The sequence below is a fragment of the Bordetella ansorpii genome (genome assembly GCF_900078315.1).
Classification (GTDB): domain Bacteria; phylum Pseudomonadota; class Gammaproteobacteria; order Burkholderiales; family Burkholderiaceae_B; genus Bordetella; species Bordetella ansorpii.
Genome location: NZ_FKBS01000029.1, coordinates 364,971 through 477,890, shown reverse-complemented (window position 1 = coordinate 477,890; position 112,920 = coordinate 364,971). Strand labels below are relative to the sequence as shown.

The following is a 112,920-nucleotide window of genomic DNA, read 5'->3' as shown; positions in this document are numbered from 1 at the left end:
GCGGCGCTGCCGGTGCAGGTCAACCATGCGCTGGCCAACAGCCGCCTGCCGCCCAACCGGCTGGTGCTGGAAATCACCGAATCGCTGTTCATCTCGCAGTACGAACGGCACGTCGGCACCATGAACAGCCTGCGCGCGCGCGGCATCGGCGTGGCGCTGGACGACTTCGGCGTGGGTTATTCCAGCCTGACGCACCTGCGCAAGCTGCCGCTGGACTGGGTCAAGCTCGATCGCGGCTTCATCGCCGACATCGAGACCGACGCGGTCAGCCGCGACGTGGTGCTGTCGGTGCTGGTGATGTGCCGGGCGCTGGGGCTGACCGTGGTCGCCGAGGGCGTGGAAACGGCCGGCCAGCGCAAGATCCTGGACGCACTGGGCTGCCACCTGATGCAGGGTTTCCTGCTGGGCAGGCCGGCGCCGGCAGAGGATATCCGGGAGATCGCGGCGGCAATGTCATAATCGAGCCTCCCGCTTCCGCTCGATCGCATCCGCTACCGTCATGTCCGGCAATACCTTAGGCACTCTGTTCCGCGTCACCAATTTCGGCGAATCGCACGGCCCGGCCATCGGCTGCGTGGTCGATGGTTGCCCGCCCGGACTGCCGCTGGCGGCGGCCGACATCCAGGCCGAACTCGACCGCCGCCGTCCCGGCACTTCGCGCCACGTCACCCAGCGCCAGGAAGCCGACCAGGTCGAGATCCTGTCCGGCGTGTACGAAGGCGTCACCACCGGCACGCCCATCGGCCTGCTGATCCGCAACACCGACGCGCGCAGCAAGGACTATTCGAACATCGCGGACACCTTCCGCCCCGGCCACGCCGACTACACCTACTGGAACAAGTTCGGCGTGCGCGACCCGCGCGGCGGCGGCCGTTCGTCGGCGCGCCTGACCGCGCCCACCGTGGCCGCCGGCGCCATCGCCAAGAAGTGGCTGGCCTCGCAGTTCGGCGTGAAGGTGCGCGGCTACATGAGCCAGCTGGGTCCCATCGAGATTCCGTTCGAATCCTGGGACGAAGTGCCCAACAATCCGTTCTACGCGCCCAATGCCGGGGTGGTGGCGCAACTCGAGGCCTACATGGACGAACTGCGCCGCGATGGCGACTCCATCGGCGCGCGCATCGAGGTCGTGGCCGAAGGCCTGCCGGCGGGGTGGGGTACGCCCATCTACGACCGCCTGGACGCCGACATCGCCCACGCCATGATGGGCCTGAACGCCGTCAAGGGCGTGTCGATCGGCGCGGGCTTCGGCAGCATCGTGCAGCGCGGCTCCGAGCACGGCGACGAGATCACGCCCCAGGGCTTTCTCACCAATCACGCCGGCGGCGTGCTGGGCGGCATCTCCACGGGCCAGCCCATCACCGTGTCGCTGGCCATCAAGCCCACGTCCAGCATCCGGGTCGAACGCCAGTCGGTCAACCGCGCGGGCGAGCCCACCGTGGTCCAGACGCTGGGCCGCCACGATCCGTGCGTGGGCATCCGCGCCACCCCGATCGCCGAGGCCTTGCTGGCGCTGATCCTGATCGACCACGCGTTGCTGCATCGCGGCCAGTGCGGCTGAGCGCCCGGCGCGTCCGCGCCCGGTGGGCACGCCGCTGGTAGTCCCCCCTCGTACGTTGTTGTCCTCCTTGCCGGAGATCCGCATGGTTTCGATGATGATGATCCGTTCGCCCTGGGCGCGCCGCGCCGCGCAGGCCGCCGCCGCGGCCACGCTGGCCGTCCTGGCGGGTTGCGCCAGCGTCAACACCACGCAATCCGGCGCGGTGGGCGTGGAGCGTACCCAGTACATGTCCAGCCTGGTGCCCGAGCAGCAGCTCAACCAGGAGGCGTCGCAGCAGTACAGCGAGATCGTGCAGCAGGCGCGCACCAAGGGGTTGCTGGACCGCGACGCCGCGCAACTGAACCGCGTGCGCGGCATTTCCCAACGCCTGATCGCGCAGGTCGGCACCTTCCGTCCCGATGCGGCCAAGTGGGCCTGGGAGGTTCACGTACTGTCCACCGACGACATCAACGCGTGGTGCATGCCCGGCGGCAAGATCGCCGTCTACACGGGACTGCTGGACAAGATCAAGCCGACGGATGCCGAACTGGCCGCCGTGCTGGGCCATGAGATCGCGCATGCGCTGCGCGAACATGCGCGCGAGCGGGTGTCGCAGCAGATGGCCACCAACATCGGCCTGCAGGTGCTGTCGATCGCCACGGGCTCGTCCACCGCCTCCGACCTGGGTGGGCAACTGACCAACGTGATGTTCACGCTGCCCAACAGCCGCACGCACGAGACCGAGGCCGACCGCATGGGGGTCGAACTGGCCGCCCGCGCCGGGTACGATCCGCGCGCCGCCGTCACGTTGTGGCAGAAGATGGGGGCGGCCTCGGGCGGCCAGTCGCAGCCGGAGTTCCTGTCGACGCACCCGTCGGCCTCGACCCGCATCACCGAATTGCAGGCGACCGCCCAGCAGGTCATGCCGCTGTACGAGCAGGCCGGCAAGGCCGCCCGCTGACGTTGGCCGTCCGGCGGCATCGCCGGCCGCTGCCTTTCCGCCGCCCGGCCTCGTCCCGGGTTCCGTTTCCGCAGCCTGCGCTGCCCATTGATGGTTTGACTATGAAGATCGTATTCCTGGACCGAGCCACGCTGTCGCCCGAGGTCAAGTTGCGGGCGCCCGCCTTCGCGCATGAACTGGTGTCCCACGAGCGAACCGAGGCCGCGGAGGTCGCGGGCCGGATCGCCGATGCCGACATCGTCATCACCAACAAGGCCAGGATCAGCGCCGAATCGCTGGCGCAGGCCACGCGCCTGAAGCTGGTGGCGGTGGCCGCCACGGGCACCGACAACGTCGATCTGGCGGCCTGCGCGCAACGGCAAGTGGCCGTCAGCAACATCCGCAACTACGCCGTGAACACCGTGCCCGAGCACACGTTCGCGCTGATCTTCGCCTTGCGCCGCAGCATCCGCGCCTATGCCGATTCGGTGGCCGCGGGCCGCTGGCAGGCGTCGGGCCAGTTCTGCTATTTCGATTTCCCGATCCGCGACCTGGCGGGTTCGACGCTCGGCATCATCGGCGACGGCGTGCTGGGCAATTCGGTGGCGGCGATCGGGCGTGCGCTGGGGATGAAAGTGCTGTTTTCGGCCCACAAGGGCTCGTCCGGCATGGGCAGCCTGTACACGCCGTTCGAGCGGGTGCTGGCCGAGTCCGACATCATCACCCTGCATTGCCCGCTGCGGCCGACGACGCGCAACATGATCGGCGCGCCCGAGTTCGCGCAGATGGCGCGCAAGCCGTTGCTGATCAACACCGCGCGCGGCGGCCTCGTGGACGAGCAGGCGCTGGTCGATGCCTTGCGTGCCGGACAGATCGCCGGCGCGGGATTCGACGTGTGCACAGCCGAGCCGCCGGCGCCGGATCATCCCTTCATGGCGCTGGCCGACCATCCCCATTTCCTGCTGACCCCGCACGTGGCCTGGGCCTCACTGGAGGCCATGCAGGGCCTGGCGGATCAGTTGGTGGACAACATCGAGGGGTTCGTGGCGGGACAGCCGCGCAACCTGGTGACGCCGGCCCGTTAGGATCAGGATCGTGCGTATTGTGGGCACCAAGGGCGGATGGCGATCCGTCGTTTCCTCAATGCAGGTACCCACAATACTAGTATCGGTGGTTGAGTTGTACTAGGTTCAGGCCCTGGGCATAATTCGGCGATGCCGCAGTGGTCCGCGGCGGCGGGTGTCCCGAACACCGTTGCGCGGACCCAAGCCGGAATGTCCACTTGCAGAGCGCTTCCATGGCCCAATCCCTCTACGACAAACTCTGGGACGCCCACGTCGTCCACCAAGAGTCCGACGGTACCTGTCTGCTCTATATCGATCGCCACCTCCTGCACGAGGTGACCAGCCCGCAGGCGTTCGAAGGCCTGACGATGGCCGAGCGCAAGCCGTGGCGCATCAGCGCCAACCTGGCGGTGGCCGACCATAACGTCCCCACCCTGAACCGCGCCGGCGGCATCGACGACCCGATCTCCAAGCTGCAGGTCGATACGCTGGATGCCAATTGCGACAAGTTCGGCATCACCGAATTCCGCATGAATGACCTGCGCCAGGGCATCGTGCACGTCATCGGACCGGAGCAGGGCGCCACGCTGCCCGGCATGACCGTGGTCTGCGGCGACTCGCACACCAGCACTCATGGCGCCATGGGCGCGCTGGCGTTCGGCATCGGCACGTCCGAGGTCGAGCACGTGCTGGCCACGCAGACGCTGCTGATGAAGAAAGCCAAAAGCATGCTCATCAAGGTCGACGGCGAGCTGCCGTTCGGCTGTACGGCCAAGGACGTCGTGCTGCACGTCATCGGCATCATCGGCACGGCCGGCGGCACCGGCCACGCCATCGAGTTCGCGGGCAGCACCATCCGTTCGCTGTCGGTCGAAGGCCGCATGACGGTGTGCAACATGGCCATCGAGGCCGGCGCGCGCTCGGGCATGGTGGCGGTCGACGACAAGACCATCGAGTATTTCCGCGGCCGTCCCTTCTCGCCCACGGGCGTGCTGTGGGACCAGGCCGTGGCCTACTGGCGCACGCTGCACAGCGATGACGGCGCCAAGTTCGACCGCGTGGTCGAGGTCGACGCCCGCACCATCAAGCCGCAGGTCACCTGGGGCACCTCGCCCGAGATGGTGCTGCCGGTGGATGCCCGCGTGCCGGACCCCGACCGAGAGAAGGACGACGTGCGCCGCAACGGCATGGAGCGCGCGCTGCAATACATGGGCCTCAAGCCCAACACCCCGCTGACCGACATCCGCGTCGACCGCGTGTTCATCGGTTCGTGCACCAACTCGCGCATCGAAGACCTGCGCGCGGCCGCCGCCGTGGCGCGCGGCAAGCGCGTGGCTTCCAACGTGAAGCAGGCGATGGTCGTGCCGGGTTCGGGCCTGGTCAAGCAGCAGGCCGAGCGCGAAGGCCTGGACAAGATCTTCATCGAGGCCGGCTTCGAATGGCGTGAGCCCGGCTGTTCGATGTGCCTGGCCATGAACGCCGACCGCCTCGAACCCGAAGAACGCTGCGCCTCGACCTCGAACCGCAATTTCGAGGGCCGTCAGGGCCAGGGTGGCCGGACCCACCTGGTCAGTCCCGCCATGGCCGCCGCCGCCGCCGTGGCCGGCCATTTCGTCGACGTCCGTTCGTTCCGCTAAGGATTCCAGTCATGCAAGCATTCACCCAACATGAAGGCCTGGTGGCGCCGCTCGATCGCGAGAACGTCGATACCGACCTCATCATCCCCAAGCAGTTCCTCAAGTCCATCAAGCGCACCGGCTTCGGCCCGAACCTGTTCGACGAGCTGCGCTACCTGGATCACGGCGAACCCGGCATGGACAACAGCAAGCGTCCGCTCAACCCGGATTTCGTGCTGAACCAGCCGCGCTACCAGCACGCCTCGGTGCTGCTGGCGCGCAAGAACTTCGGCTGCGGCTCCAGCCGCGAGCACGCCCCGTGGGCGCTGACGCAATACGGCTTTCGCGCCATCATCGCGCCGTCCTATGCCGACATCTTCTTCAACAACAGCTTCAAGAATGGTCTGTTGCCCATCGTGCTGTCCGAGTTCGAAGTGGCTCGCCTGTTCGACGAAGTGAAGGCTTTCCCCGGCTACAAACTGCGCATCGACCTCGACCGCCAGGTCGTCATCGCCGCCGATGGACGTGAAATGGCCTTCGACATCGAGCCTTTCCGTAAATACCTGCTGCTGAACGGCCTGGACGACATCGGCCTGACCTTGCGCCACGCCGACAAGATCCGTGCCTTCGAGGCCGAGCGCCTGGCGCGCCACCCCTGGCTGGAAGGCAGGCCGGTGGTTTAGGGCCTGTTCCCGGCGTTGAAGCACTCAATCAATCATTCCAAGGTGGGCACCTCCTGCCTTCCATGCAAAACGAACAGGATTCATTCATGACGCATCAAATCGCAGTGCTGCCCGGCGACGGTATCGGGCCGGAAATCGTCGAACAGGCCGTGCGCGTGCTGGGCGCGCTGGGCCTGCCGCTGGAAATGAAGCAGGCCGCCGTGGGCGGCGCTGCCTTCGACCAGTTCGAGCACCCGCTGCCGCCGGCCACGCTGGACCTGGCCAAGCAGTCGCGCGCCGTGCTGTTCGGCGCCGTGGGCGACTGGAAGTACGACAGCCTGCCGCGCGAGTTCCGCCCCGAGCAGGCCATCCTGGGCCTGCGCAAGGCGCTGGGCCTGTTCGCCAACCTGCGTCCGGCCATCCTGTATCCCGAGCTGGCCAGCGCCTCGTCGCTGAAGCCCGAGATCGTGTCGGGCCTGGACCTGCTGATCATCCGCGAACTGACCGGCGACATCTACTTCGGCACCCCGCGCGGCGTGCGCACGGCCGAGGACGGCGCCTTTGCCGGCGAGCGCGAAGGCTACGACACGATGCGCTATGCCGACACCGAAGTGCGCCGCATCGCGCGCATCGGCTTCGAGGCGGCCCGCAAGCGCGGCAAGAAGCTGTGCAGCGTGGACAAGGCCAACGTGCTGGAAACCTCGCAGTTCTGGCGCGACATCGTCATCGAGGTCAGCCGTGAATACCCCGATGTCGAGCTGTCGCACATGTACGTGGACAACGCCGCCATGCAGCTGGTGCGCGCGCCGCGCAACTTCGACGTCATCGTCACCGGCAACCTGTTCGGCGACATCCTGTCCGACGAGGCCGCCATGCTGACGGGCTCGATCGGCATGCTGCCGTCGGCCTCGCTGAACGCCAACGGCCAGGGCCTGTACGAGCCCAGCCACGGTTCGGCGCCGGACATCGCGGGCAAGGGCGTCGCCAACCCGCTGGCCACCATCCTGTCGGCCGCCATGCTGCTGCGCTACTCGCTGGACCAGGCCGGCCAGGCCGACCGCATCGAGGCCGCCGTGCGCAAGGTGCTGGCTTCGGGCCTGCGCACCGCCGACATCCACGAGAGCGGCACCACCAAAGTGTCCACCGCCGAGATGGGCGACGCGGTGCTGAAGGCGCTGTAATCCGGCCCGCTTCGGCAGCGCGCCGCGCATTCTGATAAATTGGAAGGATTCCTTTCTTTTTTCACGTAGTTATCACTTTCAAGAGCTCTTCAAGATGACGCAAGCAGTAGGCCTCGTCGGGTGGCGCGGCATGGTCGGTTCGGTGCTCATGCAGCGCATGCGCGACGAAAACGACTTCGCCCTGATCGAACCCGTGTTCTTCTCCACCAGCAACGCCGGCGGCGCCGCCCCTTCGTGGGCGGACGGCGCGGGCCCGTTGCAAGACGCCTACGACATCGAAGCGCTCAAGAAACTGCCGATCATCGTCACCGCCCAGGGCGGTGACTACACCACCGAGGTGTACGGCCGCCTGCGCAACGAAGGCTGGACCGGCATCTGGATCGACGCCGCCAGCACGCTGCGCATGGCCGATGACGCCATCATCGTGCTCGACCCGGTCAACCGTCCGGTCATCGACGCCGCCCTCAAGCGCGGCGTGCGCAACTTCGTCGGCGGCAACTGCACCGTCAGCTGCATGCTGATGGGCCTGGCCGGCCTGTTCAACAACGACCTGGTCGAATGGATGACCTCCATGACGTACCAGGCGGCCTCGGGCGGCGGCGCGCAACACATGCGCGAACTGCTCACCCAGTTCGGCACCCTCAACCAGGCCGTGCGCCCGCTGCTGGACGATCCGGCATCGGCCATCCTGGACATCGACCGTGGCGTGCTGGCGGCCCAGCAGGATCCGGGCCTGGCCCGCGAGCACTTCGGCGTGCCGCTGGGCGGCAGCCTCATCCCCTGGATCGACAAGGATCTGGGCAACGGCATGTCCAAGGAAGAGTGGAAGGGCGAGGCCGAGACCAACAAGATCCTGGGCCGCGGCGCGGCCTTCGGCACCCGGCCCACCCCGATCGACGGCCTGTGCGTGCGCATCGGCGCCATGCGCTGCCACAGCCAGGCGCTGACCATCAAGCTCAAGCGCGACGTGCCGCTGGACGAGATCCAGGACCTCATCGCCCAGGGTACGCAATGGGCCAAGGTCATCCCCAACACCAAGGAAGACACGGTCAAGGGTCTGACCCCCGTGGCCGTCACCGGCACGCTGGACATCCCGGTGGGTCGCCTGCGCAAGCTGTCGATGGGCCCGGACTACCTGGGCGCCTTCACCGTCGGCGACCAACTGCTGTGGGGCGCCGCCGAACCGCTGCGCCGCATGCTGCGCATCGCTCTGGCCGAGGCCTGATTCGCCCTTGCGCGGCGCCGGGCGCCGCGCTGATCGGGTACGGCGAGAGCACCTGCGGGTGCTCTCGTCACATCCAGGGTGTATTTTCCGGCATGACAGGCGGATTGCAGGTTTGAACGCCTTGCATGATGCCTTTACACTTTCGGGCTGCGTTCTTCGAGATCGCAGCCCTGCGCCATATCGATCGATCACGAAAAGCAGAATAGGGAATCCCGGCTCATGACTTCGCATCCGCGTAGCCTGCATCATGTCCCCCGTAACAAGGCCCTGGGCCTGGCGTTGGCGCTGGCCATCGGCACATCCGTCTGCGTGGATGCGCAGGCGGCGCGTGCAGGACATGCGCGGGTCGCGTCCTTGCCCGGCGAGCCCATGCGCATCGAGATTCCGCTGCTGGACCTGACGGCGGACGAGGTCGCCTCGCTGCAGGTGCAACTGGCCGACGCCGCGTCGTGGCAGCGCGCCGGCCTGCAGCCGCCTGCCCCATTGGCCGACACCCGGGTCAATCTCGAGGGCAGCGGCGCGGCCCGCCGCGTGGTCAGCATCACCGCCACGCAGCCGATCACCACGCAAACCGTCGACATGCTGCTGGACCTGCGCTCCAGCGCCGGCCAGCGCCAGATGCAGGTTACGCTGATGGTGCCGGCACGCGACGCCGAGGCCGGCTTGCGCCGCGCGGCGGTTCCGGCACCCGCGGCGGCGCCCCGGCCCGCATCCGGCGGTGCGCAGGCCGCGCAACGCGTCGACGACGTCACCGTGCGTCCGGGGCAGACCCTTTCGGGCATTGCCGTGCGCCACGCGGTCGCCGATGCGTCCGTCTACCAGATGCTGGTGGCGCTGTGGCAGGCCAATCCGCAGGCCTTCATCCAGAACAACATGAACCTGGTGCGCGCCGGCGAAACGCTGACGATTCCCGACGCCGCGACCGTGCGCGCCATCGATCCCGACGAGGCCCGCCGCATTTTCGCCGAGCAGGCCGCCGCTTACGAGCGCTATCGCGGCCGCCTCGGCGCTGCCGCGGGGGCGGGCGCCGCCGTGCCGCGCGCCGATGGTTCGTCCGGCCAGGTGGATAGCGCCAGCAGCGGCTCGCCCGTGGCGCAGCCGCCGGCGCAGGACCGCCTGCGCTTGTCCAACGGAGCGGCGGGGGCGGCGGGCAATACGGCGGCTGGCGCCGGTGGTTCGTCGGATGCGGCGGGCGATGCCCGCGCTTCCGACCAGCGTGCCATGAACGAAGCGCGCCAGCGCGTCGATGCGCTGCAGTCCAACGTGGATGCATTGAATCGTGCCGCGGCTGGCCAGGGTGCAGGGGCCGGTGGCGCGGCCACGGCCGCTTCGGGCAATCCAGGCGGCGCGGCAGGGCAAGGCAACGCTGCCCAGCCCTCGGCCAACGGTGCGGCAGCGGCAGGCCCGGCCGGTGCGGCTGCGGCAGCAGGTACTGCGGGTGGCGCGGCCGGGGCCAATGGGAATAATGCCGCGGCTGGCGGTGCGGCCGGCGCGAACGGCACGGCGGCCGCTGGTGCTGGCGTGGGTGGCGCAGGCAACGATGCCGCCACTGCTGGCGCCTCCGCCGGCGCGCCAGGCAGCGGCATGGCGGGTAGCGCCAATGGCGCCTCGAACAATACGCCTGCCCAGGCGGGTGCAGGTGGCGCCGCGGCAGGCACGCCGTCCGCCGCCGCCGGATCGGCTGGCAACGCGCCATCCGCGCAGCAAGGCGCCGCCTCTACTCAGGGCAAGGTCGGCATGCCGTCATGGCTGGTCGATAATCTGCTGGCCGTCATCACGGCCGTGCTGGCGGTACTGATCTTCATCGTGGCCTGGATGCTGCGCCGGGCGGGCACGCGCCGCAACGAAGACGTGGAAGCGGTCGACTACAGCGATCCTCCGCCTTTCGACAGCCGCGCCTTCAATCGCAAGCTCGACGCGATCGATCTCGACCTCAATCATCCGCCCACGGACGAGGCCAAGCCGGTCCAGCGCGACGCCTCGCCGGCGGCGGCGCCTGCCGTCGCGCCGGCGGCCGCGCCTTCGCCGTCCGCGGCGCCTTCTCCCTTTGCCGCGCCCTTGAGTCCTTCCCCTGCCGGCGACGCCCCGCCGACACAGGGCAGTGCCTCCGCGACCCCAGCCCAGGCTCCGGGGACGTCGCCATCGCAATCGCCGTCCTCGTCGCCGTTTGCTTCACCTTCGTACAACAACCGGACCTGACATGCCGCGCATCGCCCTGGGCCTGGCCTACGATGGGTCGGCCTGGCAGGGCTGGCAGACCCAACCGCACGGCCAGACCGTGCAGGACACGCTCGAAACCGCGCTGGGCGCCTTCAGCGGCACCCATCGCCCCATTTCCACGATCTGTGCCGGGCGCACCGACACCGGCGTCCACGGCGCCGCGCAGGTCGTGCACCTGGACACGGATCTGGCGCGCCGCGACGAGTCCTGGGTGCGGGGCGTCAATGCCTTCCTGCCGCCCAGCATCGCCGTGCAGTGGGCGCAGTCGATGCCCGAGACCTTCCACGCGCGTTTCTCGGCGCGCTCGCGCACCTACGTCTATCTGCTGTGGCGGGGCCGCGTGCGTCCGCCGCTGTGGGCCGGCCGCGCCGGTTGGTGCTTCCAGCCGCTGGACCTGGACGCCATGCGCCAGGCTGCGCAGGCGCTGATCGGCGAACATGATTTCTCCAGCTTCCGGTCCTCGCAGTGCCAGGCCAGGCACCCCGTGCGCACCATGCATCGCCTGGATATCGAAGACCGTGGCCCGTTCATCGTCTTCACGCTGCGTGCCAACGCTTTCCTGCATCACATGGTGCGCAACCTGATCGGCGCGCTGCTGCAGGTAGGCCAGGGCCGCGAAAGCGTGGCCTGGATGGGCCAGTTGCTGCAGGCGCGCGACCGCAGGCTGGGCGCGCCCACCTTCATGCCCGATGGCCTGTATCTGGCCGATATCGAGTATCCCGACGAATTCGGCCTGCCGCCGTTCGATCCCTCGGCCACGCAACTGGCGCCCTTCATCGGCTGAACGTCCGGCGCCGTTCGCTATGATGGCCGGGTAGCATTACGCTACGCATCCTCAATTGATGAGCCGCTTCCAACTGCTCAGGGCTATCCCGATTTCTCATGCGCACCCGAATCAAGATCTGCGGCCTCACCCGCGAGGCGGACCTCGACGCCATTGTCCAGGCCGGCGCCGACGCCATCGGCTTTGTCTTCTATCCCGGCAGCAAGCGCTATGTCTCGCCCGCGCGCGCCGCTGAACTGCGCCGCCGCGTGCCGGCCTTTGTCGACGTGGTCGCCCTGACGGTCAACGCCAGCCAGGATGAGATGCGCGCCATCGTGGGCGAGGTCGGTCCGGACCTGCTGCAGTTTCATGGCGACGAAGCGCCCGAAGAATGCCGCCGCCCTGGCCGCCGCTATCTGCGCGCATTCCGCGTGGGCGCGCCCGGCCTGGATACCTCGGACGCGTTGGCCGCGTATTGCGCACAATACGGCGACGCCGCTGGCTGGCTGTTCGACAGCTATAGCGCGGGCTACGGTGGCAGTGGCCTGGGCTTCGATCGTGCCTTGCTGGCAGGCGTGCAGGCCTCGCCCGACAGCCGCGCCTTGGTGCTGGCTGGCGGCTTGACGCCCGAGAACGTGGCCGACGCCGTGCGAGCGGTGCGGCCATGGGCGGTGGACGTCAGCAGTGGCGTAGAAGAGGGGCCAGGACTGAAGTCGATCGAGCGCGTAAAAAAATTCATCGATTCCGTGAATTTTTCCGCCAACTGACTTGCACAGTCCAAAAGGCTTCGCTATAATCTTTTTCTTCGCTGCTGACACGCAAAAACGAGTGGCAGCGACTGAAGGCGGTTAGCTCAGATGGTTAGAGCGCCACGTTGACATCGTGGAGGTCGTTGGTTCGATTCCAATACCGCCTACCAAGAATTACAGCAAGAAGAAATACAGCAAGTGCTGGCAAAAAAGCCGCTAGGTCCATGACTTGGCGGCTTTTTGTTTTCCGGCGAAGAAACCCGATGGCCCGGCATCCGCAAGAACGGATGGGCGGAGTCGGGCACTGCTCGACACAATGGCCTTTACCGCTGCTCGGCGTGCGCCATTTCCGCCCCGAGTCTGGCTTCGGCCAAATATTCATGGCCGGCCCACGTCAGGCGTATGCCATGGTTTTCCCTTGCCAGCAGTCCCGCGTCGAGCAGGATCCGGATGTGGTGGCCGAACAGCGGACCCATCGCGGAATTCCCTTTTGCGGCAGCATCGATCAGCGTCTCGAGATCATGCACCTCGACCTCATCGGTTTCTAGGGCAGTGAGGATCGTCATGATGACTTCGAAGTTGCGCTTCATATTCTCTCCTGGTGGCCACGGGTGACGGCTGCGATATTGCCCGCACAAACGGCAGTGGAATCCATCCCGTGCGGACTTTGCCTTCGTGATCCCTTTGGTTCCTGTCGATGCAGGCTGTGGTGGATATCCGCATTCTGGAATGCACGCCAGCGGATTCGTCCGGCATCGCCGCGTGCCATCGCTGGCCGGCGCTGCGCGGACGTGTTGCCGGCTTACTTGCACTGCTGAAGCGCGATCTCGCAGATCGAATGCAGGCGTGTGCGGATGTGCGCTTTCAGGTCTTCGGGGACGTGCTCATCGTTCAGCAAGTTGGCCAGCATCGTGTGCATGCTGCGGCTGGCTGCTTCGATGGTGGGCTTGTCCTTCGCCGCCAGGAACAACAGCAATCCCAATGCCGTGGCATCGGCGATCGAGTTGGCGGCGTAGGTGGTGATATCGACACCCGTATTCGACATGATGGGGGTTTCCGGCAAGTGTGGTTGTCTGGATGGGACGTCAGCGGCCCGAGGACTGTTCCAGAACAGGCAGAGGCCACGTCTGGATTTTCGGGCGGCAACGGTAGCATGGTTTCGCCTGCGGCCTTCAAGCGCTGGTCCGGGGCCGGGTAGGCGGTATTGGAATCGAACCAACGACCCGGGTGTGTCGTGCTGGCTAGGCGGCTGGGCCATGCAAGGCCGCCAGCAACTGCAGATCCAGTTTCAGCAGGCCATCCTCCATGAGTTTTACCTCATCCGCAATGACCGGCATCGTCACGCAACCCAGCATGGCCGCGCGCGCTGCATCCAACTGGCCGAGCAGGCCGTCGCCCGCCCGGCACAGCATGCAGGCCGCGCCCTTGATGTGGTGGACCCGCTCGGCCGCGGCAACGGCGTCGCCGCGTTCCAGCGCCGCGCGCATCCGCACCAGATCCGAGTGCAGGTGCTCGCGCGCCAGGATCAGCAGACGATTCAGCTGGGCGGCATCGGGGCAGATGCCGCGCAGGCGAGGCAGGTCGAGCATCGCCAGGCCGGGCTGGTCGTGGCTGGGCGAATCCGCCTGGCCGCCAGGGGGCGGGGGCATAGGCATGGCCGCTATTCCTCCCCCGCGTCCCGCCGGAACTTCTCTTTCAGGTAAAGCGCCAGCGCCAGGTCATCGGCCAGGCCCAGCTTGCGCATGGCGCGGCGCTTGTGGGTGCTGACGGTCTTCTTGCTGCGCACCAGGCGCGTGGCGACCTGCGTGACGGAAAAGCCCAGCGCGATATGCCGCAGGATCTCGGTTTCGGCGGCGGTCAGCCGGGCATCGGGATGCCGGGGTTCGGCGCGGTGCACGCGGCCAAACGTGCTGACGTAGAAATTGCGCGGGTCGCCGACGGTGGCGCGGATCATGTCGGGGATGGTGTGCGGCGGCTCGGTCTTGGACAGGTAGCCGTTGGCGCCCGCGCGATAGGCCGCGTATTCGGTGTCCTGCGCGCGGCCCGCCGACAGGGTGATGAGGGCCATGCCGGGATACTGCCGGCGCAATCGCTTGATGAAATCCATGCCGTCCCAGGGGTCGTCGGGCAGGTAGTAGTCGACCACGGCGACGTCACAGGGCACGTGCTGCAGATTGGCGACCAGGCTTTCCGCCGAGGTCTCGGCGTGCACGACGTCGAGGTCGGCGTTGCCGCGCAGGAACGAGGCGATGCCCATGGTGGTGACGGGATGGTCGTCCAGGATGGCCACGCGCAGGCGGTGGCTGGGGCGGGACAGCAGCATGTAGCGCCGTCCGGCGGCCAGGCGGCTATCGGTTTCGCAAAGGAGGAGGGATGGGGTCGGGATGGGTGCGTGATGAGGTTGGGTCATGGGTGGGGTGCTGCGAACGACGGAACATCGAGAACATGCGACTTGCTTTGACGAGACGTGCTTTACGAGATGGGTAACAATATGTTGCGTTTTTGCAGTCGTAAGGCTGAAGCACCCCTGAAAATCAGACAAAGTGACGCCCGTGGGGTGACAAAAAGGCAATCGGTCCCCGACTTCTCATGAAGTGCTACAATTGGCGCAATCTGCGACCGACATGTTCCGCTTTCATGTACGCAATGTCGGTACATTGGTCGCCTCCCCGAAGCCATTCCTCATTACCATGCTGCCTTTGAAGCCCGCCCGAACTACGACCGGATACTTCCGCACCATGTCGCGTAAGTAAGTCCGAAGTCGGGTCCCGCGTGTCGCACCAGACAGCAGCCCAGCAAGGCAATCAGATCGAACGCGGCTAAGGCCGCGTTCTTCGTTTTTCATTCCAGGAAGTGCTCCGATGGTTCAAATCACATTGCCCGATGGTTCGCAGCGCCAGTATCCCGGTCCGGTCACGGTCGCCGAGGTTGCGCAGTCCATCGGAACCGGGCTGGCCAAGGCCGCGCTGGGCGGCAAGATCGCGCAAGAGGGCGCCGAGCCGCGTCTGGTCGACACCAGTTTCCGCATCGACCACGACACGAGCCTGTCCATCGTCACCGCCAAGGATGCCGACGGCCTGGACATGATCCGCCACTCCACGGCCCACCTGCTGGCGTACGCCGTGAAAGAGCTGTTCCCTGATGCCCAGGTCACCATCGGCCCGGTCATCGACAACGGCTTCTACTACGACTTCTCGTACAAGCGTCCCTTCACGCCCGAAGACCTCGAAGCCATCGAGAAGAAGATGGCCGAGCTGGCCAAAAAAGACGAGGTGGTCACGCGCGAGGAGTGGACACGCGACGACGCCGTCAAGTTCTTCGAGGGCATCGGCGAGCGCTACAAGGCCGAGATCATTGCGTCGATCCCGTCCAACGAAACCCTCAGCCTGTATCGCGAAGGCCAGTTCATCGACCTGTGCCGCGGCCCCCACGTGCCGTCCACGGGCAAGCTCAAGGTCTTCAAGCTGATGAAGGTGGCCGGCGCCTACTGGCGCGGCGACAGCAACAACGAGATGCTGCAACGCATCTACGGCACGGCCTGGGGTTCGAAGGAAGACCAGGAAGCCTATCTGCACATGCTGGCCGAGGCCGAGCGCCGCGACCACCGCAAGATCGGCCGCGATCTCGACCTGTTCCACTTCCAGGACGAAGCGCCGGGCCTGCTGTTCTGGCACCCCAAGGGCTGGACCCTGTGGCAGCAGGTCGAGCAGTACATGCGCGCCGTCTACCGCGACAACGGCTACCAGGAAGTGAAGGCGCCGCAGATCCTCGACCTGTCGCTGTGGAAGAAAACGGGCCACTGGGACAACTACCGCGAGAACATGTTCACGACCGAGTCGGAGAACCGCGTCTACGGCCTGAAGCCCATGAACTGCCCGGGCCACGTGCAGATCTTCAACTCGGGCCTGCACTCGTACCGCGAGCTGCCGCTGCGCTACGGCGAGTTCGGCCAGTGCCACCGCAACGAGCCCTCGGGGTCGCTGCACGGCATGATGCGCGTGCGCGGCTTCACGCAGGACGACGGCCACATCTTCTGTACCGAAGACCAGATGCAGGAAGAATGCGCCAACTTCACGGCGCTGCTGCAGAAGGTGTACCGCGACTTCGGTTTCGACGAAGTGCTGTACAAGGTGGCCACGCGCCCCGAGAAGCGCATCGGCAGCGACGAAACCTGGGACAAGGCCGAGCAGGCCCTGATGGACAGCCTGCGCCGCACCGGTTGCGAATTCGAGATCTCGCCCGGAGAGGGCGCGTTCTACGGCCCCAAGATCGAATACACGCTGAAGGACGCCATCGGCCGCCACTGGCAGTGCGGCACGATCCAGGTCGATTTCTCCATGCCCGTGCGCCTGGGCGCCGAGTACGTGGACCAGAACGACCAGCGCCGTCCGCCGGTGATGCTGCACCGCGCCATCCTGGGTTCGCTGGAGCGTTTCATCGGCATGCTCATCGAGAACCACGCCGGCGCGATGCCGCCCTGGCTGGCTCCGGAGCAGGCCATTGTGTGCTGCATTTCCGAGCCTTCGGCCGATTATGCGGCACAAATAACACAAACCCTGAAAAAACAAGGCTTTAGGGTGCAGGCCGATTTGCGTGGTGAAAAAATCACTCGTAAAATCCGGGAGCATAGCCTGCAGAAGGTTCCGTATATCCTCGTCGTAGGCGACAAGGAAATGCAGAATGGGACTGTTGCGGTTCGTGGTCTGGGTAACCTCGACCTCGGCGTCATGCCGCTCGATGACTTCATCGCGCGTCTGTCCGAGGATGTCGCCACCCGCCGCGCCGTGCAGCAACCCGCAAGCAGCGCCGTCTAATCTTTAGGAGTCGTCAACATCGCCACTGAAAAAAGCATACGCATCAACGGTGAAATCCGCGTGCCCGAGGTGCGTCTGATAGGTCTGGAAGGAGAGCAGTTGGGCATCGTCAAGATCGCCGATGCATTCCGTCTCTCCGAGCAAAGCGACGTGGATCTGGTGGAAATCGCGCCCAACGCCGAACCGCCGGTCTGCCGCCTGATGGACTACGGTAAGTTCAAGTATCAGGAGCAGAAGCGCCAGGCCGAGGCCCGATCGAAGCAGAAGGTCATTCAGGTCAAGGAAGTCAAGTTCCGTCCCGCCACCGACGAGGGTGACTATCAAGTCAAGCTGCGCAACCTGCGCCGCTTCCTCGAGGAAGGCGACAAGGCCAAGATCACGCTGCGTTTCCGCGGTCGTGAAATGGCTCACCAGGAACTGGGCATGCGCGTGCTCGAGCGCGTGCGCGACGACCTGACCGAACTGGCCCAGGTCGAGGCGATGCCCAAGCTGGAAGGCCGTCAAATGGTCATGGTGCTGGCCCCTCGCAAGAAGGCCGGCAAGGCCGACGCGGCTTGAACGACGAACGGCCCGGCCGCCTTGCGGCGCCGGGCCGTGTGTTTTTCCGCCTGTTTTCCAGCCGCCTGGGCATTGCGCCGGCTTGTCACGAACATGCCGGGTCCGGCCACGCCATGTGCGCCGGGTCTTGCGCTTCTGCCTCGCAACCCCCATTTAAGCTACCATGACCGTCTGTGTCCGCCTTTGTCGGCGGAGGTAACAAGCGGGTGTACTCATGCATGTCCTGTTCGTCATCGATCCCTTGCCGCTGCTCAAAGCGTACAAGGACAGTTCCGTCGCCATGATGCGCGCGCTGGTCGCGCGTGGGCATACGCTCAGCGTCACCCTGCAGGGCGATCTGTACATCGATGAAGGCATCGTCAATGCGCGCACGACCGCCATCGAGCTGGTCGAAGGCGCGGATCTGCACGAGCACGCCTGGTGGAAGGTTGCCGGTCCCCACGCCGCGCCCGGGGGCGATCCGGCGGCGAAGGGGGCTTCCGTCGATCTGCCGTTGTCCAGTTTCGACGCCGTGGTCATGCGCAAGGACCCGCCGTTCGACATGGAATACGTGTACTCCACCCACCTGCTCGAATATGCGCAGGCCCAGGGCGCGCGCGTGTTCAACAGCGGGGCGGCCATTCGCAACCACCCCGAAAAACTTACCATCACCGAATTCGCCGACCTGGCCACGCCCACGCTGGTCACGCGCGACATGGAGCGCCTGAAGGCATTCCACGCGCAGCACCAGGACGTGATCGTCAAGCCGCTGGACGGCATGGGCGGCACCGGCATCTTCCGCCTGCGCGCCGAAGAGCCCAACCGCAACGCCATCCTGGAAACGCTGACCGACAACGGCCAGCGCACCATCATGGCGCAGCGTTACATCCCCGAGATCGTCAAGGGCGACAAGCGCATCCTGCTGATCGGCGGCGAACCCGTGCCGTATTGCCTGGCGCGCATTCCGCTGGCCGGCGAAACGCGTGGCAACCTGGCCGCCGGCGGCCGGGGCGTGGCGCAACCGCTGTCCGACCGCGACCGCCAGATCGCCGTCACCGCCGCCGAGCGCCTGGCCGGCCGTGGCCTGCTGCTGGTGGGCCTGGACGTCATCGGCGACTACGTCACCGAAGTCAACGTCACCAGCCCCACCTGCTTCGTCGAGATCACCGAGCAAACCGGTTTCAACGTAGGAGAGATGTTCGCCAAGGCGCTGGAACGCGCGGTCGGCTGAACCTCGATATCCGCCATGAAATTGCCGCCTTGCGCCCTGCGCGCGTCCTGTTCGCCGCTGTCGCCCTTCTTCGGACGGATGCCATCGTGACCGGTATCGTCATCGTGGTGCATGCGCCGCTGGGCGACGCCATGCACGAACTGGCCAGCCACGTGCTGGGCGGCGTCGTCGCCGATTCGCTGGCCGTGCACGACATCCAGCCCGAAGATACGCCCGAGGTCCAGGCGCCGGCCGTGCTGCAGGACATCCTGCGGGTCGACCGCGGAGAAGGCGTGCTGGTGCTGACCGACCTGATCGGCGCCACGCCGGCCAACATCGCCAAGCGTGCGGTGGCCGACGCGCAGGCGCAGGGCACGCGCTGCTGCGTGCTGGCCGGGCTGAACACCCCCATGCTGCTGCGGGCGCTGACCTACCGTAACCTGCCGCTGGCCGAGACGCGCGAGAAGGCCCTGGCGGGCGGCGTCCAGGGTTGCTTGCAGGTAGACTGACGGGCAACCGTTTTGCCCTATATCATCCGGGTATCGCGGTTTCGGGCGCCAGGCGTCCGAAGCGTGCCCGGCCTGTATCGTGGTCTCAGGATCCTATGCCCAGTTCAGACATCGTCATCAGCAACAAGCTTGGCCTGCATGCGCGCGCGGCGGCCAAGTTGACGCAACTCGCCAGCCGCTACCAGAGCGAGATCTTCATTTCGCGGGACGCCAAGCGCGTCAACGCCAAAAGCATCATGGGCGTGATGATGCTGGCCGCCGGTATGGGCGTCACGGTCCGGCTGGACGCCAGCGGCAACGACGCCGACCAGGCCCTGGCAGACATTCAATCCCTGTTCGACAGCAAATTCGGTGAGCACGAGTAAGAAGGCCGCCAAGCTGGCCGAGGCGCTCGCGGCGGCAGCCGTGCAGGCGGGCGAGCCGCAGCAGCCCGGCGCAGTCATCGCGCTGCGCGGCAAGCCCGTGGCGCGCGGCTACGCCATCGGACGGGCGGTGGTCCTGGGCGCCGCCGCGCTCGAAGTGGCCCACTACCGTATCGCCGCCGAAGATATCCCCGCCGAGCGCGAACGCCTGACGGACGCCCTGCAGCGGGCGCAGGACGAACTGCTCGAGATGGCGGACACGCTGCCCGAGGACGCGCCGCGCGAACTGGGCGCCATGCTCAACGTGCACCGCCTGCTGCTGGGCGATCCGCTGTTGGCCGAGCCGGCGCTGGACCTGATCTCCGAACGCCAGTACAACGCCGAATGGGCGCTGACCGCCCAGGGCCAGATGCTGGGCGAGCAGTTCGAGGCCATGGAGGACGAGTACCTGCGCGAGCGCGGGGCCGACGTGCGCCAGGCCATCGAGCGCGTGCTGCTGGTGCTGTCCGGCACCTCGGCCACCTTGCCGGACACGTCGCAGGTCGACGGCGCCGAGCCGATGGTCGTGGTGGCGCACGATATTTCCCCGGCCGACATGCTGCGCCTGCGCGGCGCGCGCTTCGCGGCGTTCGTCACCGACCTGGGCGGCCCCACGTCGCACACCGCCATCGTGGCGCGCAGCATGGGCGTGCCTGCGGTGGTGGCCATGGGCAACGTGCGCGAACTGGTGCGCGATGGCGACATGCTGATCGTCGACGGCGCCACGGGCAACGTGCTGGTCAATCCTTCGGCCCGCATCCTCGACGAATACCGCGCGCTGCAGGGCGTCTACGCCGACGAGCGCGCCGAGCTGGCGCTGTTGCGCGACGTGCCGTCGGTCACGCTGGACGGCATCGACATCGTCCTGCACGCCAATATCGAACTGCCTGAAGAAGCCGAGCTGGCCATGGCCGCCGGCGCCGACGGCATCGGCCTGTTCCGCAGCGAATTCCTGTTCATGGGCCGCGCCACGCTGCCCACCGAGGAAGAGCAGTACGAGGCCTATGCAAAAGTCGTGAAGGTGATGGCGGGCCGTCCGGTCACCATCCGCACGCTGGACATCGGCTCGGACAAGACGCTGGACGGCGAGGCCACCGTGGCGACCAATCCGGCGCTGGGCCAGCGGGCCATCCGCTACTGCCTGGCGCGTCCCGAGATGTTCGCCACGCAACTGCGCGCCATCCTGCGCGCCTCGGCCCACGGGCCGGTGCGGCTGCTGGTGCCCATGATCGCGCACATGCACGAAGTGCAGGCCACGTTCGCGGCCATCGCCTCGGCGCGCGCCGAACTCGATGCGCGGGGCCAGGCCTACGCGGCGCACATGGAGGTGGGCGCCATGGTCGAGGTGCCGGCCATCGCCATCGCCATCGAGCCGTTCGCGCAGGCGCTGGATTTCCTGTCCATCGGCACCAACGACCTCATCCAGTACGCCCTGGCCATCGACCGCGGCGACCACGACGTGGCGTCGCTGTACGACCCGCTGCATCCGGCCGTGCTGCGGCTGGTGGCCAATACCATCAATGCGGGCGAGCGTGCCGGCAAGCCCGTGGCGGTGTGTGGCGAGATGGCCGGCGATGCGCGCTACACGCGCCTGCTGCTGGGTCTGGGCCTGACCGAGTTCTCGATGCACCCGCAGCAATTGCTGGACGTCAAGCGCGAGGTGCGCCGCGCGCATTCCAATGCCTTGCGCGTCAAGGTGGCGGGCGTGCTCAACCGCGCGCTGCCGGTGGACCTCGATCAGTTGGATCAGGCCTGACGGCCCGTACCGGTTCCGTCCGTTTTCGCCCGGACGGAACCGGGGCCTTGTTTCCCCGTTTTTGTCCCTTGCCGTGGGGTGTACCCGCCACGCAACGGTATTGTCATCTTTGCTCCGGTTTTGTTGCGACGCACCATCCGCAGGTCTAAGATGGATTCGTCAGTTTCCCGCGCACGCCTCCTGGAGAGAGCCATGAACGACACCGTCCGTACCGACATCCGCATTGCCGCCGAACCGGCCCGCAGCATCGCCGGACAGTCCCGACAGCGTTCCCGGGCTCTTCGCCTCAAGCGCCTGGGTGCAGGCCTGAGTGACGCCTGGTGCGAAATCCTGCAGGGTGTGAAGGCGGCGCGCGATGCGCATCCGGTGATCTCCGCCTACCGCCCGTCTTGATCCCATCGTCCGGACAGCGCCGATACCCAAAGCGCTGCCGCAAAATCGAACGGCCGCCGTGACGCCACGGCGGCCGTTTGCATTCCTGTGCTCGAAAAGGGTATTGCTGCAATGCGGCATCACGCCATCATCTGCGCCAGCAGATAGCCATCCAGCACCACGATGCCGGTCGTGGCCACCACCGCCGCCGCCGACCAGGGGCCGCGCAAGGCATGGCGGCCCATCACGCTGCGGCGCCGCGCCAGCACCACCAGGGGAACCAAGGCGAAGGGCAGGGCCAGGCTCAGGATGACCTGGCTCAGCACCAGCAGGTTGTCCGGGTCCTGGCTGCCCGTGGCCGCCAGCAGGGCCAGCGCCGCCACGCCCGCGACCGCCCGCGTGGCCAGCGCCCTGCGGCGTTCCGACCAGCCGCTGCCCGCGGGCTGGAAGCCCCTCGACAGCACGCGTCCCGCCATGACGCCGGTGATGGTCGAACTCTGGCCGGCCGCGTACAGCGCGATGGCAAAGACGATCGCCGCGCCCGCGCCCAGCGTATGGGCGATGGCGGCGTGCGCGTCGTCCAGGCTGGCCACGACCGGACCGGCGCCCGATAGCGAGGCCGCGGCGACGATCATGATCGCAGCGTTGATGAGCATGGCGATGCCCAGCGACACGACGGTGTCGTTGCGCGCGATGCGCATGGCCAGGGGGCGGTCGGCGGGCGCCAGGTCGCGTGCGCGTTGGGCCAGCGCTCCGGAATGCAGATACAGGTTGTGCGGCATCAGCGTGGCGCCCAGGATGCCCAGGGCCACCAGGAAGGCCTGGGGATCGCGCAGCGTGCGGCCGGTGTCGGCCAGGCCGGCCGCCATGGCAGCCGTCGACGGCTGCGCCTGTATCAGCAGATACACGAAGGCCAGGGCGACGATGCCGAGCAATACGCCGATGACTTGCTCGTGCCGGTCGGCGTTGCGGCGCGCGGCGTAGAACACGGCCAGCGTGCCCAGCGCGGTGGCGGCCACGCCACCCATCAGCGGCAGGCCCAGCAACAGGCGCAGGGCAATGGCGCCACCGATCAGTTCGGCCAGGGCCGTCGCCAGGATGGCGGCTTCGCCAGCGATCCAGGCGGTGCGCGCCAGTGGGCGCGGCAGGTGCCGGGCGGTGAGGGTGGCGAGGTCCTGGCCGGTGGCCAGCGCCAGGCGGGCCGTCAGCACCTGGAAGCCCATGCCCAGCAGGGCGGCCGCGAACACGACGGCCAAGAGGCCGTAGCCGAAGCCGCTGCCGCCGGCGATGTCGGTGGCCCAGTTGCCCGGATCGATGTATCCCACGGCCACCAGCAGGCCAGAACCGGCCATGGCACGCAGGCCAGCCATTCGAGCCGTGGGGGGCTGGCGTGTGGCGTCGCTTCCGGAAAGGGCGAGGATCAGTGAGGTCATGGTGCAATCCTGAGAATAGTTTTCATTCTCTAGATTGCAGCAGAGGCCGTCAAATTGATTCGAGGAAAGGATCCGATAGTTTTTACAAACCCGCCGCACGTGTCGTGCCGCATGGATCCTTCCCTTGGGGGCGCTTAGCGCTTCAGCGAGGCATCCATCGTGATCTTGGCGTTCAGCACCTTGGACACCGGGCAGCCGGCCTTGGCCTTGTTGGCGGCCTCTTCGAAAGCTTTGGCGTCGGCGCCGGGGATGGCGGCCACGACCTTCAGGTGGATGGCGGTGATGGCGAAGCCGCCGTCGCTCTTGTCCAGGGTGACCTCGGCCGAGGTCTCGATGCGGTCGGCCTTCAGGCCCGCCTCGCCCAGGATGTTGGACAGGGCCATCGAGAAGCAGCCCGCGTGCGCCGCGCCGATCAGTTCCTCGGGGTTGGTGCCGGGTTCGTTCTCGAAGCGGGTGTTGAAGCCGTAGGGCTGGTCGCGCAGCGCGCCGCTCTCGGTGGAAATGGTGCCTTTGCCGGTCTTGAGATCGCCTTGCCAGACGGCGGAAGCAGTCTTCTTCATGGGGATACTCCTGAAAGGTTGGGCGTGAAGACGCCCAGGAAGGGTCTTCCATGATACGGCGGCATGCGGCCGGGAATGTGTCCGCCAGGTTTCCAGGCACGCGATAATGCTTCGGCCCCCAATAGCCCTGGAGCTGTTCCCATGCTGGTGATCGATACCGCCGCCACACGCGGCGCGCTGGCCTTCGACTCGGTGATTCCCGCCTTGCGCGAGGCTTTTCGCGGCGGCGTGACGGTGCCGCCGCGCCATGTGCACGCCATCGAATCCGACGGCGCTCACGGCACCTCGCTGATCATGCCCGCCTGGAACGCGCAGGGATACTTCGGGGTAAAGATCATCAACATCTTTCCCGGGAACACCCGCCAGGGCCTGCCCGGCCTGCACGCCACCTACACGCTGTACAGCGCCCGCACGGGCGTGCCGCTGGCGCAGGTGGACGGCGACGTGGTGACGGCCTTCCGCACCGCCGGGGCGGCCGCGCTGGGGGCGACTTACCTGGCGCGCGAGGATGCGCGCTGCTTGCTGATCGTCGGTTCGGGCCGCATCGCCGGGCTGCTGGCCCAGGCGATGCGCGCGGTGCGGCCGATCGAGCAGGTGCTGGTCTGGAATGTACGGCCCGCGGGCGCGCAGGCGTTGGCGCGGACGCTGTCGGAGCAGGGCATGGATGCCCAGGCGGTGACGGACCTGGAACGGGCGGTCCGCCAGGCCGACATCGTCAGTTGCGCGACCCTGTCCACCGAGCCGCTGGTGCGGGGCGCATGGTTGCGTCCGGGTACGCACCTGGATCTGGTCGGCAGTTTCAAACCCGAGATGATAGAGGCCGACGCCCAGTGCTTTGCCCAGGCGTCGGTCTATGTGGACACTGACGAGGCGCCCACGAAGGCCGGTGATCTGCTGGTGGCCTTCGCCGCCGGCACGCTGGCGCGCGACGGCTTGCGAGGCACGCTGTTCGATCTGGTGGCGGGCCGCGTGCCGGGACGGGCCGACGACGCCGAGATCACCGTGTTCAAGGCCGTGGGCAGCGCGCTGGAGGACCTGGCGCTGGCCGCGCTGGTGTACGAGGCGGCCGGCAATCCTGCACCCAACGCCCAAGGCCACGCCTGAAAACACGGCCTGAACCCTGCGCAACTACGTGGCAACCCTGTGACGGCTCGGTGATTCGTTGAGGCACAATGACGTTTTTGCGACTATCTGGCGTGCGTTCCGCGCGCGCCGGGCCGCAACCGCCGCCAACCATAGCCCTCACACCCCACCGGATCTCCTCAATGTCCCACGCGCTTGCCCGCCTTGCCGCCGTCGTCGCGGTCGCGCTTCCCGCCCTGTCCGCCCAGGCCGAAGTGGTCATCGGCGTGGACCTGTCCACGACAGGCCCCGCCGCCGCCATCGGCATCCAGAGCAACAACGCCGTGCGCATGTGGCCGGCCACGCTGGGCGGCGAGCCGGCGCGCTACGTCGTGCTGGACGATGCCACCGACGTCAGCCGTTCGGTGCGCAACATGCGCAAGCTGACCTCCGAGGACAAGGTCGACGCCATCGTCGGCCCCAACACCACGGCCGCCGCCGTGGCCGGCCTGGACGTGCTGGCCGAGACGGGCACGCCGATGGTGGCCCTGGCCGCCTCGGCCGTCATCGTCGAGCCGCAGACGGATTCCAAGCGCCACTGGGCCTTCAAGATGCCGCAGAACGACACGCTGATGGCCTCGGTGCTGGTCGAGGACATGAAGCGCAAGGGCGTGCATACGGTGGGCTTCATCGGTTTCGGCGATTCCTATGGCGACAGCTGGTGGCAGGCCTTCAACGCCGCCGCCGGCGACAGCCTGAAGATCGTGGCGCAAGAGCGTTTCCAGCGCACCGACGCCTCGGTGGTGGGGCAGGCGCTCAAGATCATCGCGGCCAAGCCCGACGCCGTGCTGGTCGCGGGGGCGGGGACGCCCGCGGCGCTGCCGCAGAAGACGCTGCTCGAACGCGGCTACACCGGCGCCCTCTACCAGACTCATGGCATCGGCACGCTGGAGTTCCTGCAGGTGGGCGGCAAGGATGTCGAGGGCACGCTGTTTCCCACGGGCCCTGGCGTGGTTGCGCGCGAGTTGCCCGACGGCAATCCTGTGAAGAAGGTGGCCGTGGAATTCGCCGACAAATACGAGGCGCAATACGGCGCCAATACGCTCACTCAGTTCGCGGGCGACGCCTACGGTGCCTGGATGCTGCTGGATTCGGCCGTGGGCCGCGCGCTGAAGACGGGCGCCAAGCCGGGCACGCCCGAGTTCCGCAAGGCCCTGCGCGATGCGCTGGAGAGCACGAAAGACTTGATCGTGCCCAATGGCGTGTTGAACATCTCGGCCAAGGATCACCAGGGCTTCGACGAACGCGCGCGCGTGATGGGCGTGGTGCGCAATGGGCGTTTCTCGTATGCCGGGCAATAGTATTTAGTTACGTGCTTCGCGCCGCGTGGCGCGGGTTCTCCTGGGGAGGTAGGTGCGAGCCTGCCTTCTTTTTGTGACATATGATTCGTACTCAAATGATTCTATGGGATATCATTTTGAGAGAATCAATTGCGCTACAAATCATGGGAGAAAAAAACATGGCACTTCACGCTTACGCCGCGAAACGGCTTTTGCTGGCGGTTGGACTGACGCTGGCGCTGGCCGCGTGCGATTCCCGCAGCGGCGCGGGCGATAGCGCCAGCGCCGCCGCCAAGCCGGCCGCGGCGGGGCAGGCGGATGCCTCTCCCGGTGGCGACACCCTGGCCGCGGCCCGTAAGGCCGGCACTATCCGTATCGGCTACGCCAACGAAGCGCCCTATGCGTACATGGACAGCAAGGCGGCGAAAGTCACCGGCGAGTCCGTCGAGATCGCCCGCGTCGTGTTGAAGCGCATGGGCGTGAACGAAGTGGAGGGCGTGCTGACCGAGTTCGGTTCGCTGATCCCCGGCCTGCAGGCCAAGCGCTTCGACATCATCGCGGCGGGCATGTATGTCACGCCTACGCGCTGCGAGCAGGTGGCATTCTCCAATCCCACCTATGGCGTGGGCGAGGCCTTCCTGGTGCAGAAGGGCAATCCCAAGAATCTGCACAGTTACGAAGACGTGTTGAAAAGCCAGGACGCCCGCCTGGGCGTGGTGGTGGGCGCCATCGAGGGCGAGTATGCCGAGAAACTGAAGATTCCGTCCGACCGCGTCATCGTGTTTCCCGACGCCGTCAGCGCGTTGTCCGGCGTGCAGGCAGGCCGCGCGGATGCCTACGCGGCCACGGCGCTGACCATCGGCGACCTGATGACCAAGGTGACCGATCAGCCCGTGGAGCGCGCCGAGCCTTTCACCGATCCCGTCATCGAAGGCGCGGACGTGCGCGGCTACGGCGCCTATGCCTTCCGCAAGGAAGACCAGGCCTTTGCCGACGCCTTCAACGCCGAACTGGCCAAGCTGATCGGCAGCGACGAGCACCGCAAGCTGGTCGAGCCCTTCGGCTTCAGCAAGGCGGAACTGCCGGGCGACGTGACGGCGGCCAAGCTGTGCGGCACGAAATAACGGGGAGCCAGACACATGGATGACAGTGTTTCCATACTGCAGCCGCTGCTGGAAGGCCTGGCGGTCACGCTGCAGATCACGTTAGGCGCGGCCTTGCTGGCCGTGCCACTGGCGCTGGCCGCGGGCCTGGGCCGCATGTCGGGCAGCCGGCTCGTGCGCGGCGTGTCCATGACGTATGTGGAGGTCTTCCGCGGCACGTCGGCGTTGGTGCAGCTGTTCTGGTTCTATTTCGTGCTGCCGCTGCTGGGGGTGAAGCTGCCCGCGCTGCTGGTCGGCATCGTGGTGCTGGCGGCCAACGCGGGCGCCTACGGCGCGGAAGTGGTGCGCGGCGCCATCACGGCGGTGCCGCAGGGCCAGCGCGAGGCGGCCGTGGCGCTGAACTTCACGCGCGGGCAGATCATGCGCCGCGTGGTGCTGCCGCAGGCGTTTCCCGCCATGCTGCCGCCCGCTGGCAACCTGGCCATCGAGCTGCTGAAGAACACCGCGCTGGTGTCGCTGATCACCATCACCGACCTGACCTTCCGCGGGCAACTGCTGCGTAGCGACACGCTGCGCACCACCGACATCTTCGTGGCGATGCTGTTGATGTACTTCGCGGTGGCCCTGCTGATCACGGGTGGCGTCCGCCTGCTCGAACGGAGGTTCAAAGTCCGATGAGCCCGATATTCGACTGGAATTTCGCATTCGAGATCCTGCCCACCCTGGCCGATGCCCTGGTCATCACGGTGCAGGCCACGGTGATCGGCATGCTGCTGGCCGTCACGCTGGGCCTGGTGCTGGCGATGCTGCGCCGCGCACCCTTGTGGATCGTCTCGGCCCCCGCCGCGCTGGTCATCGAGTTCGTGCGCAGCACGCCGCTGCTGGTGCAGATGTACTTCCTGTTCTACGTGCTGCCCGTCACCGGCATCAGCCTGTCGCCGCTGACCACCGGCATCCTGGCCCTGGGCGTGCACTACGCCGCGTACTGCGCCGAGGTCTACCGCGCCGGCATCGAGGCCGTGCCGCGCGGGCAGGTCGAGGCCGCCACGGCGCTGAACCTGTCGCGCTGGCGCACCGCCGTCGGCGTGGTGCTGCCGCAGGCCATCCCGCCCGTGGTGCCGGCGCTGGGCAATTACCTGGTGGCCATGTTCAAGGACACGCCGCTGCTGTCGGCCATCACCGTGGTTGAACTGCTGCAGCAAAGCAAGATGATCGGGTCGAGCACCTTCCGCTACACCGAGCCGCTGACCCTGGTGGGGGTGATGTTCCTGGTGCTGAGCCTGGCTGCCGCGTGGGGCGTGCGCCGCGTGGAAGGCCGTCTGAAACTGATTGGAGGAAAACGATGAGCGCAAGCATCACGCTGAAGAAACTGACCAAGCGATATGGCGACCTGGAAGTGCTGCGCGGCATCGACCTGGAGATTCCCTCGGGGCAGACCGTCTCGGTGATCGGGCCCTCGGGCTCGGGCAAGTCCACGCTGCTGCGCATGCTGATGACGCTGGACCGGCCCACCAGCGGCGAGATCGAGATCGATGGCGAGCCCATGTGGCACGACGCCAGCGGCAACGTCATGGGCCCGCACTCGCCGCACGTGCGCAAGGTGCGCGGCAAGATCGGCATGGTGTTCCAGCACTTCAACCTGTTCCCGCACAAGACCGCGCTGGGCAACGTCATCGAGGCGCCTATCCACGTCGAGGGCATCAGCCGCGACGAGGCCGTGACGCGCGGCCGCGAGTACCTGGAACTGGTCGGCCTGGGCGACAAGCTGGATGCCTATCCGGCGCAGTTGTCGGGCGGCCAGAAGCAGCGCGTGGGCATCGCCCGCGCGCTGGCCATGCGGCCCGAGATCATGCTGTTCGACGAGGTGACCTCGGCGCTGGATCCGGAACTGGTGGGCGGCATCCTGCAGATCATGCGCGACCTGTCGGCCAAGCGCACCATGACCATGATCATCGTCACCCACCAGATGAAGTTCGCCGAGCGCTCGTCCGACCGCACGCTGTTCTTCGACGAGGGCAACATCGTGGAAGACGCCGAATCGGCCACGCTGTTCGGCGCACCGAAAGAAGCGCGCACGCAGCAGTTCCTGCAATCGGTGATCGAGGCGGAATAGGGGGCGTCCTGCCACCGCCTATTGCACAGCGGGCCCGTGAGCCGAGGCGTGTCCCTCTGCGCACGGTGAACCGCGTTGTGGCCTGAGCCCTGACGGGACAGGCCCGGCGCATAACCGTCATCGCGGCATGGCGATGACGGTGGCGGCGCGCACGCGCGGCTATGCTTGGGGCTTTCCGTTCCGGCACGCCGCATCCGTGGCAGCCGGGCCGTCACGGGCGCCGCCCGGATCGCCACGCGCGTAGGAACCCCATGAGCCTGCTTTTCTCCCCCATCCAGCTTGGCAACGTCACGCTGGACAACCGCGTCATCATCGCTCCCATGTGCCAGTACTCCGCCCAGGAAGGCTGTGCCAACGATTGGCACATGATCCACCTGGGCCATCTGGCGCTGTCGGGCGCCGGCCTGCTGATCGTCGAGGCCACCGCCGTCGAAGCGGATGGCCGCATCACCCCGGGTGACCTGGGCCTGTGGTCCGACGACACCGAAGCCGCGCTGGCCAAGGTCGTGCAGGCCATCCGCCGCCATTCGCCGATCACGCTGGGCATTCAACTGGGCCACGCCGGCCGCAAGGCCTCCAGCCGGGCGCCGTGGGACGGCGGACAGCAAATCCCGGTGGCCGAAGGCGGCTGGATCGCGCATGCGCCGTCCGCGGTGCCGCACCTGGACAGCGAACTGCCGCCGCGCGCCCTGGACGCCGAGGGCCTGGCGCGCATCAAGCAGGCCTTCGTCGACAGCGCGCTGCGCGCCGACCGGCTGGGCTTCGAAGTGATCGAGCTGCACGCCGCGCACGGTTATCTGCTGCACGAGTTCCTGTCGCCGATCTCCAATCGGCGCGACGATGCGTATGGCGGCTCCCTCGAGAACCGCATGCGCTTTCCGCTGGAAGTGTTCCAGGCGGTCCGCGCCGCGTTGCCGGGCAAGACGCTGGGCGTGCGCGTGTCGGCCACCGATTGGGTCGAAGGCGGCTGGGATGCCGGCCAGACCGTGGCGTTCGCCCAGGCCTTGAAGGCGCTGGGCTGCGATTTCATGGATGCGTCCAGCGGCGGCGTGTCGCCGCGCCAGCAGATCACGCTGGGCGCCGGATACCAAGTGCCGTTCGCGCAGAAGATCAAGCGTGAAACGGGCCTGCCGACGATGGCGGTGGGCCTGATCACCGAGGCGCGGCAGGCCGAGCAGATCCTGCAGGAAGAGCAGGCGGACATGATCGCGCTGGCGCGCGGCATGCTGTATGACCCGCGCTGGGCCTGGCATGCCGCGGCCGAACTGGGCGGGCAGGTGAAGGCGCCGCAGCAGTACTGGCGCTCGCAGCCGCGCGACCAGAAGGCCTTGTTCGGGGAGATCCGGACGGGGCAGCGCTAGAGCTGCTCGAGTGCCATCGCGCGCCGGCCCCGTTCATACGGGGCCGGCGTTCCTGCTTATGGGGCGGTGAAGTCTCAGCCGCGTCCCGTGCTGCCGAAGCCGCTGGCGCCGCGATCGGATGCATCGAAGTCATCGACCACGTTGAACGACACCTGCATCACCGGCACGATCACCAGTTGGGCCAGGCGGTCCATGGGCTGCAAGGTGAATTCGGCGGCGCCACGGTTCCAGGTCGAGACCATCAACTGGCCCTGGTAGTCGGAGTCGATCAGGCCGACCAGGTTGCCCAGCACGATGCCGTGCTTGTGGCCCAGGCCCGAGCGCGGCAGGATCATCGCGGCGTAGCCGGGGTCGGCGATGTGGATGGCCAGGCCCGTGGGCACCAGCACGGTGGCGCCGGGGGCGATGGTCAGCGGCGCATCCAGGCAGGCGCGCAGGTCCAGGCCGGCCGAGCCGGGCGTAGCGTAGGCGGGCAGGCACTCGCGCATGCGCGCGTCCAGGATCTTGAGGTCGACGGAGTTCATGGTTCGGGAAGTCAGGATGGGGCGGGGCGCATGGCGCTCGGGGTGCCAAGGGTACCAAAGAACGGGAGCCGGGCTTGGCCGGGTCGGCTGCCCCAAGGCGCTGGCCGGTTCACGCGCGGTACGTCGTGCAAGGTCCGGGGCGTCAGCCGCCGTCGCGCCTGTTCAGCGAATCCAGCTTCCCATACTGCGGCAACGCCCCTTGCCGCGCCTTGGCCCGCAAGCCCCGCGCCGACTTGAACAGCATCAGGGACACGAAGCCCCAGAACACCGCCGGGAAGAAGCTTTCCATCTGCACGGGCTGGTTGCTCAACGCCTCGATCACGGTCGACACGGCATTCCAGGCCAGCAGTGCCGCGATGATCGTCATCACGAACGCCACACGGCGATGCGAGGCCAGCTTGGCCAACTGCGGCGACGCCTCGGGCGAGCCCGCCGCGAAACCGCCCGGTGTCCCGCGCTGAGGCCGGGGGACCGGCTTGGCGGACGAGGGCGGCTTGCCGTCGTTGCGGCCCCAGCCGGTATCCCATTGCGAGGCCTGCGGCCCGCCCGGCACGGCATCGGGGAACTGCTGTTCCTGGTGCGCGATGGCCTGGCGCCGGGTCTTTTTCTCGGCGCGGGTAGGCTTGACCACCTGGCCGGGCGCCTGCATGCCGGTGCGGCCCAGGGCCTCGACGTAGCTGGCGAAGTCGCCGTTCTTGGGTTCTCCGGGCAGGCTCATGGTGGGGTTCCGGTCAGTTGCCGCGGCGTTCGGTGGCGGGGCGGCGCTTGCGCAACAGCATGTGCAACAGGCCACCGCCGATCAGGATCGAAGCGACCACGCCCACCCCGAGGGTAAGTTGCTGGGCGTCGCGGGCCGCGCCCAGGCCACGCGCGGTGAAATAGCCGGGCGCCAGCATCAGCGGCAGCCACAGCAAGGCCGACAGCACGTTGGCCGCCTGGAAGCGCCAGTGCTCCATGCGCATCACGCCGGCCACGGTGGGCACGGTCGAGCGCAGCGGGCCCAGGAAACGGCCGATCACCACCGAGGCGAAGCCGAACCGCCAGAAGAACAGGCGGGCCCGCGCGACGTTGGCGCGCTGGCGGCTCAACGGCCAGCGGCGCAACACGCCGGGACCCATCCAGCGGCCGATGGCATAGGAAATGGCGTCGCCCACCACGGCGCCCGCCACGCCCCAGGCCAGCACGCTCCAGGGCGACAGCGTGCCCGACCCGATCAGGCCGCCGGTGACCAGCAGCAGCGCGGTGGCGGGGATGAACAGGCCGACCACCAGCAGCGATTCGCCCAGCGTCAGCAGGAACGTGATCAGCCCAGCCCATTCCTGGTTGGCCTGGATGAAGGCGCCAACCTGTTCGATGTATGTGTCCATGTATTGATGAGAAAGCCCGAGCGTCCTGTATCTTAACGCCTGCCTGGATGGGCCGCGCGGGGCGGCGCCGGGCGGGTGAAAGGGGTTTCGCGTCGAGCCCGTGGCTGTGCGTAAAACACCCTCTTCAGAGGGGTGTCGGGCGCCAGGGGGCGGGTTCAACGCATTTCGGGATTGAAGTATCCATGGATTCTGTGACGCAAGCGGTGCTGGGCGCCGGCATACAGGGGGCGCTGCTGGGACGTTCGCAGGGACGTAAAGCCTTGCTGTATGGCGCCATGCTGGGCACGCTGCCCGATCTGGACGTACTGGTGCGCTATGCCGACCCGGTGTCGTCCATGACTTATCATCGCGGCTTTTCGCATTCCGTGTTCGTGCTGACCGCGCTGGCCGCCTTGATGGCCTGGCTGATCCGCAAGCGATGGCCGCAGGCGCCGTACGGCCCATGGCGGTTGCTGCTGACCCTCTGGCTGGTGCTGATTACCCACCCCGTATTGGACGCGTTTACCGTCTATGGCACGCAGTTGTTCTGGCCGCTGGCCTGGACGCCCGAAAGCTGGTCGGCCGTCTTCATCATCGATCCGGTCTACACGCTGCCCATGCTGTTCGCGGTGGTGGCCGCGGGCATCGTCGGCGTCACCGCCCGCACGCAGCGCGCCATGGCGGCCACGGTGGTGTTCGGGGCGCTGTACCTGTTGTCCGGCCTGGCCGGGCGCTGGCAGGCCGAGCAACGCGTACTGGCCGAACTGGGCCGGCAGGGCGTGGCGGTCGACCGTGTCATCGGCACTCCGATGCCGTTCAATACCTTGCTGTGGCGCGTCGTGGCGACCACGCCCGACGGCGATTACTACGAAGGCGTCAGCGGCTGGTTCGACCGCTCGCCGCCCGAAACCCTGCGCCTGCCGCGCCACACGAACCTGGCCGCCGCGCTGGAAGACGTGCCGCTGCACCAGCGCCTGCGCTGGTTCACCGACGACTGGCTGCGCTACGACGCCTTGGGCGATGCGCTGGTGGTGACCGACCTGCGCATGGGGCTCGCCGGGTACTACACCTTCCGTTTCGTGATGGCCGAGCGCGGCGCCAACGGGCAGTGGCAGCCGGTCACGCCGTACCGCCATCCCAGCTCGCGGGGCGGCGGCCACGAGCTGAGGCTGATGATGGACCGTATCGTCGATGGCTTGCCCCTGCCGCTGGCGACCTGGTCCGAAGAGGCCTTGCGCTAGCGTTCGGCCCGCCTGGATACGCTGGCGTGAAGCGTATCCATGAGGCGCACGAGGGCCCGTCCTCCCGGGCCGACTGCGAACGAGACTCGTCTGACCTGCACACATCTGGTCGCAAACTTACGGCAAGCTTGCGCTTATCATCCCGCTGCCATTCATCGTGCAGCTGGGGGAAAGCCTTGTCTTATCGAGATTCCAACCGCGTCCGGGCAGCGTTGGCTGCCGTGGCCGTGTCGATCGCCGGGTTCGTGGGGTATGTGGCCGAGGTGCGGGCGCAGAGCTGGCCCAAGGTGCAGGCCCGTGCCGAAGCGGTCAAGGTGCTGGCGGCCTTCAAGCGCGGTCCGTATGGCGACATGGCCAGAGACCGCGTGGCGCGCCAGACGCCGGTGTCCGGTATCTATGCGCTGATGGATCCCGCGGGCAAGTACGGTCCCATCTTCACCGATGAAAAGATCTCGCGCATGAAGAATGGCAATGGCGCGTGGCTGGACGTGGCCAGCGGCAAGCCGCTGGGCACGCGGCAGGTCCAGGCGATGCGGCGCGACATGGCGGCCCGTATCGACACGGCCGGCGCCATCACCGTGCGTTACGGCAATGGCGGCAAGGACGCGATCCTGGTCTCCGCCTACGACTGCCCGTACTGCGAGAAGCTGGAAATGGCCTTGGACAAATCCAAGGTGAACGCCGATGTCCACGTGTTTCCGATGTCGCTGCAACACAATCAGGCCGGCCCGATGGGCCTGGCGCGCGACATCTGGTGCAGCGCCGACCCGGCCAAGGCCTGGAAGACCTCGGTGCTGCAGGGCATCGCGCCCGAGCCCGCGCCGGCAGGCTGCAACAAGGACGCGCGCGACACCAGCATGCTGATGCTGCTGTTCGACCTGAAGGCCGTGCCCGCGCGCATCCATGCGGATGGCCGGGTGTCGCAATTCCGGATCCAGGATCTCTGAACCTTCCGTGCCGCATGCGGCCGCATTTTTTCGACGATAGGAAACCACGGCCCAGCAGCGTGCTGGCGTCGCCGAGGCTGCGCGCCTTGCCGGGCGTGGCGGGTCCGGCAAGGCGCCCGGCTGTCGCGGGCTATTGGGAAACCGATCGTGCCGCCGGCGTCAGCGCTTGCGAGGCAAGCGCGCCGCGATCTCGGCCACCAGGCGGCGTGCCGCGTCCAGCTTGGGGGCGGGCGGCAGCGGGTGCACGCCGGCCTCGTCGAACAGCACCAGTTCGGTGGTGTCCGCATCCATGACCTTGTGCGCCAGATTGCCCACCAGCAGGGGGATGCCCTTGCGCTGGCGCTTGGCTTCGGCGTGCTCGGCAAGCTTCTCGGTTTCGGCTGCGAAGCCCACGCACCAGGGGCCGTTCGGCAGGCGCGCCACTTCGGCCAGGATGTCGGGATTGGGTTCGAATTCCATCACGGGGGCGCCGCCGCCCTCGGAGGTCTTCTTCAGCTTCTGGTCGCTGACGTTCTTGATGCGCCAGTCGGCCACCGCGGCCACGGCCACGAACACGTCGGCATCGCCGGCGCTGGCCATGACGGCATCGTGCATCTGGCGCGCCGTCATCACCTGCAACGCGGTGACGCCGCGCGGCACGGGCAGGGCGGTGGCGCCGGTGATCAGCGTGACCCGCGCCCCGGCTTCATGCGCGGCGCGCGCCAGCGCGTAGCCGGTCTTGCCCGACGAACGGTTGCTGAGAACGCGCACCGGATCGACCGGCTCGGACGTCGGGCCCGCCGTCAGCAGCAGGTGGCGGCCCGCCAGCAGCTTGGGCTGGAACGAGGCGATCAGGTCGGCCAGGATCTCGTGCGGCTCGAGCATGCGGCCGCTGCCGGTTTCGCCGCAGGCCTGTTCGCCCGCGGCCGGCCCCAGCACGCTGATGCCGTCGGCGCGCAACTGCGCCACGTTGCGCTGCGTGGCCGGGTTGGCCCACATCTCGCGGTTCATGGCGGGCGCCACCAGCAAGGGACAGGCGCGCGCCAGGCACAGCGTGGACAGCAGGTCATCGGCCAGGCCATGCACCAGCTTGGCCATGAAATCGGCGCTGGCCGGCGCGATCAGCACCGCGTCGGCGCCGCGCGTCAGGTCGATGTGCGCCATGTTGTTGGGTACGCGCGCATCCCACGCATCGACGAACACCGGCCGGCCCGACAGGGCCTGCATGGTGACGGGCGTGATGAAATGCGTGGCCGCTTCGGTCATGACGACGTCGACGACCGCGCCCTGTTCGGTCATGCGGCGTACCAGTTCGGCGATCTTGTAGCAGGCGATGCCGCCGCTCATTCCGATGACGATGCGTTTGCGTGCGAGGTCTAGCATGGCGGGCGTGTCAGGGTGGGATCAGGCCATTATGCCGGCTAGCCGCCGGCAGCGCGCGTCTTGCGGGCGCGCAGTATCTCGTCGAGCACCAGCAGCACCGCGCCGCAGGTGATGCCCACGTCGGCCAGATTGAAGGCCGGATAGTACCAGTCGCGCCAATAGAACAGCAGGAAGTCGACGACGTGGCCATAGGCCACGCGGTCGATCACGTTGCCCAGCGCGCCGCCCATGATCAGGGTCAGCGCCAGGCAGAAGCGCGGCTGGCCCTTGGTCCGGCGCAGCATCCAGGTGATGAAGACCGCTGCGCCAACGCCCAGCAGCGTGAACAGCCAGCGCTGCCAGCCTTCTTCGCGGGCCAGGAAGCTGAAGGCCGCGCCGCGGTTGTACATCAGCGTGAAGTCGAAGAACGGCAGCACGTTCAGGCGCTGTCCGTACGAGAACGCATTGTCGAAGTACAGCTTGGTCGCCTGATCGAAGACGATGATCAGGGCGGCCAGCCCGAGCCAGCGCGCCAGGTGGGAGCGGGGGGCGGCGGAAACGTCCGTCGTCATGAAGGTCAGGCCTTCTCGCGCGGTTCGCCCGCACCGAACAGGTTGGCCACGCAGCGGCCGCAGATCTCGGGGTGATCGGCATCCGAGCCCACGTCATCGCGCCAGTGCCAGCAGCGTTCGCACTTCTTGTGCGGCGACGGCGTGATCTGCACCTGCAGGTCTTCGCCCTCGTGCACGGTGGCGCGCGAGACGATCAGCACGAAGCGCAGGTCGCCCGCCAGGCTGGCCAGCCATTCGCGGTCTTGCGCGGTGGCGCGGATGTCGACTTCGGCCTGCAGCGACGAACCGATGTTGCCGGCCGTGCGCACTTCTTCGAGCTTGCGCTGTACGTCGGCGCGGATGGCGCGCAGGCGCGTCCACTTCGCCGTCAGCGCGGCGGCGTCGTCGAACGCCGGCAGCGTGTGATAGACCTCGGTGAAGATTGTGGCGCGGGCCGCGTCGCCCAGGTGCTTGAGCGTCGAACTGCCCAGCAGCTTCCAGGCTTCCTCGGCCGTGAACGACAGGATCGGCGCCATCAGCTTCAGCAGCGTCTGCGTGATCTCCAGCAGCGCCGTCTGCGCCGAGCGGCGCGCGCGGCTGTCGGTGGCCGTGGTGTACAGGCGGTCCTTCAGGATGTCCAGGTAGAACGCGCCCAGGTCTTCCGAGCAGAAGGTTTGCAGGCGCGAGACGGCGGGGTGGAAGTCGTAGCGGTCGAAGTTGGCCAGCACGTCGGCCTGCATCTGCGCGGTCATGGCCAGCGCGTAGCGGTCGATCTCGAACAGTTCGGCGTGCGGCACGGCCTGCGTCGCCGGATCGAAGTCGGCCACGTTGGCCAGCAGGAAGCGCAGCGTGTTGCGGATGCGGCGGTAGCCCTCGACCACGCGCTTGAGGATCTCGTCGGAGATCGACAGCTCGCCCGAGTAGTCGGTGGAGGCGACCCACAGGCGCAGGATTTCCGCGCCCAGCGAATCGGACACCTTCTGCGGCGCGATGACGTTGCCGACCGACTTGCTCATCTTGCGGCCCTGGCCGTCGACCACGAAGCCGTGGGTCAGCAGGGCCTTGTAGGGCGCGCGGCCATACAGCATGCAGCCGGTCAGCAGCGACGAGTGGAACCAGCCGCGGTGCTGGTCCGAGCCTTCCAGGTACAGGTCGGCGGGCCAGGCCAATTGTTCGCCGTGCGAGCCGCCCAGGTCGTGGTCCTTGCCACCCAGCACCGTCGCGTGCGTGGTGCCCGAGTCGAACCACACGTCCAGCGTGTCGCGGTTCTTTTCGTACTGGTCGGCCTCGTCGCCCAGCAGGTCGCGGGGATCCAGGCTTTGCCAGGCCTCGATGCCGTGCTGTTCGACGCGTTGCGCGACCTGTTCGAGCAGTGCTTCGGTGCGCGGATGCAGCGCGCCGGTTTCCTTGTGCACGAAGAAGGCCATCGGCACGCCCCATTGGCGCTGGCGCGACAGCGTCCAGTCGGGACGGTTGGCGATCATGGCGTGCAGGCGCGCGCGGCCCCAGGCGGGGTAGAAGTCGGTGGCGTCGATGGCGGCCAGCGCGGTCTCGCGCAGGGGCGCGCTGCCGTCGTTGGGCTGGACGTCCATGCCGGCGAACCACTGGCTGGTGGCGCGGTAGATGATGGGCGTCTTGTGGCGCCAGCAGTGCATGTAGCTGTGCGGCAGCTTGGCCACGTGCATCAGCGAGCCGGCCGATTTCAGCGTCTCGACGATCTTGGGGTTGGCGTCCCAGATCGACTCGCCGCCGAACAGCGGCAGGCTGGACACGTATTTGCCGTCGCCCATGACGGGGCTGATGATGTCCTCGTCGCGCACGCCGTGTTCCTTGCAGGACACGAAGTCTTCGATACCGTAGGCGGGCGCCGAGTGCACCATGCCCGTGCCGGCGTCCAGCGTGACGTAGTCGCCCATGTAGATGGGCGAGGTGCGGTCGTAGCCGGCGTCCACGTGGGCCAGCGGATGGCGCATGCGCAGGCCGGCCAGCGCCGCGCCCTTTGCGGTGGCGATGACCTCGCCTTGCAGGCCCCAGGTCTTCAGGCATTCCTCGACGCGTTCGGCGGCCAGCAGCAGCAGCGGGCCATGGGCCGGCGTGGGCGTGGCGCGCACCAGCACGTAGTCGAAATCGGGGTGGGCGTTGAGCGCCTGGTTGGACGGGATGGTCCAGGGCGTGGTCGTCCAGATGACGGCGGCGCCGTCTTCCACCGAATTCAGGCCGAAGGCCGCGGCCAGCGCATCCTTGTCTGCAAACGGGAAGGCCACGTCGATGGCCGGATCGACCCGGTCGGCGTACTCGACCTCGGCCTCGGCCAGGGCCGAACCGCAGTCGAAGCACCAGTTCACGGGCTTCAGGCCGCGGAACACGTAGCCCTTCTTCAGGATGCGGCCCAGCGCGCGGATCTCGTCGGCTTCATTGCTGAAGTTCATCGTGAGATACGGGCGGTCCCAGTCGCCCAGCACGCCCAGGCGCTTGAAGTCCTTGCGCTGGCGGTCGATCTGCTCGAGCGCGTAGGCGCGGGCGCGCGACTGCACCTCGGCCACGGGCAGGTGCTTGCCGTATTTCTTCTCGATCTGGATCTCGATCGGCATGCCGTGGCAATCCCAGCCCGGCACGTACTGCGCGTCGAAGCCGGCCATGTTGCGGCTCTTGACGATGATGTCCTTCAGGATCTTGTTGACCGCGTGCCCGATGTGGATGTCGCCATTGGCGTAGGGAGGGCCGTCGTGCAGCACGAAACGCGGGCGGCCATTGCTGGCGGCGCGGATCGCCTGGTAGATGCGGTTTTCTTCCCATTCGGCCACCCAGGCCGGTTCCCGCTTGGCGAGATCGCCGCGCATGGGGAAGGGAGTGTCGGGCAGGTTGAGGGTGTTTTTATAGTCCATGAACGGCAAAATAGGCGCGCGCGTTTCGCGCGTCTTCGGCGATGGCGGCAGTCAGGGAAGGAAGGTCGGGAAATTTTTCTTCGTCCCGCAGTTTGTGCAGGAACTCGATGCGCACGAGTTTACCGTAAGCATCGGCGGGGCCATCGAGCAAGTGCGACTCCAGCAGCACGCGGCCATGATCTTCCACGGTGGGGCGTACGCCCAGGCTGGCCACGGCGGGGCGCGGCGCGTCGCCCAGGCCCAGCACGCGCACCACGTAGATACCCGAACGCGCGGCGCAGCGCGGCGCCACGCGCAGGTTCATCGTGGGAAAGCCCAGCGTGCGGCCCAGCTTCTGGCCGTGGATGACGTGGCCGCTGATGTGGAACGGGTGGCCCAGCAGGTCTTGCGCGCGCGCCAGGTCGCCCACGGCCAGCGCGGTGCGGACCTCGGAACTGGAAATGCGGTGGCCCTGGCGGTCGGTCACGTCGGACAGGGTATGCACCTCGAAGCCGTGGCGCATGCCGGCTTCGCGCAGCAGGTCGATGTCGCCGCTGCGTTTGGCGCCATAGCGGAAATCCTCGCCCACCAGCAGCCAGCGGGTCTGCAGGCCGTTGACCAGCAGGTCTTCGATGAAGGCGTTGGCCGACATGCCGGCCAGCCGCGCGTTGAAGCGCTCGACCACCACCCGTTCGATGCCCGCGCGCGCCAGCGCCGACAGCTTGTCGCGCAAGCCGAAGATGCGGGTGGGCGCCAGCTCGGGACGCTGGTTCAGGGCGGCGAAGTATTCGCGGGGGTGCGGCTCGAACGTCATCACCGCGGGCGCCAGGCCGCGGGCCTGCGCCTCGCGGCGCACGCGAGACAGGATGGCCTGGTGGCCGAGATGGACCCCGTCGAAGTTGCCGATGGTCAGGGCGCACGGGGCGCGCTGGGATGGCGGGGGCAGGTAGCGATAAATGCGCAGCGGAGGTTTCACGAGCGAGAGTTTACAATTTCAGGTTGCCTTGCTCATGGAATGCCCTATCTTGCCGGAATTCTCCGCCGATTCTTCACCCGCCGCCCAGCCCGCGGGCGCCGCACTGGCCGCCGCGCGCCGCCGCCTCGTCCTGCTTATTTCGGGGCGTGGCAGCAACATGCGGGCGCTGGTCGAGGCCTGCCGCGCCGAAGGCTGGCCCGCGGACGTGGCCGCCGTCATCAGCAGCCGCCCGGACGCGGCCGGGCTGGAGTGGGCGCGCGAACAGGGCATCGCCACGCAGGCCGTCAGCCATAAAGACTACCCCAACCGCGAGGCCTTCGATGCCGCGCTGGCCGCCGCCATCGAACCCTACCAGCCCGATTACGTGCTGCTGGCGGGCTTCATGCGCGTGCTCACGCCCGGTTTCGTGGCCCGTTTCGCCGGCCGGCTGGTCAACATCCATCCGTCCCTGCTGCCGGCGTTTCCCGGCCTGCACACGCACGCCCAGGCCATTGCCACCGGCGTGCGGGTGCATGGCTGCACCGTCCATTTCGTCACCCCGCTGCTGGACCACGGGCCGATCATCGTCCAGGGCTGCGTGCCCGTGCTGGCCGATGACACCCCCGAGGCGCTGGCCCAGCGCGTTCTCCAGGTCGAACACCTGGCCTATCCGGCCGCGGCCCGCTGGCTGGCCGAGGGCCGCGTCAGCCTGGCCGCCGACCAGCGGGTCGACGTCGCGGGCAACCCGCCCCGCCTGTTCATGATCGAGTCTTCCCGATGACCAAATCCTCTTTCCCCCGCTCCCGTTCCGGCCGCCCCGATCCGTCGGGCGATGACCGCCGTCCCGCCCGTTCGTCCGGCGCTCCGCGCCGTGATGAAGGCGACCGCTTCGCCCGTTTCGGCGCGGTACGCAGCGATGGCGGCGATCGTTCCGAGCGTTCCGCGGGGGGGGCACGCCGCGATTATGGCGACCGTTCCGAGCGTTCCTCGGGAGGGCCGCGTCGCGATGACGGCGATCGCTTCGCCCGTTCGTCGGGCGCGCCGCGTCGCGATGACGGCGATCGCTTCGCCCGTTCGTCGGGCGCACCGCGCCGTGATGACGGCGAGCGGGCCCGTCCGCATGGCCCCCGGCCGTCGCGTCCCCCGTCAGGCCAGTCCCACGAAGGACGGCCGCCCGCGGCTCGTCCCGACCGGCCGCGCATTCCCATGTCCGCCATCCGCATCGAGCAGGTCCAGCGCGTGCTGGGCGAACTGCTGCAATGGACGTACCCGGCCGATGCCACGCTGTCGCACTGGTTCCGCGCCCATCCCAATCTGGGCGGCCGCGACCGTGGTGAGGTTGCCGAAGCCGTGTATGACGTACTGCGCAATCTGCGCCGCTACCGCGGCATGGCCGAATCCGGCGTCGGACCGTCCTCGCGCCGCCTGGCCATCCTGGGCCTGGCCGCCACGCTGGGCCGGGTGGCCCTGGACGATGGCCTGGAGCCGGCCGAGGCCGAATGGCTGCGTCACGTGCTGCGCATCGATCCGGCGACGCTGCCGCGCGCGGTGCGCACCAGCATGCCCGATTGGCTCGACGAGCGCCTGGGCACCATGGACGAACCGGAGCGCCTGATGGCGTCGCTGAATCGCCAGGCCGCGCTGGACTTGCGCGTCAACCCGCTGAAGGTCGAGCGCGACGCCATCCTGACCATGCTGCAGAACGGCCCCGCGGCCGAATACGAGCCGCAGGCCATGCCGCATTCGCCCTGGGGCATCCGTGTGCAGGGCCGTCCTGCCATCAACCGCTGGCAACTGTTCGAGGACGGCAGCCTGGAAGTGCAGGACGAAGGCAGCCAACTGCTGGCGCTGCTGGTCGGCCCCAAGCGCGGCGAGATGATCATCGATTTCTGCGCCGGCGCCGGCGGCAAGAGCCTGCTGCTGGGTGCGCTGATGCGGTCCACCGGCCGCCTGTACGCTTTCGACGTGTCGGCGGCCCGCCTGGCGCGCGCCAAGCCGCGATTCGCCCGCAGCGGGCTGTCCAACGTGGTGCCGGTGGCCATCGACGGCGACAACGACGCCCGGGTCAAGCGCCTGGCCGGCAAGGCCCAGCGCGTGCTGGTGGATGCGCCTTGCAGCGGTATCGGCACGCTGCGCCGCAACCCCGACCTGAAGTGGCGCCAGCATCCCGATTCGCTGGCCGAACTGTGCGAACTGCAGCACCGCATCCTGAAGAGCGCGGCGCGCTGCGTGGCGCCGGGCGGCCGGCTGGTCTATGCCACCTGCAGCCTGCTGGAAGAGGAAAACGCCGCCCAGGCCGAGCGTTTCCTGGCCGAGCACCCCGATTTCGAGCGGCTGGACGCCGCCGAGATCATCAAGAACCGTTGCCCCGATCTGGAGCTGGACGGTCCGTACATGCAGTTGCGTCCGGACGTGCACGGCACTGACGGTTTCTTCGCCGCCGTGTTCGAGCGCCGCAAGGCGGCCAAGCCGGCCAAGGACGCTGCGGCGCAGGAGGTGATCGCGGCGGACAGCGGCGAGGCGCCGGCTTCGGACGCCGACGTGCGGGCCGATGGCATCGTGGCGGCCGATGATGGCAAGCCGGGCGCGTCCCAGGCTGGCGTGGACGCCGGCATCGAGGAGGGCGTCCCGGCGGCGCCGACGGGTGACGATGAAGAACCGTCCCCTGAGGCGGCCCCCGGGAAGCCGGCATCGGCGTGATGCGTTTTTCGGCCGGGCAGGGCGGCGTACCGCCTGGCCCGGCTCAGGGCCTGGCGGGCGTGGGCGCCTTTGGCATCACGTTCACCTGCGTGCTGTACTTTTCGATGTTCGGCCCGCGCCGCTGGTAGCGGACCTGCCAGGCCACCGCGTCGGTGCCGGGCTTGTCCGCCTGGTACATCACTTGCGCGATCGTCACCAGCTTGGCAGGGCAACGTCCCGAGGCCGTCGCCGGTGTCTGGGTGCGCACGATGGTGGCCTTGCCCAGCAGGGGCTTCCGGGTGATGCGCACGCGCGGCGCGCTCAGCGCCTGGCAGCTTTCGGGATCCACTTCGTAATAGGTGGCCAACACCACCTGGGCGCCGCTGGCGATCCGGAATTGGGCGGACGCGGGCGCGGCAGCGGCCAGCAACAACAGCGGCGCGCACAGGCGCGAGGCAAAGGACAGCGGCATGGGGAAAAAGCGGTGGAATACGGAGTTCCCGCACTTTATCGCGGCCCCGCCGGTGTAGCAAAATGTTGGAAACACACCACGGACGATGCTTTCCCGGTCCGGGGCGCGTAGCGGGAAGGCGGGGGCTTAGTCCTTGATTTATCTCAAGAACCTTTTTGAAACCCCACTGTCATAAGAAGGCCGGGTAGGCTAAACTGCGCCGGTAACCATACTTACGAGGCTCCCTCAAGCTTTATGGATCAAGTCCTTTCGTTTTTGTCCGGCGGTCTGGCCCAAGCCCATTGGTGGCAGATCGTCGTGTTCGCTCTGGTCGTCACGCACATCACGATCGTGTCGGTCACGGTGTTCCTGCACCGCAGCCAGGCGCACCGGGGTCTCGAACTGCATCCCGCGGTCATGCACTTCTTCCGTTTCTGGCTGTGGCTGACCACCGGCATGGTTACCAAGGAATGGGTCGCCATCCACCGCAAGCACCACGCCAAGTGCGAGAAAGAGGGCGATCCGCATTCGCCCATGCTGTTCGGCATCTGGAAGGTGCTGTTCCGCGGCGCCGAGCTCTATCGCATCGAGTCCGACAACCGTGAAACCATGGCCAAGTTCGGCCACGGCACGCCGGACGACTGGCTCGAGCGCAACCTCTACGCGCGCCGCAGCCTGTGGGGCGTGCTGCTCATGCTGGCCATCGACCTGTCGCTGTTCGGCGTCCTGGGCCTGACCGTCTGGGCTGTCCAGATGGCCTGGATTCCCTTCTGGGCGGCCGGCGTGGTCAACGGCATCGGCCACTACTGGGGCTACCGCAACTACAACAGCCCGGACACCAGCACCAACGTGTTCCCGTGGGGCATCGTCATTGGCGGCGAAGAGCTGCACAACAACCACCACGCGCACGGCACCTCGGCCAAGTTCTCGGCCAAGTGGTACGAATTCGACATCGGCTGGTGCTACATCAGCGTGCTGCGCTTCTTCGGTCTGGCCAAGGTCAAGAAGGTCGCCCCCAAGTTGAAGCTCGATCCGGCCGCCAAGGCCATCGACCTGCGCACGCTGCAAGGCGTCATCACGCATCGCTACGAAGTCATGGCCCGCTACGCCGACGTCATCAAGGACGCCGCCCGCGAAGAACTGGCCAAGATGAAGTCGTCGCGCCGCGAGGGCAGCGCCGATTGCAACTGGACCATGCTGCACCGCGTGCGCCGTTCGCTGCATCGCAACGAAGACATCCTGCACCCCGAGCAATTGGCCGCCGTCGACCAGGCCATCGCGCAGAACCAGTCCCTGTCCACGCTGGTGCAGATGCGCCGCGAACTGGGCCGCCTGTGGGAAAGCTCCAGTGCCAGCAGCGAACAACTGCTGAACGATCTGCAGGCCTGGTGCCAGCGCGCCCAACATAGCGGTATTTCCGGGCTCGAGCAGTTCGCGCTTCGTCTGCGCCGCTACGCGGCATGATGCTGGACAAGCTCAACCCCGAACAACGCGCCGCCGTCACGCTCGAACCGCAGCACGCCCTGGTCCTGGCCGGGGCGGGCAGCGGCAAGACCCGGGTGCTCACCACCCGGATGGCCTGGCTGATCCAGACCAGCCAGGCCAGTCCATACGGACTGCTGGCGGTCACCTTCACCAACAAGGCCGCGCGTGAAATGCTCACGCGCATGACGGCCATCCTGCCCATCGACCCGCGTGGGCTCTGGATCGGCACGTTCCACGGCTTGTGCAATCGCATGCTGCGCGCGCATCACCGCGACGCCGGCCTGCCGCAGACCTTCCAGATCCTCGACACCACCGATCAACTGGCCGCCATCAAGCGCCTGCTGAAGGCCAACGGCATCGACGACGAGAAGTATCCGCCGCGCGACGTGCAGCGCTTCATCAACGGCTCGAAGGAAGACGGCCTGCGCGCGTCCGATGTCGAGGTCTGGGACAACGACAGCCATCGCCGCCGCCTGGTCGAGATCTACCAGCTTTACGAAGCGCAATGCCAGCGCGAGGGCGTGGTCGACTTCGCCGAGCTGCTGCTGCGCGCCTACGAGCTGCTCAGCCGCAACGCGCCGGTGCGCGAGCATTACCAGCGCCGATTCCAGCACATCCTGGTCGACGAGTTCCAGGACACCAACGTGCTGCAGTACAAGTGGCTGCGCCTGCTGGCCGGCGGCGGCGCGAGGATCTTCGCGGTGGGTGACGACGACCAATCCATCTACGCCTTCCGCGGCGCGAACGTCGGCAACATGGCCGATTTCGAACGCGACTACGCGCATGGCACCGTCATCCGCCTCGAGCAGAATTACCGTTCGTACGGCCACATCCTCGATTCGGCCAATGCCCTGATCAGCAACAACGGCGGGCGGCTGGGCAAGAATCTCTGGACCGACCAGGGCGAGGGCGAGCTCGTGCGCATCGTCGAGCAGCCCAGCGACGGCATGGAAGCCCAGTGGCTGGTCGAAGAGGTGCGCGCACTGATCAACGATGGCCGCGCGCGCCGCGAAATCGCCGTGCTGTATCGCAGCAACGCGCAATCGCGCGTCATCGAGCACGGACTGTTCTCGTCCGGCATTCCGTACAAGGTGTACGGCGGCCTGCGCTTCTTCGAGCGCCAGGAGGTCAAGCACGCATTGGCCTACCTGCGCCTGATGGCCAATCCCAGCGACGACACGTCCTGGATGCGGGTGGTCAACTTCCCCACGCGCGGCATTGGCGCGCGCACGCTCGAGCAACTGGCCGACGCCGCGCGTGCCCATGACACCAGCCTGTATGGCGCGGTGGGCATGGTGCCGGGCAAGGGCGGCGCCAATCTGCAGCAGTTCGCGCAGCTCATCGGCCGCATGGCCGATGAGACGCGTGGCCTGCCGCTGCCCGAACTGGTCGAGCACATGCTGGCCGGCAGCGGCCTGATCGAGCACTACAAGACCGAGCGCGAAGGCGCCGAGCGGCTGGAAAACCTGAACGAACTGATCACCGCCGCGGCGGTGTTCGCGTCCGAAGAGAACTACGACGGCCTACCCGCAGGCGTGGTGCCGCAGATGGATGCGCCCTCGGGTGACGGCGCCCAGGTGTCCGTGGCCGACGGCCTGACGCCGCTGGCCGCGTTCCTGTCGCACGCCGCCCTCGAGGCCGGCGACAACCAGGCGCAACAGGGCCAGGATGCCGTGCAGTTGATGACGGTGCACTCGGCCAAGGGTCTGGAATTCGACGCGGTGTTCATCACCGGCCTGGAAGAGGGCCTGTTCCCGCACGAGAACAGCATCCTCGAGCAATCCGGGCTGGAGGAAGAGCGCCGCCTGATGTACGTGGCGATCACGCGCGCGCGTGAACGGCTGTACATCAGCCTGGCGCAAAGCCGGATGCTGCACGGGCAGACGCGTTACGCGATGCGCTCGCGGTTCCTGGAAGAGATTCCCGAGGAGCACGTGAAGTGGATCACGCCCAAGGCCACGCTGCCGTCGGCGCAGCGTGAGGCGGCCTGGGGCGGCGATGCGTTCGGCCGCAAGAGCACGGGTACGATCGCGCCTCGTTCGCCGCGAGGCACCACCAGTGGCGTCACGGTGGGCGACAAGGAGTTCCGGATCGGCCAGGGTGTGCGGCATGCGCGGTTTGGCGATGGAACCATCATCGGTCTCAGCGGGGCTGGGCAGGATGCCCAGGCGCAGATCCAGTTCCGGGATGTGGGGGCCAAGACGTTGGCACTGGGGATCGCCAAGCTGGATATCGTCCAGGGGTGATCCCTCTTTGCGAGAGGCGAGTCGTCGTGGCTCGCCGTTCGCTGCCTGCGCAGGCAGCCCGTGTTTTTCCATACCCCTGAGGCGGGCCGGCGGCTCTTCCGAACCAGAGACGTTGCGAGCCTGCGTATGCCCAGGGGGCAAGACGGCCAATTGAAGAAGGGGCAGTCCCGCTTAGCGGGACCGAGGGCGCCTTCTGGCGCGCCCGAGCCCGACGACTTGGCCGTCTTGCCCCCTGGGCATACGCAGGCGTCTCAAGAACCCAGACTCACACGCGCCCGTCTTCGCCCGCCGTGACCCTCTGCACCGTGGCCACCACGTCGTCGAGCTTCATCGGCTTGCGCAGGAAGGCCTTGTAGTTGCGGCAATCCTTGGGCACGTCGTCTTCCGGCCGGCCGCTCATCAGGATGACGGGCGTGTCGGCCAGGTAGGCGTTCTCTTGCATGGCGGTCAGCATGGGCACGCCGCCCATGCTGGGCATCATCAGGTCGGAGATGACCAGATCCGGGCGCAGCGTCAGCATGGTCTGCAGCGCGTCCAGGCCGTTGTGCTGCGTGACGACCTCGAAGCCTTCGGCCTCGAGGCGGTCCTGCAGCAGTTCGGCGATCAACGGCTCGTCGTCCACGATGAGGATCTTCGTCATGACGACAGCGTCTTCCGTCGGGCTCAAGGCTTCTTCTTGCCCGAGGCGCCATCCTGCAGTTGGGGCAGGGCGGCGCCGCCCGACGGGGCCAGCAAACCGGTCTTCACGTAGGTGAAGAGCTTCTCGCGCGTATCGACGATGTCGAGGTTGCGCATGGTCAGTTGGCCGATGCGGTCGGCGGGCGTGAAGGGGGCGTTCTCGACCTTTTCCATCGACAGGCGCTCGGGCGCGTAAGTCAGGTTGGACGAGACCGTGTTCAGGATCGAGTAGTCGTTGCCGCGGCGCAGTTCGACCGTGACTTCTCCGGTGACGGCGCGGGCCACCCAGCGCTGGGCGGTTTCGCGCAGCATGATGGCCTGCGGGTCGAACCAGCGGCCCTGGTACAGCAGGCGGCCCAGCTTGCGGCCGTTCTCGCGGTACTGCTCGATGGTGTCTTCGTTGTGGATGCCGGTGACCAGGCGCTCGTAGGCGATGAACAGCAGCGCCAGGCCCGGAGCCTCGTAGATGCCGCGGCTCTTGGCCTCGATGATGCGGTTTTCGATCTGGTCGCTCATGCCCAGGCCGTGGCGGCCGCCGATGCGGTTGGCTTCGGCCAGCAGCTCGACCGGGTCGGAGAACTCGACGCCGTTCAGGGCGACGGGCTGGCCTTCCTCGAAGCGGACCGTGACTTCCTCGGCGGGTACGGCCACGTCATCGCGCCAGAACGCCACGCCCATGATGGGCTTGACGATGCGGATGCCGGAACTGAGGCTTTCGAGATCCTTGGCTTCGTGGGTGGCGCCCAGCATGTTCGAGTCGGTGGAGTACGCCTTCTCGGCCGACATCTTGTAGTCGAAGCCGGCGCGCTGCATGTACTCGGACATTTCCGAGCGGCCGCCCAGCTCGTCGATGAACTGCTGGTCCAGCCAGGGCTTGTAGATCTTCAGTTCGGGGTTGGTGAGCAGGCCGTAGCGGTAGAAGCGCTCGATGTCGTTGCCCTTGAACGTGCTGCCGTCGCCCCAGATGTTGACGCCGTCTTCCTTCATTGCGGCCACCAGCATGGTGCCGGTGACGGCGCGCCCGATGGGGGTGGTGTTGAAGTAGGTGATGCCGGCGGTGGAGATGTGGAACGCGCCCGATTGCAGGGCGGCGATGCCTTCGGCGACCAGTTGCGCGCGGCAGTCGATCAGGCGCGCGTTCTCGGCGCCGTATTGCATGGCGCGGCGCGGAATGTCTTCGTAGTCGGGCTCGTCGGGCTGGCCCAGGTTGGCGGTGTAGGCGTAGGGGATCGCGCCTTTCTCACGCATCCAGATCAAGGCGGCGCTGGTGTCCAGGCCGCCGGAGAAGGCGATGCCGACCTTCTGGCCGGAGGGAAGGTTCGGGAGAATAGTGGTCATTGATTTCGACTGTGGACGCCAACGAAAAGGCGGCGGCGGAGCCGCCTGGGATGAAACGGCGGCGGGCCGCGGGTTCATATGAATGCAACCTCGGATTTTAGCGCGTTTGGCAGGGCGGGCGGCGGGGGTATTCGTTTTGTCTATATCTGAAATATCGGGTAGGGCATTGGCGGGCGCGGGCCGTGCGCCGATGATGCGTTTTTCGCGGCCTCGGGCGCATGGGAGCGGCCGCACGCGCTGCGGACGCAGGGCCCGACGGGCGATTCGCGGCAACCCTGACACAAGCCGTCGCCAGACGCGCCTGGCATTGGAGAAGAGATGGAGACATATCGAAACGTACTGCTGGTGAAGGTGCCGGCCAGGCTGGATGCCGCGGCCGCGCAGGCGGCGAGGCATGAACTGGAGTCGCTGGGTGTGTCCGTTTCGGCATACGCCGCGCTGGAGCTCGATGAGTCCTACGTGTATTGCCGCGCGGCGACGGCCGCGGCGCTGGAGCAAGCCCGTGCGCGTATCCCGGCGCTTTTTCCGCGGGCCCATGCGCGGCTGCTGGAGCCGGTCTGCCTGCTGGACGGCGCGTCGCGCGGCCAGGACGCGCCCTGGCACTACATCGTCGAGACCGACGTGTTGCCCGAGCAGGAAGACGACCTGAACGCCTGGTACGACCAGGAGCACCTGCCCGGCCTGGCCGGCGTGCCGGGCACGGTGCGCGCCGAGCGCTATCTGTGCCGCGACGGCTCGCCGCGCTATCACGCCTGCTACGACCTGCACACGCAGGAGACCTTCGGCAGCCCGCCCTGGCTGGCGGTGCGCGCCACCGACTGGAGCAGCCGCGTGCGGCCGGCGTTCCGCAACACCAAGCGGACGATGTTCGAACGCGTGGCCTGAAACGCATCGCGCCCCGGGTGGGGCGCGATTCCTTGAACGAGGCCGCCTGGAGCCGGCCGGCCCCGGGGACGCGGGCTTACTCCGTCACCTGACCCAGCAGCAGGAACTCCATCAGCGCCTTCTGCGCGTGCAGGCGGTTCTCGGCCTCGTCCCACACCACGCTTTGCGGGCCGTCGATGACTTCGCCGGTGACTTCCTCGCCGCGGTGGGCGGGCAGGCAGTGCATGAACAGGGCCTGCGGGTCGGCGACCGCCATCATCTCTTCGTCGACACACCAGTCGGCGAAGGCCGCGCGGCGTTCCTCGTTCTCGGCCTCGTAGCCCATGCTGGTCCACACGTCGGTGGTGACCAGGTGCGCGCCGCGGCAGGCGTCCATCGGATCCTTGAACTGGCGCAGCGTGGTGGCGGGCGGGGTGCCGATGCGGGCCGTCTCGAGCTCGTAGCCCGAGGGCGTGGACACGTGGAGCGTGAAGCCCAGCAGTTCGGCCGCCTGCAGCCAGGTGTACGACATGTTGTTGGCGTCACCCACCCAGGCGACCGTCTTGCCGGCGATGGGGCCGCGATGCTCGATGAAGGTGAAGATGTCGGCCAGGATCTGGCAGGGATGGAATTCGTTGGTCAGGCCGTTGATGACCGGCACGCGCGAATGGGCGGCGAAGCGCTCGATGCGGGTCTGCTCGAACGTGCGGATCATGACGATGTCGACCATGCGCGAGATGACGCGCGCGGTGTCCTCGATGGGCTCGGAGCGGCCCAGCTGCGAGTCGTTGGACGTGAGATTGATGACCGAGCCGCCCATCTGGTACATGCCCGCCTCGAACGACACGCGGGTGCGCGTGCTGGCCTTCTCGAACACCATGGCCAGCGTGCGGTCGTGCAGCGGCATGTGCGGCTCGTAGCGCTTGAACTTGTCCTTGATGATGCGCGCGCGGTCGAGCACGTAGTGCAGCTCGGCGGACGACAGGTCTTTGAATTGCAGGAAATGCCGCAAGGGGCCGTTTTGATTCGCAGGAGGAGTCATGATGGTTTCGCGGGGCTGGGGGGCGGGCAGGCGCTCGTGGCGCCCGCCCGCGCGGAAAATTATGCTTGGTCGGCCAGGAACTGCTTGATCAGGGGGGCCAGCAGGCGGACGATCTCGTCGGCCTCGTCGCGGGACAGGATCAGCGGGGGCAAGAGGCGCACCACGCGTTCGCGCGTGACGTTGATCAGCAGGCCGGCCTGCATGGCGCGGGTGGCCAGGATGCCGCACGGGCGGTCGAGTTCGATGCCCAGCATGAGGCCGCGGCCGCGCACGTCTGCGACGCCCGGCACGCCCGCCAGTGCGGCGGACAGGGCGTTCTGCAGGTAGGCGCCGACGGTCTCGGCGTTCTGCAGCAGGTTTTCCTGCTCCAGGGAGTCGATCACGGCCAGGCCGGCGGCGCAGGCCAGCGGGCCGCCGCCGAAGGTGGTGCCGTGGCTGCCGGGCGTGAGCACGCCAGCGGCGGGGCCGGCCGCCAGCATGGCGCCGATGGGCACGCCGCCGGCCAGGCCCTTGGCCAGCGTCATCACGTCGGGGCGGATGCCGGCCCATTGGTGGGCGAACCACTTGCCGGTGCGGCCGATGCCGGATTGCACTTCGTCGATCATCAGCAGCCAGCCGCGCGCGGTGCACAGTTCGCGCAGGCCGCGCACGTATTCCAGGTCGGACGGGCGGATGCCGCCTTCGCCCTGCAGCACTTCCAGCAGCACCGCGACGGTGCGCGGTTCGGCGTCGCCGGCGCGGGTCACGGCTTCCAGGCTGTTGTACGGCACCTGGGTGAAGCCGGCGGGCAGCGGTTCGAAGCCCTTGCGCGCCTTTTCGCTGCCCGTGGCGGCCAGCGTGCCCAGCGTGCGGCCGTGCCACGACGAATCCATCGAGATGATGTGCGGCAGGTCGTTGCCCTTCTTGTGGCCGTAGTAGCGGGCCAGCTTGATGGCGCCTTCGTTGGCTTCGGAGCCGCTGTTGGCGAAGGCCACTTCCTGCATGCCGGACAGCGCGGCCAGGCGCTGGGCCAGTTCGGCCTGCTGCGGCACTTCGTAGATGTTCGAGGTGTGGATGACGCGCGCGGCCTGATCTGCGATGGCCTTCACCAGGCGCGGATGATTGTGGCCCAGGCACGAGACGCCGATGCCGGCCAGTCCGTCGAGGTACTTGCGGCCCTGCGCGTCGAACAGCCAGACGCCCTGGCCGTGCGTGAACGAGACCGGCAGGCGGGAATAGATGTTGATCAGCGGCGACGACATCGCGGGTGCTCCAGTGGGCGACGGCCCCGTACCGCCCTGGGCTTGCCGCCGCCGCGTCCGCGTTGCACACCAGGGGGGCAGGCAGCGAAAAGCAGGGGGGACGCACCGGGGCCGTCCGCGGGTTTCCGGTTTATTGGGGGAACGACGCGAGGGGCGAAAGGATCAATCATATACAATTCGCGGCGCGGGCCGCTTTTTCAGCGCCGCTCCGTTCCTCGGGCCGGCATCGCACTTGCTGTGGTGGCAGGCCCGGAAGCGTGTTGCGGGGTTTTTCTTGTCAGACGCGGCCGATCCCGGCGTCAGTGTGCAGCCCGCAGTGAAGAATCCATGGCAAATCCTGTCAGACAATTCATAATCCACGGCGTTACCGAAAGCGGTTCGCGATTCCGTCCCAGCGACTGGGCCGAGCGCCTTGCCGGCGTCATGTCCCAGTTCAAGCCGCCCGGCAGTGGCGGCAACCATCTTACGTATTCGCCCTACGTGTTGCCGGTGGTCATCGATGGGGTGCGCGGCATCGTGGTCGACCTGCGCCTGCGCGAACTCGAACCCCTGGCCTACAAGTTCGTGGTCGACTTCGCGCGCGACAACCAACTGAAGACCGAAGAGCGCGAAGTCTGAGGCGCGGGCGGATCGCCGGATCCGCCCGGAAGTCTCATTCGACGGGCGTGACGACGCGGCCGGTGGCGAAGAACGCCTGCAGGTTCTCCAGCATCAGGTTTTCCATTTCCATGCGCGTCTCGTAGGTGGCGCTGCCGATGTGCGGCAGCAGCACCGTGTTGCCATGCTGCTTCAGCGCGTCCGGCACCTTGGGCTCGTGTTCGAACACGTCCAGCGCCGCGCCGCCCAGCTTGCCCGACTGGATCGCATCGACCAGGGCGGCCTCGTCGATGACGGGACCGCGGGCAATGTTCACGATCAGGCCCTTGGGGCCCAGCGCTTCCAGCACGGCCTGGTTGACCAGGTGGCGCGTGCCCGGGCCACCCACGGTGGCGACCACCAGGAAATCGGCCCATTCGGCCAGCTCGACCAGCGAGGCGGCGTAGCCATACGACACGTCATCGCGCGCGCGGCGGTTGTGATAACGCACTTCCATGTCGAAACCCGTGCCGCGCCGGGCGATGGCGTCGCCGATGCGGCCCAGGCCGACGATACCCAGCTTCTTGCCGCTGACGCGCGTGCCCAGCGGGATATTGCCGTGCACCTGGCCCCATTGGCCCGCGCGCACGAAGCGGTCGCCCAGGCTCATGCGGCGCGCGCCCGAGATCAGCAGGCCCCAGGCCAGGTCGGCCACGCAGTCCGTCAATACGTCGGGCGTGTTGCTGACCAGCACGCCGCGCTTGCGGGCCGCTTCCAGGTCGATGGTCTCGTAGCCCACGCCCCAACTGCAGATCGCCTTCAGCGACGGCAGTGCGTTGATCAGTTCGGCCTTGGCGCCTATGGTGGCCGAGGTGACGATGGCGACGACGTCCTTGCCGTGTTCGGCCAGTGCCTGGTCGCGGTCGGCGTGCTTCCACAGTTCGAACACATCGTAGGCGTCGGCGAGGCGGGCGTTGGCGGAGGGCGAGCCGGACAGCGGTCCGACCTGGAGGATGCGAGGCTTGGTCATCGTCAGGGGTTGTCGGGTTGATCGTGAAACAAATGCTACTTGATTCCGCGGCAGTTGTACGACATGTCTGCCGCGGAATGCGTCGGATGTCTTACTGCAGTTCGATGTTGGCCTTGCGGATCACGTCCTTCCAGCGCCGCACTTCGCCTTGCTGGAACTTGGTGAATTCCTCCGGCGTATTGGCCACGACCTCGAAGCCCTGCGTCTGGAAGGTCTTGGCCACCTGCGGGTCGCGCAAGGTGGTGCGCAGTGCATCGGACAGTTTCTTCACTACGGGCGCGGGCGTGCCGGCGGGCACCGCGAAGCCTTGCCACGAATACACCACCATGTCTGCGATGCCTGCCTCGGCCAGCGTGGGCACGTTCGGCAGGTCGGGCACGCGCGCGTCGCCGGTCACGGCCAGCGCCTTCAGCTTGCCGGCCTTCACGTGGTTCAGCACCGCGCCCAGGTTCTGGAACGAGACGTTGACCTGGCCGCCGATCAGGTCGGCGATGGCGGCGCCGCCGCCCTTGTAGGGCACGTCCACGCCGGTGGTGTGCGTGCGCTGGCGGAACAGCACGGCCGACAGGTGGTCGGACGAGCCCGTGCCGGACGAGGCGTACGACACCTGGTCGGGGTGTTTCTTGGCGTAGGCCACCAGTTCGGCCACCGTGCTGGCGGGGAACGAGGGGGGCGCCACCAGCAGATTGGGATTGCGCACCGCCTGGGTCAGGTAGATGAAGTCCTTGCTCGGGTTGTACGACAGGCTCTTGTACAGCGCTTCATTGATGGCGAAGGTGCCGATCGAACCCACCATCATGGTGTAGCCGTCGGGCGTGGCGCGCGACAGCGCCTGCGCCCCGATGGCGCTGTTGGCGCCGGGCTTGTTCTCGACCACGAAGGTCTGGCCCAGCAGCTTCGACAGGCCGGGCGTGACGGAACGGCCGGTAATGTCGGACGAGCCGCCGGGGACGAAAGGCACGATCATCGTGACGGGTTTATCGGGATACTGCTGGGCGTGGGCGGCCGCGCCCAGCAGGGAGCAGGCCACGGCGATGACGCAGGTCAGTCTGTACACGGTGTCTCCTGGTGCGCGTGTGTCGTTATGGCGGCCGCCGCCGGCCGCGCGTCGCGGCGGCGTCCGTGTGGCCGCGCCGTCGGCGCGGCCATCAGGCTCGGTCAGTCGACCTTGGCGCCCGACTGGCGCACCACCTGCGCCCACTTCCCGGTTTCCTTCGCCATGAAGGTCTTGAATTCGGCGGGCGTGATGCCGGACGGCTCCGCGCCCTGGGCGCGCAATTGCTGTTTCACGCTGTCCTGTTGCAGCGCGCGGGCCACGTCGCGCTGGATCTTGTCGACGATGGCCGGCGGCGTGCCGGCGGGCGCCAGCAGGCCGAACCAGCTGGAGGCCTCGTAGCCTTTCACGCCGGCCTCGGCCATCGTGGGCACGTCCGGCAGGGCGGCCGAGCGCGCGGTGGTGGTCACCGCCAGCGGACGCAGCTTGCCCGCCTTCAGGAAGCCCATGGACGAGGGCAGGTTGTCGAAGATCAGGTCGGCCGAACCCGCCATCACGTCGGTCAGCGCGGGGCTGCTGCCCTTGTAGGGCACGTGGGTCATTTTGGTGCCCGTCATGGCCTGGAACAGTTCTCCCGACAGGTGCGTCGAGGTGCCGTTGCCGGTGGACGCCATGTTGACCTTGCCGGGGTTGGCCTTCAGGTAGGCGATCAGGTCGGCCACGCTGCGGATGCCATGCTTGTCCGCGAAGGCCGGATTCAGCTCCAGGATGTTGGGCACGGGGATGACCAGCGTGACGGGCGCGAAATCCTTGACCGGGTCGTAGGGCAGTTGCGAATACACCGACGGGTTGATGGCGTGCGTGCTGACGGTGCCCATCAGCAGGGTGTAGCCGTCCGCCTTGGCGCGGGCCGCCTCGGCGGTGCCGACGTTGCCGCCCGCGCCCGCCTTGTTGTCGACGACGACGGCCTTGCCCCAGGCCTTGCCCAGCTCGGCCGCGACCACCCGCGCGGCGATGTCGGCGGTACCGCCAGCGGGGAAGGGCACGAGCAGGCGGACATCGCGTTCCGGGTAGCCGCGGGCATCCTGGGCGTGTGCGGGAAGCGTCAGGCAGGCGCCGGCGACGAAAGCGGCGCAGGCCGCGCGCAGGCGTGGAGGTACGACAAGCATGGGAAGTCTCCTGGGTGTGCGCGTCACCGCGCATCTGTCGTGGGAACTGCTGGCCGCCCAGGGATTCTAGCCCTGCCGCGACCGGGGTGCTTATGCTTGCTTGTCAGACAATATAGGTATAGAGTTTTTACTTGTCAATCAAGTTGGCGCCTCATCGTATGAGTCGCCAAGCAAGCCCCACGCCGACTCGAGCCCCAGGAGACAGCTTTCCCATGAAAACCACCCCGGTCACCACCGCCGACCTGCAGCGCTCCGTCATCGCCGTGCCGCCGCTGGCGCGCCATGCCGATCTGTCGCTGAACGAAGCCGCCAACCGCGCGCTGCTGCGCCACCTGGAAGACGGCGGCGTGCGCAACGTGATGTACGGCGGCAATGCCAACTTCTACAACGTGGGCGTCAGCGAGTACGCCCGCATCGTGGATTTCCTGGCCGAAGCCGCGGGTCCGGACACCTGGGTGCTGCCCTCGGCCGGACCGGACTACGGCAAGCTGATGGACCAGGCCGCCATTCTGCGTTCGCGCGACTTTCCCACCGCGATGCTGCTGCCCATGTCGTTCCCGTACACCGACGCGGGCCTGGCCGACGGTGTGCGCCGCGTCAGCGACGCGCTGGGCAAGCCGGCCGTGGTCTACATCAAGAACGTCGATTACCTGGCACCCGCCACCGTGGCGCGCCTGATCGAGGAGGGCCGCATCGCCGCGCTGAAGTACGCCGCCGTGCGCCCCGACCCCACCGACGATCCCTATCTCGCCGCGTTGCGCGAGGCGGTGGATGCGAAGTGGATCGTCAGCGGCATCGGCGAGCGTCCCGCCATCGAGCATTGCCGCGCGTTCGGCCTGAAGACGTTCACCTCGGGCTCGGTGTGCATCGCCCCGCGCGGCTCGATGCGCCTGTTGCGCCTGCTGGGCGAGGGCCGCTACGACGAGGCCGAAAAGGTGCGCCAGCGCTATCTGCCGCTGGAAGATTGCCGCGATGGCATCAGCCCCATCCGCGTGCTGCACGATGCCGTCACGCTGTCCGGCGTGGCCGACATGGGGCCGATGCTGCCGCTGCTGACGGGGCTGGACCCCGCCGAGCGCGAGCAGGTGGCGCCGGTGGCGCGCGCGTTGCTGCAGTGGGACCGGACGGTGGACTGATCCCACGGGCGTGTCGCTTGGATTTCCTGGTCCGCAGTGTTCGCCGCGGGCCTTTCAACAGATCGGCGCGATGATGCCGGCGCATGGACGAGGAGACGGGTATGCAGGATGCAGATCGGATGGCCGGCGATGCGCTGGCGGGCGACGTGCGCGGCGGCCAGCGTAGTGGCGAACCCCGCCGCGCGGACCGCGGCATGAGCGCGGGCAGGCGCGCATGGCTTCGCACGGCCGGGGCTGCGGGAGCGGCCGCCCTGCTGCCCGGCGCGGCGCGCGCCTGGCAGCCTGCCGAGCGCTATCCGGATCCGGCCATCGTGTCGCTGGATCCGGCTTTCGACAAATACCGCCTGTTCAATGCCGGCGTCGAGCGCCTGGCCACGGGCATGCGCTGGTGCGAAGGGCCGGTGTGGGTCGGTGATGGCCGCTATCTGCTGTGGAGCGACGTGGCCGACGACCGCATCATGAAGTGGGAGGAGGAGACCGGCGCGGTCAGCATCTTCCGCAAGCCGTCGAACCATTCCAACGGCAATACGCGCGACCGCCAGGGGCGCCTGCTGACCTGCGAGCATCTCACGCGCCGCGTCACGCGCACCGAGCACGACGGCACGATCGGCGTGGTGCTGGACCGCTACGAAGGCAAGCGCCTGAACTCCCCCAACGACATCGTCTGCCGTTCGGATGGCTCCATCTGGTTCAGCGATCCGCCGTTCGGCATCGGCGGCAACTACGAAGGGCGGCCGGCGGCGTCCGAGCTGCCGCATTCGGTGTACCGCGTCGACGGCAAGACGGGCGAGGCCACCGCCATCATCACCGATCTGAAGGGCCCCAACGGCCTGTGCTTCTCGCCCGACGAAAGCAAGCTGTACGTGATCGAGGGCCGCGCCACGCCCAACCGCCTGATCCATGTGTACGACGTGCAGGAGGGCGGCACGAAGCTGGCCAACAAGCGCCTGTTCCTGGAGGCCGTCGACGCCACCATCGACGGCATGCGCTGCGACGTGGACGGCAACCTGTGGTGCGGCTGGGGCATGGGCGAGGGCAAGGACGGCGTGATGGCCGTGTCGCCGCAGGGCAAGCTGCTGGGCCACATCAAGCTGCCCGAGCGCTGCGCCAACCTCTGCTTCGGCGGTACGCAACGCAATCGCCTGTTCATGGCGGCCAGCCGCTCGATCTATGCGGTGTATGTCAATACGCAGGGTGTGGCGGGCGGCTGATAAGCGATACCATAGGCGATCCGTGTCGCCGCTCCCCGCGAAACGAGCCGGGGGCGGCGCACCAGCCAGCCGCGCGCAGCAAAGGAGTCCAGTTGTCACCCAGGAAAGCGCAGACCGCGACGCCGTCCCCGGAGCCCGGGCGCGACGGGGCCCTGCCATCGCTCGAACGTGGCCAACGGGTGCGCCTGGCGGACCAGCTCTATGGCCAGATCTTCGACCAGATCGTGGCCGGCCGCCTGAACGTCGGCGACAAGCTGCCTTCCGAGCACGAGATCTGCGAGAGGTACGGCGTGTCGCGGCCTGTCGTGCGCGAGGCGCTGCTGCGCCTGCGCGCCGACGGCCTGGTCATGGCGCATCAGGGGCTGGGCACGTTCGTCAGCCATCAACCGGCGCCGCGCCTGAAGACCTTCGATGGGGTGCAGAACGTGGCGGCCTATCTGCGCGCGCAGGAAGTGCGGCTGGCGCTGGAGGCCGACGCCGCCCGCCTGGCCGCGCTACGCCGCACCGACGGCCAACTGCGCCGCATCGAGCAGGCGCACGCGGCATTCGTGCAGGCCTTGCAGAATGGCGAGGTGTCGCCGGCCGCCGACCTGGCGTTTCACGCCTGCATTGCCGAAGCCAGCGGCAACGATTATTTCCTGGGCGTGCTGGAAAGCATCCACGAATCCATCAACGGCTTCATGCGCCTGACGCTGAGCCTGACGCGCACCGGCTCGCGCCAGCGCGCGCAGCGCGTGGCCGATGAACACGAGGCCATCCTGATCGCCATCCGCGAGCAGGATTCCGAACGCGCCCGGATCACCATGCAGTTCCATCTGGGCCAGGCGCTGCACCGCCTGGTGGACCGGGAGCGCGACGGCTAGCAGGGTTTCAATCACCTGCGATGCGCGGCATCCGCATGCCGTGCATCGCGGACACACGCAAAGAACCGCGGGCGACGACCCGCACGGGAGACGAGACGGTGGCAGGCGATTCGGCTGGGACGGTGCAGGCGCAGATCGGGCAGGTGCGCGAACAGATACTTCTGGTGCTGCGGGCGTGGGGCATGCCCGAAGACCTGGCGGACAGCGCCGCCGGCCTGATGGCCGAAACCGACCTGCTGGGCGTGGATTCGCACGGCATCTCGATGCTGCCTTCGTACGAGAACAAGCTGCGCGCCGGCACGCTGCGCATCGATGCGCGTCCCCGGGTCGCCCGCGACGGTACGGCCAGCGCGCTGCTGGACGGCGGCGCCGGGCTGGGCCATCCCGTGTCGGCGCAGGGCATGGCGCTGGCCATCGACAAGGCGCTGGCGCACGGCGTGGGCGCCGTGGCCGTGCGCAATTCCCATCACTTCGGCGCCGCGGGCGTGTACGCGCGGCTGGCCGTGCAGCGTGGACTGGTGGGCCTGGTGACCAGCAGCGCCACCACGCTGATCATGGTGCCGACGCACGGCGCGATGCCGGTGCTGGGCACCAATCCCATCGCCTTCGGCGCGCCGGCGCACCGCAACGACGCGCTGGTGCTGGACATGGCCACCACCACGGTGGCCGCCAACAAAGTCAAGGTCTACGACTACCACGGCAAGACGTTGCCGGCCGGCTGGGCGGTGGATGGCGCGGGCGGCGTCATCACCGAGGCGGCCGAGGCCATGCGCTACATCTTCAAGCATGCCGAAGGCGGCCTGACGCCGCTGGGCGGCACGGCCGCCATGAGCAGCCACAAGGGCTATGGCCTGGCGCTGATGGCGCAGGTCCTGGGCGGCACGCTGGGCGGCAGCGCCCTGGCCGCCAGGCATGCCACGCGCCGCGGTCCCGGCGACCCCGACGACATCGGCCATTTCTTTCTGGCGCTGGATCCCGCCGCGTTTCGCGAGGCAGGCAGCTTCGGGCAGGACATGGACGAACTGATCGACACCATGCATGCCGTGCCGCCCGCGGACCCCGCGCAGCCCGTGCTGGTGCCGGGCGATCCCGAGATGGCCGAGCGCGCGCGCCGCCTGCGGGAAGGCGTGCCGATCGCGCAGGCGCTGGCGTCCGTGCTCGAGCCGCTGTGCGACCGGTGCGGCGTGCCGTACGTGCTGCCGCGGTGACGATGATCCATGCCGTTCGGGCGGCGTGCGCGTCTCGCGGGGCCGCCGATCCCTTTCTTTCCGATTCCGTCTTGGCGCGGCGCCGTTGTCCGGCGCAGTCCCGAGTGCTTATTTCACCTTGAGGCCAGCCCTTTCATGACATCCCCCATTCCCAATCGTTTTCGCCAACGCATTCTGGCTCGCGAACGCCAGATCGGGCTCTGGATGAGCCTGACCAGCCACATCACGGCCGAAGTCGCCAGCCTGGCCAACTTCGACTGGATGCTGTTCGACGGAGAACACTCGCCCAACGACATTCCGCTGTTCGTGCAGCAGTTGCAGGCGGTGCAGGGCAGTGCCAGCGCCGCCGTGGGGCGGCCGTCATGGAACGATCCCGTCGAGATCAAGCGCATGCTGGATATCGGTTTCTACAACCTGCTGATTCCGTTCGTGGAGTCGGAGGACGACGCGCGCCGCGCCGTGGCGGCCACGCGTTATCCGCCGGCCGGCATCCGCGGCGTGGCGGGCCTGCAGCGCAGCAACCGCTATGGCACGGTGCCCGATTACCTGCGTGACGTGAACGACAACATCTGCGTGCTGGTACAGATCGAAAGCCGTGCCGGCGTCGACGCCGTTGACCAGATCGCCGCGGTGGAGGGCGTGGATGGCGTGTTCATCGGCCCCTCGGACCTGGCGGCCGCGCTGGGCCACCTGGGCAATCCGGGACACCCGGAAGTGCAGGACGCCATCAAGCACCTGCATGCGCGCATCACCGCGCAGGGCAAGGCCGTCGGCATCCTGGCGCCGGTGGCGGCCGATGCGCGGCGCTACCTGGACATGGGCATGCACTTCGTGTCCGTGGGCACGGACCTGACCCTCTTCAAGCAGGCGGTGTTCAACCTGCGCGAGGCGTTTCCCGGTTGAGGATGACGGCATGGGCCGGTGATGCGCCGGCCCAACGCAAAAAGGATGCCCGATGGGCATCCTTTTCTATTTGCCGTGATTCACAGGCAGCCTGGAAGCAGGCTTGGCGATGAAGCCGAATGGCGCCTTGGCGCCAAGCGCGCACCGAGGTGCGCGCCACGCGGCCCGGCAAGCCGGACCGCTGCCGGTATCAGGCCAGCGCCTTGACGGCGGCCGACAGGCGGCTCTTGTGGCGAGCGGCCTTGTTCTTGTGGATGATGTTCTTGTCAGCCACGCGGTCGATGATGCTGGTGGCTTTTTGCAGCGTTTCAGCGGCGGCAGCCTTGTCGCCAGTGGCGATCGACTGGCGAACGCGCTTGATGGCGGTGCGCAGCATGGAGCGCAGGCTGGAGTTGTGCTTGTTGCGATCAACCGATTGACGGGCGCGCTTGCGTGCTTGGGCGGTATTGGCCATAAGGAATAGGACTCTTACTTGATGACTAGGTTCGGGTCTGGCTGGGGGCTTTACCTTCGGCTCTGAGTTTTTGTTCCTGGGTTTCAGGAATTACTTATCTCGTATCCGGACCTGTCTGTCGACCGGAGCCGCCGGGAATGGCAGGGGTATGAATGCATACCCGCGCACAGTGCCAGCCTGTGAATTCGGCAAAGTCCAAGATTGTATCAGCTTTGCCTGCGATTGCAAGGGAAACAGCTTTGTGGTGGAGAGGCGGCGTGGCGCGTTTGCCGCATCCCCGATTCGGCCTGGGATCTTGCCCGGGCAGGCCGCCGATCAGGTGCTCAGCACGTTGATGGAGACGAACCAGGGCGTCATGCGCGAGACCTGGATGGGCATGCTGCTTTCCAGGGCGCGCAGGGCGGCATCGGAGTCGTCCAGCGGATAGGTGCCGCGCACCGGCAGGCCGCCCGCCGCCATCGATACGCGCAGCGTGCCCTGGCGATAGGGACGCAGGGCCGCCACGATCTCGGCCAGAGGCCGGTCGTGCGCTTCGATCCAGCCATGTTCCCAGGCCGCGTCTGGCACCAGGTCGGAGCGGGGCACGCCGATGCGGGCGTTGTCGAAACGGGTGCCCGTGCCCGAGGGCACCAGCATGCGCGATCCGGCCATGGTCTCGACTTCGACGTCGTGCTCGTGCACCACGACCAGTGTGCGGCGCGCCTGCTGGCGGACCATGTAGCGCGTGCCCAGCGAACGGACCACGCCTTCGGCGGTGCGCACCAGGAACGGGCGGGTGGGGTCGGCCTGCACGTCCACCGAGATGGCGCCTTCGAGCAGGTGCAGCATGCGGTAGGTGGAGGTGTATTCGAGGTCGACCCGGCTGCGGGCGTCCAGCAGCAGTTGGCTGCCGTCCGACAGCATGTAACGGCGGCGTTCGCCGGTTTGCGTGGCGGCGTCGGACGTCAGCCCATTGAGCGGATAGTAGGCATTGCCCACGTAGGCGGCGCCGATGGCGCAGGCACCCAGGGCGAGTGCGCCACCCACGAAATGACGCCGGCCCAGCGAAACCGAAACGCTTGCCGCGGCGGCGGTGGGCAACGAGGAAATGCCGGACGTGTCGACGATGTCGCCTTCGTAGCCGGCGGGGTAATTGTCGCCCAGGCGGCCCAGCATGGAACTGTTCAGGGTGCCGGTGAGCTGCTGCCAGGCGTTCTCGTGTAGCGGGTTGCCGTCACGCCAGGCCAGGAAGTTGGCGTAGTCCTTCGGGGTGGCCCGGCCCGAGCGCAGCAGTATGAGCCAAGTCACGACCTGGTCGGACAAGGGGGGCTGGGGGCTGGCGCTGAATTCGGGTTTCACGCTTGAGCCTGGAGGGACCTGGGTTGCGAGCAACACAATTGCCTAATCGTGAAAATCCGTCTGCTTTCTTTGCAGAAGGTGAGTAAATACGTAACTTTACGAAAATTTACCTTAAAGCAACGGCAATTGTCGACCCCGGAAGCCGGGATTTGGCTCCCAATTGGAAGAAATAACGAGATTTTTTTTGTTTCACGATGACTCCAGTACCGCAATTCGCTGGACTACGCCAAGCCTCGATACAGCAGGTTTATCAATCACTTAGGCGAGTTCAACATATGCCGGTGCTTTCCGAAACTTGACCCGACTTCCCCTCGCGTGGCTCCCATGCGGCTCTTGGAAACCGGGCTTTCCGAGGAGTCATCATGGCGAAGATCAAGCTCACCAAGTCCGCAGTCGATGCGGCACACCCCCAAGACAAGGCCATCGAACTGCGGGATACCGTGGTGCCCGGCTTCCTGTGCAAGATCACCCCGGCGGGCCGCAAGGTGTTCATGCTCCAGTACCGCACGAATGCCGGCGAGCGCCGCAAGCCCGCCCTGGGCCAGTACGGGGAACTGACGGTCGATCAGGCGCGCACGATGGCGCAGGAGTGGCTGGCCGAGGTGCGCAAGGGTGGCGACCCCAGCGCGGCCAAGAATGCCGCCCGCAAGGCACCGACCATGAAGGAGTTTTGCCACACCTTCATGGAGGACTATTCCAAGCAGCGCAACAAGCCCAGCACGCAGCGCGGCTATCAGGGCGTGATTGACCGCTGCATCATCCCGATCATGGGCCGGATGAAGGTGCAGGACGTGAAGCGTCCGGATGTGGCCGCGCTGATGAAGAAGCTGGCCTACAAGCAAGCCGAGGCGAATCGCACCTTCGGCGTGCTACGCAAGATGTTCAACCTGGCCGAAGTCTGGGGATTGCGCCCGGACGGCACCAACCCGTGCCGCCACGTCCCGATGTACCCGCCCGGCAAGGAAACCCGGCTCATTGTGGACGACGAGTTGGTGCGGATCTTCCGCCACCTGGAGCATCTGGAAGCCGAGGGACTGGAGAACTATGTCATCCCGCTGGCGATCCGTCTGCAATTCGAGTTTGCCGCACGCCGCTCCGAAATCTGCCCTCTGGAATGGGGCTGGGTTGATCTGGAAAACCGCCGCGTCGTTTGGCCCGACAGCAAGACCGGCGGAATCTCCAAGCCCATGAGCGAGGAAGCCTATCGGCTGCTGTCCACAGCGCCGCGCCGGGAAGGTTGCCCCTACGTTCTGCCGTCGCCGAATGACCCGACCCGGCACATAACCCACGGTGAGCACTACGGCGGCTGGACGCGCGTGCTCAAAGCCGCCGGCGTGCCGCACGTTGGTACGCACGGCATCCGCCACCGGGCGACGACCGACATCGCTAACTCGGGTGTGCCGACCAAGGTGGGCATGAAGCTCACAGGTCACAAGACGGTGGCGATGTTTATGCACTATGTTCATACCGAGGACAAGCCGGTGCGCGATGCGGCCGAACTGGTGGCGAATCGGCGACTGGCGATTACCGGGGCATCCCGTTCTATGGAGGCAACAGCATGACAAGGAAGACGCCCGTGGCAAAGAGGATACCTGCGGCCTTACCGGCCGGCTATGCCGGCGTCCACGGCGGCATCGTGGAGCTGCTGGACGCGGCGCGCCAGGCAGCGGCGCGCAGTGTCAATGCGCTGATGACGGCCAGCTATTGGGAGATTGGCCGCAGGATCGTCGAAGCCGAGCAGAAAGGCAGGCGGCGGGCCGGTTACGGCGAGCAGTTGATGGCGCGGTTGTCCGGCGATCTGACGGAGCGATTTGGGCGTGGGTTCGGTGTCAATAACCTGGAGAGCATGCGGCGTTTCTTCCTTGTATATCCTCAGCCACAGAATTCCCAGACAGTGTCTGGGAAATTGGGAAATGAGTTGCCTGTCGAGAAATCCCAAACAGTGTCTCGGAAATTCGACCTCTCCGAACTGGCCCAGGCCTTCGCCTTGCCGTGGTCAGCCTATGTCCGGCTGCTGTCGGTCAAAGATGACCATGCACGCCAGTTCTACGAGACCGAAGCACTGCGCGGTGGCTGGAGCGTGCGCCAGCTCGACCGACAGATCGGCAGCCAGTTCTACGAGCGCACGGCCCTATCCAAAGACAAGGCGGCGATGCTGGTCAAGGGTTCGGTGGCCAAGCCCGAGGATACCGTCACGCCCACTGACGCCATCAAAGACCCGTATGTGCTGGAGTTCCTTGACCTCAAGGACGAGTATTCGGAATCCGACCTGGAAGCGGCATTAATCCAGCGTCTGGAAGACTTCCTGCTGGAACTCGGGGAAGGCTTCACCTTCGTCGGGCGGCAACGTCGCTTGCGCATCGACCAGACCTGGTATCGGGTCGATCTGCTGTTCTTTCATCGCAAGCTGCGCTGCCTGGTCATCATCGACCTCAAGTTGGGCAGCCTGACCCATGCCGATGTGGGGCAGATGCACATGTACTGCAACTATGCCAAGGAGCATTGGGCTTACCCGGACGAGAATCCTCCGGTGGGGCTGATCCTGTGCGCGGACAAGGGTCATGCCCTGGCGCGGTATGCGTTGGACGGCTTGCCAACCAAGGTGATGGCGGCGAACTATCGGACGGTGCTGCCAGATGCTGAATTGCTGCAAAAAGAGCTGGAGAACACGCGGCGTCTGCTCGAATCTCGTGACACGCTGGTCTCCGAAAGACGCAGGACATAACAGGGTTTCACGGTGTGCAACCTGCGGGTTCCTTGATGTAAGGCTTACTTTTTCTTGGTGATTCGCTGGAACTGCACAGCACAGAGCTTCACAGACCTTGCCCCTACAACTTATGTCCGCGCAGGATTGGGCAGGCCGGCCACATGGGATTGACGATCAACGTGTGAGTGCGAGCACGCGTGATGCCCACACGCAGGACCTTGCGGCTTTTAGGATGCGGTGCCTCATCCCCTCGCCAAACGAAGGAAGACTGTACCCCTGCAGCCGTGCGCCGAGCTTCCCGGACAATCACAACACCATCGAACTGCTTCCCCTTAGCCTTGTGAAAGTTCATTACCTGGAGCCCAGCAGGGGCCTCGATTCCATCCAAGATTTGCTCTTGTGCGAGGGCTTGATCTAATGCTAATCGAGCGTTCGTGTAGGCACCGTCGCGCAGCCATTCATTGGCTAAGCCTGCTGAAATTCGATGTCCACGCCGGAAGGCGACTAGGAAATCAAGCTGGGAGGCCACACGCAGCAACTCATTTTGGCCAGTGGCTCGAAGAGCATACTTGACGGTAAGCCAGTCGGTGGCTGGGTCTCCGGTGAAGCCGTCGGCGTGAAGACCTGTAATTAGTCCCCGCAACGCTTTAACGATGTTGATGTTGAGGGTTTTGCCACTTCGAATTTTTCCGGCCTGCTCCAAGAGTTTACCCACGGCGGCCTTGGCTTGTCCGGTCGCCCGCCGCGCAGCGGCGATCAGTTCCATGCTGACTGCCACATCGAGTTCGAGCTGCGCAAGCTCTTTGGGCTCAAGCAGAAACGCCGCAAATCGTGCCGAAAGTAGGGCCTCAGCCTCGTCGAACAACAGCTTGTGGCGCACAGCCTTGCCTACATTTGGTTCGATTGCGTTAAGCGCGTTGGACATGCGCAGCGCACTTCTGTTATTTGACACTAAGATTGCGAGCGTTTGGGGGCGGCTATCGGACTCCGCGCGGATTTTCGACAACAACTGTGCTAAGGCGCGTCGTAGCACATGGTTCCAGTTCGGCGTTGGGTTTTCTGGCCGATAGGAAAAGGAAGAGATCCCTTTATAGGGCGCGCCGCGCGCCTGCCCGGCCAGAATGTCGTTGGCAAATATCAATATTTCAGAATCTGGGCTGCGATGGTTCTGAGTACCCAGATCAACTTCGAGTGGACGAAGTGCAGCACGAATCGCTGCGATCCGTTCTGGTCCAACGCCAGGTAGGTAATCGAAGATTTGTTGTTCGAGGTCGGCGAGGCAAACGATCTGCGCGTGTGGAGCAAGCATCTCAATGCATTGCCACGCGAATTGCCCGGTGTCCTGGGCCTCGTCAACGATGATGATGGGATGCCGCCGCGCGAGCGACGAAAGCAAGTGGCTGCTGGTGGCTAGTAGGCGGGTCGCGTTCGGAGCGAACAGGTCGAACGCGATGCGGCCCTCTTCGCGGAACAGCCGCTCGCGCTCAATCAGCCATTTATCCCATTCGTCATCCTCGTCGTCGATGCCCTCGCTCAGAGCCTTCTCATCCTGTGGCAGCAAAATCGACAGTTTGCGCGGAGCACCGAGCAGGTACGCGTGCGCCTTGAGGATGTCCCAGAAGAAGGAGTGGAAGGTTTGAATCGAAAGTTGCTCTTGCTCGGCCGCTGTAGCTTCTAGCTTGCCCGCGTCGAGGATGCGAGCCACTGCAGCGCGTGAGAAGCTCAGGAAGAGAGCGGACTGCCCAGGCGTCATTCCCTGTTGAATACGCTTGACCGCCTTTCGCAATGCAATGGTCGTCTTGCCGCTGCCAGGGCCACCTGTCACCAGTGCGTGCCCTTCGCAAGCAAGGATACTGTCGCGAAGCAGACAAGGCTCGTTCATGATCAGGCGAACAGATCGGGGTTTTCGCCTTCACCCTCGTCGATGGGCGGAGGTGGCGGGAACAGAGCGAACACAGACGCGAGGAATTGTGTGACGGTAGCCGGCAACTCGTTGAATTCGCACTCTTCGAGAAGGCGGGCCGACCAGCCCGCACCTTTGTTTCCGCCGAGAGCCTCCTTGGCGATAGCCTTGATAGCGTCGTCAGATGGGCGCGCGTCGGGAATGGCGATATTGCCATGTTCGCCATTTGCTTTGAGGCTTGAGAGAAACGACCAATGCCGATCCACCGACACTTCAGCCACCAGGAGATCTTCAAAGCCCTTGTAGGCGTGCTCGACGTTAATCTCGAAATTTTCCGCGAGAGCCTGAGCCTGCTCGGGCTTGCGCTTCTTCTTGTGGTCGAGATCGTAGAAAGCAAAGGTGCGCAGCCCAAGCGTGTTGAAGAACTTACCAAACTTGGGCATGTTCGATTCGCCGTCTGCGTCGAAGAAAGCCACGCCGGCGATATCCAGGGGCTGCAAGTTAGGGTCGTTTTCTTCCATGCGGCGCGCAACTATGGGCATCGCATGCAGTTCGGTGACGCCCTCGACGACAATTGCTGCTCGTCCTAGCATGCATTCGGACAACCCCGAGCGAGAGAAGCGCTTGTAGTCGTTGTCTTTGAGTCCCGTTGCGTCGGAGACCTTACGGGAGCTGACAATACCGCCGTCACGCGAGAGAAGCAGTGTTTTCGACGGCTCGAATTTCTCGATCACAAAGGGCGAGTGGGAGGTTACAAAGGCCTGGGTGGTCTTCGTCAGCAGATATTGGGCGATTCGGCGCTGGGTGTGCGGAGGGACTGCGATCTCGGGCTCCTCCATGGCGAAGATAACAGTGTCAGGTTTGAGATCCGCGATGAACGATAGCAGAGCGAGCACGAGCGTGTTGACAGTACCGGTGCCCGCATGGGGAAAGGGGACGGGGCCTTGGTCGGCGGAGATGGACAGGAAGAACGACATCGTCTTGCGAAGATGCTCGCGCGTGAGCTCCGAGACGTGCAGCTTCGTCGCGTTGCTGGGCGAATCTAGCGCAATGTAGCGGGCAAGCCGCTTTTCGACCGAACGCAAGACAGGAGCGATCTCGGCGGCGTCAGCTTCAATGTCGAGACCGCGCAATCGTTCGATGGTCTTTTCCCACAGAGTCGTGCGAACGCCTTTGGTGCGTAGAATGATGTCCAGAAGCGAACCGCGCTCAAGGCTCAGTGCTCGCGATCCCGTGCGTAAAGCTCGCAGGTAGAGAAACCCGAACTGCCGCTTGATTGGCTTGGATACGGGCGTCAGTGTGCCTTCAGGCGCGTCGGGACTGTGGGAAAAGAAAGTCCTAGCTTCGAATTCGTCTTCCGCGAGATCGTATTTACCAATGGTTTCCAGGCGAAGACAAGGAACCACATATGGTGGGTTTGCAGCCTGAACTTCGCCCTCGCCCAAAAGACGTTGTTCTTCCAAGTGCCAGAATTCTGTGTTGCCACCGCACTTGGCGTCGATTTCAGCACTCAGCTCGATCAGGATGACTTCTACGCGCAATGGAATTTCTTCAGGCTCGGCACCCTCTTGCGCAGGCGAGGCAAGATACTGGGCGTTGTAAAAGTCAAACTCGTCAATTGGCGGGAATCGGTTCAGTCGATCTGGCCCCAAGACAAGATCTAGCGCGTCGCAAATGGTGCTCTTGCCGACGTTGTTAGAGCCGACCATGAGCGTGTGTCCATCGAAAAGCAGTTCCGCAGACTTGATGCCCCGAAAATTCGAAATGCCTAGACGAACTACTTTCATTTTCTATTTCCGTTTCGGTTATGGGCAATTCCCAGGACTAAACGCAGAGCTCTTCAAGCCGAATCTTCTATAAATCGTTATATAAACCGTTCCAATCATCCGAGCTTGGACGAAACCAAGTGTTGATGCAAATAGATAATAAGCGAAATACATGCTTGCGTCTCTGCTTCGCGGACCTCGCTCCTCCAGGTTCGCTGTTCGCTCATCCCTGACGGGACTGGCTATCGCCAGCCTTTCACATCCCTGACGCCTCCGGCCTGGATTTTGATCCGGGCCTGCGCGTGCTGCGCACTTGCCAACGGCGGGTGTGTGGCTGAGTGGGGTGTAGGCGGTCTTGCTGTTCCCTTCACCGTATCACGGCGTTCTCGCCGTCAATGACTGCGCGTGCTCGCACGCTTGCGGCCTGTCGGCCGTCTTCGATCCCTGACTGCTTGCGCTGCGCCGTGCTGGCCACGGTTCCGGGCAATTCCGCCCGAGCAACCGGAGCACGATCATGTCGCAACTGTCCTTTTCCTCGTTCGATGACGCTTTGCTGGTGCGTGACGCCCAGGGGCGCTACTCTCCGGCATCGGTGGATCAAATTCTTGAAGCGGCACGCCAGGCCATCGAGCTGAAGATGCAGCGTGGTGCTGAGTTCACTTCCCCCGCGCTGGTCAAGGAGTACCTGCGCAACAAGCTGGCAGGCTTGGAGCATGAAGTCTTTGCTGTGCTGTTTCTGGATACGCGCCATCGGCTGATCGAGTACCGAGAGATGTTTCACGGCACCATCGACAGTGCATCGGTGTATCCGCGTGAAGTGGTCAAGGAAGCTCTGCGGCTCAATGCGGCGGCGGTCATCCTCTCACACAACCATCCGAGCGGGAATCCTGAGCCGTCGCAGGCCGACAAGGCGCTGACGCAGCGACTCAAGGAAGCGCTGGGGCTGGTAGAGGTACGCACGTTGGATCATATGATCGTGGCGGGTGTAGGCACGGTGTCGTTCGCCGAGCGAGGGCTAATCTAATTCTCGGGGCTTCGGCCCCTTTCTCCGGCCTCAAATACCTCGTTGGAAGAATTGCCCTGATTATCATCAAGAATGCGCGTATCTTGTACGGCTTTGTCGTCTTCTGAATTTGATTCTTGCCCTGTAGAAGGTGCCACTTCCAAATTTATGTCCTCCCTCTGGGCTGGGCTAACTTTGAAAGCTGACTCTTCAATATCAGAACTAGATAATGATTGCGACTCCCTGTTTTTATCATTGGCACCAACAGGTTCTGCTGAGTAGAAAAAAGGGGTAATAATAAAAAGAGCAATAAAAATGAATGAAGCAGCAATCATTCCCTTAATGGTGGACTTCGCTGTTTTCTTATATAGCCGAATGGCATCAAGAACCGGATGTAATGCCAGCTCTCGATAGTCCGAGCGAGTTAGTGCTATGTGAATGTTTTTATGCCAACGCCTCATGTTGCGCAGCTCATTTACCAGTGATTTAGAGCTGACATGGTGCTGAAGAACAATGCTCGCCCATGTGATCGCCAAAACGACGCAGCAGAAAATTATCCCAGCAACTGCCCAGGTGTTTTTCTGAGAGGTCAGCAATGTAAGGCGGACACCTAGCCCCGTTGCTAATGCAGCCAGGCCAATCACAAAACCTGCAGAAAGTTTATGAATGCGCTCTACGATGCGCGAAACATCTTCTCCAACCGCCTTCCTGAGGTCGGCCATAGCTTTTACCGTTTCTGCTGACTTTGATCTCACATAGGCACGATGATCAAGCCGAGCCCCATCAAGGGCTTCTTGCAGAGATTCAGGCAATACGGTCAGCCACTCCGGGACTCCATTGGAGTCAGAGTCTCTGACAATCGCAGAAAGACGTCGCACAAGAACTTCGTGCCGGGCTTCCGTATCCTGCTTTACGAGTATCCAATCGGCAGCTTGGCATATTTTCGTATAAGCGTTGCTATCCTGGCACTTTTCTCCGAGCGAGAAAGTGCGCTTTCTGGCGCCATTGATAGATACTTTAGTTGTATCTTCTTTCCAGACATCTGAAACTAGTAGTGTTGCCAGATTTCTAGTTGCCAGAGTCTTCCATATATTCCACGGCTCACCACTGCCGTCATGACCTACTAGCATCCAACGATAGGGGTCTGCCGGAACAGTGTTGCCAGTCAAGTCTCGCACTACACCTTTTCTAGGGTCGATTGCATCTGAATCAGGCTCCAAGCACGGCAAGCCAGGCAAAGGCTCACCATCCCAAGGCAGGACAGAAAATCCTTTGGTTTTGAACCCATCAAAAGCATTTAGCACCAATAGCTCACTAGTCAATGTCAGTGCCTTGTCTTCCAAGGCTGCTGAAAACCCTGCTAATGATGCAAAGAAAATCCTGCCTCCTACTGGCTTCTTGATTACAAGGGTGACATCCTCATTCGCAATGGCATCTGTGGAGATCTCGGAAAATTCGCCATCACGGATGGAAATCGACCAAGCCTCAGATTTCTTTCCTGAGAAATCTTCGTAGGCCCGCTTGAAATCGTCTGATTTTTCAGGTGAGACATGCCCGGAAATGTCGATTTGCCCGATGGTTTCTCGGATGTTGGCTTGCCCCCCTAAAGAATCAATCAGGGATGCGAGGCATTTTTTCGAGTTCATCGTTCCGTTCCAAGCCGGTGGAGCGTATGGTTATTTCAACGCCTCCATTCCCCTCCGTTTTTATCTCTACGTTCTTGTTTTCTTCATGCCCAGCACTAAATAAGAGAGTAATCCCCTCATTTGTGACTACTCGTCGGTATTCGGCTGGTGGTGGGGTGGCTCCCTCAAACTTGAATGCTTCTGTGCTTATATTCTTGCTGGTGAGTTTGCTCTTGAAGGTTTTTAGGATCGCGGCCTCGGGAGCCACTCCTTGCAATACGGCGCCAAGAAATTCCTCTGGTTTTTCAAAGTCAAAACCTTCCAGCCTTGACATGGCTGCTCGTACAAACCGCTTTGGAGCTTTAGCAACTTCGGGGGGGACCTCGCTCTTGTGTGCCTTGATGGACTCGACTGCCGCATCTTCGAGACGCTTGGTCAGTTCGACAGGTTCAAGGGCTCGGCGTATATCTAGGAAATTTGCAAAGTGTTGAGTAGCATCGCGGTAGCGACCGGACGAATGGTCAATTACAACGATTGATGATTGAAAGTCACCTTCCAATTTAGAGCTGTTATTTCCTTGGAATCGTATGACTGCAGATTTCTGCATAGCCTTCCGATCTTTCGTAAATGTTTCCACAAGCGTCTGCAAATCAGGAACAGGGTTTCCGTCTGCATCCAAAATCGGATCGCCCTTGTCGTCCTTGATGTAGGAGTAAGATACAACTTGCTGGTGCTCATATTTTATGACGGCAACAAGTCGGTTATCACCTTCCGTTTTTAAGGAGAAAAGCATCAATACGCCGGGCGCAAGTCGCTTATCTTGTTTGACTTTCTCTTTGAATCTATCCGCTAGGTCGTGCGAAACTTTAACAAATTCATCTTTCGCGCCCTGGCTTGGCAAGGCTCGATAAAGAAGGCCCGGAATTCCTGCGCCAGGGAGAAATTCATACGCGGCTCCGCGAAGAGTTTCTTTAACTCGCTCAACGAAAAAATCCACACATTGTGGTGGTTTAACTTCTGCTAAGAAAACGGGGGACTCCGACGCTGGATCGACAACGTGGAAGATCATTCTCTCAATGGTGAGGCTTTCTGCCTCTTTTTCGCTAAGAATGCTCATCAACACCCCGTTTTCATATTGGACTTATTTAAATAATGTGTGAGCTATATTTTTCCTCACATTATTTTGGCGTTGGGAATATTTTCCTTTAAGGCAAGCCAAGTGATTGTTTGGCGCCAACCCACCCCAAGTATGTAATTTATCAGAAATTCATAACATTTGGAGACATCCTTGCGTCTCCGCTTCGCGGACCGCGCTGCTCCAGGTTCGCTGTTCGCTCATCCCTGACGGGACTGGCATTCGCCAGCCTTCCACATCCCTGACGCCTACGGCCCGGCTTCCAGCTTCGGGCCTGCGCGCTTCGCTTGCGTGCGGTTTGCACATCGCGGCGGCCGTTGCCATGTCCAGCCGTCTCTCCTGACTCCATCACCTTGCTCGCGACTGTAGCCCGTGGCCGCGTGCCATCAAGGCGCGTCAGGCCGTGTCCTCGGCTGCGCCTGCGGGCCGCTCCTACCTGCCGCTTTCCTCCTTGACGGCCCACGTCCGTGGGCTCCTGACCGTCGCGGGCGATGAACTCAGGAAAGACGGTGGCAACAGGGCCAACCGGGTTCCTCGTGCCAACCGCACCGAACAGCCGAAAGGCTGGGCTCCGAATCTAGGAATCCGGTGTGCGGTTTGAACAGCAAACCCTTTTCGTCAGGAGAAAGGCCATGCAACTCGCATCCCGTTTCGCTTCCCGTTCCCCGGTACTGCGCAGCGATTCCCCGCTGTCCGATGACCAGATTCACCGCGTGGCCCCGTCCATCTTTGCGGAAGCGCCCCACGAAAGCCGTTCCCAGCGTTACGCCTATATCCCCACCGCCACGGTGCTGACCGAACTGCGCAAGGAAGGGTTTCAGCCTTTCATGGTGACGCAGACCCGCACCCGCCACGAAGACCGGCGCGACTACACCAAGCACATGATCCGGCTGCGCCATGCCAGCCAGATCAACGCCCGAGGCGAAGCCAACGAAATCATCCTGCTGAACTCGCACGACGGCACCAGCAGTTACCAGATGCTGGCCGGCATGTTCCGTTTCGTGTGCAGCAATGGCCTTGTTTGCGGCGACACCGTGGCCGATGTGCGCGTGCCGCATAAAGGCGACGTGGCCGGACAAGTGATCGAAGGTGCCTATCAGGTACTGCACGGCTTCGACCGTGCGCTGGAATCCCGCGAATCCATGCAGGCCATCACGCTAGACGAAGGTGAGGCCGAAGTGTTCGCCCGCGCCGCGCTGTCGCTCAAGTACGACGACCCGGACAAGCCCGCACCCATCACTGAATCGCAAATCCTGATGCCGCGCAGGTTCGACGACCGCCGCCCGGACTTGTGGAGCGTGTTCAACCGCACCCAAGAGAACCTGACCAAAGGCGGTTTGCATGGGCGTAGCGCCAACGGACGCCGTCAGCAGACCCGCCCGGTGCAGGGCATTGATTCCGATATTCGCCTCAATCGCGCCCTGTGGCTGCTGGCCGATGGCCTGCGCCAGTTGAAAGCCTGATTTCCCTGCGCGGCAGGGGCAGGCAGCAACCCTTGCCGCGTCATTCGCTGCTGCATTCCATCATCGCAAGGAGTTTTCACCATGAACGCCATCAACCACACCGAAGCCCAAGCCATCCACGCCGCAACCAGCGCCCAGCCTGCCGTGCTGCTGGAAGCCGCCGACCCGAGCAAGAACCTGATTCTGGTGCCGCTGTCGCGGCTGGTGTCGCGCCCCACGGGTCGCAACGTGCGCAAGACCCCGCGTATGTCGATTCCTGAACTCGCCGCCAGCATCCAGCGTGTCGGCCTGCTACAAAACCTGATCGTGACCGCGACCGCTGACGGCGAGCGTTACGAAGTCGTGGCCGGAGGCCGTCGCCTTGCCGCACTCAAGCTGCTGGCGAAAAAGCGCCGCATCAGCAAGCAATGGGAGGTGCCTTGCCTGCTGGTGGCCGATGGCACCGCCCGCACGGCCAGCCTGACCGAGAACGTGCAGCGCGAAGCCATGCACCCCGCCGACCAGTTCGAGGCATTTGCCGCGCTGGTGGCCGAAGGCCGCCCCATCGAGGACATTGCCGCCGATTTCAGCGTCACGCCACTGGTGGTGCAGCGCCGCCTGAAACTCGCCAACGTGTCGCCGCGCCTGCTTGCCGACTACCGGGCCGAAGCCGTGAGTCTTGACCAGTTGATGGCCCTTGCCATCACTGACGACCACGCCGCGCAGGAAGCCGCGTTCTACGATGCGCCGACATGGCAGCGCAGCCCGCACAATCTACGTGACCGCCTGACCGAGCGCGAGATTGATGCCCACCGGCATCCGCTGGTGCGCTTCGTCGGGCTGGATGCTTACGAGGCTGCAGGCGGTGGCACCCGCCGCGATCTGTTCGCGGAAGCCGATAGCGGCGTGTATCTGACCGATGCCACGCTGCTGGAACGGCTGGCGCAAGACAAGCTTGCAGGCATCGCCACCGAGGTGCAGGCTGAAGGCTGGGCATGGGTGGATGCCACCCCCGGCATGAACCATGCCGACCTGCAAGCCTTCCAGCGCGCCCCGAGACAGCGCCGCAGCCCGAACAAGCGCGAAGCCCAACGCATCGAGAAGTTGCAAACCAAAATGCAGGCGCTGGCCGAGGCCGTGGATGCCGCCCTGGACGCCGAGGACGAAGAAAAGGCCGATGCCTTGCAGGAAGAAGGCGAACGCCTGGGCGAGCAGTTGCAGGCGCTGGAAGATGGCTTGCAGGACTACGGGGAAGCCGTCAAAGCTGCCGCCGGTGCCATCGTCACCATCGACCGCAACGGCGAGGCCGTGATTCATCGCGGGCTGCTGCGCGAAGCCGAGGCCAAGGCACTGCGCACGCTTGAACGGCTGCGGCAGGGTTTCGGCAGCGAGGGCGAAGCCGGGAACGACGGTACCGGCGAGGAAACCGACGACGCCCCCAAGCCCGCCGCCATGTCCGACCGGCTGGCGCAACGCTTGAGCGCCCACCGTACCGCCGCGCTGCAAATCGAAGTGGCCCGGCATCCGCAGGTGGCGCTGGCCGCACTGGTGCATGGCATGGTGCAGACTGTCTTGCAAGGCAGCCACTACAGCCACGATCTGCCGCTGGGCGTGAGCCTGAAAGTGCAAGATCGACTCGAAGGCATGGCCCCGGAGTGGCCGGAATCGCCCGCCGCCGTGGCACTGCGCGAACTGCAACAGGTAGCGGGTGAAGCTTTGCCGGAGGACAGCGCCGAACTGTTCGCCGCGTTGCTGGCGAAGTCGCAGGATGAACTGGTGCGGCTGCTGGCCGTATGTGTGGCATCCACGGTCGATGTGGTGACGCCCCGTGCCACGCAGCACCAGCCGGGTGCCGAACTGGCGCAGGCCGTGGCGCTGGACATGGCGGCATGGTGGCAACCGACCGCAGACGGCTATTTCCAGCATGTGCCGAAGGCCGCGATTCTGAACGCCGTGGGCGACTTCGCACCGTCGCACGTCACCCGTCTGGCGAAGTTGAAGAAAGGCGACATTGCCAGCGAGGCCGAACGGCTGGCCGATGGAACTGGCTGGATGCCTGCCATCTTTGTCGCCGAAGCCACGCAGCAGGCTGCGCAGGAGGAAGCCGAAGCGCCGGAGGAAGTCGCCGCCGTGGCGGATGAGCAGCCGCAGGCCGAGGCACTGGCCGCGTGACCTTGCACCGCAGATAGCGCCCCGGTTCCGGCCGGGGCGCTTCATGCCGAGGATTCCCCCATGAGCCACGACACCACGAACCGCCCGTGCATGGCCGCGACTTACGCCCCCGGCACGATACGCGCCCGCCGCTGGCATGGCGATAGCGACGTGCGCGGCTACCGTCCGCCTCGCGGCTGGGCAGCCCGTGCCGACCTGACCGACCTACACCCCATCACGGGCCGCGCCTTGCCGCGTGCCATGTGGTGGATCATCGAAACCAAAGAATAGGAAGCCCCCGCGCCCAAGCCGTTCCGTCTTGGGCGCGGGAAATGCAAAAACTCCGCGCGCGGCAGTGGCCGCACCCGGTTTCAAGGCTCAAAGCCAAAACGCCCCTTTGCCGCCTTCGGTCAGGCGGCAAAGGGGCCGCGCACAAGTCGCCTTGTGCGCAAAAGCCATTGAAGCCATGCAAGTGCAGCGGCGCACGCGCCGCCGACATTCCGACAGCACCTCGCCGCAATGGGCGGCGCTTGTGGGGCTACGCCCCGGCTTGCTGCGGCAGGTTGCACGAAAGCGTGCCGTGCTCGACGCTGGCGGTTCGTTGCCTGTACGTCACGAAGGACGGTTCACCAACACACTACCTGGCCTCGATGTGGAGCTTCCACGCCACGCATCAAGTATGTGGCCGCGAGTTGTGGCAGGAGCGTTCTTACCTTGTTGCTGGGGCATTGACCTAGCCGCGTCAGAGCGCAAGCCGGTGAAGCTGTCATGCGAGGATGCCGAGTCAGTCATGTCTCCATTCGGGAGAGGCGGCCCGTGCGTCCTTGGCTTGTCGTGAATCCTGGCGGTGGCGCGGCTGCGCCTTGGGCTTCATGGCCGCAACCTTGCGGCGAAAACAATTTCCCCTGCGCTGCGCGCATTCCTCGCGGGGCAAATTCTTTTCGCCTCCAGGTTCTCCACGTTGTTGCGACCGCTCCGCGGTGCGGCCAGCCCATCCCCCGCCGGGCGGATCACAACAAGGACGCACTGGCGCGACCTTGTTCAACCCGAAAGGAGAAATCATCATGGCTAACATCGGCACCTTCACCGCAGAGAAAGACGGCTTCACCGGCACGCTTCGCACCCTGACGCTCAACGTCAAGGTCAAGCTGGTTCCCAACGACAAGGGTGACAACGAAAGCGCACCCGACTACCGCCTGCAAGCGGCTGGCCACGACATCGGCGCAGCGTGGAAAAAAACCAGCGAGGCCGGACGCCCTTATGTGTCCGTGACCCTGGACGATCCTTCGTTCCCGGCAACGGTCTATGCCCGGCTGATCGAAGGCGAGGATGGCGCACACGACCTGATCTGGTCGCGTAGCAAACCCAAGGCGGCCTGACGGCTGCCACCAGGCCCCGCCCAGTGTGGCGGGGCTTACATCTATTCAAGAAAAATCCGTTTTCCCTACTGGATTAATAACATAGGAAAACGTAATTTCATCGCGGTCGTCGTTGCGTCTGGCGTCACGTATATCGTGAATATGAATGACTGCATAACTCCCATGCGTATTCTCTAGTGCAACAAGCTCGCCTTCTACGGGGGTGACTACTCGGTTTGCATAGTCTAAAGCAGAAACGTCACGCACCTCATCAATCCTTCCAGCGTTAGGGATTCGAGCAATTGCTCTTATATCAGCAGGATCTCTATAAATGTGGATGCTTGTATCGCTCGCCTTTGAAAATTTCAAAGTAAACTGGAGATTATTTTTTCCAATTAAAAATTCGTGATCGTTGCTGTTTTCATAATCAAAAGACACTCTGCCTTTTTTTCTTCGATTTGCGTATCCAGGCTTCCACGGCCAATACGATGCCAAAAGTGTTGCGCTGCCGCCGACAAAGACAACAATTGGCTCCATTGGAAAATTTTTCTCTAGGATTTCAATTAAAAACCAAGCCGCAGAAAGTATTAGAAATGCAACCCCAAGGATTAATAAAACTTTCTTTTGTCCGCGTTCCAGTCGGTAAAGGATGTTGTGGAACATGTCCTCAGAATTTTCTTAATGAAGGGTTTGAAATTGATATTTCTCTAATCTCAGACTTAACTTCCCCCAGGATTGCATCAATATCCAATTGACTTCCGTCAGAATAAGCAAGCGTAAGTAACGTAAGCGGATGCACCTCTAAAACATTGCATAGCTCTTCCAGTTTGCTCAATGTCGGACTCTTCAAACCGCGCTCCAGCGAACTTAGATAGGTGCGGCTAGATACATCCGAGAACGCCTCCTGGCTCAGACCTCGCGCCTTTCTGATCTGCCGCAGTGCATGGGGCAACGATGGTTTGAGCACTGTCATTCTGAACTTTCCCCAAAATCCAGAATGACAACCCGTTGCACCCTATAGAGCTACAATCTATAGTGTTCATTTCCGACTTTTTTGCCTTTACTGAAATCCGCATTGGCGGTTGTCTTCAAAAGCGGAGAGCCTGATCCGTGTCTTTCCTGACTTCCGTGCATGTGCCTTCGTGCTTCTACGCTTCTGCGGATGCGTGGGCTTGCGCATCCGTGCTTTCGAGGGAAAGCGGCAAAGCGTCTCTGCTGCTCCGTACATCCGTGGGAGTACAGCCATGACTCCGCTCATCACCGCCGACGAGCGCACGCGCCTGCTGTCCAACGGCCAAGTCCGGGCCGCCGGGCAGGACACCGACCCGTTGCCCGTGGTGCGCTTGTTCACGCCAGATGCGCATGCCACCTGGCTGCTGGCCTCGCTCGACCCAGCCGATGGCGATACTGCCCACGGCCTGATCGACTTGGGGATTGGCATGCCAGCACTGGGTACGGTGAAGCTGTCTGACCTGGCCGCCATCGTCGGGCCACGCCAGCAGCCCGTGATGCGGGATCGCTACTTCCAGCCGGTGCGGCGGCTGTCGGAATACCTGCGGCTGGCAGAGGAGAACGGCTCGATCACCGATTGAGCGCCACCGCCAAGCGGGGCGCACTGTGTCTATTTCGGTCTGGTCTGTGACCCGTTCGGTCTGAATCGGCAGTGTTGCACCGAAGCGGTGCGTGCCTGATCGAAACGGTCATGATGCTTGGCGCGAGCTGCGGCAAGCTGACCGACGCGGCATGCCATTGGAGTGCGTTGCCGCCGTCGCACTCGGACGATTTCAGCAACGCATCGGAGTTCATCGGTCTTGACACTGCCAGTTTACGCTTCACCCATGACGTTTTGACGATGGCCTCGTAGCACGCCGTTTCGCCGTGGCGACGCACCCCCAGCACAGGGAGGTTGCAGTATGGCTGATCGCAGTGCCGAGCCGTGGTATGCCACGGCGGCCTATCTCTACGTTCTGCACCTGGATGGCCCGGCGCTGGCATGGGAGTACCTGCGCCGTCATCCAGACTATCGGCACGACTGGCTGCGCTGTCGTCGCCAACCGGATGCTGCCGGGCACTGGGGGCTGCGCCTGCTGGAAGATCCCGCCCTGGATGCGCGGGACGCGCACCCGGCCTGGTGCTCCGATCACGATGCCGTGGTGCAGCTCTACCCGGATGCCGATCCGCCGCCCGATGCCCTGTGCTTTGAGTTCTGGAAGCTGCCGGGCCACAAACACCTGATCCATGACGGCAAGCGCCTGGTGCTGGTGGCGCGCTGGCCCGGCTGCTGCCTGCGTTTCGTGCTCGCGCCAGGCTTGGCCGATGGCATGGCTTACGCCTATGCCATCCGGGCCTGCGCCGCGCCTTGCGAACGCTATGCGGCCCTGGCGAGCGAATTGAACAAGATCGCCGTAGCCGCCGGTGCCGCACCTGCGGCGACCGTCCGGCCACGTCCGCCGCTGTCCGCTTTGCTGGAACTGCACACGCTTCAGGCGCTGGACGCGACCCTGGCGGGTGCGTCCTTGCGGGAGGTCGCCGAAGGGCTGTTTGGTGTGGATGCCGTCGCGGCCGACTGGCACAAGGACAGCGCCTTGCGCGCTCGTGTACGCCGGCTGGTGCGGCGTGGCGAGGCGCTGATGCGCGGCGGCTATCGCAGTCTGGCGCAGCTCCCGCCAGTTGCAGCGCAGTGAGGGGGGACGTTTTGCAGCCCCTTCATTTCGTCCCTTAGCAAGAAGCCCATCTTTCTTGAAAGTGCCTCTATCCGGCCGCGTGGTGTGGCCGGGCTTGATGGAGGTACACCCCATGCGACCCGCTCCCTTGCGGCCTGCCGCCGCTGCTGTCGCTGCGCCCGCGCAGCCCCAACGCTACCTGACCAACGACGAAGCCGCCGACTACCTGCGGCTGTCGCCGCGCACGCTGGAGAAACAGCGCGTGATCGGTGGCGGCCCGAAGTTCCGCAAGTTCGGCCGCCGCGTCATGTACGCCGTTAGCGACCTCGATGCCTGGGCCGATGCGCGCAGCTATGAGGCGACTTCCGACCCGGAATATGCCGAACGGCACGCGGGTGACTACCGTGACGGCCGCTGACCGTCGGCGCGTGGGTGGTCATCGCCATGTCTCGCCCGCCAGGGCACGCCTTGCCGCAGCGCGAACAGCTCGACCTGTTTCGCGCACTGCCGGGCGAGGACATGGCACCGCGCGATGCCCAGGACTTGATGGCCTATCCGTTCTTCTCGTTGGCGAAGTCGCGGCGCACCGCGCCGATCGACTTTCGCAGCGGCAACATCACCATCCGCGTGGAAGGCACGCAGGAACACGGCATCGCCACCATCTGGGATGCGGACATCCTGATCTGGGCCGCCAGCCAGATCGTCGAAGCCAAGGACGCGGGCATCCAGCCGTCCCGGCGGATGCAGGCCACGCCCTACGAAATCCTGCGCTTCATCGGACGCGGCAAGTCGATACGCGACTACCAGCGCCTCAAGGCCGCGCTGGATCGCCTGCAATCGACCACGGTGGCCACGTCCATCCGCGAAACCACGGGAAGGCGCTTGCACCGCTTTTCGTGGATCAACGAGTGGAAGGAACTGGCCGATGCCAGAGGCACGCCGCTGGGTATCGAGCTGATCCTGCCGGATTGGTTCTATGCCGGCGTGCTGGACGCCGCCCTGGTGCTGACCATCGACCCGGCGTACTTCCGGCTCACGGGCGGCATCGAACGCTGGCTGTACCGGCTGGTGCGCAAGCATGGCGGCAGGCAGGAATGCGGTTGGCAGTTCGATTTCCGCTACCTGCACCAGAAGTCCGGCAGCAGTGCCAAGCCCTACGACTTCGCCTGCGATCTGCGCGCCCTGGTCGCCAAGAAATCCCTGCCGGGATACGCGCTTGGCATTGTGCGAATACCCGAGGACGACACGGAGCTGCTGACCTTCCGGCCCGTGCCGCCCACGGCACGGGGATAACTGCGGGACAAGTTGTGAACAGTGTCGTGCTATCAGGCGTGCGGGGTATCGTGCTATCAGGCGTGTCCCTGTCGTGCTATCAGGCGTGCCAATCGGCTGCAAAGCCGCGCCGTTGCTGGGTTTGCGCGCTCTCTAACTTAACTAACTTAAATACTCTAACTTTTAGTAGAGAAAGAGCATTGCGGTGGACAACTGCCGCAGGTCGAAAAACCAGCCAGCAAAAACGGCGAAATCCATCCCGTTGTGCCGGACTGGAACAGCCAGGTCTTCCAGGCAGGAGGGCCGCGCCATGATCGTCGCATTGCTCAACCAGAAAGGCGGCGTCGGCAAGACCACGCTCGCCACCCACGTCGCCGGGGAACTGGCCTTGCGCGGCCAGCACGTCGTCCTGCTCGATGCCGACCCGCAGGGTTCGTCGCTGGACTGGACACAGCGCAGAAGCCAGCAGGGCTTGCCCCGGTTGTTCAGCGCCGTGGGCCTCGCCCGCGAAACACTGCACCAGGAAGCCCCAGAACTCGCCAGACGGGCCGATCACGTCATCATCGACGGGCCACCCAGGATTGCCGCCTTGGCGCGCTCTGCGCTGCTGGCGGCCGAACGGGTGCTGATCCCGGTGCAACCCAGCCCCTACGACCTGTGGGCCAGCGCAGAGATGGTGGCGCTGATCCGTGAAGCCCAGGTGTTCCGGCCTGCACTATGCGCGGCCTTCGTCATTAACCGCCGTGTCAGCACCACGGTGATCGGACGCGAAGCACGGCAGGCACTGGCCGAACAACCACTGCCAGCGCTGCGCTCGGAGATCCACCAGCGCATCGTCTTCGCCGACAGCGTGGCCGCTGGCCGGCTCGCCCGCGAAACCGCACCGGACAGCGCGGCCGCCCGCGAGATCACCGCGCTGGTCGATGAACTACTGCGGTGGCCGTCATGACAGCGAAACCGCCACCCACCGGCAAACGCCCGCCCAAGCGCGTCGGCATTGGCGCACGTCCACCTGCGAGTCCACACGCCGAGGCTTGGATTCGCCAGGGCGATGCCGATGCGCTGGGCAAGGGCGACCTCTACACCGCACGCCTGACCCTCGACATCACGCCCGCCATGCGGGCGCGCATCAAGGTGTCGGCCTTCACGCAAGGCGTGACCGTGGCCGACCTGCTGCGCGCACTGCTGGAACGGGAGTTCCCGGAGAACAGGCCATGAACGCATCCACATTGCCTTCGGCTGGCACAACGACGGCAGCGCTGCTGCCAGTGCCGGCGGCACTCGCTGTGCAAGCCGGTAACACACCGCTGACCCGCGTATCGCTCGCCTACATCGAACCGCGATTCAAGCTCTATCTGCGCTTCGGCGAACCAGCCCGCACGCTCCAGCTCGACCGCTGGCGGCGCTGCGCGGTGTTCCTGCCCGGCGCGATGTTCTGCCGCATCCGCTGGCAGGCCAACGACTACGGCACGATCCGCTGGCAGCTCATGGTGATGCAGGCCGCCACGCCGCAGGACGACATGCAACGCATCCCTGGCGTACAGCCGGGCGCACGCCTGCTGCTGCATGCCGAAGGCGACGCCAACGTGCGCGCCGTGCTGGAACGCATCGACGGCATCGAGGCGCTGGGCATCGCGCCCGTCACCGTCTCGCCCGCGTACTGGCGCACGCTCGCCAACCGGCTCGCCGCGCATTCGCCGCTGCCCGAATACACCGCCGAGCGGCACGCCGCCTGGCTGGCCGGGAGGGCGCTGCCATGACGACCTATCCCACCACCGCACACACACCCAAAGCCGCGCCGCTTCCTCGCTCGTGCCTGCGCGCTCGCCTCGTGCTGGCGGGCTTCGCCGCCGTCGGCCTCGCTGCGCTGGCCTGGGCGGCTTTCGTGCAGCCGCTGCCGCGCCTGATCTACAACCCGTCCGACAGCGTGGCGGTCGGCTGGTATCGCATCGAACCGTTCGAGCCGGGCACCGCCTCGCTGCCACGTCCGTTGCCCGTGGACAGCATCGTGCTGGTGCCGCTGCCCGACAGGGCCGCCACGCTGGCTGCGCAGCGCGGCTACCTGCCGACGCGCGTGCCGCTGCTCAAACGTGTGGGCGCGGTCGCGCCACAACACGTTTGCATCGTCGCCGGGCAGGTACGCATCGACGGCGTGCCTTCGGCCGCCGTGCTGCCTGCCGACCGGCTGGGCCGCCCGCTGCCATCCTTGCAGCTTTGCCGCCGCCTCGAACCGGGCGAACTGTTCCTGTTGAGCGTGACCAATCCGGCGTCGTTCGACAGCCGCTATTTCGGCCCGGTCAGCGCATCCGCCGTGATCGGCGTCGCGCATCCGGTCTGGCTGGAGACACGCCCATGATAGCCGCCGATTCGCTGCACGTTGCCGCGCCTCTCATCGTGCCATCGGGCGTGTCGTTCCGGCTGTTGCTGCCGTGTCGCCGCGCGTGCAGTGCGGGTGCATTCGCACCGCACGTCGCGCTGCCTTCGGCGCAGCCGTCCAACGTGCAGGCGTCTTGCCTCGAACGCGCTTGGCCTGCGGCCCCAGGCTTGTCCATCTGCGCGTTCGCCGGTGGGCTGGCTGCGGGTGCAGCAGCGCCACCGGGCCGACGATGCCCGGAGCGACAGCGAAGGGCAAAGGCGGAAGGCAAGATAAAAGGTCGCGGCACATGGCCGCTTGAAAACCTTGTCTGCACGTGGGGGGAGCGCGGCACGCGCTCAGGGCGGCAGCGTGCCGCGAAGGTGCGCAACGCCGCTTCGGCGCTGGCGAAGTCGCGTGCTTCGTCTGCTGGACTGCGATGGCCTTGGATGGAGCCGCACCATGAGTAACCGCGACGACGACCGTTTCCGCGTCCGGCCTGGTGCTCCGAAACAGCGCGGCGATGCCTACGTCAACAAAGTGCTGCGGCAGGCCAACAAGGCCGGCGCGAAGCTCGGCAAGACAGCCGCCAAAGTCGGCCAACGCCCCGGCTCCCGGCTGGGGCGCGGTCACGTTGCGGCGCGCTTCGCTGGGCAGGGACTTGGGGCGAATGCCCGGCGTGTGACGATCAAGGCTCGGCTGGTGAATCTGGCGAAGGCCGGGCCGCGTTCTACCACCGCGCACCTGCGCTACATCGAGCGCGAAGGTGTCGATCGTCAAGGCGGGCCGGGTCACGCCTACGGGCCGCCGACCGACGATGCCGACCTCGAAGCGTTCAAGGCGCATGGCGAAGGCGACCGGCACCAGTTCCGGTTCATCGTCTCGCCGGAGGATGCCGAACAGCTCGACGACCTGCGCACCTACACGCGGCACCTGATGGCGCGCATGGAGGCCGACCTGGGCACTCGGCTGGAATGGGTGGCTGTCGATCACTGGAATACGGACAACCCGCACACGCATGTTGTCCTGCGCGGCAAGGACGACACCGGCAAAGACCTCATCATTTCCCGCGACTACATCGCCGAAGGGATGCGTCGGCGTGCGTCGGAGCTGGCGACCGAATGGCTGGGGCCGCGCACCGAGCTGGAGATGCAGCAGGCAATGCTGCGCGAAGTCGAACAGGAGCGATGGACAGGTCTGGATCGCACCTTGCAGCGCGAGGCCGGCGACAACGGCTTGGTGCATATCGAACGCTTCGCAGAACCCCGGCTGCAACGCCAGCGACAAATGCTGATCGGCCGTTTGCAACGCTTGCAACGCATGGGCCTGGCGAGCGAGCAACAGCCCGGCGTGTGGGCCGTCCACGCCGAGGCCGAGCCGGCCTTGCGGGCAATGGGCGAGCGCGGCGACATCATCCGCACGATGCAGCGGGCTATGAGTGGCAAGCAGCGCGAGCTGGTCGTGTTCCAACCCGGCGAGGCTGGCCGCGCCATCGTCGGTCGCGTCGCTGGCAAGGGGCTGGCGGACGAGTTGTACGACAAGGGCTATCTGATCGTCGATGGCACGGACGGTAAGGCGCATTACGTCGCTTTGCCGCCGCGCTCGGAGTTGGAGCAGTACCCGAGCGGGGCCGTGATAGAGGTGAAAAGGGCGGCCAACGTGCGCGTTGCCGACCGCAACATCGCCGCACTGTCCGTTGGTGGCGTGTACCGAACCGACCACCATCTTGCGCTTGCCCAAGCACAGGCTACGCCCGACCGCGATCCGCGTGAGGTGGTGGCCGCGCACGTGCGCCGGCTCGAAGCCCTGCGCCGCGCCGGCATCGTGGAGCACGAGGCCGAAGGCGTCTGGCGAGTGCCCGACGACCTCACCGAGCAGGGCCGCCAGTACGACGCGCAGCGCCTTGGCGGCGGCGTGGCGGTGGAACTGAAATCGCACTTACCCATCGAGCGCCAAGCGCGCGTCGTCGGCGCCACCTGGCTCGATCAGCAGTTGATCGGAGGCGGTAAGGGCTTGGGCGACCTGGGCTTTGGGGCCGAGGTGAAGGACGCGCTACGCCAGCGCGCCGACTTTCTGACTGAACAGGGCTTGGCCGAGCAGCGCGGGCAGCGCGTCGTCCCCGCGCGCAACCTGCTGGCGACGCTACGCGGGCGCGAGCTGGCGCAGGCCGAAAAGGACATTGCCGCCGAAACTGGCTTGGAGCATCGCTCGATGGCCGACGGGCAGCGCGTGGCCGGCATCTACCGACGCAGTGTCATGCTCGCCAGCGGGCGCTACGCGATGCTCGACGACGGCATGGGCTTTTCGCTGGTGCCGTGGAAGCCGGTGATCGAGCAGCGACTGGGGCAGCAGCTCGCCGCCACGGTGCGCGGCGGCGGCGTGTCTTGGGAGATTGGGCGAACAAGAGGGGGACCAGCCAGTTAGCCATCCCAACTATTATTCATCGCAGGGCGGGTTTGTGATTTGCTGAACTTAATGTGCAGCTTTTTTGGTAGGAGGCTGATCTGCCGGGTTGAATTTGGATTCGGTCGACCGCTCCTAGTTCTCTATTTGGGCTCTGATCTCCCTCAAACCTTGTCCGAGCTTGGTACGCAGCAGCGTGCGCAAGGTAACGCCATCAGAGTAACCAACGGCCACCGCAATACTCTCAATGCTTTCCGACGTTGTCTGCAGCAGATGCACGGCCTGCTGCACGCGCATATCCTGAAAAAAAGAAAGAGGAGACTTCCCAGTGACAGCTTTTAACTTACGCGACAGAGTGCGTTCACTAACATGGAGGCTCTCTGCCGCATCAGCCAGCGAAAATCCCTGTGATAAGCGGGAGTGTGCCCATTGCTCGTAGCGTTCGACCAAGGGGTCGGCATGAGCGAGGTGATTAGGGATCACGAAGGCGGCTTGCGAGGGTCGCCGCTCCACTAACAGATAGCGCGCAGTCATCGCGGCCAGTGAGGGACTTTTGCTGCGCACCAACCCTAGCGCAAGATCGAAGTGCGCCAGGGCTGCCCCTGCAGTAACGAACGGCGCTGAATTCACGAGCATGCGCGATTCGTCTAACAGCACTTTCGGATATCGCTGCCGAAAGAACGGGGTTAGCCACCATGAGGTTGTAGCCTTGTGATCGTCCAGCAATCCTGTTTCCGCTAGAACGAAAGTGGCTGTGCATGCCGCGCCGATCAAGGCACACTCCTGCGACAGCTCTCGAAGCATACCGCACGAGGCGAGAACGTCTTTGCGGCGCAGTGCATCCGCGATGAGTGGCGGTTGCTTTGCTCCGAGCGCGGGCACCACAACAGCATCGGGCCGGCGCAGCGATTGCTTGGGTGTTAGTGGCACGGCAAAGCCATGCGCTGTACTCACATGGCGTCGTGGTCCCACGAGTGCCACGTGGAATGGTTCGACTGGATTTTCCAATTGCGGCACGAGCTCATTGGCCAATGCAAGAGTGTCAAGCACGGCCGACAGGCCGATATCGAAGGCACCATCGACGATAAGCACCTGAATGTTCATGGCGAGAAGCATACCATATAAGTCAATTTCGCCACTACTGAAGATTGCGCTCCTTGATTACAGTGACGGCTCCTTCAGCAATGTACTAGGAGCGTTTCATGAGTTCTCTCAAGACAACAACGGCAGCTCTCGCAACCACACTGGCCCTTGGCGCCGGCGCGATTTTGAATGGCACGGAAGTGCATGCGGCAGAGCCTGTCGAGACTGCCGCGAAGGTGGGACTTTGGGTCGTATTGGACGCAAAGAGTGGCAAGGAGGAGGAAGTCGCGAAGTTTCTGCTTGGTGGGCGCAGCGTCGTGGAAGCCGAACCAGGTACGACCACGTGGTACGCCGTCAGGCTGAGCAAAACGCAATTTGCCATCTTCGACACTTTTCCCAATGAGGCGGGCCGAACTGCGCATTTGGAGGGAAAGGTAGCCGCCGCGCTGATGGCGAAAGCGCCGGATATGCTGCAGCGCCCCCCGAGCATCGAGAAAATCGACGTACTCGCTGTCAAGCTCTCGCCTTCAAAGTAAATATTCGACAAGGCACTTGGTTCTGTCTTCATTAGGATGCGCCCGCAGATCGGGCGCATCCTATGTCCGATGAAGGCACGTGGTTTTCCCCGTGACATGGAGGCGGGTGACGAACAGCAGCTGTGGTAGCAGATCACCGCGACGATGTGCAGCAGTTTCCTGTATTGAGAAATGTGGCGAGCCTACGACCCACCTTGCAGACCTGAAACACTGAGGGGTTGATTCAGTCGCAGGGTGGTTCAGCGCCGTGAAGAGCCGCATTGCGCTCAATGGCTGTAACGACCTAGTTGCTGTCATAGGTAATAGCCGAAGGTTCGAGCCTGGATTGCAGTGATATGGATATACGACACCTTCGTTGCTTCCTTGCCGTGGCCGAAGAACTTCATTTCGCGCGAGCGGCAGAGCGGCTTCACATCGAGCAGTCGCCGCTATCGCGCGCGATCAAGGAGTTGGAAGAAGACCTTGGCGTCCAGCTCTTTGTGCGTACCACGCGTAGCACTCGCCTGACTCGTGCTGCGCACCTATACCCGGCATCTGGTGAACCGGATGGAGGCCGACCTGGGGACGCGGCTGGATTGGGTGGCGGTGGATCACCGGAACACCGACAACCCGCACACGCACCTGATCGTGCGCGGACGCGACGACACCGGCAAAGACCTCATCATCGCCGGCGACTACATCGCCCACGGCTTCCGCCACCGGGCCGCCGAGCTGGCGACAGAATGGCTGGGGCCTCGCACCGAACTGGATATCCAGCAGACCTTGCAGCGCGAAGTGGAGCAGGAGCGGTGGACGAGCCTCGACCGCACCCTGCTACGCGAGGCTGGCGAGGATGGCCGGGTGCAGATCGAACGCTTCAACGAACCCCGGCTGCAACGCCAGCGCCTGCTGCTGATCGGCCGCCTGCAACGCTTGCAGCGCCTGGGCCTGGCCGACGAGACGCAGCCCGGCACCTGGGCCGTCCATGCGGACGCGGAGAAGACCTTGCGCGCCCTGGGCGAGCGTGGCGACATCATCCGAACGATGCAGCGGGCCATGAGCTGCCAGCCGCGCGAGCTGGCGGTGTTCGAGCCGGGCCAGGACGCCGATGAACGCGGCCGCACCATCGTAGGCCGCGTCGCGGCCAAGGGGCTGGCCGACGAGTTGCACGACCGCGGCTATCTGGTCATCGACGGCGTGGACGGCAAGGCCCACTACGTCGCGTTGAACGCCCGCGACGAACTGGTGAACTATCCCACCGGCTCAGTGGTGGAAGTACGCGGTTCCGCCGAGGTGCGGGCGGCCGACAAGAACATCGTCACGCTGGTAAGCGATGGTCTGTACCGCGCTGACGACCACCTTGCCATCGAACAAGGGCGGGCCAAGGCCGGACGCGACCCGCAGGAAGTCGTCGCGGCCCATGTTCGCCGGCTGGAAGCCCTGCGCCGTGCCGGCATCGTCGAGCGCGTCGCCGATGGCTTATGGAAGGTGCCGGACGACCTGGCCGAGCGTGGCCGCCAGTACGACGCGCAGCGGCTGGGCGGAGTGACCGTGGAACTGAAATCTCACCTGCCGATCGAGCGGCAAGCCCGCGTGATCGGTGCCACCTGGCTCGACCAGCAACTGATCGGCGGCGGCAAGGGGCTGGGCGACCTGGGCTTTGGCAGCGAGCCCAAGAACACCCTGCAACAGCGCGCCGACTTCCTGGCCGAACAGGGGTTGGCTGAGAGGCGGGGACAGCGTGTGATCCTCGCCCGGAACCTGCTGGGCACGCTGCGCAATCGGGAACTGGCGCAGGTCGCCAAGGACATTGCCGCCGACACCGGACTACAGCATCGGCCCGTCACCGACGGGCAGCGCGTGGCCGGCATCTATCGGCGCTCAGTCATGCTCGCCAGCGGTCGCTACGCGATGCTGGATGACGGCATGGGATTCAGCTTGGTGCCGTGGCGGCCGGTGATCGAACAGCGGCCGGGGCAGCAGATCGCCGCGACGGTACGCGGCGGCGGGGTGTCGTGGGAGATTGGAAGGCAGCGTGGTGTTTCGGTATAGCCAGATTGACGCCAAACGCCGGGCCACTTCGACAACAGAAGCTTGGTTCCTGGCATATTCTGCGTTGTCGTCAAGGCCGGTGAAAATCCGCGCCGCGCACACCGCAACGGCACGGCCAATGTTCAGATCAACGTTTGCAGGCTCTTCAGCAACTCTTCAATATTCCCTTCGTGACGCTTGTAATAGGTCCAAGGTCCGATGCGCTGGGACGTGACCAGTTTGGCCCGCTGCAAGACCGTCAAGTACTGTGAAATGGTCGACTGTGACAGCCCCGCACTCTCCTGGATGATGCTCACGCAAACCCCGACCTTTTCGGGATCGACTTCTTGCTCCGGATAGTGTTTGCGTGGGTCTTTGAGCTTGGCCAAGATCGCCAATCGGGCGGGGTTGTCCAAAGCCTTCAGTGCCTCATGGATATCAATGCTCATGGCAACCTCAAAACTACTTTTCTCGATATTATAATATCTCAATTACTAATAGCAGTGCACGGATGTAGTGAGAGCCACTACTGATTCAGGCCGAAGTAGCCCGCCATCACGCCCGGCGCCGTGAGGTCGGGCTCCAGCCCACCTCGGACGGCAAAGCGGTCTGGCGCGCGACCGTGACCAGCACGACCGGCTGGTCCCATTCGTTCACCCTGTTGCGTCTCGCTCCCGCGCTGATCTGGGAGTCTGGCGAGCGACCAGCACCTTTCGCGGGGACGGTAGAGATCGACGCGACGCCCACGGAAAACGACGCCAGCATGTCGGCTCCCGCGCCTTCCGTCTCGGTGAACCCAGCGCAGGGAGGTCAAGAGCCTCCGATTTGGGAGGGCGACAGCACCACCATCGTTTCACCGCCCGCAGCCCAGCCCGTGCCCGACGTCATGCAGGATTTGCTCGCGATGGTGGGCTTGGGTGAGTCGGCCGGCGTTGGCCAGGATGCCGAGGAGTTCCTCCACACCCCCGCGCCAGCAATAGCCGCGACGTCCATTCCATCGCCTGCACCTGCACCCGCGCCTACGCCTGGGCCATCGGCAACGAAGCCATCCGGGAAACAGTTCATCGTTTGGCTGAAGCAGGGAATCGCCGCACGACGGCTCATCATCAACGACGCGAAGGCACTCGTGCATACGGTGAATGACACGGCCTACCTGGTCAGCCCGGGTGTGTTCCAACGCTATGCGCAGGAGCATCCCGAAGTGGCCGCACTCGCCAAGCAGGAGAATCAACAGGATTGGCAGTGGGTGCAGAAGCGCTTCGAGAAGCTGCAGCTACATCGAAAGCAGCCCAATGGCCTGAACATTTGGACTTGTGAAGTCACGGGCCCGAGGAAGTCCCGCCGACTGCATGGCTACCTCCTCGAAGATGGGTCCTTGGCACTCGCCGAAATACCGCCCAACAACCCCTATCTTGCTCTGACTCAGGAAGGATGACGCGATTCGGGCATTGATCGCCACCGTCGTGTGGCGACGATCAATGCCCCGCGAAAATTGGCAACATTTGGCGAACTGAGCTACTCGGCCCGCGCCAACTCCTGTGCAAGGAACGGAGCGGTTCTGCTGCCAGACGTTCGGGCCACCTGCTGAGGGGAGCCCGCCACCACGATGCTGCCGCCGGCAGCGCCTGCACCAGGCCCCACGTCGATCACCCAATCGGCCTGGGCCACCGCGCGCATATCGTGTTCGATCATCACTACGGTATTGCCGGCATCGACCAGGCGCTGCAACTGCACCAGCAGCCGGTCGGCGTCTGACGCATGCAGCCCGGTAGTCGGCTCGTCGAGCACGTACAGGCTTCGGCCGCGCTGGCTGCGCTGAAGCTCGGTCGCCAGCTTGATACGCTGCGCCTCGCCACCGGAAAGCTCGGTGGCCGGTTGCCCCAGGCGCAGGTAGCCCAGTCCGATATCGCGCAGCAGTTGCAGTGGCCTTGCCACAGCGTCTTCACCCGCGAAGAATTCGCTGGCTTCGTCCACGGTCATCTGCAGCACCTCGGCGATGTTGCGCCCGTTCCATTGCACCTTCAGCGTGGCCTCGTTGTAGCGTGCGCCATGGCACGTCGGGCACGGCGCGTACACGCTGGGCATGAACAGCAGTTCCACGCTGACGAAGCCCTCGCCCTCGCAGGTCTCGCAGCGCCCCTTGGCGACGTTGAACGAGAACCGTCCGGCATCGTAGCGGCGGCGTCGCGCATCGGGCGTGGCGGCGAACAGCTTGCGCACATGGTCGAACAGGCCCGTGTAGGTGGCCAGGTTCGACCGCGGCGTGCGCCCGATCGGTTTCTGGTCCACCTGCACCAGACGCTGTACGGCGTCCACGTCGCCCGCCAGATGGCCGCCGGTCGCTTCGATCACTGCCGGCCCTTCGCTGGTGGCGCTTTCGGCTACATCGTCTTCCGGCTCGTAGCCCAGGTGCAGCAGCACCAGCTCCGGCAGGGCCTGCGCGACGAGGCTGGACTTGCCCGAGCCGGAGATGCCGGTGACGGCCGTCAGCACGCCCAGCGGAATGCGCGCATTCACGCCATGCAGGTTGTGGCGGTGAATGTCTTGCAGCTCCAGCCAGCCGGTCGCTTCGCGTGCCCGGCTTCCCGGCGCGGGGATCTCATCGAACAGGTAGCGTGCAGTACGCGATTCGGCAATCTTGCGCAGGCCATCCGGCTCGCCGCTGTAGAGCACGCGGCCGCCACGCTCCCCAGCATCCGGCCCGACATCCACGAGCCATTGCGCGCGGCGCATCAGGTTCAAGTCGTGCTCCACCACGAGCACCGAGTTGCCGGCATCGCGCAGCCGGTCGAGCGCGTCGTATAGGGCCTGGCTGTCGGAGGGGTGCAGGCCCGCCGAGGGCTCGTCGAGCACGTACACGACACCGAACAGCAGGGAACTCAATTGCGTGGCCAGCCGCAGGCGCTGCAACTCGCCGGCCGAAAGCGTCGGCGTGGCCCGGTCCAGCGTCAGGTAGCCCAGGCCCAGCCCACGCAGTTGGCGCAGGCGTGCCATCACGCCACCGGCCAGGCGCTGCGCGGCGAGGCGCTTTTCTTCCGATAGCGCCGAGGTGCGGCGCACGTCGGGCGATACCGCATGGACGGCACGACCGGAGGCCGCGCGTTCGGCACGGTCGCGTCGGGTCGCTTCCTTGTCCGTAGCCGCCCCCGCTGCATGGGCGCGGAAATCGCCCTGGGCGATGGGTTCGAGCAAGGCCGCCAACTGGTCCAGCGGCATCTGCATGAACGCGCCGATGTCCACGCCGGCGAAGGTGACCGACAGCGCCTCGGACTTGAGCCGCTTGCCGTGGCAGGTGGGGCACGGTTTGCCCTCCATGAACCGGGACACGCGCTTTCTCATCAGCGCGCTCTGGGTGTTGGCAAAGGTGTGCAGCACATACCGCCGGGCGCCGGTGAAGGTGCCCATGTAACTCGGCTCCATCTTGCGCTTGAGCGCGGCGCGGGTATCGGCGGGCGTGAAGCCGGCGTACACCGGCACCGTCGGTGTTTCCTCGGTGAACAGAATCCAGTCGCGATCCTTCTTCGGCAGGTCCTTCCACGGTCGGTCAACGTCGTAGCCCATGCTGACCAGGATGTCGCGCAGGTTCTGGCCTTGCCAGGCGGGGGGCCAGGAGGCGATCGCCCGCTCGCGGATGCTCAGGGAGGGATTGGGCACCATGATGGCCTCAGTCACCTCGTACACATGGCCCAGGCCGTGGCAGGTCGGGCACGCTCCCTGCGGCGTGTTGGGCGAAAAATCCTCGGCGTACAGCATGGGCTGGTTGGCTGGGTAGGCGCCGGCGCGCGAATACATCATCCGCACCAGGCTGGACAAGGTGGTCACACTGCCCACAGAGGAACGCGCGTTGCTGGAGCCCCGCTGCTGTTGCAGCGCCACCGCCGGCGGCAGGCCGTCGATCGCATCGACGTCCGGCACGCCGGCCTGGTCGATCAGTCGCCGCGCATAGGGGGCCACCGACTCGAAGTAGCGCCGCTGGGCTTCCGCATAGATGGTGCCAAAGGCCAGCGAGGACTTCCCGGAGCCGGAGACACCCGAGAACACCACCAGCGCGTTACGCGGGATGGAGACGTCCACCTCCTTGAGGTTGTTCTCGCGGGCGCCACGCACCTGCACGAGGCCGCTGGCCGCAGCGGTACAAGAGGATTCACCGAAAGAATTGTTTGGCATGTTCTTATCCTGTAGTTCGTCCCGCTCAGGACGGGACTTCCTGAGTTCGGGTGCCGCGGCGGCTGGCTTCGAGCGCTGCGGTGAGAGTGCGGGCGTCGTAGCTGCCGCGCAGGCGGCGACCCTCGACGAAGAACGTCGGCGTGACATGCGCACCGCTGGCGACCGCACTGGCGAGGTCGCGCTCGACACGCTCGATCACCGCAGGGCTGTCGAGATCCGCGATGAACCGATCGACGTCGAGCCCAAGCTCTACGGCGTAGCCGATCAGATCCTCGCGCTCCAGCGCGTGCTGACGGGTGAACACGAAGTCCAGCCACGGCCAGAACATCCCCTGATTCGATGCCGCCTCGGACGCACGCGCGGCGATCGGCCCATGCGGGTGGTGCGGCAACTGGCGCACCACATACCGCAGGTCGTCCCCGAAGTGGGCGCGCAGATCCTCCCAAGAACCGGTAGCGTGCGCACAGTACGCGCACTCGAAGTCCACGTACTCCACCAGCGTGAGCTGCGCGTCCTCTGGCCCGCGAATGTGATCGACCTCGGGATCGACCGGCGGCTCAAGCACCATCGGCAGATCGGCGGTCTCCTCATCCCACCTGCGAGCGGCAACCTTGAATATGAGCCGCCCGAGCAACGTGGCGAGCATCATCGACACGAGCACGCCGACCGTCGCCTGGCGGCCCAGGTCGGAGGTCGTGCCGAACGCGAGCCCGATGATGAGCAGCGACACGGTGAACCCGATCCCGGACAGTGCCGCACCACCGAACACGCTCCCCATTCCGACACCCGCCGGCAGGCGCCCCAGGCCGAGGCGGACCGCGGCGAGAGTGATGAGCCCGATGCCCAGGAGCTTGCCGAGCACGAGCCCCGCGATGACGCCCCAGGTCACGGGCGAGCCGAAGGCCTCAGCGAGCAGCCCACCACGCAGGTCCACCCCGGCGTTCGCCAAGGCGAACACCGGCACGATCAGCAGCGCTGTCGGCAGCCGCAGGAACTCGTGCAGCCGCTCGTTCACCGAGATACCCTGGGACAGCCCGCAGTCCACTGCGCGAGCCGATGCGGCACTCGGAGACTGCCAGAAGTCACGGAACAACTGTCTTGCCGCGACGACCTTGTGACGTTGCGTTGCGTAGGCGGGGATCAGCAGCCCCGCGGCCATCCCGGCGAGGGAGGCATGGATGCCGGAGTACACGGTCGCGAGCCACAGGACGATCACGATCAGCACATAGGGCGTTGCCCGCCACTGGCGGTTGCGCCCCAGCAACCACAACCCGACGAGACTGGCGAGGGCGATCAGCAACGGGACGACCCGGATCTCCTCGCTATAGACGATGCCGATGATGGACACGGCGAGGAAGTCATCGACCACGGTCAGGGTGAGCAGGAACACGCGCAACTGACCGGATAGCCGCGGGCCGACGATCGCCAGGGTGCCCAGCATGAACGCCGTATCGGTACCGACCACCGCCCCCCACCCGTGCAGGCCCTCACTTCCGGCCAGCCCCACGATCAGGACATACACCAGCGCGGGAAGCACGACACCCGCAACCCCCGCGATCAGGGCGAGACGGGCACGGCTGCGGTCCCGGAGCGACCCGTGGGCGAATTCCTGACGCACCTCCAGGCCGATCAGGAAGAAGAAGACGACCATCAGGCCGTCGTTGACCCAGTGATGCAGATCCATGTGCAGGCCCAATGGCCCAAAGTTGAACCCGACGCCCAGGTGCCACAACTCGAAATAGGCATCGGATAGCGGCGAGTTCGCCCACACGAGCGCCACAACCGTGACGATCACCAGCAGCACCGCAGCCCCAGACTCAGTGCGTAGATAGCGGGCAACTCGTCTCCGTCTGATATTCGCCGAGGATTCACCGAGAGAAGCGTCTGGCATGTTCTTATCCTGTAGTTCGTGAAGTAGCGATGGGCCAATTTCGGGGGATGTCGGTCAAGCGTCCGGGCTTGGCGGCGTCGCGTCATCGAGCGAGCGCAGCCAAGTAAGCCTTTCTCCCAGCCTTCGCTCGACGCCCCTGTCCGCTGGCTGGTACCAGCCCGGCCGCGCCACGCCCTCGGGAAAATAGGTTTGCCCAGCGGCATAGCCGTTGGGCTCATCATGCGCGTAGCGGTAGCCTTCGTGATATCCCATCTGCTTCATCAGCTTCGTCGGCGCATTGCGAAGATGGGGCGGCACAGGCTGGGAGCCGCTGCGCTTGACGAATGCCTTGGCCTGATCCCAGGCCGCATAGGCGGCATTCGACTTGGGGGCCAGAGCGAGGTAAGTCACCGCCTGGGCCAGCGGTATCTCGCCTTCGGGCGAGCCCAGCCTGTCGTAGGCCAGCGCAGCATTGAGTGCCAGTTGCAGCGCCTGCGGGTCGGCATTGCCGATGTCTTCGCTGGCCATCACCACCATGCGGCGGGTCACCTGGCTCACGTCGCCGCTGCCGTCGAGGATGCGGGCCAGCCAATACAGGGCCGCATCGGGATCGGAGCCCCGTAGCGACTTGTGGAAGGCTGAGAGCTGCCAGTAGAACTCGTCACCGCCCTTGTCGAACCTGCGCAGCGATGGACTGGTGGACAGCTTGGCGAACTCGCCATCGACCACGGTCTTGCCAGCGCCCGACGCCGCATTCGTCACCTGCTCAAGCAGATTGAGGAAGCGCCTGCCATCGCCATCGGCAAAGCCCTTTAGCAGGTCCAGCGCGTCCGCGTCCAACGTGACGCCCTGGAGATGCGGCAGTGCGCGTTCGTAGAGCTGGTTCAGTTCGTCGCTGGACAGCGGTTCGAGGGTATAGACCTGCGCGCGCGAGAGCAGTGCGGAATTGACCGCCAACCCCGGATGCTCGGTCGTCCCCCCCACCAGGGTCAGGAGCCCCGACTCGACATGGGGCAGCAGGGCATCCTGCTGCGCCTTGTTGAAGCGATGGATCTCATCGACGAAAAGCACCGTCGATCGACCATGGTTGTCCAGTTCGGCCTGGGCCTCGTCGATGGCTTGCCGGATGTCCTTCACCCCGGCCAGCACGGCCGAGATGGCGATGAATCGGCTGTCGGTCGCACTGGCGGCCAGGCGCCCTAGGGTGGTCTTGCCCACGCCTGGCGGCCCCCAGAGGATGAACGAGTGCAACTTGCCCGCCTCGAACGCGAGACGCAGCGGCTTGCCGGGGCCGAGCAAGTGCCGTTGCCCGACGAATTCGTCCAGCGTCTTGGGCCGCAGGAGTTCGGCCAAGGGAGGCTTGGGCTTTGTCGTGAATAGATCGGTCAAGTTCCTCTCCCTGGCATTTCTGATAGTTGACGTTCCGATAAGGTGGGCACCTCAATCCAGAGAGCCGGATTTATCCAACGCTGTGGGCTCTTTGTCGGCAATCGCATGCATGATGATGCGAGAGCCGCGGTAGCCGATGCTGTGGTTCCATACCCAGCTCAAAGCGACGCTGAGACGATTTCGCGTACCGATCAGAAAGTAGATATGCGCGAGCTTCCAGATCCACCACGCAAAGGCACCACGCAGCTTAACCCGCCCCATGTCAATCACGGCCAGGCTGCGGCCGATGGTGGCCAGGTTCCCCTGATGCCGGTATTTGAAAGGCCCGTCAGCGGACTTGCCTTTCAAACGCCGTCCAATGAGGTTGGCGACGTACTTCCCTTGCTGTTTGGCGGCCGGGGCGATGCCCGGTACGGGCTTCCCGTCGGCCATAGTGCACGAGGCGGTATCGCCGATGGCGAAGACCTCCGGGCGACCTGCCACCGTCAGGTCGGGACCAACGACCACTCGACCCGCGCGATCAGACGCAGCACCCAACCAGCGAGCTGCGGGAGACGCCTGGACCCCTGCGGCCCAGACGATGGTCTTGGCCGAAAGGGGCTTGCCGCCATACACCACGCCGTCGGCCGAGCATTCGGTGACCGGCGTACCCAGCACGACCTCGACCCCGAGCTTTTCGAGTGCCTGGCGCGTATAGGCCGAAAGATCCTCTGGAAAGACCGACAACAGACGCGGGCCCGCCTCGATCAGTACAACCCGGGACGTGCTCGGGTCAATAGAGCGGAAGTCACGCGCCAGCGTGTCTCGTGCAAGCTCGGCGATGGTCCCGGCCAATTCAACCCCGGTGGGACCACCACCGATGATGACGAACGTCTGCAGCGCGGCACGCTGCTGAGGATCGCTCGTGCGCTCGGCCTCCTCGAAAGCCGCCAGGATTCGGCCCCGAATGGTCGTGGCATCTTCCAGCGTCTTCAACCCCGGCGCAAAAGCCCCCCATTCGTCGTGTCCGAAATAGGCATGGGTAGCGCCTGTCGCGAGTACGAGCGTGTCGTAGGTTTGGCGTGAGCCATTGTTGAGAATGACCTGACGCGCGTCCTGGTCGATGCCTTCCACTTCCGCCATCAAGGTGTTCACTTCCGGGCGATTGCGGAAGAGATAGCGAATAGGCCATGCGATCTCGGATGTCGAAAGTGACGCCCCTGCAACCTGGTAAAGCAAGGGTTGGAACAGGTGATGATTGCGCCGATCGATGATCGTCACATCGACCTCGGCACCAGCAAGCTCGTTGGCAACCTCGATCCCGCCGAAGCCCGCTCCGATAATGACGACGTGATGTCGGTTTTTGGAGGTCTTTGTCATGACCTGATCTCATCTCTCTCAGCGTTTCAGCGCCGATGCGTGGTGTGCCATATGCTCGCCAATGAAACTGGCAATGAAGTAAAAGCTGTGGTCGTAGCCTGGGCGCAGATTCAACGTGAGCGGGTGCCCCGTCTCGTCGCAGGCTTTGCGCAGCAGATCGGGCTGAAGCTGGCTCTCCAGGAACTCGTCGCCCAAGCCCTGATCAACCAGCAACGGCAAACGCTCCTGTACGGTGCGAATCAGCTCCACGGTGTCGTACTGCTTCCACACTTCCCGATCGCTGCCCAGGTACGCCTCGAAGGCCTTGTGCCCCCAGGGAACCTGGGTGGGGGCGACGATGGGCGAGAAGGCCGAGACGCTTCGATAACGGCCCGGGTTGCGCAGGGCGATGACCAGGGCGCCATGCCCGCCCATGGAATGGCCGCTGATGCCCCGCTCCGCCGTCACGGGAAAGTGGGCCTCAATCAGCGTCGGCAGTTCCTGCACGACGTAGTCGTACATCCGATGATTCGCAGCCCAGGGTTCCTGTGTGGCGTTGACGTAGAAACCCGCCCCCTGTCCGAGGTCATAGGCAGGGTCGTCGGCAACGCCTACGCCGCGAGCACTGCTATCGGGCGCGACGACGGCAATGCCATGTTCGGCCGCGTAGCGCTGGACGGCGGACTTGGTGATGAAGTTCTGCTCGGTGCAGGTGAGGCCTGAAAGCCAGTACAGCACCGGCACCTTGCCGTGCTGTGCCTGCGGAGGCAGATAGACGCCGACCTTCATCGTGCAACCGAGCGTCGTGGATTCATGCTGATAAACGTCCTGCCAACCATCAAAGCTGGCGTGATGTTCGATGCGTTCCATGGTGTTCTCCTATGTTCAAAGGAACGGCGCAGCTCTCGCGCGCCAGGACGGCATCTCGTCAGGAAGATTTCTCTTCCGCTGCCGTGTCGCCGTGGGCATGTCTGATCCTGCGCACGATCCACCAGATCGTCAGCATCACCGCAGGAACCAGAACCGCCATTACCGGCGCCACGCTGTCGTGAACCATCGGAATGCCCTTGAGCAAATAGCCGAGAAGACTCACGACGTAATAAGAAATTGCCGCGACCGACAGGCCTTCGACGGTTTGCTGAAGGCGCAATTGCATCTTGGCCCGGTTGTTCATCGACGCAAGCAGATCGCGGTTTTGGCGTTCAAGCTCGACGTCGATCCAGGAACGCAGCAACGCGATGTCCCGGGTCAGCTTGTCGGAGAGCTTGGCCTGGCGCTCCTTTACGGATTGGCATGTCCGCATGGCGGGAGCGATGCGACGCTGCAGGAAATCCGCCCAGGTGCAGTACCCGGATACGGCCTCTTCCGAAAGCGCTGCCAGCTTTTCCTCGACGATCTCGTAGTAGGCACGGCTGGCGCCGAAGCGATAGAGATTCGCCGCAACGCCAGCTTCCAGCTCGGCAGCTAGGCCGGTCAATTCGGACAGCAGCACGTCGCTGTCGCGCCGTTCTACCAAGCTCGTACACATCTCGTCGGTGATCGCCGCAAGGCGCGACTCAATGCGTCGCAGCTCCGACGTCATCGATCGTGTCAACGGCAGGGACAGCAACGCCAAGGTGCGGTAAGTCTCGATCTCCAGCACGCGCTGAGCCAGCGCACCCGCCCGCGCCGGGGTCAAATCGCGGGCCAGGACGAGGATCTGCGTCAGGCCATCCTCATCCTGTCGGAAGTCGGTGAGGATGGCGGTAGAGCCGTTCTCCACCAGCGAGTAGCACAGGCTGGCAGGATCGAAGCGATCGGCCTCCTTCTCCGTTTCCGGCGTCCATGGAAGAAGTCTCAAGCGGATGCCGGATACGACCGGGCCGGGAGGAACAAATCCATGCTTGAACGGATTTTCGCCGCACGGCTCTCCCGTCTCGGAATCCAGCGAAGCGCACCAGAGATACGTCGAGAACTCGGTGTGCTTTTCGCAGTGCAAGTCACCCTCATCCCATGTCACGCCGTGAAGCGGCGTAGCGTGGTCGGGCTCGGCAACGCCGAAGCGATGAGACAACTCGCTCATCGCCATCTGATCCCTGGCCTGGTCGCCTTCGGTCATGAAAGCGAGCTGCAATATGCCGCGGGGGCTTGAATCAACAGATGCGGGCGCGCATGCACTTCACCCACGGCCGCAGCACGATCGGCATAGGCCGGCATGCCGTACACGGTGGCGGTCGGGGCGGGTTGTACGGTCGTCGTATTGATGTTGGCCGGCTCTTGCATAACGACCTCATTTCTCATTGGTTGAAAAACACGCTTCAAAGCAAATGCCCGCAGCCATGCGTTTCGCACATGGCTGCGGGCCGATCTTCATGAGCAGGCACCGCTCTACACGGTCCGTCTAATAGGCTCGCCGTATAGAGACTTGTGCTGACCCTTTCAGAACGCCCTCAGCTTCCTTGCTTTCAGACGAAGGTGTACGAGCAGACCTTGTTGCCCGCCGGATCACGCAGATAGGCCGCATAGGCACCCGGCAGGTGACCACGTGCGCCAGGCTGGCCCTCGTCGGTGCCGCCTGCGGCAAGGCCGGCGGCGTGGAAGGCATCCACTTCGGCGGGAGTGGCGGCCGCAAAGCCGACCGTCACGCCGTTGCTGGAAGGCGCTTCACCATTGCCCGGACGGGCGATGATGAAAGCCGGCTTTTCGCGACCGAAAAGCACCCATCCGTTGCCGAAAGGACCGAGGTTCTTGATGCCGAGAGCACCCAGAGCGGCGTCATAGAACGCGGTCGACTTCTGGACGTCGGCGGCGCCGACGAAGACGTGCGAGAAGATGCCGTCGCCGGAAATGACAGGATTGGACATGGTTAATTTCCTTGGTGGCTGGTGTTGAATGGATAGTGAGTGATCAGTAGTGGATCACCGTGCGAATCGACTTGCCTTCATGCATCAGGTCGAAGGCCTTGTTGATGTCGTCGAGGCCCATGGTGTGGGTGACGAACGGGGCGAGATCGATCTCGCCTTTCATTGCGTCTTCCACCATGCCGGGAAGCTGAGTGCGGCCCTTGACCCCACCGAAAGCCGAACCCTTCCAGGTGCGACCGGTGACCAACTGGAACGGGCGGGTCGAAATTTCCTTGCCAGCACCAGCCACGCCGATGACGATCGACTGGCCCCAGCCGCGGTGGGCAGCTTCCAGTGCCGAACGCATCACGTCGACGTTGCCGATGCACTCGAAGGTGTGATCGACACCCCAGCCGGTCATCTCGATCAGAACCTCGTGAATCGGCTTGTCGAAGTCCTTCGGGTTGAGACATTCGGTCGCGCCGAAGGTACGAGCCAGTTCGAACTTCGCCGGATTGGTATCGATGGCGATGATGCGGCCCGCTTTGGCCTGGCGTGCACCTTGAATCGCAGCGAGACCGATGCCGCCGAGACCGAAGATGGCCACCGAGTCGCCGGGCTGTACCTTGGCCGTGTTGTGCACGGCGCCGATGCCGGTGGTCACGCCGCAGCCCAGTAGGCAGACGTGCTCGGGGTTGGCGTCCGGGTTGATCTTGGCCAGCGAGACTTCGGCGACGACCGTGTATTCGCTGAAGGTCGAGCAGCCCATGTAGTGGTAAAGCGGCTGACCGTTGTACGAGAAGCGAGTCGTACCATCGGGCATCAGCCCCTTGCCCTGGGTTGCGCGAACCGCGACACACAGGTTGGTCTTGCCGGACTTGCAGAACAGGCACTCGCCGCATTCGGCGGTGTAGAGCGGAATGACGTGATCGCCAGGCTTCACGCTGGTCACACCTTCACCCACCTCCACGACGATACCCGCACCTTCATGACCCAGCACGACCGGGAAGAGACCTTCGGGGTCGTCGCCCGACAGGGTGAAGGCGTCGGTATGGCAAACGCCGGTATTCGTGATCTTGATGAGCACCTCGCCCTTGCGCGGCGGCTCGACGTCGATCTCGACGATTTCCAGCGGCTTTCCTGGCCCGAAGGCAACTGCTGCACGTGATTTCATGATGTCGCTTCCTTTACTAGCTAACTAAATTTGCCCTCACCGAGGGCACCCTGGTGCCTCTATCGCAGATAGGAGCGGACGATAGAGATGGTCTCGTCAATGGACTTGTTCTGCGAATCGCTCCTGATTTCGCTACTGGGAAATTCTTCCCGCAGATAGCTCTCCAGAACGGTTGCCATCAATCCGTTGACTGCCCCACGAACGGCCGCAAGCTGCTGAAGAATTGCAGGGCATTCCGCACCTGCATCAAGCGCTTGCTCAAGAGTCGCTACCTGACCTTTGATGCGCCGGATGCGCGTCAGTGCTTGCTTCTTTTCTTCCGGACTGTGTGGCATCGAACACCTCTCTACTTGGGTACACCACCGCATTATACAATGCTCCCCCATAGTATATGCGGCCGAACTTCGCCACAAATTCTGTGTACAGGTAAGGAAAGCTGCGGAAGACGCTCGCCCGCAGGCCTGCCACGGCATCGAACCATTCGGCAATGTCCGGACCACGACGAACCAGCACCTGCACGTCGCTGGTCATTTCAGGCGTCCCCTCCAACCTGTGCGATCCAGTCGCCGAGATTGTAGTAGTTGGTGACACGAGCGATCTTGCCATCGCGGATCTCGAAGAACGCGCCGCCCGGCAGCACGTAGCGCTGGCCCTGGGCTTCCGGCAGCCCGTCGTCCGTGACCCTATGGCGTTCAACTGTCTAAGTTCGTCACGAGCTGCAAATTCAAGGGCCGCCACGCGCGGGCGACGGCATCACCACTCGTCTGGTCATAGCTCGATTTGTGGAACATACGTTCGCCCCCCCGTGTCAGGCTAGTTGTCGCCTCAGTTTTTGAATAAAGCGATGAACTCGACCAGTTACACCCAGGTCTTCAAGGAAGAAGCGGTCCGCAAGATGCTGACTCGTGGCAACCGTACGATTGCGTAGATGGCTGCAGAATTGAACGTGCCGTACCATAGCGTGCGAAATTGGTTACGGAATCCCAAGATAGCCCACCTACATCGACCTGCCGATGGCGAGAAGCGCCCGCAGGAACGGACGGCCGAGCACCGTCTGCAAGCCTTGCTAGACACCAACGATCTTGCGCCGGAGGAGCTCAACGCCTGGTGTCGTGAGCGCGGGATATTCGCCCATCAGCTTCAGGCTTGGAAGGCGGAATTCACTACGCCCGCCAAGCCGGCGGCTGACGCCGGCGAGCTGCGTAAACTGAAGAGTGAGCTGGCGAATCTTCAGCGAGAGCTGAACCGCAAGGAGAAGGCTCTGTCCGAGGCCGCAGCGCTGCCGGTATTGCAAAAAAAGTACCAGGCGCTGTGGGAGGACGAGGACAAATGACCTCGCTCTCACAGCGCCAGACGGTGCTGTCCATGATCGATGAGGCGGTGGCGACCGGCGCACGCGTGGCACGCGCCTGCAGGACTCTCGGCCTGAGCCTGCGAACCGTGCAGCGCTGGAGGCGTACGCCTTGCCGCGGAGATCAGCGACCGCACCGTGTCCAGAGGCCTGCCAACGGCTTCAGTGACCTAGAGCGTCAACGGATACTGTCGGTGCTCAACAGCGAGGAGTACGGCCACCTGCCGCCTTCTCCAATCGTGCCGCGCCTGGCTGACCAGGGCCAGTACCTTGCCAGTGAATCGACGATGTATCGGCTGCTGCGCAGCGCCGGGCAGCTGACCCATCGTGGCCGGCAACGACCGCCGAATCCGCAGCCTAAGCCCCGCGGCGTGACAGCGCGTGCGCCCAACGAGCTCTACAGCTGGGACATCACCGATATGCCCACCGTCATCAAGGGGCGCTTCTACTATCTGTACCTATTTCTGGACCTGTTCAGTCGCAAGATCGTCGGTTGGCAGGTCTACGACACCGAGGATGGCAGGCATGCCAGTGACATCGTGCGCGACATCTGCTTGCACGAGGGCATCGAACCAGGGCAGCTGGTACTGCACAGCGATAACGGCGGCCCGACGAGAGGCGCGATCATGCTGGCGACGCTGCGCGAGCTGGGCGTCTCACCTTCGTTCAGCCGACCGGCGGTGAGTGATGACAACCCGTACTCGGAGGCGCTGTTCCGCACCCTGAAATATCGACCACAATATCCTCGCAAGCCCTTCGCCAGCCTGCAACAGGCCCGCACTTGGGTTGGCCGGTTCGTACGCTGGTACAACACCGAGCATCGTCATGGCGCGATCCGCTTCGTGACGCCCGAGCAGCGCCACAGCGGCCTGGATGCCGCCTTACTGGCACAGCGTCGCGCCGTCTACGAGGCGGCACACCGGCGCGCGCCACATCGCTGGTCCGGGCCCCTACGGAACTGGTCACGCGTTGACGTGGTGCACCTGAACCCAGACAAGGACTCGGCAGGCAGTTCCGTGATCGAAGAACCCATCAGGCGGGCGGCCTGATTATCCCTAGACGCGACAACTAGCTTGACAGCCACCGTTCGTAGAACTAAACATATATCTCATAAGCAGACGAAACCACCTCATTGTCGCTTGAACGGGAGGGTCTAATGAAAGCCATCGTTTACAACGGGCCACGCGACGTCAGCGTGCAAAATGTCCCAGACGCCAAGATCGAAAAACCTACCGACGCCGTAGTGCGCATCACCACTACCAATATCTGCGGCTCTGACCTGCATATGTACGAGGGCCGCACCTCAATGGAGGCGGGACGTGTTTTCGGTCACGAGAACCTCGGGGAAGTCATCGAAGTCGGCGCCGGCGTAGATCGCATCAAGGTAGGTGATCGCGTCTGTTTGCCATTTAATATCGGCTGCGGTTTCTGCGAAAACTGTGAAAAAGGTTTGACCGGTTTCTGCCTCACGGCCAACCCCGGCAGTGCTGGTGCTGCTTACGGGTTTGCCGATATGGGCTCATACCAGGGTGGTCAAGCAGAACTGCTGCGTGTGCCATATGCGGACTTCAATTGCCTGGTGCTGCCAGAGGATGCGCAAGAGAAAGAAAACGACTACGTCATGCTGTCAGACATATTCCCCACCGGATGGCATGCCACTGAACTGGCTGGCTTGATGCCGGGTGAAAGCATCGCCATTTACGGTGCAGGGCCAGTGGGCCTGATGGCAGCTCATGCCGCGATGATCAAAGGCGCCTCGCAAGTGTTCGTGGTCGACAACCATCCGGATCGATTGAAATTGGCCGCGCAGATGGGGGCCACGCCAATCAACTCCCTGGAGAAAGAGGCGGTTGATCAGATCCTCAACCTGACTCACGGCAAAGGCACTGATCGAGGTTGTGAGTGTGTGGGGTACCAGTGCTGTGACAAACACGGCCATGAGGTCAATCACCTGACGATGAACAACCTGGTAGCTTCCACCAAGGCCACGGGTGGCATCGGCGTCGTCGGGGTGTTTGTTCCTCAGGATCCGGGCGCGAAAAATGAACTGGCGAAGGAAGGCAAAATGGCCTTCGATTTCGGCGCGTTCTGGTTCAAGGGCCAGCAGATACGCACCGGGCAAGCCAACGTCAAAGCCTATAACCGCAGGCTTGCGGAGCTGATCCATCACGACCGCGCCAAGCCTTCGCAGATCATCTCTCACAGCCTGAAATTGGCGGAAGGGCCCGATGCGTACAAGCATTTCGATGCGCGAGATGAGGGTTGGACAAAGGTCATTCTGAAGCCGGCAGCCTGATCGAACGGCTGTATGGATCTGACGCCCTGACGATATCGCCGGGCGTCAGCCTAAAGACCCGCCTACTCGCGCTTACAGTATGGCCGCTATGTATTTGCCGACCACATACCACCTGTCGTCCGCTCGAAATGCGAGCGCGGTTGTTGCGCAAGATGATCAAGGGAAAAATGGTAAGCGTACTGACTTCGATGGTCGACCCGCTGCGCTTTCCGGGTGGGGAGATCGTCGACCTGAATCGCCCCTAGTTTCGTAGACACCTCCAAGCCTCATAATGAGGCCCAACAGGAGGTGCCATGAGCAACCAGCGTTACCCTGAAGAATTCAAGATTGAAGCGGTCAAGCACATCACTGAACGCGGCTTGCGCGTTGCCGATGTAGCAGAGCGTCTAGGCGTGTCCGCGCACAGTCTGTACGCCTGGGTAAAGCGCTACAGCAAACCCCAAGTACAGCGGCAGCAGGTAGATGATCAGCAGGCTGAGCTGCGTCGCTTGCGCGCGGAACTCAAGCGGGTGACCGAAGAGCGAGACATTCTAAAAAAGGCCGCCGCGTACTTTGCCAAGGAGTCAGGCTGAAGTACGCCTTCATCAGCAAACTGTCGGTGGAGTACCCGGTGCGGCGTCTCTGCAGACCCTCAAGGTGCATCCCAGCGGTTACTACGCCTGGCTGGTCGAGCCGAAATCGGTACGCGCCAAGGAAGATCAACGCCTGCTCGGATTGATCAAGCATGCCTGGTTGGAAAGCGGCGGGGTCTACGGCTACCGCAAGATCCACGACGACCTGCGTGAGCTGGGCGAGCCCTGTGGCCGGCACCGTGTGGCTCGCCTGATGAGGAGAGAGGGGCTGCGCTCGCAGACCGGTTATCGCCGGCGCCCCGGGTACTACGGTGGCAAGCCGCCAGTGGCCTCGCCCAACCGTCTAGAGCGGCAGTTCAATGTCAGTGAACCGAACAAGGTCTGGGTCACCGACATCACTTACATCCGCACGTATGAGGGCTGGTTGTTGTACTTGGCAGTGGTTCTGGATTTGTTTTCTCGCCAAGTGATCGGCTGGTCGATGAAGCCTCGGATGTGCAGCGACCTGGCCATTGATGCGTTGCTGATGGCTGTGTGGCGGCGCAAGCCCAAGCAGGAGGTGATGATCCATTCCGACCAGGGCAGCCAGTTCAGCAGCTCGGACTGGCAGAGTTTCCTCAAGGCCAACAACCTGATCAGCAGCATGAGTCGACGCGGTAACTGTCACGACAACGCGGTCGCGGAAAGCTTTTTCCAGTTGCTGAAGCGGGAACGCATCCGACGGAAAACCTACGGAACCCGCGAAGAAGCCCGCAGTGCTGTGTTCGATTACATCGAGATGTTCTATAACCCCAAGCGCCGGCACAGCAGCGCTATGCAGCTATCGCCAGTGGAGTTTGAAAAGCGCTATTTCCAGAGCTTGGAGAGTGTCTAGGACAGCTGGGGCGATTCAGTCGTATCGAACTCGCGATGAAGCACGAGCAGATCTATTCGATTACATCGAGCGGTCTCACAACCCGAGAATGCGTCGTAGAGTCGCCAGGCAAGATCTGAAGTTTTCAGCCCTTTTCAAATCGTCCGTGGAAATGGGGTAGACCCTTCAGCCAGAAGTTTCCAATGATGTGGCCGAACTCGTCGCCGCCAGAATGGCAGTCCCTTCTATAGGGAGATAGCACAGTGTTGGATAAGTCGGAACGGGAGGGTGGCCTATGGAGCTGCGCCATCTTCGCTGCTTCGTAGTTCTTGCTGAGGAGCTACATTTCACGCGGGCGGCTGAGCGCCTGCATATCGAACAACCACCGCTATCACGAGCCATCAAGGAACTTGAGGACGAGTTGGGCGTAGTGCTCTTCGACCGAAACCGACGAGGAACAGTTCTAACGGCGGCGGGCGCGGTCTTCTTGCAAGATGTTCGCCGTCTATTCACAGTGCTGGAACAGGCTCGTGAAAATGCCAAGGCTGTGGCATCGGGCTTGCGCGGTAGCCTGCGCATCGCTGTATCAGATGGGGCTATCGATCCACGGCTGTCGGCATTTCTGGCTCGTTGCCGCGCCGAGGAGCCGGAGATCGAAATACGCTTGTCAGAAGTGCTTCTGGCAGAGCAAGTGCGTGGCTTGCGTTCGGGCGACTTCATGATCGGGTTCGCGCACACGGGCGATGTCGGCGACGGTATCGCTGCCGAACCAATCTGGCACGACCCGCTGGTGATTGCGGTGCCAGCTCGTCACTCATTGCTCACCTACAAGGAGGTGCCACTTCAAGAACTTCAAGGCCATCCACTTGTCCTGTGCGACCCGCAGGTATGCGAGGGCTATTGCCGCGAACTCAAGCGGCTGCTCAACACGTTGGAGCACAAGCTGAAAGTTGTCGAGGAAGTGTCCTCGCTGAACATGATGCTCACGTTGGTCGGCGCCGGCTACGGCATCGGCTTCATGACGGCGACCAAGATTCCCATCTCCCAACGGCCGGATGTGGTGATCCGCCCCTTGGCGATGGATTCTGCCGTGATCACCACCTACCTGCTTCAGCCCGACGGCGGCAATTTATCGGCTTCGGTGGAGCGATTTATCGTTCGCCTTCGCGACTCTTCGGACGGTTGACGGAGCCTGGCAGGCTCGGGAGAGGCACAGGTGATCATTACCAGCGCGCCGCGTCGTCGGGCGACCAGGCTGGAGTTTGGCAAATCTCCGATGCGCAGCGCGCAATCGACGTCTTCGCCAACCAGATCTACGGATCGATCGCTCACACCCAACATCATCGAGATCCCCGGATAGGCGTTGCGGAACCTCTGCAATGAATCCATGAAGGATTCCACCGCCAGGGCGGAAGGAATATCGATCCGGAGACGCCCGCGCACGATGTCGCCCGGCGCGCGGAACATGGTCACCGCTTCATCGACCTCGCCCAGAATCCCTGCGACCCTGACCAGAAACGCCTCACCCTCCGCTGTGAGGCTCACCTTGCGCGTCGTGCGCTGGAACAGACGCACGCCGAGCGATGCTTCCAATTGATTGATGGCCAGCGTCACTTGGGGGCGGCCCATCTGCAGCGCTTCAGCGACCTTCGTAAAACTCTGGAGTTCAGCAAGCCTGGAAAACAGGCGCATCGATTGAAGCAGCTCCATCGACACATCTTTCTTGGTAGTGGGTACGGCCTGGCCGCGTGCGGCCAGGCGCCGGCAAAAGCCGATTATAGAGTCCGAATTGTTATCGTCGAATACAACAATCAGCTCGGCGATTCAGGAAAGCGGCAAGGCTTCGCTTTCATCTTCGACGATCTCGGCTTGGCCGGAAGCTGCTCTGTTGCGTTCTACCGTATCGAGCAGTACGGAATTGGCTTCGGCCCAATCGTAAAGTGCCAGCAAAGGCTCGACGAACTTCTGTCCAAGCTCCGTCAGCGAATATTCGACTGCGGGTGGAACCACCTGGTGCACCTTCCTCGACAACAGCTGGTCGGCTTCGAGCTCGCGCAAGGTCTGGGTGAGCATCTTCTTCGAAATTCCCGGCATGCTGCGCTGTAACTGGCCAGTCCGTATCGGACCGAAACTAAGGACATAGATCACCATGGACGTCCATTTGGGCGTCAATAGCATGTGGATACGCCGCGGTGGACAGGTTTCACTGATGACCAGTGGATCGGGGGGATGACGAACGGTGGAAGCCATGGTTACCTATAGGTGCCTATGATCCTAAAAAGTGCCTAATTTACAGGCTGGACCTTATGGATCAATATTACCCCCACATTCAGTTTGCCCCCAAGGGCCGCATTCACAAGGAACCAATACATGACTACCCAAGCCACCATGCGCGCACTCGTCCTGAACGACTACGCCGACGGCAAATTCATCGATACCCAGGTGACCCGGCCAGCACCGAAAGCGGGCGAAGTGCTGGTACAGATCGCTGCCAGCGGCGTCAATCCGATCGACTACAAGATCCGCACCGGTGCAGCGCCGTATGCCATGCCCGAACTGCCTGCGATTCTCGGCACCGATCTGGCGGGCACGGTCGTCGAGGTCGGTGAAGACGTGAGCGACTTCAAGGTCGGCGACGAGGTGTACGGATTGGCTGGCGGCGTGCGTGGCATTCCGGGAACGCTCGCCGAATATGCGGCCGTCGACGCTCGCCTGTTGGCACCGAAGCCAAAGAACCTTAGTATGCGCGAAGCGGCTGCGTTGCCGCTGGTGTTTCTGACCGCTTGGGAAGGTCTGGTCGACCGTGCCGGCGTACATGCTGGCCAGCGCGTGCTGATCCAGGGCGGCGCGGGTGGTGTTGGTCACGTGGCAGTGCAGATCGCCCGTGCGCTCGGCGCCGACGTGTATGCGACTGCCTCGGCGGCTAAGCACGCCGTCATCAAAGGCTACGGCGCTACGCCCATCGATTATCGCGACGCCAAGGTCGTGGACTACGTCGCGAAGTATGCAAATGGCGTTGGCTTCGACGTGGTCTATGACACCGTCGGCGGACAGACGCTGGACGACTCACTTGTTGCTGCCAGGCCTTATGGACACGTTCTCAGCTGCTACGCTTTCGCGGAGCACAATCTGGCGCCAGGCTCACTGCGCTGCGTGACATTGTCCGGTATCTTCGTGCTGCTCCCCATGTTGAGCGGTGAAGGACGAGCCCACCATGGCGACATCCTGCGCGAGGCGACCCGCCTGGCGGAGCAGGGCAAACTGAAACCCTTGGTCGACGAACGGCGCTACACTTTGGCCGACGCGCATGCCGCGCATGACGCTCAGGAGGCCGGCAAGGCCCTTGGCAAGATCGTGATCGACGTCGCTTCCTGAAGGATGGGTATGACCATGTCGCAGGTGGTTCGATTTCATGAACTTGGCGGCCCGGGTGTATTGCGGTTGGAGCAGCGCAGCGTCCCTGAGGCCGCAGATGGCGAAGTACTTATCGAGGTGCAGGCGATCGGCTTGAATCGGGCGGACAAGATGTTCCGCATGGGCCAGTATCTCGAGACGGCGCAACTGCCATCCATGCTGGGCTTCGAGGCGGTTGGCATGATCGCTGCTCTTGGCCCGTCGGTGCAAGGATTCGCGGTTGGCGACATGGTCGGCGTCCTGCCCGGGTTCGAGCTCGGCAGATATGGCACCTATGCCGAGCATGCGTTGATTCCCGCTACCCACCTTGTCCCGCAACCGGCCGGCTTGTCCGCGGTGGAGGGAGCTGGCCTGTGGATGGCCTATCTGACCGCATACGGCGGTCTCGTGGAGGCCGGAGGACTTGGCAAAGGAGACTGGATTGCCATCACCGCTGCATCAAGCAGCGTAGGCTTGGCTGCGGTACAGGTTGCACGCCAGGTGGGTGCGCGGCCCATCGCGGTGACACTGACCAGCACAAAGCGCGATGCACTGTTGGCCGCTGGAGCCGAAGCCGTCATCAGCACGTCAGACGAGCCGTTGGAGAGCCGCCTGCGTGAACTGGCGCCGTACGGGATCCAGTGCGCGTTCGACGCGGTCGGCGGTCCGCAAGTGAACCAGCTCGCAGGGGCCATGGCCAAGCGCGGAACGATTGTCGTGCACGGCGCACTCAGTCCCGATGCGACGCCGTTTCCGCTGAAGCTGGCTTTGAAGCGCAGTCTTTCTGTGCGTGGTTTCGTGTACACGGAAGTGACCGAGGATGCAGCAGCGCTGCAGCGCGTCCGGACTTTTATCTCGGCAGGAATCGAAGCCGGTATCCTCCGGCCGCTCGTGGACAGGGTCTTCTCGCTGAGTGACGTCGTGGCAGCGCACGAATACCTCGAATCGAACCAGCAGTTCGGCAAGATCGTGATGACAGTTTGAGAGCGCTGCAACGTATTTGCTCAGCGTGGAAGCGCGGCAAGACTTCGCCCCGTCCGACAGCATTACTGGACGGGGCGATCGCTGTTGATGATCAGTTC

General features: G+C 64.7%; 105 protein-coding genes, 1 tRNA gene and 3 pseudogenes (2 of these 109 running past the window's edge). 67 read left to right on the top strand and 42 right to left on the bottom strand.

Annotated features, from left to right (window positions below; translation table 11 throughout):
• From A7W11_RS23895 to A7W11_RS23840, 12 genes are all read left to right on the top strand, one after another.
• Positions 1-459, top strand: the final stretch of a protein-coding gene (locus A7W11_RS23895; protein ID WP_066420132.1) for a putative bifunctional diguanylate cyclase/phosphodiesterase. The gene continues 912 nt to the left of window position 1, outside the view; the window shows 459 of its 1,371 coding nt (coding positions 913-1,371); the start codon falls outside the window, past its left edge; its stop codon occupies positions 457-459.
• A 40-nt stretch (positions 460-499) separates the two neighbouring features.
• Positions 500-1,558 (top strand): chorismate synthase, encoded by a 1,059-nt coding sequence (aroC, locus tag A7W11_RS23890; RefSeq protein WP_066420130.1) that lies wholly within the window; start codon positions 500-502, stop codon positions 1,556-1,558.
• A gap of 91 nt (positions 1,559-1,649) precedes the next feature.
• Positions 1,650-2,498: a M48 family metallopeptidase gene (locus A7W11_RS23885; RefSeq protein WP_066421703.1), complete on the top strand. Its 849-nt coding sequence runs from the start codon at positions 1,650-1,652 to the stop codon at positions 2,496-2,498.
• Between the two features lie 101 nt (positions 2,499-2,599).
• Complete coding sequence (locus A7W11_RS23880; protein ID WP_066420124.1) at positions 2,600-3,562, top strand: D-2-hydroxyacid dehydrogenase; 963 nt, start codon at positions 2,600-2,602, stop codon at positions 3,560-3,562.
• A 212-nt stretch (positions 3,563-3,774) separates the two neighbouring features.
• Positions 3,775-5,178, top strand: a complete 1,404-nt coding sequence (leuC, locus tag A7W11_RS23875) for a 3-isopropylmalate dehydratase large subunit (protein WP_066420122.1) — start codon at positions 3,775-3,777, stop codon at positions 5,176-5,178.
• An 11-nt stretch (positions 5,179-5,189) separates the two neighbouring features.
• Positions 5,190-5,840 carry a 3-isopropylmalate dehydratase small subunit gene (gene leuD, locus A7W11_RS23870; RefSeq protein WP_066420120.1) on the top strand — a complete coding sequence of 217 codons (651 nt, stop codon included), beginning with the start codon at positions 5,190-5,192 and terminating at the stop codon, positions 5,838-5,840.
• Between the two features lie 86 nt (positions 5,841-5,926).
• The gene (leuB, locus tag A7W11_RS23865) at positions 5,927-7,000 is read left to right on the top strand and encodes a 3-isopropylmalate dehydrogenase (RefSeq protein WP_066420118.1); all 1,074 of its coding nucleotides are present in this window, start codon (positions 5,927-5,929) and stop codon (positions 6,998-7,000) included.
• 94 nt (positions 7,001-7,094) lie between these two features.
• Positions 7,095-8,225, top strand: coding sequence for an aspartate-semialdehyde dehydrogenase (gene asd / locus A7W11_RS23860; protein ID WP_066420115.1), 1,131 nt, complete (start codon positions 7,095-7,097; stop codon positions 8,223-8,225).
• 219 nt (positions 8,226-8,444) lie between these two features.
• Complete coding sequence (locus A7W11_RS23855) at positions 8,445-10,424, top strand: type IV pilus assembly protein FimV (protein WP_066420113.1); 1,980 nt, start codon at positions 8,445-8,447, stop codon at positions 10,422-10,424.
• Between the two features lies 1 nt (position 10,425).
• The gene (gene truA / locus A7W11_RS23850) at positions 10,426-11,229 is read left to right on the top strand and encodes a tRNA pseudouridine(38-40) synthase TruA (RefSeq protein WP_066420112.1); all 804 of its coding nucleotides are present in this window, start codon (positions 10,426-10,428) and stop codon (positions 11,227-11,229) included.
• 98 nt (positions 11,230-11,327) lie between these two features.
• Positions 11,328-11,975, top strand: coding sequence for a phosphoribosylanthranilate isomerase (locus A7W11_RS23845; protein ID WP_066420110.1), 648 nt, complete (start codon positions 11,328-11,330; stop codon positions 11,973-11,975).
• Between the two features lie 75 nt (positions 11,976-12,050).
• A tRNA-Val gene (locus A7W11_RS23840) sits at positions 12,051-12,127 on the top strand.
• A 153-nt stretch (positions 12,128-12,280) separates the two neighbouring features.
• Here A7W11_RS23840 and A7W11_RS23835 read toward each other — a convergent pair.
• From A7W11_RS23835 to A7W11_RS23820, 4 genes are all read right to left on the bottom strand, one after another.
• Complete coding sequence (locus tag A7W11_RS23835; RefSeq protein WP_066420108.1) at positions 12,281-12,547, bottom strand: hypothetical protein; 267 nt, start codon at positions 12,545-12,547, stop codon at positions 12,281-12,283.
• Positions 12,548-12,759: 212 nt separating this feature from the next.
• Entirely contained in the window at positions 12,760-13,002 is a 243-nt protein-coding gene (locus A7W11_RS23830) for a hypothetical protein (RefSeq protein ID WP_066420107.1), read from the bottom strand.
• A 196-nt stretch (positions 13,003-13,198) separates the two neighbouring features.
• Positions 13,199-13,612 (bottom strand): hypothetical protein, encoded by a 414-nt coding sequence (locus tag A7W11_RS23825; RefSeq protein ID WP_156523219.1) that lies wholly within the window; start codon positions 13,610-13,612, stop codon positions 13,199-13,201.
• Between the two features lie 5 nt (positions 13,613-13,617).
• Positions 13,618-14,280, bottom strand: coding sequence for a response regulator (locus tag A7W11_RS23820; protein ID WP_066420102.1), 663 nt, complete (start codon positions 14,278-14,280; stop codon positions 13,618-13,620).
• Between the two features lie 538 nt (positions 14,281-14,818).
• Here A7W11_RS23820 and thrS point away from each other — a divergent pair.
• The 7 genes from thrS (at position 14,819) to A7W11_RS23785 (ending at position 21,577) form a co-directional block, all read left to right on the top strand.
• Positions 14,819-16,771, top strand: a complete 1,953-nt coding sequence (gene thrS / locus A7W11_RS23815; protein ID WP_066420100.1) for a threonine--tRNA ligase — start codon at positions 14,819-14,821, stop codon at positions 16,769-16,771.
• A gap of 60 nt (positions 16,772-16,831) precedes the next feature.
• A complete protein-coding gene (infC, locus tag A7W11_RS23810; RefSeq protein ID WP_328587229.1) occupies positions 16,832-17,329 on the top strand; it encodes a translation initiation factor IF-3 in 498 nt (165 codons plus the stop codon).
• A 214-nt stretch (positions 17,330-17,543) separates the two neighbouring features.
• Complete coding sequence (gshB, locus tag A7W11_RS23805) at positions 17,544-18,539, top strand: glutathione synthase (RefSeq protein WP_066420098.1); 996 nt, start codon at positions 17,544-17,546, stop codon at positions 18,537-18,539.
• Between the two features lie 86 nt (positions 18,540-18,625).
• Positions 18,626-19,027: a PTS sugar transporter subunit IIA gene (locus A7W11_RS23800; RefSeq protein ID WP_066421691.1), complete on the top strand. Its 402-nt coding sequence runs from the start codon at positions 18,626-18,628 to the stop codon at positions 19,025-19,027.
• A gap of 95 nt (positions 19,028-19,122) precedes the next feature.
• Positions 19,123-19,392, top strand: a complete 270-nt coding sequence (locus A7W11_RS23795; protein WP_066420097.1) for an HPr family phosphocarrier protein — start codon at positions 19,123-19,125, stop codon at positions 19,390-19,392.
• An 82-nt stretch (positions 19,393-19,474) separates the two neighbouring features.
• Positions 19,475-21,184: a phosphoenolpyruvate--protein phosphotransferase gene (ptsP, locus tag A7W11_RS23790; RefSeq protein ID WP_268874750.1), complete on the top strand. Its 1,710-nt coding sequence runs from the start codon at positions 19,475-19,477 to the stop codon at positions 21,182-21,184.
• Positions 21,185-21,376: 192 nt separating this feature from the next.
• A complete protein-coding gene (locus tag A7W11_RS23785) occupies positions 21,377-21,577 on the top strand; it encodes a hypothetical protein (protein WP_066420095.1) in 201 nt (66 codons plus the stop codon).
• 119 nt (positions 21,578-21,696) lie between these two features.
• On the opposite strand, the gene A7W11_RS23780 is transcribed toward A7W11_RS23785, so the two are convergent.
• Together A7W11_RS23780 and A7W11_RS23775 are read right to left on the bottom strand one after the other, a co-directional pair.
• The gene (locus A7W11_RS23780; protein ID WP_066420093.1) at positions 21,697-22,989 is read right to left on the bottom strand and encodes an Nramp family divalent metal transporter; all 1,293 of its coding nucleotides are present in this window, start codon (positions 22,987-22,989) and stop codon (positions 21,697-21,699) included.
• A 134-nt stretch (positions 22,990-23,123) separates the two neighbouring features.
• Complete coding sequence (locus A7W11_RS23775; RefSeq protein ID WP_066420091.1) at positions 23,124-23,549, bottom strand: OsmC family protein; 426 nt, start codon at positions 23,547-23,549, stop codon at positions 23,124-23,126.
• Between the two features lie 141 nt (positions 23,550-23,690).
• Here A7W11_RS23775 and lhpI point away from each other — a divergent pair, with 141 nt between their 5' ends.
• The 7 genes from lhpI (at position 23,691) to A7W11_RS23740 (ending at position 30,528) form a co-directional block, all read left to right on the top strand.
• Positions 23,691-24,653: a bifunctional Delta(1)-pyrroline-2-carboxylate/Delta(1)-piperideine-2-carboxylate reductase gene (gene lhpI / locus A7W11_RS23770; protein WP_066420089.1), complete on the top strand. Its 963-nt coding sequence runs from the start codon at positions 23,691-23,693 to the stop codon at positions 24,651-24,653.
• 161 nt (positions 24,654-24,814) lie between these two features.
• Positions 24,815-25,972 carry an ABC transporter substrate-binding protein gene (locus tag A7W11_RS23765; RefSeq protein ID WP_066420087.1) on the top strand — a complete coding sequence of 386 codons (1,158 nt, stop codon included), beginning with the start codon at positions 24,815-24,817 and terminating at the stop codon, positions 25,970-25,972.
• Between the two features lie 158 nt (positions 25,973-26,130).
• Positions 26,131-27,075 (top strand): ectoine/hydroxyectoine ABC transporter substrate-binding protein EhuB, encoded by a 945-nt coding sequence (gene ehuB / locus A7W11_RS23760; RefSeq protein ID WP_066420085.1) that lies wholly within the window; start codon positions 26,131-26,133, stop codon positions 27,073-27,075.
• Positions 27,076-27,090: 15 nt separating this feature from the next.
• Positions 27,091-27,732: an ectoine/hydroxyectoine ABC transporter permease subunit EhuC gene (gene ehuC / locus A7W11_RS23755; protein WP_066420073.1), complete on the top strand. Its 642-nt coding sequence runs from the start codon at positions 27,091-27,093 to the stop codon at positions 27,730-27,732.
• Complete coding sequence (ehuD, locus tag A7W11_RS23750; protein WP_066420069.1) at positions 27,729-28,400, top strand: ectoine/hydroxyectoine ABC transporter permease subunit EhuD; 672 nt, start codon at positions 27,729-27,731, stop codon at positions 28,398-28,400. Before ehuC ends, ehuD begins: the two co-directional genes overlap by 4 nt.
• Positions 28,397-29,167 (top strand): ectoine/hydroxyectoine ABC transporter ATP-binding protein EhuA, encoded by a 771-nt coding sequence (ehuA, locus tag A7W11_RS23745; protein WP_066420066.1) that lies wholly within the window; start codon positions 28,397-28,399, stop codon positions 29,165-29,167. The genes ehuD and ehuA overlap by 4 nt, the downstream gene beginning before the upstream one ends.
• Before the next feature lie 251 nt (positions 29,168-29,418).
• Entirely contained in the window at positions 29,419-30,528 is a 1,110-nt protein-coding gene (locus A7W11_RS23740) for an NADH:flavin oxidoreductase/NADH oxidase (RefSeq protein ID WP_066420065.1), read from the top strand.
• 74 nt (positions 30,529-30,602) lie between these two features.
• On the opposite strand, the gene dut is transcribed toward A7W11_RS23740, so the two are convergent.
• The 3 genes from dut to A7W11_RS23725 all read right to left on the bottom strand — a co-directional run bounded on the left by dut (position 30,603) and on the right by A7W11_RS23725 (position 32,419).
• Positions 30,603-31,052, bottom strand: coding sequence for a dUTP diphosphatase (gene dut, locus A7W11_RS23735; RefSeq protein WP_066420063.1), 450 nt, complete (start codon positions 31,050-31,052; stop codon positions 30,603-30,605).
• 142 nt (positions 31,053-31,194) lie between these two features.
• Complete coding sequence (locus A7W11_RS23730; protein WP_066420062.1) at positions 31,195-31,770, bottom strand: Tim17/Tim22/Tim23/Pmp24 domain-containing protein; 576 nt, start codon at positions 31,768-31,770, stop codon at positions 31,195-31,197.
• A 13-nt stretch (positions 31,771-31,783) separates the two neighbouring features.
• The gene (locus tag A7W11_RS23725) at positions 31,784-32,419 is read right to left on the bottom strand and encodes a DedA family protein (protein WP_066420061.1); all 636 of its coding nucleotides are present in this window, start codon (positions 32,417-32,419) and stop codon (positions 31,784-31,786) included.
• Positions 32,420-32,601: 182 nt separating this feature from the next.
• On the opposite strand from A7W11_RS23725, the gene A7W11_RS23720 reads away from it, so the two are divergent.
• Together A7W11_RS23720 and A7W11_RS23715 are read left to right on the top strand one after the other, a co-directional pair.
• A complete protein-coding gene (locus tag A7W11_RS23720) occupies positions 32,602-33,639 on the top strand; it encodes a metal-dependent hydrolase (protein WP_066420058.1) in 1,038 nt (345 codons plus the stop codon).
• A gap of 176 nt (positions 33,640-33,815) precedes the next feature.
• Positions 33,816-34,586 carry a thioredoxin fold domain-containing protein gene (locus A7W11_RS23715; protein WP_156523217.1) on the top strand — a complete coding sequence of 257 codons (771 nt, stop codon included), beginning with the start codon at positions 33,816-33,818 and terminating at the stop codon, positions 34,584-34,586.
• 159 nt (positions 34,587-34,745) lie between these two features.
• Here A7W11_RS23715 and coaBC read toward each other — a convergent pair whose 3' ends face one another.
• Genes coaBC through A7W11_RS23695 form a run of 4 tightly spaced genes read right to left on the bottom strand, consistent with a single transcriptional unit; the run spans position 34,746 to position 40,318 of the window.
• Positions 34,746-35,948: a bifunctional phosphopantothenoylcysteine decarboxylase/phosphopantothenate--cysteine ligase CoaBC gene (coaBC, locus tag A7W11_RS23710; RefSeq protein ID WP_066420050.1), complete on the bottom strand. Its 1,203-nt coding sequence runs from the start codon at positions 35,946-35,948 to the stop codon at positions 34,746-34,748.
• Positions 35,949-35,986: 38 nt separating this feature from the next.
• Positions 35,987-36,499, bottom strand: coding sequence for a signal peptidase II (gene lspA / locus A7W11_RS23705; RefSeq protein ID WP_066420049.1), 513 nt, complete (start codon positions 36,497-36,499; stop codon positions 35,987-35,989).
• A gap of 5 nt (positions 36,500-36,504) precedes the next feature.
• On the bottom strand, positions 36,505-39,363 hold the full coding sequence (ileS, locus tag A7W11_RS23700; RefSeq protein WP_066420048.1) for an isoleucine--tRNA ligase: 2,859 nt from the start codon (positions 39,361-39,363) through the stop codon (positions 36,505-36,507).
• A complete protein-coding gene (locus tag A7W11_RS23695; RefSeq protein ID WP_066420046.1) occupies positions 39,353-40,318 on the bottom strand; it encodes a bifunctional riboflavin kinase/FAD synthetase in 966 nt (321 codons plus the stop codon). Before A7W11_RS23695 ends, ileS begins: the two co-directional genes overlap by 11 nt.
• 157 nt (positions 40,319-40,475) lie before the next feature.
• Here A7W11_RS23695 and purN point away from each other — a divergent pair, with 157 nt between their 5' ends.
• Both purN and A7W11_RS23685 read left to right on the top strand, forming a co-directional pair.
• Positions 40,476-41,078, top strand: a complete 603-nt coding sequence (gene purN / locus A7W11_RS23690) for a phosphoribosylglycinamide formyltransferase (RefSeq protein WP_412778755.1) — start codon at positions 40,476-40,478, stop codon at positions 41,076-41,078.
• A gap of 458 nt (positions 41,079-41,536) precedes the next feature.
• Positions 41,537-42,997 carry an RsmB/NOP family class I SAM-dependent RNA methyltransferase gene (locus tag A7W11_RS23685; protein WP_082887525.1) on the top strand — a complete coding sequence of 487 codons (1,461 nt, stop codon included), beginning with the start codon at positions 41,537-41,539 and terminating at the stop codon, positions 42,995-42,997.
• A gap of 43 nt (positions 42,998-43,040) precedes the next feature.
• Here A7W11_RS23685 and A7W11_RS23680 read toward each other — a convergent pair whose 3' ends face one another.
• Positions 43,041-43,448: a hypothetical protein gene (locus A7W11_RS23680; RefSeq protein ID WP_082887454.1), complete on the bottom strand. Its 408-nt coding sequence runs from the start codon at positions 43,446-43,448 to the stop codon at positions 43,041-43,043.
• A 234-nt stretch (positions 43,449-43,682) separates the two neighbouring features.
• Here A7W11_RS23680 and A7W11_RS23675 point away from each other — a divergent pair, with 234 nt between their 5' ends.
• Together A7W11_RS23675 and A7W11_RS23670 are read left to right on the top strand one after the other, a co-directional pair.
• Positions 43,683-44,891, top strand: coding sequence for a DesA family fatty acid desaturase (locus A7W11_RS23675; protein WP_066420044.1), 1,209 nt, complete (start codon positions 43,683-43,685; stop codon positions 44,889-44,891).
• Positions 44,888-47,158, top strand: coding sequence for a UvrD-helicase domain-containing protein (locus A7W11_RS23670; RefSeq protein ID WP_066420042.1), 2,271 nt, complete (start codon positions 44,888-44,890; stop codon positions 47,156-47,158). The genes A7W11_RS23675 and A7W11_RS23670 overlap by 4 nt, the downstream gene beginning before the upstream one ends.
• A 265-nt stretch (positions 47,159-47,423) precedes the next feature.
• Here the strand turns inward: A7W11_RS23670 and A7W11_RS23665 are convergent, their stop codons facing one another.
• Entirely contained in the window at positions 47,424-47,798 is a 375-nt protein-coding gene (locus tag A7W11_RS23665; protein ID WP_066420040.1) for a response regulator, read from the bottom strand.
• A 23-nt stretch (positions 47,799-47,821) separates the two neighbouring features.
• A complete protein-coding gene (argG, locus tag A7W11_RS23660) occupies positions 47,822-49,174 on the bottom strand; it encodes an argininosuccinate synthase (protein WP_066133603.1) in 1,353 nt (450 codons plus the stop codon).
• Positions 49,175-49,492: 318 nt separating this feature from the next.
• On the opposite strand from argG, the gene A7W11_RS23655 reads away from it, so the two are divergent.
• Positions 49,493-50,059 (top strand): DUF4286 family protein, encoded by a 567-nt coding sequence (locus A7W11_RS23655; RefSeq protein WP_066420038.1) that lies wholly within the window; start codon positions 49,493-49,495, stop codon positions 50,057-50,059.
• 76 nt (positions 50,060-50,135) lie between these two features.
• Here A7W11_RS23655 and argF read toward each other — a convergent pair whose 3' ends face one another.
• Together argF and A7W11_RS23645 are read right to left on the bottom strand one after the other, a co-directional pair.
• Positions 50,136-51,080: an ornithine carbamoyltransferase gene (gene argF, locus A7W11_RS23650; protein WP_066420037.1), complete on the bottom strand. Its 945-nt coding sequence runs from the start codon at positions 51,078-51,080 to the stop codon at positions 50,136-50,138.
• 59 nt (positions 51,081-51,139) lie between these two features.
• On the bottom strand, positions 51,140-52,321 hold the full coding sequence (locus A7W11_RS23645; protein WP_066420034.1) for an aspartate aminotransferase family protein: 1,182 nt from the start codon (positions 52,319-52,321) through the stop codon (positions 51,140-51,142).
• 327 nt (positions 52,322-52,648) lie between these two features.
• Between A7W11_RS23645 and A7W11_RS23640 the strand changes: the two genes are divergently transcribed.
• The gene (locus A7W11_RS23640) at positions 52,649-52,939 is read left to right on the top strand and encodes a DUF3579 domain-containing protein (protein WP_066420032.1); all 291 of its coding nucleotides are present in this window, start codon (positions 52,649-52,651) and stop codon (positions 52,937-52,939) included.
• A gap of 34 nt (positions 52,940-52,973) precedes the next feature.
• Here A7W11_RS23640 and A7W11_RS23635 read toward each other — a convergent pair whose 3' ends face one another.
• The 3 genes from A7W11_RS23635 to A7W11_RS23625 form a co-directional block, all read right to left on the bottom strand.
• Positions 52,974-53,927 (bottom strand): 2-hydroxyacid dehydrogenase, encoded by a 954-nt coding sequence (locus tag A7W11_RS23635; protein WP_066420030.1) that lies wholly within the window; start codon positions 53,925-53,927, stop codon positions 52,974-52,976.
• A gap of 91 nt (positions 53,928-54,018) precedes the next feature.
• On the bottom strand, positions 54,019-54,984 hold the full coding sequence (locus tag A7W11_RS23630; protein WP_066420028.1) for a Bug family tripartite tricarboxylate transporter substrate binding protein: 966 nt from the start codon (positions 54,982-54,984) through the stop codon (positions 54,019-54,021).
• A 101-nt stretch (positions 54,985-55,085) separates the two neighbouring features.
• The gene (locus tag A7W11_RS23625; protein ID WP_066420026.1) at positions 55,086-56,090 is read right to left on the bottom strand and encodes a Bug family tripartite tricarboxylate transporter substrate binding protein; all 1,005 of its coding nucleotides are present in this window, start codon (positions 56,088-56,090) and stop codon (positions 55,086-55,088) included.
• Between the two features lie 212 nt (positions 56,091-56,302).
• Between A7W11_RS23625 and A7W11_RS23620 the strand changes: the two genes are divergently transcribed.
• From A7W11_RS23620 to garL, 5 genes are all read left to right on the top strand, one after another.
• A complete protein-coding gene (locus A7W11_RS23620) occupies positions 56,303-57,226 on the top strand; it encodes a dihydrodipicolinate synthase family protein (RefSeq protein ID WP_066420025.1) in 924 nt (307 codons plus the stop codon).
• A gap of 194 nt (positions 57,227-57,420) precedes the next feature.
• The gene (locus A7W11_RS23615) at positions 57,421-58,437 is read left to right on the top strand and encodes an SMP-30/gluconolactonase/LRE family protein (protein WP_082887524.1); all 1,017 of its coding nucleotides are present in this window, start codon (positions 57,421-57,423) and stop codon (positions 58,435-58,437) included.
• Positions 58,438-58,589: 152 nt separating this feature from the next.
• Complete coding sequence (locus A7W11_RS23610; RefSeq protein ID WP_235816987.1) at positions 58,590-59,300, top strand: FadR/GntR family transcriptional regulator; 711 nt, start codon at positions 58,590-58,592, stop codon at positions 59,298-59,300.
• A 98-nt stretch (positions 59,301-59,398) separates the two neighbouring features.
• Positions 59,399-60,508: an Ldh family oxidoreductase gene (locus tag A7W11_RS23605; protein ID WP_066421671.1), complete on the top strand. Its 1,110-nt coding sequence runs from the start codon at positions 59,399-59,401 to the stop codon at positions 60,506-60,508.
• Positions 60,509-60,643: 135 nt separating this feature from the next.
• Complete coding sequence (gene garL / locus A7W11_RS23600) at positions 60,644-61,411, top strand: 2-dehydro-3-deoxyglucarate aldolase (RefSeq protein ID WP_066420019.1); 768 nt, start codon at positions 60,644-60,646, stop codon at positions 61,409-61,411.
• 190 nt (positions 61,412-61,601) lie between these two features.
• Here the strand turns inward: garL and rpsT are convergent, their stop codons facing one another.
• Together rpsT and A7W11_RS23590 are read right to left on the bottom strand one after the other, a co-directional pair.
• Positions 61,602-61,865 (bottom strand): 30S ribosomal protein S20, encoded by a 264-nt coding sequence (gene rpsT, locus A7W11_RS23595; protein WP_066133630.1) that lies wholly within the window; start codon positions 61,863-61,865, stop codon positions 61,602-61,604.
• Between the two features lie 315 nt (positions 61,866-62,180).
• Entirely contained in the window at positions 62,181-63,203 is a 1,023-nt protein-coding gene (locus A7W11_RS23590; protein ID WP_235816956.1) for a FecR domain-containing protein, read from the bottom strand.
• A gap of 362 nt (positions 63,204-63,565) precedes the next feature.
• On the opposite strand from A7W11_RS23590, the gene A7W11_RS23585 reads away from it, so the two are divergent.
• Together A7W11_RS23585 and A7W11_RS23580 are read left to right on the top strand one after the other, a co-directional pair.
• Positions 63,566-64,765, top strand: coding sequence for a tyrosine-type recombinase/integrase (locus A7W11_RS23585; protein WP_066420017.1), 1,200 nt, complete (start codon positions 63,566-63,568; stop codon positions 64,763-64,765).
• Positions 64,762-65,928, top strand: a complete 1,167-nt coding sequence (locus A7W11_RS23580) for a PDDEXK nuclease domain-containing protein (protein WP_066420016.1) — start codon at positions 64,762-64,764, stop codon at positions 65,926-65,928. Before A7W11_RS23585 ends, A7W11_RS23580 begins: the two co-directional genes overlap by 4 nt.
• A 103-nt stretch (positions 65,929-66,031) precedes the next feature.
• Here the strand turns inward: A7W11_RS23580 and A7W11_RS23575 are convergent, their stop codons facing one another.
• Entirely contained in the window at positions 66,032-67,792 is a 1,761-nt protein-coding gene (locus A7W11_RS23575) for a UvrD-helicase domain-containing protein (protein WP_066420015.1), read from the bottom strand.
• Between the two features lie 2 nt (positions 67,793-67,794).
• A complete protein-coding gene (locus A7W11_RS23570) occupies positions 67,795-69,600 on the bottom strand; it encodes an ATP-dependent nuclease (RefSeq protein ID WP_066420014.1) in 1,806 nt (601 codons plus the stop codon).
• 493 nt (positions 69,601-70,093) lie between these two features.
• Here A7W11_RS23570 and radC point away from each other — a divergent pair, with 493 nt between their 5' ends.
• The gene (gene radC, locus A7W11_RS23565; RefSeq protein ID WP_066420013.1) at positions 70,094-70,603 is read left to right on the top strand and encodes a RadC family protein; all 510 of its coding nucleotides are present in this window, start codon (positions 70,094-70,096) and stop codon (positions 70,601-70,603) included.
• On the opposite strand, the gene A7W11_RS27705 is transcribed toward radC, so the two are convergent.
• Both A7W11_RS27705 and A7W11_RS27700 read right to left on the bottom strand, forming a co-directional pair.
• The gene (locus A7W11_RS27705; protein WP_082887453.1) at positions 70,600-72,228 is read right to left on the bottom strand and encodes a hypothetical protein; all 1,629 of its coding nucleotides are present in this window, start codon (positions 72,226-72,228) and stop codon (positions 70,600-70,602) included. The two genes, radC and A7W11_RS27705, sit on opposite strands and share 4 nt — an antisense overlap.
• A complete protein-coding gene (locus tag A7W11_RS27700) occupies positions 72,194-73,324 on the bottom strand; it encodes a nucleoid-associated protein (protein WP_082887522.1) in 1,131 nt (376 codons plus the stop codon). Before A7W11_RS27700 ends, A7W11_RS27705 begins: the two co-directional genes overlap by 35 nt.
• 650 nt (positions 73,325-73,974) lie before the next feature.
• Here A7W11_RS27700 and A7W11_RS23555 point away from each other — a divergent pair.
• The 4 genes from A7W11_RS23555 to A7W11_RS23540 all read left to right on the top strand — a co-directional run bounded on the left by A7W11_RS23555 (position 73,975) and on the right by A7W11_RS23540 (position 78,314).
• Complete coding sequence (locus A7W11_RS23555; protein ID WP_066420008.1) at positions 73,975-74,805, top strand: DUF932 domain-containing protein; 831 nt, start codon at positions 73,975-73,977, stop codon at positions 74,803-74,805.
• Between the two features lie 81 nt (positions 74,806-74,886).
• Positions 74,887-76,956, top strand: a complete 2,070-nt coding sequence (locus tag A7W11_RS23550) for a ParB/RepB/Spo0J family partition protein (protein WP_066420004.1) — start codon at positions 74,887-74,889, stop codon at positions 76,954-76,956.
• Positions 76,957-77,016: 60 nt separating this feature from the next.
• Entirely contained in the window at positions 77,017-77,226 is a 210-nt protein-coding gene (locus A7W11_RS23545) for a hypothetical protein (protein ID WP_066420002.1), read from the top strand.
• A 773-nt stretch (positions 77,227-77,999) separates the two neighbouring features.
• Positions 78,000-78,314 (top strand): DUF736 domain-containing protein, encoded by a 315-nt coding sequence (locus tag A7W11_RS23540; RefSeq protein ID WP_014995085.1) that lies wholly within the window; start codon positions 78,000-78,002, stop codon positions 78,312-78,314.
• Positions 78,315-78,359: 45 nt separating this feature from the next.
• On the opposite strand, the gene A7W11_RS28185 is transcribed toward A7W11_RS23540, so the two are convergent.
• Together A7W11_RS28185 and A7W11_RS27690 are read right to left on the bottom strand one after the other, a co-directional pair.
• Positions 78,360-78,956, bottom strand: coding sequence for a hypothetical protein (locus tag A7W11_RS28185; protein ID WP_156523216.1), 597 nt, complete (start codon positions 78,954-78,956; stop codon positions 78,360-78,362).
• A gap of 4 nt (positions 78,957-78,960) precedes the next feature.
• Positions 78,961-79,266 carry a helix-turn-helix domain-containing protein gene (locus tag A7W11_RS27690; protein ID WP_082887451.1) on the bottom strand — a complete coding sequence of 102 codons (306 nt, stop codon included), beginning with the start codon at positions 79,264-79,266 and terminating at the stop codon, positions 78,961-78,963.
• A gap of 271 nt (positions 79,267-79,537) precedes the next feature.
• Between A7W11_RS27690 and A7W11_RS23535 the strand changes: the two genes are divergently transcribed.
• From A7W11_RS23535 to A7W11_RS23495, 9 genes are all read left to right on the top strand, one after another.
• Positions 79,538-79,885, top strand: coding sequence for a DUF2958 domain-containing protein (locus tag A7W11_RS23535; RefSeq protein WP_066420000.1), 348 nt, complete (start codon positions 79,538-79,540; stop codon positions 79,883-79,885).
• A gap of 321 nt (positions 79,886-80,206) precedes the next feature.
• On the top strand, positions 80,207-80,977 hold the full coding sequence (locus tag A7W11_RS23530) for a DUF2285 domain-containing protein (RefSeq protein WP_066419997.1): 771 nt from the start codon (positions 80,207-80,209) through the stop codon (positions 80,975-80,977).
• 112 nt (positions 80,978-81,089) lie between these two features.
• A complete protein-coding gene (locus A7W11_RS23525; protein ID WP_027016806.1) occupies positions 81,090-81,374 on the top strand; it encodes a helix-turn-helix transcriptional regulator in 285 nt (94 codons plus the stop codon).
• Positions 81,375-81,400: 26 nt separating this feature from the next.
• Positions 81,401-82,249 carry a replication initiator protein A gene (locus A7W11_RS23520; protein ID WP_066421669.1) on the top strand — a complete coding sequence of 283 codons (849 nt, stop codon included), beginning with the start codon at positions 81,401-81,403 and terminating at the stop codon, positions 82,247-82,249.
• 289 nt (positions 82,250-82,538) lie between these two features.
• A complete protein-coding gene (gene parA, locus A7W11_RS23515; protein WP_066419995.1) occupies positions 82,539-83,177 on the top strand; it encodes a ParA family partition ATPase in 639 nt (212 codons plus the stop codon).
• On the top strand, positions 83,174-83,446 hold the full coding sequence (locus tag A7W11_RS23510; protein ID WP_066421666.1) for a chromosome partitioning protein ParB: 273 nt from the start codon (positions 83,174-83,176) through the stop codon (positions 83,444-83,446). Before parA ends, A7W11_RS23510 begins: the two co-directional genes overlap by 4 nt.
• A complete protein-coding gene (locus A7W11_RS23505; RefSeq protein ID WP_066419985.1) occupies positions 83,443-83,988 on the top strand; it encodes a DUF2840 domain-containing protein in 546 nt (181 codons plus the stop codon). Before A7W11_RS23510 ends, A7W11_RS23505 begins: the two co-directional genes overlap by 4 nt.
• Positions 83,985-84,584, top strand: coding sequence for a S26 family signal peptidase (locus tag A7W11_RS23500; RefSeq protein ID WP_066419984.1), 600 nt, complete (start codon positions 83,985-83,987; stop codon positions 84,582-84,584). The genes A7W11_RS23505 and A7W11_RS23500 overlap by 4 nt, the downstream gene beginning before the upstream one ends.
• Before the next feature lie 459 nt (positions 84,585-85,043).
• Positions 85,044-87,005: a relaxase/mobilization nuclease and DUF3363 domain-containing protein gene (locus tag A7W11_RS23495; protein ID WP_066419979.1), complete on the top strand. Its 1,962-nt coding sequence runs from the start codon at positions 85,044-85,046 to the stop codon at positions 87,003-87,005.
• 114 nt (positions 87,006-87,119) lie between these two features.
• On the opposite strand, the gene A7W11_RS23490 is transcribed toward A7W11_RS23495, so the two are convergent.
• Complete coding sequence (locus A7W11_RS23490; RefSeq protein WP_066421663.1) at positions 87,120-88,088, bottom strand: GlxA family transcriptional regulator; 969 nt, start codon at positions 88,086-88,088, stop codon at positions 87,120-87,122.
• 98 nt (positions 88,089-88,186) lie between these two features.
• Between A7W11_RS23490 and A7W11_RS23485 the strand changes: the two genes are divergently transcribed.
• From A7W11_RS23485 to A7W11_RS23480, 3 genes and pseudogenes are all read left to right on the top strand, one after another.
• Entirely contained in the window at positions 88,187-88,603 is a 417-nt protein-coding gene (locus tag A7W11_RS23485; RefSeq protein ID WP_459562137.1) for a putative quinol monooxygenase, read from the top strand.
• 335 nt (positions 88,604-88,938) lie between these two features.
• A pseudogene (locus tag A7W11_RS27675) lies at positions 88,939-89,130 on the top strand (helix-turn-helix domain-containing protein); the annotation flags it as partial.
• Positions 89,117-90,634 (top strand): annotated as a pseudogene (locus tag A7W11_RS23480) (DUF3363 domain-containing protein); the annotation flags it as partial. The pseudogenes A7W11_RS27675 and A7W11_RS23480, both read left to right, overlap by 14 nt.
• Positions 90,635-90,756: 122 nt before the next feature.
• Here A7W11_RS23480 and A7W11_RS23475 read toward each other — a convergent pair.
• Positions 90,757-91,062: an ArsR/SmtB family transcription factor gene (locus A7W11_RS23475; RefSeq protein ID WP_066419976.1), complete on the bottom strand. Its 306-nt coding sequence runs from the start codon at positions 91,060-91,062 to the stop codon at positions 90,757-90,759.
• Positions 91,063-91,193: 131 nt separating this feature from the next.
• Here A7W11_RS23475 and A7W11_RS23470 point away from each other — a divergent pair.
• Positions 91,194-92,048 (top strand): annotated as a pseudogene (locus A7W11_RS23470) (conjugal transfer nickase/helicase domain-containing protein); the annotation flags it as partial.
• An 80-nt stretch (positions 92,049-92,128) separates the two neighbouring features.
• Here A7W11_RS23470 and A7W11_RS23465 read toward each other — a convergent pair.
• The 9 genes from A7W11_RS23465 to frmR all read right to left on the bottom strand — a co-directional run bounded on the left by A7W11_RS23465 (position 92,129) and on the right by frmR (position 103,708).
• Positions 92,129-94,780 (bottom strand): excinuclease ABC subunit UvrA, encoded by a 2,652-nt coding sequence (locus tag A7W11_RS23465; RefSeq protein ID WP_066419968.1) that lies wholly within the window; start codon positions 94,778-94,780, stop codon positions 92,129-92,131.
• Between the two features lie 25 nt (positions 94,781-94,805).
• On the bottom strand, positions 94,806-96,671 hold the full coding sequence (gene nhaA / locus A7W11_RS23460; protein ID WP_066419967.1) for a Na+/H+ antiporter NhaA: 1,866 nt from the start codon (positions 96,669-96,671) through the stop codon (positions 94,806-94,808).
• A 54-nt stretch (positions 96,672-96,725) separates the two neighbouring features.
• On the bottom strand, positions 96,726-98,039 hold the full coding sequence (locus tag A7W11_RS23455; protein ID WP_066419966.1) for a replication-associated recombination protein A: 1,314 nt from the start codon (positions 98,037-98,039) through the stop codon (positions 96,726-96,728).
• A 51-nt stretch (positions 98,040-98,090) separates the two neighbouring features.
• Entirely contained in the window at positions 98,091-99,398 is a 1,308-nt protein-coding gene (locus tag A7W11_RS23450; protein ID WP_023464789.1) for an NAD(P)/FAD-dependent oxidoreductase, read from the bottom strand.
• A gap of 18 nt (positions 99,399-99,416) precedes the next feature.
• On the bottom strand, positions 99,417-100,247 hold the full coding sequence (fghA, locus tag A7W11_RS23445; RefSeq protein ID WP_066419964.1) for an S-formylglutathione hydrolase: 831 nt from the start codon (positions 100,245-100,247) through the stop codon (positions 99,417-99,419).
• 58 nt (positions 100,248-100,305) lie between these two features.
• Positions 100,306-101,475 (bottom strand): DUF3422 family protein, encoded by a 1,170-nt coding sequence (locus tag A7W11_RS23440; RefSeq protein WP_235816954.1) that lies wholly within the window; start codon positions 101,473-101,475, stop codon positions 100,306-100,308.
• A gap of 346 nt (positions 101,476-101,821) precedes the next feature.
• Complete coding sequence (locus A7W11_RS23435; protein ID WP_066419962.1) at positions 101,822-102,220, bottom strand: VOC family protein; 399 nt, start codon at positions 102,218-102,220, stop codon at positions 101,822-101,824.
• 43 nt (positions 102,221-102,263) lie between these two features.
• The gene (locus tag A7W11_RS23430; RefSeq protein ID WP_023435204.1) at positions 102,264-103,373 is read right to left on the bottom strand and encodes an S-(hydroxymethyl)glutathione dehydrogenase/class III alcohol dehydrogenase; all 1,110 of its coding nucleotides are present in this window, start codon (positions 103,371-103,373) and stop codon (positions 102,264-102,266) included.
• Positions 103,374-103,432: 59 nt separating this feature from the next.
• Entirely contained in the window at positions 103,433-103,708 is a 276-nt protein-coding gene (gene frmR, locus A7W11_RS27670) for a formaldehyde-responsive transcriptional repressor FrmR (RefSeq protein WP_007182548.1), read from the bottom strand.
• Positions 103,709-104,301: 593 nt separating this feature from the next.
• On the opposite strand from frmR, the gene A7W11_RS27660 reads away from it, so the two are divergent.
• The 5 genes from A7W11_RS27660 to A7W11_RS23395 all read left to right on the top strand — a co-directional run bounded on the left by A7W11_RS27660 (position 104,302) and on the right by A7W11_RS23395 (position 109,631).
• Positions 104,302-104,706 carry a transposase gene (locus A7W11_RS27660; RefSeq protein WP_156523215.1) on the top strand — a complete coding sequence of 135 codons (405 nt, stop codon included), beginning with the start codon at positions 104,302-104,304 and terminating at the stop codon, positions 104,704-104,706.
• Positions 104,703-105,773, top strand: a complete 1,071-nt coding sequence (locus A7W11_RS23415; RefSeq protein ID WP_066419960.1) for an IS3 family transposase — start codon at positions 104,703-104,705, stop codon at positions 105,771-105,773. The genes A7W11_RS27660 and A7W11_RS23415 overlap by 4 nt, the downstream gene beginning before the upstream one ends.
• A 107-nt stretch (positions 105,774-105,880) precedes the next feature.
• The gene (locus tag A7W11_RS23410; RefSeq protein ID WP_066419958.1) at positions 105,881-107,020 is read left to right on the top strand and encodes a glutathione-independent formaldehyde dehydrogenase; all 1,140 of its coding nucleotides are present in this window, start codon (positions 105,881-105,883) and stop codon (positions 107,018-107,020) included.
• Positions 107,021-107,313: 293 nt separating this feature from the next.
• A protein-coding gene (locus A7W11_RS23400) for an IS3 family transposase (protein ID WP_235816953.1) occupies positions 107,314-108,466 on the top strand; the annotation gives its coding sequence in 2 pieces (ribosomal slippage) (positions 107,314-107,561 and positions 107,560-108,466; 1,155 coding nt in all).
• 274 nt (positions 108,467-108,740) lie between these two features.
• Positions 108,741-109,631 carry a LysR family transcriptional regulator gene (locus A7W11_RS23395; RefSeq protein ID WP_066419954.1) on the top strand — a complete coding sequence of 297 codons (891 nt, stop codon included), beginning with the start codon at positions 108,741-108,743 and terminating at the stop codon, positions 109,629-109,631.
• Here the strand turns inward: A7W11_RS23395 and A7W11_RS23390 are convergent.
• Together A7W11_RS23390 and A7W11_RS23385 are read right to left on the bottom strand one after the other, a co-directional pair.
• Entirely contained in the window at positions 109,556-110,155 is a 600-nt protein-coding gene (locus A7W11_RS23390; RefSeq protein WP_066419953.1) for a LysR family transcriptional regulator, read from the bottom strand. The two genes, A7W11_RS23395 and A7W11_RS23390, sit on opposite strands and share 76 nt — an antisense overlap.
• A 114-nt stretch (positions 110,156-110,269) precedes the next feature.
• Positions 110,270-110,695: a winged helix-turn-helix transcriptional regulator gene (locus tag A7W11_RS23385; RefSeq protein WP_066419952.1), complete on the bottom strand. Its 426-nt coding sequence runs from the start codon at positions 110,693-110,695 to the stop codon at positions 110,270-110,272.
• A gap of 120 nt (positions 110,696-110,815) precedes the next feature.
• Here A7W11_RS23385 and A7W11_RS23380 point away from each other — a divergent pair, with 120 nt between their 5' ends.
• The 3 genes in view from A7W11_RS23380 to A7W11_RS23370 are tightly spaced (at most 9 nt apart) and all read left to right on the top strand, a layout consistent with a single transcriptional unit that may run on beyond the window.
• Positions 110,816-111,820 carry a zinc-dependent alcohol dehydrogenase family protein gene (locus A7W11_RS23380; protein WP_066419951.1) on the top strand — a complete coding sequence of 335 codons (1,005 nt, stop codon included), beginning with the start codon at positions 110,816-110,818 and terminating at the stop codon, positions 111,818-111,820.
• Between the two features lie 9 nt (positions 111,821-111,829).
• Positions 111,830-112,822: a zinc-dependent alcohol dehydrogenase family protein gene (locus tag A7W11_RS23375; RefSeq protein WP_218147639.1), complete on the top strand. Its 993-nt coding sequence runs from the start codon at positions 111,830-111,832 to the stop codon at positions 112,820-112,822.
• Positions 112,819-112,920 carry the start of a Dyp-type peroxidase gene (locus tag A7W11_RS23370; protein WP_373421741.1) on the top strand. 489 nt of this gene lie beyond the right edge of the window, so the window shows 102 of its 591 coding nt (coding positions 1-102); its start codon is at positions 112,819-112,821; the stop codon falls past the right edge of the window. The genes A7W11_RS23375 and A7W11_RS23370 overlap by 4 nt, the downstream gene beginning before the upstream one ends.

Coding starts and splice junctions, on each gene's coding strand:
- A7W11_RS23795 (WP_066420097.1), top strand. CDS start 19,123: ATGCCCAGTTCAGACATCGTCATCAGCAACAAGCTTGGCCTGCATGCG.
- ehuD (WP_066420069.1), top strand. CDS start 27,729: ATGAGCCCGATATTCGACTGGAATTTCGCATTCGAGATCCTGCCCACC.
- A7W11_RS23545 (WP_066420002.1), top strand. CDS start 77,017: ATGAGCCACGACACCACGAACCGCCCGTGCATGGCCGCGACTTACGCC.
- A7W11_RS23855 (WP_066420113.1), top strand. CDS start 8,445: ATGACTTCGCATCCGCGTAGCCTGCATCATGTCCCCCGTAACAAGGCC.
- A7W11_RS27705 (WP_082887453.1), bottom strand. CDS start 72,228: ATGAACTCGAAAAAATGCCTCGCATCCCTGATTGATTCTTTAGGGGGG.
- A7W11_RS23765 (WP_066420087.1), top strand. CDS start 24,815: ATGTCCCACGCGCTTGCCCGCCTTGCCGCCGTCGTCGCGGTCGCGCTT.
- A7W11_RS23780 (WP_066420093.1), bottom strand. CDS start 22,989: ATGACCTCACTGATCCTCGCCCTTTCCGGAAGCGACGCCACACGCCAG.
- lspA (WP_066420049.1), bottom strand. CDS start 36,499: ATGACGACGGACGTTTCCGCCGCCCCCCGCTCCCACCTGGCGCGCTGG.
- A7W11_RS23640 (WP_066420032.1), top strand. CDS start 52,649: ATGGCAAATCCTGTCAGACAATTCATAATCCACGGCGTTACCGAAAGC.
- A7W11_RS23495 (WP_066419979.1), top strand. CDS start 85,044: ATGAGTAACCGCGACGACGACCGTTTCCGCGTCCGGCCTGGTGCTCCG.
- ehuC (WP_066420073.1), top strand. CDS start 27,091: ATGGATGACAGTGTTTCCATACTGCAGCCGCTGCTGGAAGGCCTGGCG.
- thrS (WP_066420100.1), top strand. CDS start 14,819: ATGGTTCAAATCACATTGCCCGATGGTTCGCAGCGCCAGTATCCCGGT.
- A7W11_RS23415 (WP_066419960.1), top strand. CDS start 104,703: ATGACCTCGCTCTCACAGCGCCAGACGGTGCTGTCCATGATCGATGAG.
- A7W11_RS23620 (WP_066420025.1), top strand. CDS start 56,303: ATGAAAACCACCCCGGTCACCACCGCCGACCTGCAGCGCTCCGTCATC.
- A7W11_RS23645 (WP_066420034.1), bottom strand. CDS start 52,321: ATGTCGTCGCCGCTGATCAACATCTATTCCCGCCTGCCGGTCTCGTTC.
- A7W11_RS23510 (WP_066421666.1), top strand. CDS start 83,174: ATGACAGCGAAACCGCCACCCACCGGCAAACGCCCGCCCAAGCGCGTC.
- rpsT (WP_066133630.1), bottom strand. CDS start 61,865: ATGGCCAATACCGCCCAAGCACGCAAGCGCGCCCGTCAATCGGTTGAT.
- A7W11_RS23430 (WP_023435204.1), bottom strand. CDS start 103,373: ATGAAATCACGTGCAGCAGTTGCCTTCGGGCCAGGAAAGCCGCTGGAA.
- A7W11_RS27700 (WP_082887522.1), bottom strand. CDS start 73,324: ATGAGCATTCTTAGCGAAAAAGAGGCAGAAAGCCTCACCATTGAGAGA.
- A7W11_RS23390 (WP_066419953.1), bottom strand. CDS start 110,155: ATGGAGCTGCTTCAATCGATGCGCCTGTTTTCCAGGCTTGCTGAACTC.
- A7W11_RS23785 (WP_066420095.1), top strand. CDS start 21,377: ATGAACGACACCGTCCGTACCGACATCCGCATTGCCGCCGAACCGGCC.
- A7W11_RS23490 (WP_066421663.1), bottom strand. CDS start 88,088: ATGAACATTCAGGTGCTTATCGTCGATGGTGCCTTCGATATCGGCCTG.
- fghA (WP_066419964.1), bottom strand. CDS start 100,247: ATGGAACGCATCGAACATCACGCCAGCTTTGATGGTTGGCAGGACGTT.
- A7W11_RS23520 (WP_066421669.1), top strand. CDS start 81,401: ATGTCTCGCCCGCCAGGGCACGCCTTGCCGCAGCGCGAACAGCTCGAC.
- leuD (WP_066420120.1), top strand. CDS start 5,190: ATGCAAGCATTCACCCAACATGAAGGCCTGGTGGCGCCGCTCGATCGC.
- A7W11_RS23825 (WP_156523219.1), bottom strand. CDS start 13,612: ATGCCTATGCCCCCGCCCCCTGGCGGCCAGGCGGATTCGCCCAGCCAC.
- A7W11_RS23670 (WP_066420042.1), top strand. CDS start 44,888: ATGATGCTGGACAAGCTCAACCCCGAACAACGCGCCGCCGTCACGCTC.
- argG (WP_066133603.1), bottom strand. CDS start 49,174: ATGACCACTATTCTCCCGAACCTTCCCTCCGGCCAGAAGGTCGGCATC.
- coaBC (WP_066420050.1), bottom strand. CDS start 35,948: ATGCTAGACCTCGCACGCAAACGCATCGTCATCGGAATGAGCGGCGGC.
- aroC (WP_066420130.1), top strand. CDS start 500: ATGTCCGGCAATACCTTAGGCACTCTGTTCCGCGTCACCAATTTCGGC.
- A7W11_RS23625 (WP_066420026.1), bottom strand. CDS start 56,090: ATGCTTGTCGTACCTCCACGCCTGCGCGCGGCCTGCGCCGCTTTCGTC.
- gshB (WP_066420098.1), top strand. CDS start 17,544: ATGCATGTCCTGTTCGTCATCGATCCCTTGCCGCTGCTCAAAGCGTAC.
- A7W11_RS23820 (WP_066420102.1), bottom strand. CDS start 14,280: ATGCTGCTGTCCCGCCCCAGCCACCGCCTGCGCGTGGCCATCCTGGAC.
- A7W11_RS23475 (WP_066419976.1), bottom strand. CDS start 91,062: ATGAGCATTGATATCCATGAGGCACTGAAGGCTTTGGACAACCCCGCC.
- A7W11_RS23440 (WP_235816954.1), bottom strand. CDS start 101,475: ATGACCGAAGGCGACCAGGCCAGGGATCAGATGGCGATGAGCGAGTTG.
- argF (WP_066420037.1), bottom strand. CDS start 51,080: ATGACTCCTCCTGCGAATCAAAACGGCCCCTTGCGGCATTTCCTGCAA.
- leuC (WP_066420122.1), top strand. CDS start 3,775: ATGGCCCAATCCCTCTACGACAAACTCTGGGACGCCCACGTCGTCCAC.
- A7W11_RS23385 (WP_066419952.1), bottom strand. CDS start 110,695: ATGGCTTCCACCGTTCGTCATCCCCCCGATCCACTGGTCATCAGTGAA.
- A7W11_RS23880 (WP_066420124.1), top strand. CDS start 2,600: ATGAAGATCGTATTCCTGGACCGAGCCACGCTGTCGCCCGAGGTCAAG.
- A7W11_RS23450 (WP_023464789.1), bottom strand. CDS start 99,398: ATGACAAAGACCTCCAAAAACCGACATCACGTCGTCATTATCGGAGCG.
- ehuB (WP_066420085.1), top strand. CDS start 26,131: ATGGCACTTCACGCTTACGCCGCGAAACGGCTTTTGCTGGCGGTTGGA.
- A7W11_RS23675 (WP_066420044.1), top strand. CDS start 43,683: ATGGATCAAGTCCTTTCGTTTTTGTCCGGCGGTCTGGCCCAAGCCCAT.
- A7W11_RS28185 (WP_156523216.1), bottom strand. CDS start 78,956: ATGTTCCACAACATCCTTTACCGACTGGAACGCGGACAAAAGAAAGTT.
- A7W11_RS23410 (WP_066419958.1), top strand. CDS start 105,881: ATGAAAGCCATCGTTTACAACGGGCCACGCGACGTCAGCGTGCAAAAT.
- A7W11_RS23885 (WP_066421703.1), top strand. CDS start 1,650: ATGATGATGATCCGTTCGCCCTGGGCGCGCCGCGCCGCGCAGGCCGCC.
- A7W11_RS23665 (WP_066420040.1), bottom strand. CDS start 47,798: ATGACGAAGATCCTCATCGTGGACGACGAGCCGTTGATCGCCGAACTG.
- A7W11_RS23740 (WP_066420065.1), top strand. CDS start 29,419: ATGAGCCTGCTTTTCTCCCCCATCCAGCTTGGCAACGTCACGCTGGAC.
- A7W11_RS23555 (WP_066420008.1), top strand. CDS start 73,975: ATGCAACTCGCATCCCGTTTCGCTTCCCGTTCCCCGGTACTGCGCAGC.
- A7W11_RS23505 (WP_066419985.1), top strand. CDS start 83,443: ATGAACGCATCCACATTGCCTTCGGCTGGCACAACGACGGCAGCGCTG.
- frmR (WP_007182548.1), bottom strand. CDS start 103,708: ATGCCACACAGTCCGGAAGAAAAGAAGCAAGCACTGACGCGCATCCGG.
- A7W11_RS23775 (WP_066420091.1), bottom strand. CDS start 23,549: ATGAAGAAGACTGCTTCCGCCGTCTGGCAAGGCGATCTCAAGACCGGC.
- A7W11_RS23375 (WP_218147639.1), top strand. CDS start 111,830: ATGACCATGTCGCAGGTGGTTCGATTTCATGAACTTGGCGGCCCGGGT.
- A7W11_RS23465 (WP_066419968.1), bottom strand. CDS start 94,780: ATGCCAAACAATTCTTTCGGTGAATCCTCTTGTACCGCTGCGGCCAGC.
- A7W11_RS23570 (WP_066420014.1), bottom strand. CDS start 69,600: ATGAAAGTAGTTCGTCTAGGCATTTCGAATTTTCGGGGCATCAAGTCT.
- leuB (WP_066420118.1), top strand. CDS start 5,927: ATGACGCATCAAATCGCAGTGCTGCCCGGCGACGGTATCGGGCCGGAA.
- A7W11_RS23635 (WP_066420030.1), bottom strand. CDS start 53,927: ATGACCAAGCCTCGCATCCTCCAGGTCGGACCGCTGTCCGGCTCGCCC.
- nhaA (WP_066419967.1), bottom strand. CDS start 96,671: ATGCCAGACGCTTCTCTCGGTGAATCCTCGGCGAATATCAGACGGAGA.
- asd (WP_066420115.1), top strand. CDS start 7,095: ATGACGCAAGCAGTAGGCCTCGTCGGGTGGCGCGGCATGGTCGGTTCG.
- A7W11_RS23835 (WP_066420108.1), bottom strand. CDS start 12,547: ATGAAGCGCAACTTCGAAGTCATCATGACGATCCTCACTGCCCTAGAA.
- A7W11_RS23535 (WP_066420000.1), top strand. CDS start 79,538: ATGACTCCGCTCATCACCGCCGACGAGCGCACGCGCCTGCTGTCCAAC.
- A7W11_RS23435 (WP_066419962.1), bottom strand. CDS start 102,220: ATGTCCAATCCTGTCATTTCCGGCGACGGCATCTTCTCGCACGTCTTC.
- purN (WP_412778755.1), top strand. CDS start 40,476: ATGCGGGCGCTGGTCGAGGCCTGCCGCGCCGAAGGCTGGCCCGCGGAC.
- A7W11_RS23575 (WP_066420015.1), bottom strand. CDS start 67,792: ATGAACGAGCCTTGTCTGCTTCGCGACAGTATCCTTGCTTGCGAAGGG.
- truA (WP_066420112.1), top strand. CDS start 10,426: ATGCCGCGCATCGCCCTGGGCCTGGCCTACGATGGGTCGGCCTGGCAG.
- garL (WP_066420019.1), top strand. CDS start 60,644: ATGACATCCCCCATTCCCAATCGTTTTCGCCAACGCATTCTGGCTCGC.
- lhpI (WP_066420089.1), top strand. CDS start 23,691: ATGCTGGTGATCGATACCGCCGCCACACGCGGCGCGCTGGCCTTCGAC.
- A7W11_RS23730 (WP_066420062.1), bottom strand. CDS start 31,770: ATGAGCCTGCCCGGAGAACCCAAGAACGGCGACTTCGCCAGCTACGTC.
- A7W11_RS27660 (WP_156523215.1), top strand. CDS start 104,302: ATGGCTGCAGAATTGAACGTGCCGTACCATAGCGTGCGAAATTGGTTA.
- A7W11_RS23525 (WP_027016806.1), top strand. CDS start 81,090: ATGCGACCCGCTCCCTTGCGGCCTGCCGCCGCTGCTGTCGCTGCGCCC.
- A7W11_RS23540 (WP_014995085.1), top strand. CDS start 78,000: ATGGCTAACATCGGCACCTTCACCGCAGAGAAAGACGGCTTCACCGGC.
- A7W11_RS23725 (WP_066420061.1), bottom strand. CDS start 32,419: ATGGACACATACATCGAACAGGTTGGCGCCTTCATCCAGGCCAACCAG.
- parA (WP_066419995.1), top strand. CDS start 82,539: ATGATCGTCGCATTGCTCAACCAGAAAGGCGGCGTCGGCAAGACCACG.
- A7W11_RS23485 (WP_459562137.1), top strand. CDS start 88,187: ATGAGTTCTCTCAAGACAACAACGGCAGCTCTCGCAACCACACTGGCC.
- A7W11_RS23530 (WP_066419997.1), top strand. CDS start 80,207: ATGGCTGATCGCAGTGCCGAGCCGTGGTATGCCACGGCGGCCTATCTC.
- A7W11_RS23580 (WP_066420016.1), top strand. CDS start 64,762: ATGACAAGGAAGACGCCCGTGGCAAAGAGGATACCTGCGGCCTTACCG.
- ehuA (WP_066420066.1), top strand. CDS start 28,397: ATGAGCGCAAGCATCACGCTGAAGAAACTGACCAAGCGATATGGCGAC.
- A7W11_RS23720 (WP_066420058.1), top strand. CDS start 32,602: ATGGATTCTGTGACGCAAGCGGTGCTGGGCGCCGGCATACAGGGGGCG.
- A7W11_RS23380 (WP_066419951.1), top strand. CDS start 110,816: ATGACTACCCAAGCCACCATGCGCGCACTCGTCCTGAACGACTACGCC.
- A7W11_RS23395 (WP_066419954.1), top strand. CDS start 108,741: ATGGAGCTGCGCCATCTTCGCTGCTTCGTAGTTCTTGCTGAGGAGCTA.
- radC (WP_066420013.1), top strand. CDS start 70,094: ATGTCGCAACTGTCCTTTTCCTCGTTCGATGACGCTTTGCTGGTGCGT.
- A7W11_RS23615 (WP_082887524.1), top strand. CDS start 57,421: ATGAGCGCGGGCAGGCGCGCATGGCTTCGCACGGCCGGGGCTGCGGGA.
- A7W11_RS23585 (WP_066420017.1), top strand. CDS start 63,566: ATGGCGAAGATCAAGCTCACCAAGTCCGCAGTCGATGCGGCACACCCC.
- ileS (WP_066420048.1), bottom strand. CDS start 39,363: ATGGACTATAAAAACACCCTCAACCTGCCCGACACTCCCTTCCCCATG.
- A7W11_RS23845 (WP_066420110.1), top strand. CDS start 11,328: ATGCGCACCCGAATCAAGATCTGCGGCCTCACCCGCGAGGCGGACCTC.
- A7W11_RS23655 (WP_066420038.1), top strand. CDS start 49,493: ATGGAGACATATCGAAACGTACTGCTGGTGAAGGTGCCGGCCAGGCTG.
- A7W11_RS23550 (WP_066420004.1), top strand. CDS start 74,887: ATGAACGCCATCAACCACACCGAAGCCCAAGCCATCCACGCCGCAACC.
- A7W11_RS23680 (WP_082887454.1), bottom strand. CDS start 43,448: ATGCCGCTGTCCTTTGCCTCGCGCCTGTGCGCGCCGCTGTTGTTGCTG.
- dut (WP_066420063.1), bottom strand. CDS start 31,052: ATGAACTCCGTCGACCTCAAGATCCTGGACGCGCGCATGCGCGAGTGC.
- A7W11_RS23500 (WP_066419984.1), top strand. CDS start 83,985: ATGACGACCTATCCCACCACCGCACACACACCCAAAGCCGCGCCGCTT.
- A7W11_RS27690 (WP_082887451.1), bottom strand. CDS start 79,266: ATGACAGTGCTCAAACCATCGTTGCCCCATGCACTGCGGCAGATCAGA.
- A7W11_RS23830 (WP_066420107.1), bottom strand. CDS start 13,002: ATGTCGAATACGGGTGTCGATATCACCACCTACGCCGCCAACTCGATC.